Raw genomic sequence first — 115,343 nt, forward strand, 5'->3', positions numbered from 1 at the left:
ATTCCGAACTCAGAAGTGAAACATGTCAGCGCCGATGGTAGTGTGGGGTCTCCCCATGTGAGAGTAGGACACCGCCAGGCACCTAATTAGTAGAAAGGCCACCCGTATGGGTGGCCTTTTTGCATCTAGACACTGAAGAAATTTCCGAATTTAGAGGGCAACGCACCGAGTTCGGACGTTTTCCGTTTTAATATCAACCTTGGGCTCGATATAATCGTTCAATAAGCAATAAGCTTTTCATAACAGGAGTTGGACGACATGCAAATCCTTAGCCCAAACTGTTATCTTGAATATGTTCCAAACTGGTTAAGTCAGACTGATGCTGATCGGTTCTTTACTCAGCTTTATGAAACGATTGAGTGGGAGGTCGGTGAAGTCTTTGTCTTTGGCCGCTGGCATACAACCCCGCGTTTACAAGCATGGTATGGCGATGCAAATAAGAGCTATCGTTACTCCGGTAAAGCACTAGTCGCAAAGCCTTGGACGGATGCCTTGGTTGAACTACGTCAGCGACTTAAAGAACGAGGATTTGATTTTAATTCTGTCTTACTTAATCTTTATCGTGATGGTGAGGATAGAATGGGTTGGCACCGCGATAACGAACCAGAACTTGGGGACAAACCCGTAATTGCGAGTATAAGTTTGGGTGCCGAGCGGGATTTCCAATTACGTCATCGCCAGGATAAAAGTAAGCACACGCTTACCTTGGGCCATGGTAGTTTATTGCTCATGACTGGAGAAACTCAAACATACTGGGAACACCAACTACCGCAGCGTAAACGCTGTAGATCACCACGTTTGAACCTCACCTTTAGGAAGGTTTTTTAAGCCTATTTTGCCAAGCTTCTTTATTCCTCTTGCGCTATACTCAAATCTATTCTTAAGCAGTTTGAGGTGTAGTCATGACTTCAATGTATACGACCATAGAAAAAAAGCTGAAATCCGCTTTTGCTCCCGAGTTTCTCGATGTTATCGATGAAAGCCATATGCATGGCGGTGGGACACTTCATGAAACCCACTATAAAGTTGTGATTGCTACCAAGAAATTTGAAGGAATGCGTTTGTTACAACGTCATCGAGCAATCAACGAAGTTTTAAGTGAGGAGCTAAGATCAACAGTCCATGCGTTAGCATTGCACACCTACACGCCAGATGAATGGGTAAAAAAATCTGAGATAGCCCCACAATCGCCAAATTGCCGCGGCGGAAGCAAGTCGGATCCTTTGCTTTAGGCAAATACAGTGTTGTGTATAGCGATTAAGCTTAAAGCAAGTCTGATGAGTGTTCCTTCATTCATAAGGTAAACTATTAAGAATTTCCATTTCGAAACAATAACAGGAATAAGAAGCATGGTGATTCAGCCAAGAATTCGTGGTTTCATTTGTACCAATGCGCATCCGGTTGGATGTGCTGAGAATGTGCGTCAGCAAATTGCTTATGTAAAGCAACAGCCGCCAATGAATATTGGCCCTAAACGTGTACTTGTGATCGGCTGCTCAACAGGTTACGGACTCGCTTCGCGTATCGTTGCGGCATTCAGCAGTGGCGCAAAGACCCTCGGCGTCTGTTTTGAAAAAGAGCCAAGTGATCGGAAAACAGGTACTGCAGGTTGGTATAATACCGCTGCATTTCACCAGTTTGCAGAAGCGGAAGGTTTGTATGCGCAGACGCTGAATGGTGACGCCTTTTCTGACGAAATTAAGGCAGAGACGATTGCGAAAATTAAGGCGGATCTAGGTCAGGTTGATCTTGTTGTGTATAGCTTAGCTTCACCAAAACGTAAGGATCCGGAGACCGGAGAGGTCTTTAGCTCGACCTTAAAGCCAGTCGGTAAGCCCTACACCACCAAAACTTATGATACTGATAAAGATTTGGTACATGACATTTCACTCGAGCCAGCAACCCAAGAAGAAATCGATCATACCGTCAAAGTTATGGGTGGTGAGGATTGGGAGCGCTGGATAGCGCAGCTGGATGCCGCTGGCGTACTTGCTGACGGCTGCCAAACAACCGCCTACACCTATATTGGTAAGAAATTAACTTGGCCGATTTATGGCCACGCGACCATCGGCCAGGCAAAGGAAGATTTAGACCGCGCTGCGCATCAACTTCGTGTCAACTACAAGCATTTACACTTGAAAGCTTGGGTTTCTTCGCTCAAAGCGCTGGTAACACAAGCCAGTTCTGCTATTCCAGTGATGCCACTTTATATCTCGTTGATCTACAAAGTTATGAAAGAAGAAGGTACTCACGAAGGCTGTATCGAGCAGATCTATCGATTGTTTACCGAAGGGCTCTATGTCGAGGCGCCGCAGATCGATGAGTCGAACCGTTTACGCATGGATGGCTGGGAAACAAATGACAAAACTCAGGCAAAGATTGAGCAGTTATGGGATCAGGTTAATCAGCAAACTTTTCATCAGTTAGCCGACTATCAAGGGTACCATGCAGACTTTCTCCGCTTGTTTGGTTTTGGCATCGACGGAGTAGATTACGACGCAGATGTAAATCCAGTGGTAAATTGGTGATATTGATCGATTCGCACTAGACTTTGGTAGTAAACCAGTCGTGGTAAGCCAATTAAATTTCTAGATTGCGTTGGCCAGTTTTATCAAAACCATGTAGAATACTGCGCTGGAAGTTACAGGGTAACCATGCAAAGTAACTAACGAGCTCCGTGCCTATGAAATGTAGGATCTGCGGGGCTTGTGTTTATGGTAGTATTCTGTCGCGACAAACGAATTGAGCTTTCAATCTTCCCTAAATTGAGTAGTGCAAACGCGTATGATTACGATAAAGAAAGGTTTGGATGTTCCTATCGCAGGGGCTCCCCAACAAACTATTGAAGATGGCCCAGCCATCACTACCGTTGCTACGCTAGGTGAAGAGTATGTGGGTATGCGCCCGACCATGCATGTCCAGGTCGAAGACCGGGTAAAAAAAGGTCAGATTCTTTTTGAAGATAAAAAGAATCCAGGCGTAAAATTCACTGCTCCTGCAGCTGGTGTAGTTAAAGAAATCAACCGTGGTGCAAAGCGAGTCTTGCAGTCGGTCGTGATCGAAATTGATGGCGACGACCAAGAAACTTTCGCAAAGTACGATGAGGGCAAGTTACTTCAACTTAGCCGCGAGAATGTTCAACAGAACCTTGTTGATTCAGGCTTGTGGACCGCCATCCGTACTCGCCCCTATTCGAAGTCTCCAGCGCTTGATTCTGAGCCAAAAGCAATTTTCGTTAATGCCATGGATACTAATCCATTAGCAGGCGATCCGCTGCTCGTTATCAACGAACATGCAAAAGACTTCAGTAACGGCTTGAAAGTACTTAGCCGGTTAACCGCTGGAAAGCTCTATGTCTGTAGTGCTCCCGATGCAAAATTCGATTTTGATTCTGCACCGGTAACTCACGAGACATTTAGTGGCGTACATCCAGCTGGTAACGTTGGCACTCATATTCACTTCCTTGAAGGCGTGAGTATGAGCTACGTAGTGTGGCATGTAAGCTATCAAGACGTCATTGCTATCGGTAAATTATTCACTACCGGTGAGCTATTTACTGACCGCGTTGTTGCGGTCGCTGGTCCAGGCGTTAAGAATCCGCGTTTGCTGCGCACTCGTTTAGGTGCAAACCTAAATGAATTGACTGCAGGTGAACTGGCCGAGGGCAAGCAGCGTATCGTTTCTGGTTCGGTCCTGAATGGCCACAACGCAAACGGTGCCCATGCTTACTTGGGTCGTTTCCATAATCAGGTCTCTGTACTCGAAGAAGGTGACGAGAAATATTTCCTTGGCTGGATTTGGCCGGGTAAAGAAATGCACTCGATCACTCGTACGTTTACTGGACATTTGCGTCCGAAGAAACTCTTCAATATGAACGCATCGACTAATGGTTCAAACCGCGCCATGGTTCCAATTGGAAACTACGAGCGCGTGATGCCGTTAGACATTGTCCCAACTCTGTTGTTACGTGATTTATGTGCTGGCGATCTTGAAAGCGCACAAGCTCTAGGTTGTTTAGAGCTGGACGAAGAAGATTTAGCTTTGTGTACCTACGTGTGCCCAGGCAAATACGACTTCGGTCCATTGCTGCGTAAATGCCTCACCACGATTGAGAAAGAGGGCTAACGATGAGCTTAAAACAATTTATTGAGCGTCTTGAGCCTCAGTTCGAGCCAGGCGGTAAGCATGAGAAATGGTACGCACTGTATGAAGCAGTCGCGACGATTCTCTATACCCCAGGTACGACGAACAAAGGTACAACGCACGTTCGTGATAATATCGACCTGAAACGGATCATGATTCTAGTCTGGATGATGACCTTCCCGGCGATGTTCTACGGTATGTATAACGTTGGCTATCAAGCATCACTGGCAGTTGCGCAGGGCTATGAATTAGCCAGCATCTGGCAGGTTGGTTTGTTCCAAATGTTTGGTGGTGAGTTCTCTGCCGACGCAGGTTGGGGCACCATGATGTGGTATGGAGCTTGCTTCTTCTTACCCATTTATGCAGTGACATTTGCGGTTGGTGGATTCTGGGAAGTTCTATTTGCGTCAATTCGTAAACACGAAGTCAATGAAGGTTTCTTCGTGTCGTCGGTGTTGTTCGCATTGACCTTACCGGCAACTATTCCACTTTGGCAAGTTGCGCTCGGTATCACTTTCGGTATCGTCATCGGTAAGGAAATTTTCGGTGGTACTGGCCGGAACTTCTTGAACCCAGCGTTAACTGGTCGTGCTTTCCTTTACTTCTCGTTCCCAGCAGCGATTTCTGGTGACCAAGTGTGGACCGCAGTTGATGGTTACGCGGGTGCAACCAAGTTAACGGAAGCATTCAACGGTGCTTTAGATTATTCAGATATGAGCGCTTGGATGGACGCCTTCATTGGTCGAATCCCTGGCTCAGTCGGCGAAGTCTCAACCTTAGCTATCTTGATTGGTGGTTTGGCGTTGATTTACTTCCGCATTGCCTCTTGGCGTATCGTCGGTGGTGTACTCATCGGTATGATCGCATTCTCGAGTTTGCTGAACCTTATCGGTAGTGACACCAATGCAATGTTTGCAATGCCTTGGTACTGGCACCTTGTTATCGGTGGATTGGCTTTCGGTATGATGTTTATGGCGACAGACCCAGTGTCGGCGTCGTTCACGAACCAAGGTAAGTGGGCATACGGTATTTTGATCGGTTTCATGACGGTCATGATCCGTGTCATCAACCCGGCATTCCCGGAAGGTATTATGTTGGCAATCCTATTTGCTAACGTATTTGCCCCGTTGTTTGACCACTTTGTAGTCCAGGCCAACGTGAAGCGGAGGGCATTACGTCATGGCAAGTAAGAACGATACTATTGGAAAAACGTTTACAGTCGTTATCTTACTGTGTTTAGTCTGCTCTATTATCGTTGCAGGTTCAGCAGTAGGGCTGAAGGAACGTCAAGAAGCGAATGCAGCATTGGCGAAGCAAGCTAATATCCTAACGACTGCTGGCATTAGCTTCGCAGGGCGTGGCGCAGAAGCTGTATTCGCCGATCGTGTCAACGTGTTTACTTATAACCGGGAGACCGGTGAGATCACTCGTTATGACTCGATGATTGCAATGGAATCAGCAATGGCAGATATCCGCAGTCAATCGGTTGCGAGTGACGAAGACGTTGCCGGTGTACGCTCTATCCGCCCAGAACTGCCAGTATTTGAAATTCGCGATGAGAATGGCGATGTTCAAACCTACGTACTCGATGTTCGGGGGGCTGGTCTATGGGGCATGATGTACGCGTTTTTAGCGATTGAGTCTGATGGCCAAACCATTCGTGGCTTAAACTTCTATGAACACGCAGAAACGCCAGGCCTTGGTGGCGAGATTCAAAACCCTCGCTGGGCTGGTCGTTTTGAAGGTAAGAAGGCGGTTACCGAAAACGGTGACGTAGCCATTCGTGTGACGAAAGGTGCGAACCCAGAGCAGAATGAAGTTGATGCACTTTCAGGTGCTACGATTACCAGTAATGGTGTCGACCGGACGTTCCAGTTCTGGTTAAGCGGTAACGCTTACGGCTCATTCTTAACTAAGCTGCGTGAAGAGGGGGCTATCTAATGGCAAGCACTAAAGAAATGAAGTCAGTGCTGTTTGGGCCAATTTTTGCCAACAACCCAATTGCACTGCAAATTCTCGGCGTGTGTTCTGCTCTCGCAGTAACGTCGAAGTTAGAAAATACATTGGTTATGTGTATCGCCCTGACCTTCGTATTGGTGTTATCGAACGTGTCTATTTCGATTATCCGTAACCACATTCCTTCGAGTGTGCGGATTATCGTGCAAATGACCATTATCGCCAGTTTGGTAATTGTCGTAGACCAGTTATTGAAAGCTTTTGCGTATGACATCGCTCAAGAGCTATCAGTATTCGTTGGTCTAATTATTACCAACTGTATCGTTATGGGCCGTGCGGAAGCATTCGCAATGAAAGAGAAGCCAGGTATGGCTTTACTGGATGGCCTTGGTAACGGTTTAGGTTACTCAGTGGTTCTTTTAACGGTTGCATTCTTCCGCGAACTCTTTGGTTCAGGTAGCTTGTTCGGTTATCAGATTCTGCCATTGATCACTGAAGGTGGCTGGTACACACCAGTGGGCTTGTTGGTATTACCACCAAGTGCATTCTTCATTATCGGCGGCTTTATTTGGGTACTTCGTACTTTCCGCCCAGAACAAGTTGAAGCGAAGGAGTAAGGTAAATGGAACACTATATCAGCATGTTCGTCCGTGCGGTGTTCATTGAGAACCTTGCACTATCATTCTTCTTGGGAATGTGTACATTCCTTGCAGTATCGAAAAAAGTTACAACTGCGATGGGTCTTGGTGTCGCTGTTATCGTGGTGCTTGGTATTTCAGTACCAGTCAGTAACATCGTGAATACCTATGTTCTGTCACCAGGGTCATTGTCATGGGCAGGTTTCCCGGACGCTGATTTGAGCTTTCTCCGCTTCTTAACCTTTATCGGTATTATTGCGGCGTTAGTTCAGATTCTTGAGATGACTCTCGATAAATACTTACCTGCGTTATACAACGCGCTCGGGATTTTCCTACCGCTAATCACAGTAAACTGTGCAATTTTCGGTGGTGTACTTTTCATGGTTGAGCGTGATTATGACTTCACAGAGAGTATTGTCTACGGCGTCGGAAGTGGTGTGGGCTGGGCGCTCGCAATCGTTCTCCTTGCCGCAGTACGTGAGAAGCTGAAATATGCGGATATCCCTGATGGCCTGCGCGGTCTGGGTATCACCTTTATCAGCACTGGTTTGATTGGTTTGGGCTTTATGTCGTTCTCCGGCGTATCCCTATAACCCGCGGTGTAATGAAGTAGCAGGAATATAAGGAACAAGTCGATGCAAGAAATATATCTTGGCGTAGGCATGTTCACCATTATCGTACTGGCTTTGGTTGTAGTGATTATGTTCGCTAAATCAAAGTTGGTACCTTCAGGTGATGTGCAGATCGTCATTAACGATGACCCAGAGAAGACAATTACAACGCAGCCTGGCACTAAGCTTCTCGGTGCTTTAGCGAACGCGGGGATCTTCGTATCTTCAGCGTGTGGCGGTGGTGGCTCTTGTGGTCAGTGTATCGTTCACATCAAAGAAGGTGGCGGTGAAATCTTACCGACTGAGCGTGACCATATTTCACGTGGTGAAGCTCGTGACGGTGCGCGTCTCTCATGTCAGGTTAACGTCAAACAGAACATGAAAATTGAGCTTGAAGAAGAAATCTTCGGGATCAAGAAATGGGATTGTACTGTTCGTTCGAATGACAACGTTGCAACCTTTATTAAAGAGTTAGTGCTTGAGATTCCAGATGGCGAATCAGTGCCTTTCCGTGCGGGTGGTTACATCCAAATTGAAGCACCGGCTCACCATGTGAAGTTTAAAGATTTTGAAGTGGAAGAACAGTACCGTGGTGATTGGGAACGTTTCGGCTTCTTTAATCTTGAGTCGAAAGTTGACGAAGAAGTTATTCGTGCTTACTCAATGGCAAACTACCCAGAAGAGTTTGGCATCATCATGTTGAACGTGCGGATTGCTACACCGCCGCCAAGCGACATGACGTTACCGCCAGGTAAAATGTCGTCGTATATCTTCAACTTGAAGAAAGGCGACAAAGCGACTATCTCTGGTCCATTTGGTGAGTTCTTCGCGAAAGAGACTGAAGCAGAAATGGTCTTCATCGGCGGTGGTGCAGGCATGGCGCCAATGCGTTCACATATCTTTGATCAGCTCCGTCGTTTGAAAACGAAACGGAAGATGTCGTTCTGGTATGGTGCGCGTTCGAAGCGTGAGATGTTCTATGTTGAAGACTTCGACATGCTTGCCGAAGAAAACGACAATTTCGAATGGCACGTTGCCTTGTCCGACCCAATGCCAGAAGACAATTGGGAAGGCTACACGGGATTCATTCATAATGTTCTTTTTGAGAACTACTTGAAAGATCACCCAGCACCAGAAGACTGTGAGTTCTACATGTGTGGACCACCTGTCATGAATGCTGCCGTTATCAACATGCTGAAAGACTTGGGTGTTGAAGACGAAAACATCATGTTGGACGACTTCGGTGGTTAATCCCTGCTTATGAACAAACTCTGGTTTGTACATCGGTATCAGAAAAAATGGCTAGCCCTTCTAGGGCTGGCCTTTTTCGTCTCCTGTACGGACAGCTCGATGTCAGAACGTTCGATTGTTGGCGAATATCAGGGCTTTGCGTACGAGTTGACTTGGCAGGCTACAGGACACAATCTGAACGAGTACCAGGTGCAAACTCGCGTATTGGGCGTAATCGAGCATATTATTGAACAATTCGATGCGCAAAATGAATTCTCGGAAGTATCAAGATTTAATCAATGGCCTGCAACTGAAGCCTATGTACTGACGCGAGAACTCGAAGAGTTATTGAATTACGGCATTGGACTGTATGAAATGTCGAACGGTGATATTTCGATTTTTACTTCGAATAATGATTCGTCGCCAGCAGATATCGAAATCGCTAACCATTTAGTCACCAAACGGGATGATTCAGTCGCCGTGGACTTAAATGTATTAATTGAGGGCTACATTGCTGACCGTATTAGCGATCTATTCCAATTGCTACGGGTGAGCGATTATCAGATTTCGATTAATGGTGCTACCCGGTTGCGTGCCGGTGGGCGTCACCAACAGCGTTTTGGGTATGAAATTAACGCGCATCCTCATGTCATTCAGCTTGGGCTGCCAGTCAATCAAGCGTTAGCATATAGTACATTTTTAGGCTATGAGTCTGACACGTCGAGCATTGTAAGCATCATCGTCATCCATGAAAATGCGGCAATAGCCCGTGGATTAGCCCGTGGTTTAATGAACGGAACGAAAGATTCAGCAAAAACGTTTGTCCAAGATAATCGAATTCCGGTCTACCTGATTGTGGATGAAAATGGCGAAGAAAAAAGTTATACTAACGCTCAATTCCGCGAGTTTTTGTCCTAGAGGTATCGACAATGCAAACAATCTTCCTAGCTTTTATTCTAATGCTCGTTGTCGTAGTTGGGATGGCGATTGGATTTTTAGTGCAGCGTAAGGCGATTACTGGAAGTTGTGGCGGTATTGGTGCTTTGGGGATGGAAAAAGCCTGTGATTGCGATGACCCTTGTGATGATCGCAAAGCGAAAATGGCTGCTGAAGAAGCGCGTAAAGAAAAAGAGCAAGCTTGGCAAAAGCAACGGATCCACTAAAGCCAGCAAACACCCTTTTATAAAGAAGGCGCTTTTTGAAAAGCGCCTTTTTTTAATGCTAGCGCCACTATATAATCATTCGTAATAATATATAACAAAGTTGTCTGGAGTGGTGTTTTTTCATGAGTTTTTGTCTTCCCGAAATATTTTTAGATGCGAATGCCACAACACCGGTCTTGCCTGAAATTAGTCAGATTATTGAAGCAGTTTGTTGTTCTCGTTACGGAAATCCAAGTAGTCCGCACTTAGCGGCACTCGCCAGTAAAGATATTCTTAGTCAATCACGAGAGTATGCGACAGCGTTATTTAACGCAAAACAGGGAGAATTTATCTTCAATAGCGGTGCCACGGAGGGTATTAATACGGCGATCTTCTCGGTCCTTGCAGCGCATGTGGGTAAAGACTGTTCAAAACAGCTTCTACTTTATGGCGCTACCGAGCATAAGGCTGTACCCGAAGCACTGCGACATTGGAATCAAGCGTTAAATCTTAATGCGCAACTTATGGCTATCCCCGTTGATGAAGAAGGCCAGCTGAATTTAGCTTTTATTCGGGAGGCATTGCCGCAAGCGCTCATAATCTGCACCATGGGGGCGAATAATGAAACTGGGGTGATAGCGGATCTTGTTGGGCTTAATAGCGTGATACGTGCTTATAACCGTCGCGTACCTTGGCTCATCGATAGTGTGCAAGTGCTGGGGAAGTTACCGTTAGACCTCACATTAATTGACGCTGATTACGCCACATTTAGTGCCCATAAACTGTATGGGCCAAAAGGTGTTGGTGCGCTTTATGTCCATCAATCAGCAAACTATCTTCCCATTACTGTCGGCGGCGGGCAGGAAGGCGGACGTCGCGGCGGCACCGAAAACGTTGCTGGCATCGCCGCTCTAGGAAAAATTTTTCACTGGCTGCTACAGCGCGATAACGATTCGTCGAATGACTGTCCACTTTTGCCGATGTCGACGTTGCAACAATATCGCGATGATCTCCTCAGTGGACTGAGAACAGTGTTTCCAGATTTGGTTTTGAATCAACCGTACCCCGACTCGTTACCGACGACTTTGAACTTTTCTGTTCCGGGCTTCAGTTCTGCTCAGCTAATTAGTTTATTCGATGCAGCAGGTATTCGCGTCAGTGCTGGATCTGCGTGCAGTACCGGCCGACCGAGAAGCTATGTACTCGATGCAATGGGATTACCAAGTTGGCAGTCAGAGGGGGCGATTCGGATGTCATTTGGTCCGGCAACTTCGTCAGTTTTTATTGAGGCCGCAAAGCAGCGTTTACATGGGTTGGCCGAGCGAATTCAGAGCAAACCGACCGTTCGATCTGGCTTGTTGGTTCCGCAGCCGACCCAGTCAAACTTTTGTGTTTATCCGCAAACCCGCGGCGGCAGGTCCGAGCTTTATATTTTCGGTGATAGTGAAGGGTTTACTGAATGGTTGCATCAACAGTTTCCAGAAAACACTTGGCGCTATGACACGCGAACGGAATTAAAGACAGACGAATTATCGATACGAACGCTAGCCGACGGAATTGAAATCACCAGTCGGCGGACGCAACGACAGGTAATACTTCCGCCACATGGTCTGGTGATTGATGAACAGCAACTCGACCAAGTTCAAATTGTAGATTTTGATGATCTTAATTCAGATGCAGACAGGTTATTGGATGTGCGGGAGTGGCTTGAATCAAAGGCCCAGCCAGTTATTGAGCCATTCTTTGAGTATTCAGCGGAATTACCTAGAGCGAACTGGCTGGAGTGGTTGTTGCATGCACCTCATTCTGAGGCGCAGCAACGCTATATTACCATTTGTCGTTCTGGTGGACGAAGCCGCCTAATCGCAGCACTGTCAGCAAAGCTTGGTGGGCCGGAGCTCATTTCAGCTCGGCTGGGTGTAACGCATCTCGTTCAAAAACTAATGCGTACTGGTTGATGACTTTGAGTAATCGCCCAACAATCGCTCGCAGTGGTGCATGAGAGACTAAGTACGCCCTGATCTTTCAAGGTAGTCCACGACGCTCCCATGTCTGGACTACTAAACACACCGTCGGCATTGGCAACGATCAGTGTGTCGCCGAAGGCAAACAATTGGCGGATTGGTTGGTTCGTTGCTGGTAAGTTCAGTTCAGTAAACTCTCCTGCTTGATAGCGAAATAGCTCCGCTGTGGAGCTCTCTCCCTGACGACCGCCAGCAATCAGAATATCGTTTTGTGCTAATGGATAGACTGTTTCAATGCCCGCATCGGTTCCGGCACTGAGAGGTGTGTCGGCAACCTGAAACCGCAATGCGGTTCTGGTTTTGTAAATGAGTCGTGCGGTATCCGCATTGCGTGTTCCCATCGCCCAAATATTGTTGGCGTAGCGTACGCATTGCCCTGAATCACTGCCCTGTTCGGCAAATAGGGCCCGCTCGGCAAAGCCACTGCGCGAACTAAGCCAATTGTTGCCATTGCTGCTGCGAACGACATGCCAATTGTCGAGCAGGGTGTCACCCAGAACCCAACCTTCACCATCGGGAATGAGATCAAAACACCGGAGTACTTCATCGCCGTTGCCGCGATACAGACGTCGCCAACTGAAACCACCATTGCGTGTCACATATAGGCGACTTCGTTCGCCACGTCCTGAACTGAGGGTAAACGCGTGGCGTTCATCAAAGGCAATGACTTGAGAAAGAGAGATATCAGACGTTCTGCCTCCCGGATGAGAGTGGCGCCACGTATCACCGCCGTCAGACGAAACCGCGACTCGGCCATCACTACTGCCCAGCCAAAGCACCTGACCATCAACTGAATAAACCTTTTGCCATGGCGCAGTAGCGAGTTCTTCAGCTTGCACCGCAGTGCCACTTGCTGCGAATGAAAGATAAGCAACACTGTATAACGTAACTTGAACCATCGTCTTCTTCATTGGTCACACATTCTCGTTTTAGTGCATGAATTACCTTGTGGTATAGTGCCAACATTCTCTTAGATTCACAATCAAATCCGCATTTTACTGACCCTGGAAGGACTAAGTTATCGTGATATTTTCGATCGTAAAACCTATTGCAAAAGTGTTCTTTTTTCTTGTTACTAGTCTATTTTTCGTGAATGCCGCTGCTACGGATCAGTCGCAGGACAAGGAAATTACGCGTTTGCTCGATTGGCTGGCCGGCGACTTTTCAAATTTACGCTATATTCTCGAGTCCGGCGGAAGTGGTCATCCGCCTATTTTATTGCGCCAACAACTAGTCTCACGCGATGATGAGAATCCTGCATTACTTGTTGAACAATCATGGATCAACCAACCTGAGGAAAGTTATCGATACCAGTTGTTCACTTTTCGGAAGGTTCGGACGGGGGAGATCATCCAATCCATCGCGGTGCTTTCAAGCAGCGAGTTTCAAGACATTCAAGCAGGTGATGTTCAGTTTAGTGATTATGCACCATTGCGCAATTGTGAAATTATCTGGCGCGAAGAGGATGGTCTATTTAACGGCTTTCGTGACCCGGAACGTTGTCGATTTTCAGATCAACATGGGGAGCTGGTGCACTGGCAAACACGCCTGACAGTCACCCCACATCAGTACATCGTCGATGATTTCGCGGTGACAGCGCAAGGTGAAACTATACTGGGTCAAGTGGACGGTGTTCCAGTTGTGAATGAGCGTATTCGTTTTTTCGTTGCGGACATTGAATTTTTACCTGCGGGAGCGGATGCAAGTTCGGATGACGCGTGGGTAGAGGTTCAACCACGACAAACACTGCATGATCATGAACAACGAATTGCACTTATGGATTCAAAGGGTGAATTTTTTTATGGTCACGATATTCAGTTGTTCGGAAAAGCCGATCAACCAGAATATCTAAAAGTACGTTTGTATCGGCAGAATGAGGAGTCACCGTTGGCTGAATTAACCACAGTATATCAAGATGGTGAATGGCGGGCGCAGGGTGAACGAATTCGCTTACGCCTGCGCCAAGATAGAGACGTTTATTGAAGTTCTGCAGCAGCAATGGCGTTGAGAATCAACGCCATTCGTTGCGCTGAGAGCACTAATTGTTTTTCGATCACCGGACGAGCTTGTTGAAAATAGCTCTCACCAATCTGGTCACCTTCAGCCAAGTCACTGTATGCATGCTCCTTAGCCAGAGCAAAAGCTTGATTTGCCCATTCAATGACAGACGCTTCCCAATCGGCCTGGATCGCCAGTGCTGGCAATGGGTGACGTTGAGCCTGTTGGTGTGGTTCAGGCATTTGGTCCATACCGCGGATCATAACCGTGTCCCACAAACGGTGGAGGTTTTGTTCGCTGCCAAAGAAACGAATGCGAATATCGTTACCACCACGATCGCGCGCAAAACCCATGTGAAGGGGTTGGTGCATGTCGGTAATCCAGTGTGTAAACGTTCGCATGGCTTCGGCCTGTGCTTGTTTTGACGCGTTGGAATCGGCCATTACTGCAAGATCATCCAACAGTGCACCGACGACACAACGACGATTCGGACAATCGCGTTCCATCTCAAACGTGGTTGAGTCAGGGTCGATATTGGCAAAATGCAAAGGTCCGAGAGCAAACCCCTCGTCGGTGCCACGCACACGATCTGCCCACGTTGTAATTTCACTGAGCGAAGGCTCATTGACAAGTTCGAGGCGTTCACTGACCCAAACGCGGGCTTCTGGCGTGAGATACTCCCAGGCTAACGCACCAATATATTCGTGTCCCTGAAATCCCCAAGTCAACGCTCGCATCGGTGCGATGATTAAGGCGATGATAATGATTGCACTAGCTAGCTTGCGCATCGAATGATCCTCCGGTGATGTCTTTACTGTCATCGCTCATCAAAAAGAGGTAAAGCGGCATAAGGTCAGCAGGAGTCTTTAATCGACTCGAGTCTTCAGCAGGATAGGCTTTAGAGCGCATTTTCGTGCGAGTTGCACCAGGGTTGATCACATTGACTCGCATGGCAGAGCTTTCGTATTCGTCTGCAAGCACTTGCGCCATGCCTTCGGTGGCAAATTTACTAATGGCGTAAGCGCCCCAATGTGCGCGACCTTTGCGGCCAACACCAGAGGACGTGAAGATCACCGACGATGTCGGTGCTGCATTCAGTGCCGGCAATAATGCTTTGGTAATCATCATCTGTGCAGTGACGTTAATGTGCATGACTTCTTGAAAACTATCGAGATTGATGTGTCCAAACGGCGACAGTACACCGAGTACGGACGCATTCAACAATAGTCCATCAAGCTTACCAAATTGATCCATGATGGTTGCTGCCATATCGCGGTAGTGACTTTCTGTCGCACCCTTCATATCTAAAGGAATAATCGCTGCTTGTGGGCCGCCAAGTTGCTCAATTTCGTCGTAGACAGCTTCGAGCTTAGCGGTTGTGCGACCGAGTAAAATAACCGTTGCGCCATGTTTAGCATAAGTAAGCGCTGCCTCACGGCCGATACCGTCTCCAGCGCCAGTTACGAGGATGACTTTGCCAGTCAGCGCGTCAGCGGTTGCTTGATAATTTTGATATTGCTGCATAATTTCCACTTTAGGTTTACACTTGTGTTAATAGTTTACCTTTTTTTACAAATTAACTCAGTAAATGTGAGCAACGGTTACGAAAATTCTTTAATAATCATTAGCAGAAGTGTATAACTTTCTGTTAACGTTTGCTGAACGTCAGCATTTGCTGTCCCAGCGCGAAAAATAGAACAACAAGGATTGGGGATACCTCATGAAAAAACTGTTTTTGTCATTAGCAATCACCTCCGCAATTGGCTTATCAGCCTGTGGTGCCGACGGTGATCGAGCTCCGGTCACTCAGGAAGACGTTCAAATTCCATTTGCACGAGTGGCGTTTGACCCAGGTGCAGGCAATTTACCTGTGCCGAGTGACATTCTTTTGGGCGGCACGACCGACGGTACCCTGAATATCCCGGTACCTGATGCCGCCGACTTTAGTAATCCACAGAACGCAATCAACGCGCTCGACGGTTGGTCCACGGCTATGCCGCTGACCTTTGGCTTCACTTTGCCTGACGATCCAAATGGCAGTGGTCAAATTGGTATTCAAGGTAGTTCTGTTGAAGCTGCTGGTTCGGTGAGAGTCTTTAAGGTCGTCATGGGTGGTGACACGCGTGACTCTGATTGTATGACTCGCCCAGCAGGCACCGCCTGTAAGTTTGTTGCTGAATTACAGCACGGTCAAGATTTCACGGTGGTCTTTAGTGGTGGACAAATTCAAGTCATCCCGCTGCGTCCTTATGAACCAAAAACGGGTTATGTCGCCGCCTTGACCGATAACATTGTTGATGAATTAGGTCGCCCAGTGCGTCCTTCGTCAACCTATTATCTATTAAGCAAGCCGCGCGCAACAGCGCCGGTAGGTGCTGATGGCAGTCAAGAGTCGCAGTTGCAAGGTATCATCAATAGTTACCATGCCGTGTTAGGCCAGGCTGGTGTCAACACAGACGGCGTGATTTACAGCTCAGGCTTCACCACGCAGTCTGTAAATGACGTACTTGATGTCACGAAGCAGTTGCTTCTCCGTGACGATCTGCGGCCGACAATGAGTACCTACCCAACGGGTATGACCGCAGCAAATCTGCTCGGTTTAACCCCTGACATGGGGCAAAACTACATGGTTGCTTCTGCTGCCCAGATCTATGGTGGTAGCGTCAACTTGCCTTACTACAGCCCGATTCCGTCAGCAACCAACCCAATGGCACCTTTGTCAGGTCGCTGGCAAGCAGGCTTTGTTAGCCCTGCGTCAATTATTTTGGGTGTACAATCCGGTCAAGTTTCTGTCGAAGAATTAGTCGGCATGGGTCTCGACCCAGCTTTATTAGGTAACCCAGCTGCATTAGCAGGGCAAATACCTTACGAAGCAGCCGAGGGGAGCGCTTTAGCTCAGCTCGATCGTTTCCGCCATCTGACAAAGTTCAACCCGATTCCACGTCCGACGACAATCAATGCAGTGCCGTTATGGATGTCTGTGCCTGATGTCAATGTCGTCAACGCGGTGCGCGGTGCATTGGGTATGGATCCAATTGAAATGCCTGCAGGTGGCTGGCCAGTGGTAATTTTCCAGCATGGCATTACCGGTGCAAAAGAGAACTTTTTACCGATTGCTGGTTCGTTAGCGGTTTCTGGTCATGCAGTCGTCGCCATCGACCATCCACTGCACGGTGAGCGTGGCTTCGAAGTTACTGACGGTTCAGGCAATGTCGTTCGTGTAATTAATGCCTCTACCGGGATGGGCGGTTCGCCAACGGATTATCTTAACTTAGCCAGTTTGCTGACAGCGCGTGACAACTTACGCCAGTCTTCTGCTGACTTGTTGGGTCTTCGTGTCGGTTTGAACTTCTCTGATGTTGCTGGTTCAGTGATTAATCCAACGAACGTGAAGTTCGTCGGTCACTCGTTGGGTGCTATCGCAGGGACTAACTTCATGGCAGTTGCAAACACGCCGTTAACTGGAAACTTAGCGCAAGCACAAGGCTTGTTCCAAGTGCAAGCAGGCTCTCTCGGCATGCCAGGTGGTGGCATCGCGCCATTCTTGGTTGCGTCAGAGCGTTTTGGACCAGTGATCGGTGGACAGATTGCCTTCCAGTCTTTCGAAAGTTTCCGTAACTATGCAATTCAAGAAGCCATGAGTGAGGGTATTGACCCACAAAGTCTTGCCTTTATGGACTTCTTACCAGTGGCTTATGTGCGCTATTATCAGGGCGGTGTAGCTTCTGCAGCGGATCAAGCTCAGTTACAGGCAACATTGGCGCAGTTCCAATTTGCAGCGCAAACTGTGGTTGACTCGGGTGATCCGATTAACTACGCAGCGAAACTGCGGGCGACGGGTACACCGATTTACTTGATTCAAGCCAACGGTGATAAAGTTGTACCGAACAGCACGCCGCATCCACTGGGTGGTACTTTACCGCTGATTCGTGAACTTGGTTTACCATTTATTTCTGGCCCAACGCAAAGTCAGGACGGTAACCCGATTAGTGGCGCTGCTCGTTATGTTGGCGCTGGCCACTCATCATTGTTGAATCCGGCTGATGCGGACGCGAACCCACAAACCCGTGCAGCAATCACGCAAGATATGCAACAATCGATTGGTGTCTACTTTGAATCTGACGCACGTCTTTTGATGGTGACGCCGCAACTATTGCAATAGTTACTATTGCCAACCTTCGCAAGGGCCAGCATGAACGCTGGCCCTTTTTTTTACGCTTTTGATATAAAGAAGTTGGTTGCGAAGCGTTTTAATTCTTCCCATACTGCATACGGCAGTTATAGCCATGAATAATTAAGGAACGACATAAATGATTGAATATTTGTCTGAGTATGGTGTGTTCTTATTGAAGACAATCACCATTGTCGCAGCCATTATGCTGATTTTAGGTATGCTGCTAAACGCGGCAGAGCGCCAAAAAGAACGTAAAGGCGAATTAAATATCCAGAACCTCAGTGAAGGCCTAAAAGACGTCCAGCAACATATGCAGTTCGCGATGCTCGAGGGTAAAGCACGGAAGCAAGCAGAAAAAGCGGCAAAGAAAGCGAAGAGCGACACGCCGCCGTCCAGGCGCGTGTTTGTGATTGACTTCAAAGGGTCTATGGAGGCAAAGGAAGTTGAATCCTTGCGTCGTGAGGTTACTGCTGTTTTAGCCGTCGCAGACAACAAACAGGATGAAGTGGTGGTGCGACTGGAGAGTCCAGGTGGAGTCGTACACGGCTACGGCCTAGCCGCAGCGCAACTAAAGCGGTTACGTGATGCTGAGATACCGTTAACCGTAAGTGTGGATAAAGTGGCCGCAAGCGGCGGCTATATGATGGCTTGTATTGCAAACAAAATTGTTGCTGCACCATTTGCAATTCTTGGGTCCATCGGTGTGCTGGCGCAGATGCCGAACTTTCATCGCTGGCTGAAGAATCATGATATCGACTTCGAGCAATTGACAGCAGGCGAATACAAGCGAACCTTAACTGTATTCGGTGAAAACACCGAGAAAGGTCGCAAAAAATATCAGGAAGACCTTGAGGATATCCATGTCTTGTTTAAAACCTTTGTAAAGGAACATAGAACAGATTTGAACATTGACGCAGTGGCAACCGGTGAAATTTGGTTCGGCCAACGTGCACTTGACCAAGGGTTGATTGATGAAATTGCCACAAGCGATGACTTGTTGCTGGGTCTGAACAAGGACGCAACTCTATTTAAGGTTGAATATAAAGAGAAGCTAAAGCTCGCAAATAAAATTGCGCATGGTGCGCACACCACGATTGACCGTTTACTAATGAGCTGGTTTGAGCGGGTGCAGTTTTGGCGTTACTAACCGCTAGCTAACACCTATTCGCAGCACATGAAAAAGGCGCTTCATCATGAAGCGCCTTTTTGTAATTGCTTAATCTATTTGATCTCGACTTTGCCGACTTGAGCTCCAGCTTCAGGATCGTTATACACGTCCTCGTCAAGCTGTTGTTCCGACTTCGCAACGACCGTCGTTACCATCGCATCACCTGTAATATTAACGGCTGTGCGGGTCATGTCGAGTAGACGGTCGACGCCGATAATCAAACCGATGGCTTCAACCGGTAATCCAACTTGCTGAAGAACCATGGCCAGCATAATTAGACCCACGCCTGGAACACCGGCGGTACCAATCGAGGCGAGAGTCGCAGTCAGTATGACCATCAGGTAGTCGGTCATGGTTAGATCAATACCGTACAGCTGAGCGATAAATACAGTAGCAACGCCCTGCATAATTGCAGTGCCGTCCATATTGATGGTCGCCCCGAGAGGAACGGTAAAGGACGCAATTTTGTTGTCTGCACCAAGTCGCTTCGTTGTGGTGCGCATGGTCACTGGGATAGTGGCGTTACTACTTGAAATACTGAACGCGAAAATCTGGTTGCTAAACATTTTGCGAATGAAGACCATAGGATTCAAGCGCGTTAATAAGGTCAGAATGGCTGGGTAGATAATAAAACCCTGAACCAACAAAATGACCAAAACAGTGACGAAATAAACGGCGAGATCACCGAGTAGATCCCCAAACCCGAGGTCAGCGAACGTACGTGCGAGTAGTGCAAAGACACCATAAGGTGCAACATGCATAAGAATCATCACAAGCTTCATGATGACTTCATTGACGTCTTCAAAAAAGCCTTTGAGGCGCTCTCCCGGCTTGCCGACCAGCGCCATAGCGATACCGAAGAGTAGTGCAAAGACAATAATTTGCAGCATATTTCCTTCGGCCATGGCGTTAATTGGGTTACGTGGGACCATATTGATTAGCACGTCAACAAAGCTTGGCGCTGGCGCCGCTTCGAAACTCACGTCACTGGCAGCCATCGAGCCGCCACTACCGGGTTTCACAATCGATGCGACGCTTAGGGCAATACTAATGGCGATCCCCGTAGTGATTAGGTATAAGAAAAGGGCTTTACCACCGATACGGCCTAATTTACTCGGGTCGCTCATCGAGCACGTACCGAGAACCAAGGAAACAAAGACTAACGGCACCACCAACATCATTAAGCTGGTGATGAAAAACTCTCCGACAATACGTAAAACACCGTCGACGATGACTAATTTGACCCAGTTGTCTGGGGTGATTAGCAATTGATTGAGTAGAATCCCAAAGAGTATACCGGCAAACATACCGATCACGATCTTACCGGTAAGCCCTAGTTTCTTTGTTGGCATGAGTGTTGTTCCCTGAAAAGATTATTTTGAAATTATAGCCAATAGCCTAGCAGACTCTGCTTAATTGCCAAAGCACAAGCGGTTTAACCGCATAAATAAAAAGAGGAGCGGCAAGCTCCTCTTCAGATTCATAGATTTTGCCGACATTAGCCAACAAAAGTCGGGATAAAACCGTTGGTCCAAGCGATTACAGTACCTGCCATCAGGACGACCATTAAAATAAGTCCTGCGGTCACCACTGAACTTGCGTAGATAAACCCACGCTCTTCAGGGATATGCATTAAAATCGGGACGCCCGAATACAGCAAATACACTGAGTAAGCGACGCCAGCAAGAAATACCATAGCGACAAACCAAAGCTCAGGGTACAGTGCTGCGACTCCTGACATCAGCACTGGTGTTGCTGTGTAGGCTGCCAGCTCAATCGATTGCGTAAAGGTCGGTGCAGCACCAAAGGTTTTTGCCATCCAATGAATTAGATAGGACAACGCAAGTACTCCAGCGATTAAGCCAACGTACATGAAAACCGCCATGAGCACTGCGCTTTGTGATGTCATGAAAATGCTTTCCCGCGCGCCAATGCTCCAGCCAATATGAGCAGACGCATAGTAAGCCGCTAAACATGGAATTAACGCAACGAGTAGGATATGCGATAATGAAAAACGTAAGCTCTCATGCCGCTGGTCGATTGTTTTCCACTCTTCAATCGGGTGAGCGTAGAGACCCCAAATATGATTTAATATCATGAATTACTCCTTGAAGCCGCAGCTCCGAAAGCCATTGAGAACCACAATGGTGGTACTCCATTATAGGTGCCAGAGCTGCTGTAAAATCAAGAATGAAAGAATCTGAATAAAATTTGTTCATATCTTTTTGTTATATAGTTGTTAACAAATGACGTTGCGGAGTTTCCTGCCATGCCTGCTCATTTACTTGCTAATTATCAAGAACTTCTGATGCCTGTTCGGCAGTTTTTGCGCTGTGACACACCCTCTGCATGGTTGGCTGTGGCAAAGGAACCTGAGCATCTTGCGTTGCTTCTTACCGATCACCTCCATTGTGAATTAAAAGCGGCTCAAAGTGCTGGGCTGCTGTTACGTCGCTATGCAGTTGATGACGTTGCTGCCGAGCAATTATTGCAGTGGTTAGCGCCATACGAACAGAAGGTCTATCGGGGACACCTTGAGCCCAGTATCGACTTAAAAAGTCTGAGTAAAAATCAGGCGGTCCCGCGCTTACGACTCAATCAGGGTGAAGCTTGGCAACATCAACTGGTCGATCGCATGGTACTGCTGATGAAAGAAGAGTTACATCATTTTCAGCAAGTTTGGGAGATTATGGAGGCGCGAAAGATCCCACTTCAACCGATTACCGCCTCGCGCTATGCTGGACAAATGCTACGCCGCATCCGCGGTTCAGAGCGCGGTGGGTTAGTGGACAAGCTCATCATTGGTGCAATTATTGAAGCTCGCTCGTGTGAGCGTTTCGCGGCTTTAGTACCGTTCCTCGATGACGAGCTGGCGAAGTTCTATGTTTCGCTATTGCGCTCGGAAGCGCGTCACTTTGAAGACTACTTAGCCTTGGCTGAGCTAGTTGCGGGTGATTCGATTAGTGACCGTGTGGATTACTTTTTAGATTTGGAACAAAAGCTCATTGAAACACCCGATAGTGAATTACGTTTTCACAGTGGTCCGGTGCAGTGATTGGCTTTTTAATTCAAAGTCGCTCGAGTTGAATTCGAGAATACTTCCTTGCTCGTACCAGTCGCCTAAGACAATCCGCTTTTTTTCGACACCGTTGACGATGTGGGTATGGACGTTGGGACGATGCGTATGGCCATGAATCATGAGATCCGTTCTCGTTGCTGCCAACAGGTTTTCGATAGCCGGTGATTTGGCGTCATACTGGTCAAGCTGTTCAGGCGTTAAAGGCTTTTGTTCGGCGCTGTTTCCACTTGATGAATCACGTAATTTCGTGGCTATCGCGCGTCGCCATGACAATGGCAAACGACGGGCCACACCGAGTAACCAGGGGTTGCGAATGACTCGCCGGAAACGTTGATAGGCAACGTCGTCGGTACAGAGTGTATCGCCATGCAAAAGGACAATACGTTTGCTATAGATCTCGACCGTTGTGGGCTCAGGTAAAAGGGTGATACCTGTGCGTTGGGCAAAATCAGCGCCAACTAAAAAGTCGCGATTGCCGTGCATGAAGAAGCATGGAACTCCAGCAGCAGTGAGCGCTTTTAATTCGCTTTCAATTAGACAATGAAATTCGTTGTGATCATCATCGCCAATCCAGTACTCAAACAAATCACCAAGAATATAGAGTGCCTCGGCATGACGAGCCTGGGTCTGTAAAAACTCTATGAAGAGGCCGGATATATCCGGCCTCTCCGCACTCAAGTGCAAATCAGATATGAATAAGGTGGTCATTATTCGCTGATTGATGTGCTGTTAATCACAATATCTTCGACCGGGACGTCTTGATGGAAACCTGCTGAGCCGGTCTTTACTTGACGGATCTTGTCAACGACATCCATACCATTGACGACTTCAGCAAATACACAGTAACCCCAGCCCTGCGGGTGCTCACCGGTGAAGTTTAGAAAGCCGTTGTCATTGACGTTGATGAAAAACTGAGCAGTCGCCGAGTGAGGATCATTGGTCCGCGCCATTGCCACAGTTCCGCGCTTGTTAGCGACACCGTTGTTCGCTTCATTCTTCACGGGATCTTTGGTTGCTTTTTGCTGCATACCTGGTTCAAAGCCGCCGCCTTGAATCATAAAGCCGTCAATCACGCGATGAAAAATGGTGTTGTCATAAAAACCGTCTTTTACATAAGAAATAAAATTCTCTACGGTTAACGGCGCCTCTTCAGCAAGTAAGCGAAATTCAATATCACCATGCGTTGTATGCAAAGTTACGTTCATTGTGGATCCTTTAGTTCGTCATAGAGTAAAGCGTATTTTACGTGAAACGAGTGCAACTTGGTACTTTTGCCACTAGCTTCCTTCATGTTCAATCGATTGAAGGATGGGAAGCATATGCTCCCACGCTTCTTCGACACTATTGACATGGTGGTATAGGGCTAAGTCTTCGGGGTCGATCATACCGGTTTCGGCAAGATGCTCGATATTAATTAACTTATTCCAGAAGTTGTTGCCGTAAAGAAAGACCGGCAAACGTGGCATTTTACCGGTTTGAATGAGGGTGAGTGTTTCAAATAACTCGTCGAGCGTACCGAATCCGCCGGGAAAGACTAACAGCGCTTTCGCACGTTTTAAGAAATGCATTTTTCGTAAGGCAAAATATTGGAATTCAATACTATGCTTGGCGGCAATAAATGGGTTCACGCGCTGTTCTCGCGGCAACACAATATTAAGTCCTATACTATTGTGATCAGCGCGCCTCGCACCGCGACTAGCGGCTTCCATGATGCCGGGCCCACCGCCGGTAATTAAGCGTGTTTGTCGGAGTTGTTTGCTTTCAATGTACTCACCAAGCTGAAACGCAAGTTGTTCGGCTTCTGCATAATATTTGGCCATGGCGAGGCAAGGTTCCGTGGCAACACACTGATCAGGCGCAGGAATTCGTGCACTTCCGAAAATTGAAATCGTGTGTTTAACCGATTCTCCGTTGAATGTGGATTCGGCTTTTAGCCATTCTTCGGCAAGATGATTGGCGCGTGTGCGCTCCTGTTCTTCTAAAGCGTCACTAATTTTGAATAAGTCTTCACTAAACTTCTCGTAGGGTCCGGCCATATGTCCTTCTCTTTTGATAAAAACATCAAGTTTCAGTGGTGAGTAAGCTGAAAAACAGCGCGATAATTGTTAGTATAACTGCTTTCCCATTTGGTGACATGCCTACTCACATGAGTTGTGACAGGTGGTCGACATTACGTTGAACGAGATAACGAAATTATGTTGAAGTTATATAACTCCTTGACCCAGCAAAAAGAAGAGTTCCAACCCATTCGTGAGGGCGAGGTTAAGCTCTATGTCTGTGGCGTCACCATCTATGATCTGTGTCACATCGGTCATGCACGAACTTATGTCGCGTTCGATGTCGTTGTACGCTATTTGCGTTACTTAGGATATCAAGTCACGTTTGTGCGCAATGTGACGGATGTCGATGACAAAATTATTCGTCGCGCGCAAGAGAACAATGAGTCGATCGATAGTGTCACCGAGCGTTACTTAAACATGATGCATGAAGATTTTCGCGCTTTGAATCTTGTTGAGCCGGATATCGAGCCGCGTGTTACCACCCATATGCAGGAAATTATTGACCTAGTGGAGCAACTGATCGCAAAGAAGCACGCCTATGTGAGCAGTAGCGGCGATGTATTGTTTGATGTATCAAGCTTTCCCGAGTACGGTCGTTTAAGCGGGCAGAACCTTGAGCAGCTCCAGGCCGGAGCTCGCGTTACCGTCGCTGATGATAAAGAGGACCCGCTCGACTTTGTGCTCTGGAAACGCGCCAAAGCAGGTGAGCCAAGCTGGCCTTCGCCGTGGGGAGAAGGGCGCCCAGGCTGGCACATTGAGTGTTCAGCGATGAATGGTAAACACTTGGGCGACCATTTTGACATTCATGGTGGCGGTTCGGATCTGATGTTCCCTCATCACGAAAATGAAATTGCCCAATCGTGCTGCGCGCATGGCACTCAGTATGTCAATTACTGGATGCACACCGGCATGGTGCAAGTGAATCAAGAAAAAATGTCGAAGTCCTTGGGTAATTTTTTTACCATCCGTGATGTTTTGAAATCGTATAGCGCGGAAACAGTCCGTTTCTTTTTGCTGTCTGGGCACTATCGCAGCCAATTAAACTATTCTGAGTCGCATTTACAACAAGCGCATGCAAGTCTCGAGCGCCTGTATACCGCATTGCGCGGTATTGATGCGGTTGAACCAAGTGCTGCGACGGTCGCACGCTATGAAGAGCGTTTTCGTTCGGCTTTAAATGATGACTTTAATGTCCCCGAGGCAATGTCGTTACTTTTCGAAGTCACGCGCGAGTTGAATCGTCAGCGCACAGAAAATGAAAACCTAGCGGCTGAGCTGGCAGGGCTGTTGAAGCGCTATGGTGCGGTACTCGGCATTCTACAGCAAGCGCCGGACGCATTTTTGCGCGGCGATGACAGTGACCAAGAAGTGGCGCAAATTGAAGGCTTAATCGCCGAACGGAATGCCGCGCGAGCTGAGCGTGATTGGGCGCGGGCAGATGCCGCTCGTGACGCCTTAACTGCGATGGGAATTGTTCTAGAAGATACGGCAGACGGTACATTGTGGCGTCGACAGTCATAAGCTCAGTTTTTGTGCTTGGACGCCGAATAAAAATGAAGACGAGGTACATTGAACATGACTAGTGCAAAATTAGTACAAGTGCAGAGCATGGCAACACTCAATTCGGACGACTTCGATGCGCTTGTTGTTGTTTCTCATGATTTTAATGATTTACCCGCTGAAATCACTGCTGCGATAACCGCAGCTCAGCGAGTGCACGCAAACTTGACGAAAAGCGTCGCTGTTATCGCGTGTGATGCGGCGCCAGCTCAGCGCTTGATTCTGGCTCCGACCGGTGCCTTAGAGCGGGATTTTGACGATGTCCGTCGTTATTACGATGCGGCTCGCGCAGCTGCAGTTGCTGCGGTGCAAGCGGGTGCTAAGCAGCCCCTGATTTGGGTTGCTGGAGTACCGCAACAGGCAGCATTTACGCACGCGCTTGAGGCTTCCTGGTTTGGGTTTGCGCAGGGTTTACATGAGCCGCTCGAAGCTCGTGAATTTTTTGGTGAAGAAGTAGAGCCAGTGCAACAGGTCGGTATTGTGACCGATGGTCAAGTGTCAGTGGACTGGCTACAAGCGGTGGAAGATGGTCGTCGCGTTGCGCGCGATCTCTGTGGAACTGAGCCGGAACGGATGTCGCCGATGCGCTTTGCAGAATATTGTCAAAAAGCGTTTGCCAATACCTCAGTCAAAGTCACTATCATTGACGATAAGCCACAATTGGAGCACGAATATCCGTTACTAGCAGCCGTAGGTCGAGCGTCATTTGGAACGTCACAGCGGCCTTGTGTTGTGCGTCTTGAATATCTCCCTGAAGGTGACATTGAGCAAACACTATTGCTTGTGGGGAAAGGTATTACCTATGACACCGGTGGCGCTGATTTGAAAACCGGTGGTCATATGGCCGGTATGAGCCGAGACAAAGGTGGAGCAGCGGGGGTTGCTGGTTTTGTCAAAGCGGTCGCTGGAGTGCAACCGAAAGGTCTCAAAGTCATTGCTGAACTCGCCGTCGTTCGCAATAACATCGATGCGTTGGCCTTTGTCAGTGACGAAATTATCGTTGGACGCTCTGGTGTGCGGGTACGTATTGGTAATACCGATGCAGAAGGTCGACTGGTGATGGCGGATTGCTTAGCCAAACTGACCGAAGAAGCAAAGCAAGAGCCGCAACCTAGTCTATATACTGTGGCGACCTTAACCGGGCATGCAGCGCTAGCTAAAGGTCCATACACTGCGTTAGTGCCGAATCGCACGGCGATGACTGCTGGATATGTCGAGAAATTACTAAATGCCGGCGAGTTATGGGCAGATCCCGCCGAGCTTTCACCGAGTCGTCGGGAAGACTTTGATTTTGTGCGCGGTCGCACGAAAGCGGATGATTTGCTCTCCTCAAATAATGGCCCATCGGCTACTACGCGTCGTGGACATCAGTTCCCGATGGCATTCTTGCATGACGTTGCAGGGCTGGATAAGCACACTGCTGCAAGTGCTCAGCCGTTGCCCTATGTGCATGTTGATATTGCTGGAAGTGGCGTTGAAGGCGGCGATTGGCAGCATGGAAAGCCGACGGCTACGCCGGTGTTGGCGTTTGCTGGTGCATTCCTACGCTAGATAAAAAGGGGCTAATTTAGCCCCTTACTCTCAGTATTCACAACACGACGTGCAGCGAAGGACACAAGGATGTGTTTATCATCGCTTCCCCAGCGACATTCTTGTGGACGCTGCATGTCATCACACCAAGTCGGTTCACCCAGAATGGCCTGCACTTGACTGTAATGCATGCCAACATCGATCAGATTGTAATTGGTCCGAGTTACTTTGTTATCGGCACATGCAGCGAGAGTGAGTAGCGCCAAAGCTGCAATCGTTACCATTTTGATACGAGCGACCATGTGAACCTCCAGTGCTTGCAATGACAACTTCTATTTAGGTAAGTCGATCTGTTGCTTATCAAGTTGTTCTTTGGTTTTACCATGGGGTTGCGGGCGTCTTGACTCAGGATCAATGTGGACGAATACAATATCATCGGCGGTACAGATGTTTTGTTTCGTGCCTTTGTTTCGCACTACACAAGTCACGGTTAGTGAACTGCGCCCTACGGCTTTGATTGCGAGGCCAAACTCGACGACATCACCTTGAAATGCTGACGCGTCGAAAGTAATTTCGCCGATATGTTTGGTCACCAAGCTTTTCTGATCAAGCTGGCAGCTTGCGTAGATATACGCTTCCTCATCAATCCACTCGAGAATCCGGCCCCCAAACAGTGAACCGGCAAAATTCAAATCGTTTGGCATAACCAAGCGGCGTGATAAGAATCGCATACGAACTCCTTTAATGTGAAGACATCCTGATTATAACCAAGTTTTGTAAAAACGATACGGTCTGAACAAGGTAAAAAAAATCTTCACTTGCAAAACCACAAGTGAAGATTTTTAATCGTGTCTGTTTAGACGTGTTAGCGTACAGAATTAAAAGCTAGCGCGGAAGCCTATACCAACGTTACGTCCAGGTAATGGTGCGTAATCACGAATGAATGAACTATGCGCATAACCAAGTTCATTAGTGATGTTGTCGATTTTGAAGTAAATCGCAAAGTCTTGACCGCCCATATAGCCAGGGTAGTAATTTAAATTGAGGCCAAGTAAGCCGAATCCCGAAGTCGCCTGTTCATTTTCGGCCGTCCGCTTTTGGTCGAAATAATGCACGTAGTTTAATGTGGCATCCCACTTGTCTTGGGTGTAGGTTCCACTCAAGCCGACGCGCTGAGCAGGAATGCGAGGAACATTACCGCCGTCGCGGAATACCGCTCGGGTGTAATCCGAGAAACCGTTAATCGCCCAACTTTCATTAAAGACATAACGGCCTGAAATTTCGTAACCGTAGAGCTCTGCACCACGCTGACGGTACTGATAAACCGGCAAATCATCAAAGTTGTGAGCATGTCCGTGATCATGACCATGGTCATGGCCATGATCGTGACCGTGATCATCGTGGAACACGTCCGCGTCCAAGTCGGCTTTCAAGATTCCTGTATTGTGCAAGTAGATGAAATTATTGATTCGGTTGAAGAAAATATTCGTGTCTAGATGCCACTTACTCCCTTCAAAATGCATGCCAAAATCAAGGTTCATCGAACGTTCTTTCTCTAGCGCTCGGTCGGCAACATCGAGTAAATAATGATACTCATCATGGCCATGGTCATGATCGTGGCCATGATCGTGATAATGATCATTATGTTCGATACGATAAACACCACCGATTTCGAACGTGCGCGTTGCAAAGTGAGCGCCGTTAGCAAACAATTCATTCGCATGCGGTGCGCGTTCGCTATAGCTGATACTCGACGACAATTTGAGACTTGGCGCGACTTCCCAGTTTAAACCAGAAGAGAGACTAGTCGGGGTATAACTTAAATCAGCAAAGCCATCGCTATGTAAATCGACCGTTTCAACCCGAGCACCGAGCTCCCAGCTCATGACGTCATTAATTTGTTGTTCGCCGATCCAGAACACACCAGCAAGATCGGTTTCGGTGTGTGGGGTGTAAGCTTCGGCACCAAATGAATCATAGTCTTGACGACTCACTTGCACACCTAAAGCACCGCGCCAGCCCGCTATTGGTGTGTGGCGAGCAATCAAGCGAAGTTCCGTTTGTTCGATATTAAAAGCAGTTTCAACGAAGCCGTCTTCAATTTCTTCGTGACTTAACTCGGTGTAACCAAAGGTGATATCCAATCGCTCAATGCCGCGAATTGGGTTCACTAAACCACTAATAAATTGGAAACGGTCTTGACGCATCCGCGCAAAGATTTCTTCCTGATCGCTGTGACCGCTATCATGTCCGTGTCCATGGTCGTGATCATCGTCATGGTCATCACCATGGCCATGGCTATGGCCTGGAAGCCCGTAGTCACGCTCTAAGCGCCCAAATGAAATACCGGCGAAGCCTTTGTCAAAGAACATGCTCGCGCCAATAGTCGCGCCTTGGTCGTCGGTGAAGCTGTTATCAATCCGCTTCGCATACTCATTTTCGCTGTGCTGGTCATGCTCATGGCCATGACTATGTCCGTGGTCATGGTCGTGATGGTCGTCATCAGCCTCTTGCGCGAAACGTGGCACACGATAGTCATTCGCTTTGCGTTTAAAACCGTCTAAATGCCAAGCAAAACGGCCGTTGCCTGCATTGATATCGAAGCTACCGGTACGTTCTTCAGAAACGCTGTTATATCGCAGCGAGTATGCGCCCTCGATACCATCAATCGGCGCGCGAGGTACGCGATTATCCACAACATTCACCACGCCACCGCTGGCGCCGCTTCCAAACAACAAGGTTGCAGGTCCACGTAAAACTTCAATTTGTTGCGCCGTACTTGCTTCTGTTGATACTGCGTGATCCGGACCACCACGGGAAATGTCAGCAACATCCAACCCATTTTGGACTATTTTGACCCGCGGTCCTTCAAGTCCGCGAATAATCGGGCTGCTCGCTGTTGGACCGAAATAAGTAGCTTGCACGCCAGGAAGGTTCCGCAAGGTTTCACCTAGGGTCGCGGCTTCTGATTTGCGTAACTCATCACCATACAGCACGTAGATTGGCTGTGCGGTTTCAAGCGCTGTTTTTTCGAGTGGGGATGCGGTCACAATAATGCGCTCGTAACTCTTTTCTGTGTTGCTATCTGGTTGATCAGCAACAGCAGAAACGGGCAGTAGAACAGCTGAAATAGCAAGTGCGATGGAAGTTGGTCTAAACATGAATATACTTCGCTCCTAAATGTCGGTCGTCGGATCACGATACCTGTTATCTGTTATGTAATAATATAACATTACACTCTACTATGAAAGAGAATCAAGTGAAAATTCGGATACTGCGATTAACCGCAAATAAAGTGCGATAACTTTACGCTGACTGGGTTATGAAAAGCAGCAGACTAGGATACTCTTAGCGTCGGCCCTCTATATTCGTCTCTATCATCGTGCACTCATTGTGTAAGTGGAGTATGGATTTGAGTAAATTTTGATGACTTGGATAATAACAATGAAATCGACACCTCGTCCTTTTGCGAACCGCTCGACCGTCATGTTGGGTTCAGCCACTGTGTTGGCATTTACTTTAGCGGCATGTTCGCCGCCCGTTCAGCAGAGCGCTCCGGAGCCTGCTCAGCCCGTTGCCAATGAGAAAGCGGTAAAAGCACATTTAGAATTTCTCGCCAGTGATTTATTAGAAGGGCGCGACACGGGTGCTCGAGGACATGAAATAGCCTCGGCTTATATTGCTGCTCAATATACCGCAATGGGTCTGGAGCCTGCAGGAACTGACGGCTATTATCAACGTATTACCTTTCGTAGCGCGCGTTTAACCGAAACCCAGCCGACTTTTGTTTTGCATACCGACTCCGGTGACCATGAGCTAGAATACCGGAAGCATTTTTCGACTAGCGCAAGTATTAGCCACGAGTTGGCCGAAGTGAGCGCACCTTTGGTATTTGCAGGATACGGAATTGTTTCGGAAGCCTTTGAAATTGACGATTACGCCGGTGTTGATGTGAATGGCAAAATTGTCATTACCTTAAGTGGTGGCACTGAAGGTTTGCCAAGTGAAGAAGCGGCTCACTTGGGGGCGCAAAAAACGCGCAATGCCGTAGAACGCGGAGCAGTCGGTATCATCACGTTGCACACGCCGGCGATGGAAGAGGTTCGTCCCTTCGAACGTTCGGTGATGTTCGGTGGTGGCCCGCGCATGCGTTGGTTGTCACCTGAAGGTGAAGTCACGCAAGAATTCAGTCAGATACTCGGCAGTGCCTATTTGGACTATAATGCGGCCGCACCGGCTTTTGAGAATGCAACTTACTCGCTTGAGGATATCTTTGCTGCACTTGAAGCCGATGAGCGCCCAGTAGCCTTTGAACTGAGTGCATCAGCCAGTTTGATGCGTGAATCTCGCTTTGAGGAAATCACTAGCCCTAATGTGATCGGTATGATTGAAGGCTCAGACCCTGAGTTAAAACATGAATATGTGATTTATACTGCGCACTCGGATCATACCGGTCTTGCGCGTGATTTCAGCTCGACGTCAAACGTCAACAATGGTGCTCTAGATAATGCAGCAGGTGTTGCGGTAATGCTAGAAACTGCGCGTATGTATGCCGATGCAGTGGCCAATGGCGACCGTCCCCGTCGTTCGATTTTATTCGCCGCAGTGACTGCAGAAGAGCGCGGCTTGCTTGGCGCTGATTATTTTGCTCATCACCCAACTGTGCCATTAGAGCAAATTGTCGCGAACGTGAACTTAGATATGCCAGTGTTGTTGTATCCGTTTGCTGATGTGGTTGCCTTTGGTGCTGACCATTCTTCACTCGGCGCTGTCGTTGCTCGTGCTGCAGGTCAATTTGATATTGCCTTAAGCCCAGATCCTATGCCTGAGCAAGCGATTTTCACCCGTTCGGATCATTACACTTTAGTACGCAAAGGTATTCCAGCGGTCTTTTTAATGACTGGCTTCACGTCGCAAGATCCAGACCAAGATGGCGGAGAAGTGTGGGGTGACTTTTTTGCCAATCATTATCACCGCGCCAGTGATGATATCCCGAGCCATATCGAGAACTTTGGCGGAATTCGGTATGACTTTGGTGCGCTCTTTACCGATATTAACTATGCCATCGGTATGGAAATTGCCAATGCAGATGAAGCACCGTATTGGTTGAGTGACAGTTACTTCGGCAAGATCTTCCGTGGTGACGCGTCATTCGCGAATTAGTAACGGACTCATTATTAACAGGAAACTGTATGAACGAGTTTCAGCTCGCCGAAGCGCTCCAGCGTGACTGTTTTGAGGTAGGACAACTGCCTCTGTCGTTGGTATTGATGATGAATGACCGGCAGTATCCATGGTTTATTCTCGTGCCAAAGCGAGCTGACATCAGTGAAATTTATCAATTAACCGGGGCAGACCAACAGCAGCTCGCGCACGAATCAAGTTGGTTTGGGCAAGCGTTAATGACGTACTTTCACGGTGATAAATTAAATATTGCGGCACTGGGTAACATGGTGCCACAACTCCATGTTCACCACATTGTTCGATTTCGTGATGATTGCGCTTGGCCTCAACCAGTATGGGGGCATTCGCCAGCTATCCCATACCCAAGTGATGACGCAGAACTGCGAGTGAATGCAGTTGCGCAGATCGTGTCGCGCTATACATCGGCATGAGATGATGGTTTACCGAATGGTTTACCGAACGGTTTGCTAAATGGAGCGTCGAACGGACTAACCCGCGTCGGCGATTTCTTCAAGGATTTGCGTGCACCAGTGGCTAATCCGGTCATCAGAAAATTCATACTGCGAGTCTTCATCGAGCGCTAATCCAACAAACATTGAGTCATCGTTAATGAGCGCTTTCGATGCAATGAAGTCATAGCCTTGATTGGGCCAAAAACCGATACGCCGAATCGTACCCTTTGGATCCGTATCGGCAATCGCGTCATGCAACATACCTAAAGCATCTTGAAACCACTCACTATAGCCAACTTGATCGCCCATACCGAATAACGCGATGGTTTTGCCATGCAGGTTGAGATCGGCGATTTCAGACCAACGGCTTTCCCAGTCTTCTTGTATTTCGCCAAAATCCCAAGTGGAAAGACCAAAGATAAGAATGTCATAGTCTTCTGCTGCAACCAGCGGTGTGTCTTTAATATTGTGAAGCTCAACGATATCAACGCCAATGAAGTCGCGGATTTTCTCCGCAGCAATTTCAGTAAAGCAGGTTGTTGAACCGTAAAACAAACCAATTCGAAAGTCAGACATGAATCTTCCTACAGAGACTTAGCAATCATCAACAAGCTAAAAAACGTGTGCGTTTGCGTAACAAAAGACGTGGGCGATGTTAGCAGAATTTGGTGTAAAACGCAGCCGCTAAAAAATCCATGAGATTCGTCGCGCTTTGCTTTAAACTAGCGGCAATTTTTTAAGGAGTACACCATGTCTATTGCCGAATTCGCCGACCGTTTGGAACCCGTTTTTGATCAAGCTGTTGAGACTGGAAACGACGACGAACTATTTGCTAGTGGTTATTTGCGCGGGCACTTTGACCTGGTTGTTGCCCAACTTGAGTTAGCTGGTGAAAACGACCCAGACGCGCTTTGGGACGCGCTGGATGCTGCACTGTTAAAGACACGCGATGAACTAAACCCGCAAGACCAGACCCATGTGCAAAACATGCTGGCGCGCTTGAAAGCGTCAGCGTAATTGCAACGGATCCTGATTGCGCGCCAGTGCCCGCTCAGCAAAACGCTTCGGCGCGAGCGCTTGCTTGAGGCGTTGCCCGATGGGCATTGGTCGTTGTTGTAATTCACAGGCGAGAATCTCCGCAGCCAAAGGCGCACTGGTGAAGCCGCGTGCGCCGAGTCCACTTAACATCCAACAATTTGGTAGCTCGGCGAGCTGACTGCCATTGTCGTTGGTATCCTTTAGCAGCGAGAAGCGCAAGAACGGCACACGACCAACCACTGGCAAGTGGTCGGGGGTGGTTGCTCGAATGCTAGCGCGCTCACCAACAATGGCGTTGGTCGGCATGGCAACCCCCAGTCCTTCCTCAAGCTGCGTTAAGTTTGCTTGATTGTCCGCTGCCGTGGTGTTTGCCTCACTATTCTTTTTGTCGAATGTCGCCCCAATACACATGGAGCCGTTGAGTGCAGGCGTGACGTATCCTTGGTGGCAGATCACGGTCTTTAACGGCAACAAGGGGTGCCCCTTTTCGGGCTTAATTTGCGTGACTTGACCACGCACGGGTCGAATTGGCACGAGCGTTTGTGGCAATAGACGATTGACGTCCTGACCATTGGCTAGAATGACATGTTCGGCATGCAATGACGCGTTGGTATTGGTTGTCACGCACCATTTTCCATGCTGGCGCTCAAGCTGCGTGACTTGCGTATTAAGCTGGATGTGCGTGGTTCGTTCGTGCTCTGTGCGATATAACTCAGTTGCGGAAATCAGCCGTTCGACTACGTGTGCGGGTTGTAACCAACCTGATGTTGGGTAAAACAATGCAGGGTTAGGCAATGGAACTCCAGCTATAGACGATGCTCGCGGTTGCGTTACACCGCAAACTAATGATGGCGGATACTCGCCGCGCTGCAGTAGCTTGCGCGCTCGTCGACATGCACCATCATCTTTCAGCAACTGCAAAACACCATCAGTAACCACGAGATCAGGTGCACGTTGTTGATATAGCTCACGCGCATACTCAAAGGCTTGACAATAAAACTCACTGGTAATGGTCCAATCTGCCTGCAGCAGCGGGTAGATGGCACCTTGAGGATTGCCTGACGCGCCATGGGCTAAGTGACTCGCCTGACTGATTAAGCGGACATCCGCGGGATGATCTTTTAACGACCACAGCAGCGATGCCGCAGCAATACCATCACCAATTATAATAATGGTTTCGTCGTTTGTGTTCCGCAGCGGTGTTTCGAGTCGCTGTAGATACCCACGCAACATTTCTCGTTTACTGCCAAACCCCGGGATTCTTTGAATATCGATACCCGCTGCTTGTAAACCGCGACGGACATGGCCCGTTGCAGTAAACGTTGCTAGCGTGGCCGCAGGTTTCATTGCAGCAGCAATCGCTCGAAACAGCGCTGGTTGCCACATGTCAGGATTTTTACGTGGAGCAAAGCCGTCAAGGAACCACGCATCGACGGTATTTCGATGGGTTTCGGACCAATCCGGCAATGTGTTTATTGCATCACCGAAAACGATATCAAGGGTGATGCGGGGGTGTAACTCGAGGCGGTGGAATCCGGGCACTTTCTCTGGATATTGCGTTTGCAATCGTTCAGCGATTGCGGCGAGGTGCGGCCAATGTTGGTGAGCTCGCCGCAGATCTTCTGGACGCAAGGGATATTTCTCGAAGCTGGTGAAGTGCAGTCTGGCTCCACGTTCATCGTCACGACTTAGGGCGAGAAACAAGTCAGCAACAAGCAAAAAATTTAATCCGGTACCAAAACCGGTTTCGGCAATATGAAAGACTTGCCCGTTCGCCGCTGTCTCAATTAATGTAGATAGGCGTTCGTGAATCCGATTTTGTTGCAGAAAAACATAGTGACTTTCGGCCAAACCATTGTCCCGGGAAAAATATATATCACCGAATTGATGAGATTCAGGAACGCCAGCGTCATCGAAGTGAATATTGGCAAATTCAAGGCTGGTGCTATCGTTGTGGTGAATGGGCATAGGTTTATCGGAACCATTTTAAGGGTTGGTGCAGTCTATTTTGTAGCATGAAGTCAGCTGACCACTTGCTGATTGCATTTTCGTTTTGCTTCGGAACAGGTATGATACCGAAAATTTAATTATAGGACAGGTTCAATGAGACGAGCAGTTATAACTGGCATCGGAATTGTTTCCAGTATTGGTAATAACCAAGAAGAAGTTTTGGCTTCACTGAAAGCTGGCAAATCAGGCATCACTCGTTCTGAGAGTTTTGCAGAAATGGGTTTACGCTGCCAGGTCTGGGGTGATTTGAAAATTAATGTCAGCGAGTTGATCGACCGCAAAGCGATGCGTTTTATGGGCGACGCTGCTGCTTATGCATACATTGCACTTGAGCAGGCAATTGCCGATGCAGGCCTGACTGATGAAGAAGTCTCTAACCCACGGACAGGCCTCGTGGTTGGTTCTGGCGGTGCTTCTGGAGAACACCAAGTTGCTGCCGCGGATACGCTGCGTGAGAAGGGCGTGAAGCGCGTAGGGCCTTATATGGTTCCACGTTGTATGGCGTCAACCACGTCAGCTTGCTTGGCAACGCCGAAGAAAATTAAAGGTGTTAATTACTCAATTAGTTCCGCTTGTGCAACCAGCGCACATTGTATCGGTCATGCCCTTGAGCTAATTCAATTAGGCAAACAAGACCGCGTGTTTGCTGGTGGCGGTGAAGAACTGCATTGGACCTTGGGTATGGAATTCGACGCGATGGGCGCGCTCAGTACTAAGTACAATGACACACCAGAGCGAGCGTCGCGGACTTATGATGCGGATCGTGATGGCTTCGTTCCTTCGGGCGGTGGTGGTATTGTCGTTGTTGAAGAGCTAGAAACTGCTTTAGCTCGTGGTGCGACTATTTATGGTGAGATCGTTGGCTACGGTGCAACGTCAGACGGTTTCGACATGGTTGCTCCATCGGGCGAAGGCGCAGTGCGTTGTATGAAGATGGCGATGGCTGATCTTGATGCCGAGATTGATTATCTGAACACGCACGGAACCAGCACCCCAGTCGGCGACGTTAAAGAGCTAGCGGCAATTCGTGAAGTCTTCCCGGCGAAGACTCCATTAATCAGTGCAACGAAAGCAATGACTGGACACAGTTTAGGTGCTGCGGGTGTTCATGAGGCGATTTACTCCTTGTTGATGATGCATCACGGTTTTGTCGCCCCGTCGATTAACATCGATACATTAGACCCCGAAGCAGACGGTATGACTATTGTCATGGAACCGATCGAACGCGAGCTTAACTTGGTCATGTCCAATAGTTTTGGTTTTGGCGGAACGAACGCGTCGCTGGTGTTTAAGAAATACGCTTAAATCTGGTGGATAGTTCTGAATAGCCGAAGCGAAAGCTTCGGCTTTTTTATTACGCGTTCGCCAGCGCCGAAGTAAGAACATTAATTTTAATAATCCTCAGTTCAAGGCATAATAGTCACCTATTCACGGTGAGGCGTCATGAAGTTTTTAATCGATCAGAACTTACCCAAAGCCACAGAGCTGCTTTCAACTTTGCCTTCTTATGAGGGCGTCGAGTTGGTGTTCTTCGCTTCACGACAGCCGCCGCTTGAGCATTTGCGTGATTGCTCTGTTCTATTGGTTCGCTCTATCACCCAGGTCAACGCTGACTTACTCCAGCGAGCGCCGCAATTGCGCTTTGTTGGAACGGCAACGATTGGTACTGATCATATTGATCTCGCCGAACTAGAACAACGCGGTATTGCCTTTGCCAGTGCGCCGGGCTGCAATGCGATCGCTGTGGGTGAGTACATACTCAGCGCGCTACTTCATGTTGCTTCTCAACGTCAACAAATACTCGCGGGAAAGCGGGCGGTTATTTTTGGTGCAGGGCACACTGGACGTGAGGTTTGTCAGCGCCTTGTTGCGTTAGGCCTCGAAGTTCGCGTGCTTGACCCACCGTTGCAACGGCAGGGTATTGCTGCACCGCCTGGCTGCCAGTATGGTGATCGGACTGATCTTGCTGGCGCTGACGTCATTTCCCTGCATGTGCCGCTGACTCAATCTGGTGATGATTCAACTCATCATCTTGTCAACAGTACGCTGCTGGACGAATTAAAGGATGACGTCATTCTCTTAAACGCCAGTCGCGGTGCCGTGATTGATAATGCTGCATTACTGCAATGGCGCAAAGGACGTCCTGACGTTGCACTTATTCTTGATGTCTGGGAATTCGAACCAAATGTCGATGCAGAACTGGTGCGTTATTGTGCTATCGCTACACCGCACATTGCTGGCCACAGTATGGAAGGAAAAATTCGTGGCACCTTTCAGCTTTATGAGGAGATTTGCCGTTGGTTAAAAGTCGCGCGGACATCAACATTAGCGGATGTTTTGCCGCAGGAGCCATTGCATAGCCGTTCTCTACAGGGTGAAATCGATCAACAGAAAGTTGCCAATTGGGTGACAGCTGTTTACTCTGTGCATCAGGATGATCAAGAGTTTCGGAAGTTCGGCTTAACCGCCGCTGGTTTTGATCAGTTACGCAAAAATTACCCGCTGCGCCGCGAATTGTCAGCGCTGACAATTCAAGTCTCAGCGGCAAAAAGCAACCAATTGAAAGCGCTTGGGTTTAGAACGCAAGCGAGATGAATGAACGTTATTTGTGGAGCGAAAATGAGTATTGAAGTGAATGTTGCAGTGCTAGGTGCGACCGGGTTAGTGGGTAAACAGATGATTGAATGTCTGGAAGAACGAAAATTCCCAGTCAAGCAACTATTTCCACTCGCAAGTAGTCGCTCCGCTGGACAAGAAGTCCATTTCCGTGGTGAAGAAATTACGGTTGAGGATGCTGCTGAATTTGATTGGAGTCAGGTCGATATCGCCTTCTTTTCTGCCGGTGGTAGTATTTCCGCTGAGTATGCACCAAAGGCTGCGGATGCGGGCTGTGTGGTGATTGATAACACCAGCCAATTCCGTTACGAGCCAGATATTCCCTTGGTGGTGCCTGAAGTGAATGCGCATGCTATTGCTGAATTTAGAAACCGCAATATCATCGCTAACCCGAATTGCTCAACCATTCAAATGTTGGTCGCGCTCAAACCGATTTATGACGAATTTGGTATCGAGCGGATAAATGTTGCAACCTATCAGTCGGTTTCGGGAGCCGGCGCTTCGGCGATGGATGAATTGGCAAAACAAACAGCAACTTTGCTCAACGGAAAACCGGTTGAAGTGCAAGAGTTTAGTCGTCAAATCGCGTTTAACTGTATTCCTCAAATCGACGTGTTTCTAGATAATGATTTCACCAAAGAAGAAATGAAAATGCATTGGGAAACGCAGAAAATTTTGGGCGACGAAACTGTGATGGTAAACGCCACTGCAGTGCGCGTTCCGGTATTTTTTGGTCATGCCGAAGCAGTTCATTTGGAAACTCGCATGCCAGTTGACGTTGAGCGGGTTAAAACATTGTTGGCGAATGCGCCGGGTCTTGAGTTAATGATGGACAATGCTGAGTTTCCGACACAAGTAGGCAACGCTGCAGGTCACGATACCGTTTACGTCGGCCGTGTTCGCAAAGATTATACGCATCCAAATGGCTTGAATTTATGGGTGGTTGCCGACAATATTCGTAAAGGCGCTGCAACCAATAGTGTTCAGATTGCTGAGCATTTGTTGCGCGACTACTGGTAGGCGTATGCGCTAGACTGGTTTTATCCGTATGGCGGGCAGGCGGCTTTGCTGCCTGCATTTAATTGCAGCAGGGACAGAATAATGAAAATAATAGCCCGATCAAAAATACAAACACAGCGTCAATTTATCGCTTTGAGCCTATTCGTTTGCTTGCTCAGTTTGGCGTTTACAGCTACTGGTTACGCCAAACAAGAAGCAACTGGGCAATCGGTCGAAACACCCGCAGTGACCGAACCCGGTCAGCAGCTGTATGGGCCAATTCAACGGCGAGAAACGCTCTGGCTGATTGCGAATCGTTTTCACCCCGATCGTAGTGTCAGTGTATACCAGACCATGGCTGCGATCATTGATGCAAACCCGCATGCGTTTCCAAATGGCAATGTCCATGAGTTGCTCTCGAATGTGACCTTATTAATTCCGTCAGCTAACGAAATTCGCGCTATTGATGCGGAGGAAGCACGTCAACGTATGGTGGCGCAACTCGGCGGTGAACTGATTACGCGAGCGAGCCCGCAAGTTCAGGCGTTACAAGCACAACATGAAGAAGAGCTTGCTGAAATTAGACAACAATTGCTCGAAACCGAAAGTGATGCGCGGCAATTCGCTGAGCGCAATGAATCGCTACAGGCTCGCTTACAAGAGCTAGAGGCCTTATTGGAAGAATTGCGTAGCAACCTAGAAGAGTCGGCGGCGGCCGAACGTGAGTTACTGGCATTGCAGCGTCAAACGCGGCCTAGCTCATCGTTAGCGTCAGCAGAACAATCAGCGTGGGAAGATCCGTGGAAGTTGGCGTTAGTTGCCCTTGCGGTATTGGCTTTTATCTTATTGTTATTGGTGTTTAGAAGTCGTCGTGAATTGACTTCACTGAAATTACAAACAGTGCAAAAAACACCGTATGAAATTGCGGCCGATAAGCAACGTAGCGAAGAACTTGAGGCCGAGCAGGCTGTGGTACCGGTCATTGACGAAAGACAGGAGCTAGCGGACGCTGCGCCTTCGACAACACAAGAGCTTTCGGCGGTGCCTTCGGAAGAGCCTTCGGCAGTGCCAGCAGCATTCAGGGAAATTGACGACATCATCGAAGAGGCAGAAGCTGATGCGGACCCTGATAGCGATGAGGATGACGGTCAAACCGCGGAAGAAGCGGCCGAATATGAACATGAACAACTGGCTGCACAGCTTGATTTGGCGCGCGCTTATTTGGAGATGGGTGAGGTCGCTGAGGCTGAGTCCGCGATTCGAGAAGTCGTTCAGCATGCCAATGCGGAACTCCTCCAGGAAGCCCAACAATTACTCGAAAAAATAAAGGAAAAACGATAGTCACATGCGTATAGCGCTCGGATTGGAATACGATGGCAGTTCTTATTTCGGCTGGCAACGTCAACATGAAGTACCAAGCGTACAAGAACACTTAGAAGTAGCGCTGGCGAAGGTGGCCGCGCATCCAGTGCAGGTCGTCTGTGCCGGTCGCACTGATGCTGGCGTTCATGCGACCGGCCAAGTCGTTCACTTTGATACCGAAAGCGAACGTTCGCCGCGCGCATGGACACTTGGGGTGAACACTCACTTACCGGACGGCATAGCGGTACAGTGGATGGCCCCCGTACCAGACAACTTTAGCGCCCGTTTTTCGGCGACAGCGCGGCGCTATCGTTATCTGCTTCACAACGGCCCGCTTCGACCTGGCATTGGAGGCAAAGCGGTCACTCACTTTTATCCGCCACTTGATGCCGAAGCAATGCACGATGCTGCGCAATGCCTCATTGGCGAACAGGACTTTAGTTCTTTTCGTGCCGCGCAATGTCAGTCCAATACGCCGAATCGGAATATCCATTTTATTCATGTTTGTCGCTTGGGTGAATATGTCATCGTTGATATTCAAGCAAACGCATTTGTCCATCATATGGTGCGAAATATTGTTGGCTCGCTCTGTATGGTCGGTCGCGGTGAGCAGAACAAAACATGGCTTGAAGATGTATTGGCGGCACGCGACCGAACCTTGGCTGCGGCCACGGCTAAGCCGAACGGTCTTTATTTGGTTGATGTGCTTTATCCCGACCACTTGGGGCTACCGAAAACGGCATTGGGTCCTCTTTTTCTGCCGGACCAGTTATAAACAGTTTAGACCACTTGAGACTGCACTAATGCGACAGATTGTGCTTTAATGTGCAGCCATATCCATTATCTACCTCATTCTGCTGTCTGCCTTGAACGCGTCAGTCTGAGAGTGGCGACACATAGTCAATGAAAGAAGGTTTTTATGAGCTGGATTGAGCGAATTCTTGCGAAGCCGCAATCGAGTAAAAAGAAGAATATTCCAGAGGGTGTGTGGAATAAATGCGAAGGCTGTGAAGCCATACTTTATCGTGCGGATCTTGAACGTAATCTGAATGTCTGTCCGAAATGTAACCATCACATGCGCGTCACTGCGCGTGAGCGTTTAGATGGATTTCTCGACCCAGAGGGACGCGAAGAGATCGGTGCAGAACTCGAGCCACAAGACAAACTTAAGTTTCGCGACACGAAAAAATATAAAGATCGCTTAGCTGCCGCGCAAAAGGCAACCGGTGAAAAAGACGCGTTAGTCGCCATGAGTGGTACATTGAAAGGGTTGCCGTTAGTGGTTACCGCTTTTGAATTTAACTTTATGGGCGGCTCGATGGCCTCAGTTGTTGGCGCACGTTTTGTCAAAGCTGCTGAAGTTTGTCTCGAACGCAAAATTCCCTTGGTGTGTTTTTCTGCATCCGGCGGCGCTCGTATGCAAGAAGCCTTGCTGTCGCTGATGCAAATGGCAAAAACATCGGCTGCCTTGGCACGGATGAGTGAAGAAGGTTTGCCGTATATTTCGGTGTTAACCGATCCGACCATGGGTGGTGTTTCTGCAAGCTTAGCGATGCTCGGCGATGTCAATGTCGCCGAACCGAAGGCTTTAATCGGATTCGCCGGTCCACGAGTTATCGAGCAAACGGTTCGTGAAACTTTGCCACCGGGTTTCCAGCGTGCCGAGTTTTTGCTTGAACATGGCGCGATTGATATGATCGTTGACCGTCGCGAAATGCGCGATCGTTTAGCTGGCTTACTGGCGAAACTACAGCATCTTCCGAGTGTAAACCCTGCTGAAGATAAGACTGACTAAGAGAAGACGTCATTGAATACTTCTGCTTCAGAACAAGCCACTTGGGATCTTTCCCAGTGGCTTGTTTATCTTGAGACTATCCATAATCGTCCAATTGATATGGGGCTTGATCGCGTGCGTCAAGTCGCCAATCGTTTAAACCTACTTGCCTTGCCAAGCGTTAATTTTGTCGTTGCGGGGACCAATGGCAAAGGCTCGACGGTACGGTTTTTGGAGAAAATCTGTTTGGCGGCTGGCCGGTCGGTCGTCGCCTACACCTCACCCCATATTGAGCGCTATAGTGAACGCGTGCGTTACAATGATGATGAACTGCCAGACTCCATGCACATCAAGGCGTTTCAGGCGATTGAACAGGGCCGCGGTGAAACATCTTTAACGTATTTTGAATACTCAACCTTAGCTGCATTGTGGCTTGTGCAGCAACTTCAACCAGACGTCGTCGTGTTAGAAGTTGGTCTTGGTGGTCGTTTAGACGCAGTCAACATTGTCGATGCTGATGTAGCGATGGTCACCAGTATTGGTGTCGATCATGTCGCATTTCTAGGTGATAATCGCGAGGATATTGGCTTTGAAAAGGCTGGTGTGTTTCGCCCGCATTGTCCTGCTGTTTGTGGTGATCCTGAACCACCGCAAAAATTATTAACGCATGCACAAACCATTGCTAGCAGACTTTGTTGTGTGGGACGAGATTATCGGTATGAGCGTCATCAAGACACATTTGATTTTATCGGGCCACGCGCGACGTGGACTGACTTGCCAGTGCCACAATTACCCTTAATCAATGCGGCGACAGCCTTGGCGGCGCTGCAGTTAAGCCCACTTCAAGTTGAACTATCAGCAATCAAGCAAGGCTTGTGTGATGCTGAATTGGCCGGACGGTTGGAAGTTATTCAGAACAAGCCAATTGTCATTGTCGATGTAGGACACAATCCTCACGCCGCAAAATACTTGGCGGGTGAACTTAAACTGCGCTTTGGTGACAAATCGGTAAAGGCCGTGTGCGCGATGTTGAATGATAAGGATCAACAAGGCACACTAGCTGAGTTGCTGCCGGTGATCCAACATTGGTACCTAGCGCCATTATCGGGTATACGTGGCACAACAGCGGAAGCCTTAGCGGCGAACCTACCGCTATCAGCACCGTCGAGTTGTCACGAAAGCGTCGCTGAGGCGCTTTTTGCGGCAGTAAATCAATCGAATGAGAACGATATCATTCTTGGTTTCGGATCGTTTTTAACCGTATCAGCAATCAAAACGGCATTGTTGAAGGAGTCGAAGAGTGGCGAGCGCATTACAGAATAGAATTGTTGGAACAGTGATCGTGATTGCCTTAGCGGTCATTATTCTACCGGATCTATTGGCGGGTAAGAATTATCAATTCGACAATGATATCCAAGTCAGTCCATTGCGCCCAGACCTCAATACCGTGCCGGAGAGGGCGGAGTTTCCGGATGACTTTGACGCACTCACTGAGCGGCAACTGCTGACTTATGACGGCGAAGTGACCGATGCTGAGCCCCAAGAAGCAAGACTTGAGGCTACAGCGCAGAACCGGGTTGAAACACCAAGGACAATCGAGCCTGTGATTGAAGAAAATACCGGTTCGGCAGCCGAAGAAGTATCCGGTGATGCATGGGCAATTCAACTTGGCGCTTTTCGCAATGCAGATCGGGTTGCGGAATTAGTGGCCACACTTAGAGCTGAAGGCCATCCCGCTTACAGTCGTTTAGTCAGAAATAGCCAAGGTCAGTCGTTAACATTACTGCTGGTTGGGCCGGATATCGATCGCAGTCGGCTCGAGCAAAAAATTCCAGAGCTGAAGCAAATTGTTAGTCTTGACGGACGTATCGTCGAGTATCAACCTGCTCAGTAAAATAACAAGGACAAGCGCGTGGAATTGAGTTAAAATTTCGCGCGAATTACATCCAAGGTGAGCGACTTATGGAATGGTTTGACCTCGTACTCATTGCGATTATCGCATTGTCGATTATCATCAGCCTCGTTCGCGGTTTTGTTCGTGAAGCGCTTTCGTTAGGGGTTTGGATCGCCGCATTTGTTGTCGCTAGTCAGTTTTACCACGAATTAGCTGCGTATTTTACCAGCATAGAAGACCCCATGATTCGCAATGGGGTGGCAATTGCCATTTTATTTGTACTGACCTTAATTTCTGGCGCCATTGTTGTTCATCTTATCGGTTCCTTAGTTGAAAAGACCGGCTTGACCGGCACTGACCGTCTGCTTGGCGGCATTTTTGGTGCGCTACGTGGCGTTTTGGTGGTGAGTGCATTCTTGTTTTTTGCCGATGCGTTTACCCCGATTGCTCAGCAAAGCTGGTGGCAACAATCTACTTTAATTCCTCATTTTACAATCTACATTCAATGGTTTTTCGAATACTTCGAAAACTCGTCAAGCTTTTTACAGCAAAGTTAATTACTGAGAGGTTCATGCATGTGCGGAGTAGTAGGAATCGTAGGTAACCAACCGGTTAACCAAGCCCTCTACGATGGATTAACAATGTTACAGCATCGCGGCCAAGACGCAGCTGGAATCATGACAATCGAAGGTCAAACCTTGCGCCTACGCAAGTCGAATGGATTGGTTCGCGATGTCTTCCATACGCGGCACATGCGACGTTTGAGTGGCAATCTCGGGATTGGACATGTCCGTTACCCGACCGCCGGCAGCAGTAGTTCGGCGGAAGCGCAGCCGTTTTATGTGAATTCGCCGTTTGGAATTGCCATGGCCCATAATGGCAACTTGACGAATGCCGAAGAGTTACAGCAATCACTCTTTCACAAAGCTCGCCGTCATATCAATACCTCCTCCGACTCCGAAATTCTGCTCAATATTTTAGCCCATGAATTACTCCAAACTGACCGCCTTGCTGTCACCGAAGAGGATATGTTTGCCGTGGTGTCTCGTTTGCACCAACAGGTGCGTGGTGCTTATGCGGTCGTCGCCATGATTATTGGCCATGGCTTATTGGCATTTCGTGATCCACATGGTATTCGACCGCTGGCTTTAGGTAAGCGGGAAACACCGCAAGGCACCGAGTATATGGTTGCGTCTGAAAGTGTTGCAATCGATGGTACTGGGTTTGTTTACATGCGTGACGTTGAGCCTGGTGAAGCAATTTATATTACCGAAGATGGTCAGCTGTTTAGCCAACAATGCTCGGACAAGTCGGTACATAACCCGTGTATTTTTGAGTACGTCTACTTTGCTCGTCCGGACTCTTTCCTTGATGGTGTCTCCGTCTATGCAAGCCGGATTAATATGGGACGGAAACTTGGTGAGAAGATACAACGTGAGTATGCGGACTTAGATATTGATGTAATTATCCCTATTCCAGAAACTGCTTGTGATATCGCTCTAGAAATGTCGCGTATTCTCAACATTCCTTATCGTCAGGGTTTTGTAAAAAATCGCTACATTGGTCGCACCTTTATTATGCCGGGGCAAACCCAACGGCGAAAATCAGTGCGTCGTAAGTTAAACGCGATCAGTGCCGAGTTTAAAGGTAAAAACGTACTGTTGGTGGACGACTCGATTGTTCGCGGCACCACCTCAGAACAAATTATTGAGATGGCAAGAGAAGCTGGCGCGAAGAAGGTCTACTTTGCTTCAGCAGCGCCGGAAATACGTTTTCCGAACGTTTATGGCATTGATATGCCGAGTGCCAATGAGCTCATCGGTTATGGTCGTGAAGTTGCCGAAATCTCAGCGCTAATCAAAGCTGATGGTCTCATTTATCAAGATTTAGCTGATCTTATCGCAGCGGTTCGAGAAGAAAATCCAAGTTTATCGACCTTTGAAACGTCGGTATTTAATGGTGAATATGTAACCGGTGATATCAATCAAGATTATCTAGATCGTTTAGATGCAGCGCGCAATGACACGGCGCGTCAGGGCGATGACCAAGATGAGACGAATCCAGAATTACACAACGAAGGAGATTAGGACGATGAAGATGCAATTAAGGATGATTTTACTCGCCGTGATTGGCTTGTTATGGATGAATTCTGCACAAGCAGAAATTCTCTATAAGGCGAAATTTGGTGAGCAAACCTGGTGGATACTTGGCACAATTCACGTTGGCGAAGGTGAAGAAATGCGTTTATCTGAACGTAGTATTGAAGCCTTCTTGCAAAGCGACAAAGTTTGGATGGAGCTTACACCTGAAGAAATGGAGCGAGCAGCCGAAGTGATGTTAGGCAACGGTGTGCGCAGCGACAACTTCTTTCCGCAAAACCTTGAAGAAGAGACTTGGTCGGCGTTGCAACAACAATTGTTAGCGGTGGGTATACCGCCAATGCAGGTGACCTCGCTAGAGCCATGGTTACTTGAGTTGATGCTCATTATGCAAATTGCTGCGCTTGAGGGATTTAGCCCCGAACTTGGCTCTGAATCGCAGCTTTTAGCAGTAGCAGCTGAAATGCAAGGTGAGCTGCTTGGTTTGGAAACGGCGCAAGACCAAATCGAAGCACTGATGGATGCTGCGGTTGGCTCTGACGAAGAGCAAATGGTGCGTTTGCTTGAGCAACTCGATAAAGGTGTTGAGCAATTACAGCAGATGAAAATGTATTGGGTGAATGGTGATTTAGACAGTCTGATGTCCATTTTAGTTGAAGATCTCGATGCGGCACAATTAGCTGCAGTACTTGACCAACGCAACATCAACTGGATGGAGACCTTGCGTCCCTATTTTGGTCAGTCATCAGGCACTTATTTCATTGCTGTTGGTGCGGGGCACTTAGGTGGAGAAACCGGGTTGATTCCAGCATTTTCAGCCGCTGGTGCTGAGATGACGAATTACTCGTCGAAATAACGTCCTGTTCGCCAACTGAAAAGGCCGCTGGAACTTGGTTCTAGCGGCCTTTATCATTGTTACAAACGCGATTTTAATCGCGCTGGAATGGATACACAGAGCCAAGATGCATAATTTGTGTTAGTTCATCGAGAGCAGTCCTGGATTCTATGAGCAGACTTGGATCAGCCAAGTCATCCGTCGACAGCTCGTCGCGATAGTGCTTGTCAACCCATTGATTTAATCGTTTAAAGAGCTCGTCGGTTAAAATAACGTGCGGGTTAACTGCGGCAAGCTCTTGGTCGTTTAAGGCAACCCGCAAACGCAAACATGCAGGTCCACCACCATTACGCATGCTCTGTTTCACATCAAAATAACGAACTTCCTGAATCGGTGTACCCATGCTGACTAATTCTTGCAAGTAGGCACGAACACGCTCGTTCTCTTCACATTCTGTCGGGGCGATAATGGCCATATGTCCAGGCTTTAACGTAACCAGCTGGGTGTTAAATAAATAGGTCTTCACGGCGTCTTCAACGCTCACTACTGACGTTGGCACTTTAATAAAGTGCATGGGCTGCCCTAGCTTAGCTTCGAGCTCAGCGAAGCCCGCAGCTTCGTTCAAGAATGCCTCTTCATGATAGAACATGACATTCTGATTACCGACGGCAATCACGTCATTGTGAAAGACGCCTTGATCAATGACAGCAGGGTTCTGTTGCATGAACACATGGTTGTCAGCGGAAAGGTCATGAAGACGCGCAATGGCTTCTGATGCTTCATAGGTTTGTCGAGCTGGATAGCGGGTCGGAGCCGGCTTTGAACTGTCAAAAGCATGGCGACCATAGACAAAGAGTTCAACACCTGCAAAACCATAATCCGTGCAAAAACGCGTATGATTTGCGGCGCCTTCGTCACCAAAATGCTCGTTATCAGGGAGATGACGATGATGCTCAAAATATCGCGGGTTAGCAAACATGGCTTGCAGGATTCGGCCAGACGTTTCGGGTTCCAGCGAACGATGAAACTTATTGGTTAGGTTAGCTGGAGTGAAATGAACCTTGCCATCACGTGTATCGGCACTCGGCGATACCGTTGCTGCGTTAGCCGTCCACATGCTTGAGGCTGAACAGCAGGCGCGAAAAATTGCTGGCGCATGTTTTGCGGCGTTGGCAAGAACTTGGTGGTCGTCACCTTTGAAGCCTAAGCGGCGCAATGCATAAATATCGGGTCGTTCTTGCGGTGCTAAAACACCTTGGACAAGCCCCATTTCCTGTAATGCTTTCATTTTTGCCAAACCCTGCTTGGCTGCTGCTTTTGGACTCGATGTACTTTTCGCATTACTGAGGGATGCGACATTTCCAAATGACAACCCAGCATAGTTATGTGTAGGCCCGACTAAACCGTCAAAGTTGACTTCAAAGTGCTGCATAAATGAATTTCGCTCCTGCAAATGTGGCATTTTCTCTTGCCTTGTTTATCCGCCATTATACGCAACCGAAGCGTGGTTAAAAGGCCTGATTTTGTCGGCTGCCCAGTGTTCTGATGTGAAAGTGAGTAAGTATTCACATATTGTCAGTTTTTACGCTTTTCACAGAATACGGCTTGTTTCTGAGGCTCATTCCCTATATACCTTAAAAAAGAGCGTAGCAAAGCGACTTCACTTGCACATTTCGTTGTGAAGGTTTATACAGAACGCAAAATTACGCGAATCATTCGAATTACTAATAGAAGAGACAACGGATTTCATGGCTAAATCTCTGGTTATTGTCGAGTCCCCAGCAAAAGCGAAAACCATTAATAAGTATCTAGGCTCAGATTTTATTGTGAAGTCGAGCGTCGGCCACGTACGTGACCTACCGACCAAAAGCGTGCCGAAAGCAGCGACGAAAACACCAGCTGAAGTGCGCAAAATGAGTGCCGATGCAAAAGAAAAGTATCAACGCCAACGTGAGTACGACAAGTTAGTTGCGCGCATGGGAATTGACCCAGAGCATGGCTGGAAGCCGCATTACGAAGTTCTTCCCGGTAAAGAGAAAGTGGTCAAGGAACTGCAATCACTGGCCAAAAAAGCTGACCGCGTCTATTTAGCAACGGATTTGGATAGGGAAGGAGAGGCCATCGCTTGGCACTTACGCGAATTAATTGGTGGCGATGATTCGCGTTATCAACGCGTTGTTTTTAACGAAATTACCCAGAAGGCGATTCAAAGTGCATTCGCCGAACCTGCGGAACTCAATATTGCCCGTGTGAATGCCCAGCAAACACGCCGGTTCCTCGACCGTGTTGTTGGCTTTATGCTGAGCCCATTGTTGTGGAAGAAAATTGCTCGTGGATTATCCGCCGGCCGCGTGCAGTCCGTAGCGGTACGGTTGGTAGTTGAACGTGAGCGCGAGATTAAAGCTTTCGTTCCAGAAGAGTATTGGCAAGTTTTTACCGATCTAGCTGCTGCCAATCATGAAGTTCGCTTTGAAGTTGTCAAAGCCAATGGCGAAGCGTTTAAACCGGTCAATGAAGCGCAAGCCATGGCCGCTGTTGCAGCGTTAAAGCCGGCTGATTATCGCGTTATCGGGCGAGAAGACAAGCCTACGCAAAGTCGTCCGTCGGCACCGTTTATTACGTCGACATTGCAGCAAGCAGCAAGTACCCGGCTCGGTTTTGGTGTGAAAAAGACCATGATGCTCGCACAACGCCTCTACGAAGCGGGTTATATCACCTATATGCGGACCGACTCGACGCACTTGAGTGCTGATGCACTGCAAAGTGTGCGCGGTCATATTGAAAAGTCATATGGGTCAGACTATTTGCCGGCAAAGCCAAATTTCTATGGCTCGAAAGCCAATGCGCAAGAAGCGCATGAGGCGATTCGTCCCTCTGACGTCCGTGTCACATCGCAAAAATTATCGGGTATGGAACGTGATGCAGAGCGTCTTTATGAGTTGATTTGGCGGCAATTCGTTGCCTGTCAGATGACACCTGCCAAATATGATGCGACCACAGTCACTGTAGAGGCTGCAGGCTATGAATTAAAGGCCAAAGGGCGTGTGATGCGATTTGATGGCTGGACTCGCGTACAGCCGCCTGCAGGTCGCAAAGGCAATGAAGACACGGAATTACCAGATCTGCAGAAAGGGCAATCCATGTCCTTGCAAGCCATCGACCCACAACAGCACTTTACGCGCCCGCCGGCACGTTTTAGTGAAGCGTCGTTAGTGAAAGAGTTAGAAAAGCGCGGCATTGGTCGACCATCAACCTATGCTTCGATTATTTCGACGATTCAAGACCGTGGTTATGTGCGCGTGGAGAATAAACGTTTTTATGCAGAAAAAATGGGTGAAATCGTTACTGATCGCTTGACTGAAAATTTCAGCGAATTAATGAGTTATAACTTCACTGCGGAAATGGAACAACGCCTTGATGATATTGCTGTGGGCAAACAGAACTGGCAAGAAGCATTAGACCAATTCTATCAAGACTTCAAAGACAAGTTAGAACTCGCTGAAGGGGCCGAAGAAAGCGGCGGCATGCGCAGTAACCAGATGGTTGAAACTGATATCGCGTGTCCGACCTGTAGTCGTCCCATGGGGATCCGGACGGCGTCCACGGGCGTATTTTTAGGCTGCACTGGCTATAACTTGCCCCCCAAAGAGCGCTGCACACAAACGCTGAATTTGGTACCTGGTGATGAAGCTGTGAAAGTCAGTGACGATGATGATGAAGCTGAAGCGCTGGCCTTACGGGCGAAAAAGCGTTGTCAAAAATGCGGCACGGCGATGGACTCCTATTTGTTGGATCAGTCTCGGAAGTTACATGTCTGTGGGAATAACCCTGTCTGTGATGGCTACTTGATTGAAAAAGGCGAGTTCAAGATTAAAGGCTATGAAGGTCCGTTGATTGAATGTGACCGTTGTGGCAGTGACATGCAGCTGAAGTCGGGACGATTCGGCAAGTATTTCGGCTGTACTAATGATGAGTGCAAGAACACGCGCAAGTTACTCAAGAATGGAGAGGCCGCGCCACCGCGTGAAGATCCTGTCCATTTGCCGGAACTACCGTGTGAAAAATCGGATGCGTATTTCGTTCTTCGAGACGGCGCTTCGGGAATTTTCTTGTCAGCGAATACCTTCCCGAAATCACGTGAAACGCGTGCGGTTACGGTCAAGGAACTACAGCGCTTCAAAGACCGTCTTCCAGAGAAGTTTCACTATCTGGCTGAGGCTCCAGCGGAAGATGAACAAGGTAATGAAGCAGTCGTGCGCTTTAGTCGCAAGAATAAAATTCAGTACGTTATGACTGAACAGGATGGCAAACCAACCGGATGGCAGGCATACTTTGAAAAAGGTCGCTGGTCAGTCGTTGAAGGTAAAAGCGCGACCGCGTCTAAGAAAAAGGGTAGCAGCAAAAAGAAATAATCTATTTCGCGGTGTTGCGAAGCACATAATGCGATGAAGTAATATGTTGACGCATTGGCAGGATGCCAAATAAAAAAGGGATTTTTATGCAGCCAAGACAATTCTGTCTTGTGGTACTACTTAGTGTCGCAAGTTCAACTCATGTAGCTAGCGGACAAGCATTGCCTGTTTGTCCGCCACTTCAAATCGATTCAACACCGCTATCACTGCCATTTAATCGGCCTTTGGAGCAAGGTGACGAATTCGAGCAAACACCGAGCCTTACCATTGAGCTAGAGCCAGGGCTGTTACGTCCGCAACTTGAATTGTTTCTCCGTCAGCAACGTCAAATTCAAACAATTATTTGGCAAGTCAATGACGGCCATTACTGGCCGACGGCATTTCAGATCAGCTCGCCCACGCTGGATGAACTTTTAGGGCAACTACTGCGCCCCTACCACATGGGCATCCGTTTTTACAGGAATCATACTGCGGAAATCTACTACTTGGATGTAGTGTCGCCGCAAGATCGACAAACTCGAGGTACTCAGTTATGAGATGGGTAACGGGGTTGTTGGTTGGTCTTCTACTTGTCGGATGTGCGCAAAATGGATATCAGGAGCAAGCGCGAGAAGATGTAATGCGGCACATTGCCGAGCAGCGCAAACTTTACTCAATGCCAAACAATGGCGTCGCAGCTGACAACGTCGTCGTTTATTCATCGGAACTGTATGTCCCTCCGCTTTTGATTCAAGAAAACCAGCCCAGTTGGGTTGCATTCACAATTGAACTACATTTCGAGGATTATCCGTTGTCGCGAGCAATGCTCGATGTTTTCGGACCTCTTGGTGTAAGTGTCCGTTGGTTCGATCAAATCGATCATCATCAACTCGTTTCGTTTTCTCATCGCGGAAGTGTTGGCGAATTTTTGCGCAAACTAAGTGACCATACTGGGCTGTTTTATCAGTTTGGGAATAATTACGTTGCTTGGCAGAAATATGAAACCGCAGAGTTCGATATCGCTTTTTTAGCGGGTGCGACGAGTTACTTTCTCGGCGGTGATAGTCGTTCGAATTCAACTTCAAATAGTGGAGGAAGCTTGCTAGCTGCGGCTCAACCGAGCTTTCAATCGAGTCAATACTTAAACTTTTCGAGTACTGACTTATCGGTTTGGCAAGATGTTCAGAATGCATTGATGATGTTGCTTTCCGATGAAGGTACTTGGTCACTGAATCAGAGCTCTACATCCGTGCTGGTTCGTGACGTCCCCTTTCATGTTGAATTGGTTCGAAATTATCTTCAACAACTCAATTCACGACTGACAAGGCAGGTTGCAATTGAGGTTCAGGTTGTTGATGTTGTGCTCAATGATAGTCATCAAGCGGGAATCGATTGGGATCTCGTCTATCAGCTTACCAGTGGCAATGGTGTCATCAATTTTACCAATCAGGCATCTTCAGCGGGCACTCAAATGGGTGGAGTCTTGTCGCATCGGCGCTTGACCGGACCTATGGCAGGATCAGAATTACTGCTAAGTGCAATCTCTCAGCAAGGAACTGTCAGCGTCACCAAACATCCTCGTTTGGTTACGCTCAATAACCAAATTGCTCAAATTCAATTAGAAGAAAATGTAACCTACTTAGCCTCTGCAGGTAGTACTTCAACCGCCAATGTTGGCACTACTGACGTGTTGATCCCTGGTATGGTAAGTACGGGTTTCGAGCTGTTTATCCTACCCAACATTATTGAATCTAATGTTTTACTGCAGCTCTCTACAACCCTTTCTGACTTAAACGGAATTGAGCAGATTAAATCCGGAGATAGCCTGATTCAGACACCACAAACCAGTCAAAAGAAGTTTTTTATGAAAGCAATGGTGGGAGATCAAGAGACCTTGCTTATTTCAGGTTTGCAGAATAGCAAATCCGATATGAGTGATCGGCGAGGACCCTTGCATCGAGTTTTAGGGAGTCGCCAAGAACGCCAGCGACAACAGACTGAAACATTAATTCTATTGACCCCGGTCATTCTAAATTAGGAGTTAGGGTATGTCATCACAGCTACTTGTCGAGCCGGTACCGTCACTCTTGCGTGCATACTTTCGTATATATTCTTGGCGTCGAGAACTATTGAACTGCCACACTCATTATTTTCGGCGTGGACGCCACCGTTATCTTTGTATCAGCGATAAACCTTGCCCTAACTATCTGCATTGGGCTGATAAAATTGATCAAAGCAAGCAAATTATCTTCTGCTTACTTATCCGCAGTCAGTATCTAACGATTGTTTGGGATGACGAAAAATTAATTGCCTTAATGTTGAGTCCAGAACTACCAACATTTCTTTTTGATGGATTGTGCGCAAGGCCGGATTTCATACCTACAGTGTATTTTGATGCAAACACTGAGGCAGAAATTACAGCGGTGCGTTGGCATCAGCCAAACGTTGCGCAAGCATTAACAACCGAGCAGCTCCTCGCATTACAAAAAGTGCCTCGCAGCCTGCTTTTGAATGGCCGTTATCAACTTATCTTCTTTTTCAGTTTTATATGTTGTCTTCTTTTTGGGGCGTGGTTTTTTGTTAAACAACCTGCGCGGAGCATTCAGCAATTGCCGATTGACATTGCTCAGGCGACAGCAGAAAAGCAAGAGGCCCGTGACTCCTTGATTGATCTCTTTATATTTCCTGAATGGCTGAAACAGGACCCTGAGATTTATGCTACAGACTATCAACTTACACTACAGAAAGGACAAATTGAGTTTTCAACTTCGTCAACGACACCTTTAAAACGACAAAACTTTGCTGAAATAACCATGAATAGTCCAGAACCAATTGACCCTTGGTTTTGGAAGCATGCCCTGCTGGTGGGCGTCGATAGCAGTGTTCCATTATGGCCTCAAGTCAGTGGCAAAGAACTGCAATCGTCAATATCGCAAAGCTTCATAACGGATCACGTTATTATGACCTTGCGGGCAGCTAGTAACGAGGCAGATATTATCATTAGAGATGGTTGGATCGAAGATCTTGCATCGTTGGCGTTACTTTTTAAGAAACTCAGAGTGACACTTACGGCCATTCATATCACTGGTTTGGAATCACAAATTAACGGCACGCTCTCCGTGTCATGGGGAGGTTAAGATGACCACATTCCTAAGTGGGTTGTACTTAATACTGTTTCCTGCAGCGATGATACTGAGCGGTGCCAATGAGTCAGATTCAGTTCTTGTCCAACGGCAAATAGAAGAGTTAGAGAAAAACCAAGCATTAGTGAGTTCAATCCGTAATCTGCGGCTTTATGAACAGCAAGTTCAGCTTGAAGTGCGTTTAGCACAATTGCAACTGCAATATGCACAGACGAAAAGTCAGTTGCGCGGGTTGCAAGAGGAAAACACAAAGCCGAAGGATGACACACTAGCGTCTTTGCTCACAACCATGAGATTAGTTGCTGTAATTGATATGAGCGAACGCAGATTCGCTCGGTTCCAGACCCCGCAAGGTATTGTAACGTTCGCGGATAATAGTGAAATCGCGCCAGGAGTGACGGTGAAGGTAGAGCACACTTGGGTTGAACTGCGCGATCAGCATAGTTTTTATCGCTTTTATTTGGAGTGAATATGAATATCGCAACGTTAAAAGATTTTCCTCGTTCAAATGAATATTGCCCATTATTCATTCAAGAATGCGCGGGTTTTTTGCGCCGCCATGAACACGATAATTGCGCAGTTATGGTGACAAACGATGGACGCATTATTGCAACAGGGGTGGCTTGGATAGATGAACTGCTATTTCTGCAACGATTGACGTTTATGGTACAGCAACATTATGAGTATGTGTCTTGGTGGCAAGCGCCTGCTGATTATGTGCGTAATTTTGTTCTTGATGCGGATGGAGCGAACCGTCACCAAGTTGTGAATGAGGGGGCAGAGGCGTACGCAACTTTGGCACAGCAGGCATTAATTGGGATTATTCATGACGCCCTCAGCAAGCAAGCAAGCGACGTACATTTGCAGTGTCGAGGTGAAGAGGTTACGGTTACTTTTCGTATCCATGGGTTGTTACAACCACAAGGTCGTCGCAATAGAACCTTTATGTCGGAAGTGATGGCTGCAGCTTTCAACACCCAAGCGGATGATCATCAGGAGCTTTTCCATGAGCATCGTACATGTGCGGCGAGCTTTTCGATGCCAATGGGAGAGCCCTATGGTGATGTCCGAGTGCGTGCGCAGCAGTCGACATGCCAGTTAGGCTATACGGTCACCTTGCGGGTTCAGCAAGCGATAAGCACGGAAGTATCATCCTTTGAAGCGCTCGGGTTTAACTTAGTCGCGGAGCAATACTTGCGATCTTCAAGTAAGTTATCCGATGGTCTGATTATTTTTGCGGGGCCAACCGGCCACGGTAAAACGACCAGCCTTGCCGCGTTTAATCGTCTATTTCCGCAATCACGCAAAGTTATCTCGTTAGAAGATCCAGTTGAAATCATTCAGCCAAACATAGAACAAAAATACATTCCTGAGACGGCAACGCCGGGCTCCTTTGCGCGAATGGTTAAAATTGTTTTACGCGAAGATCCTGATATTCTCGCGATTTCAGAGATTCGGGATGCAGAAAGTGCTGCTGCAGCCGTAACCGCTAGCTTAACAGGACATTTGGTTGTTTCAACGCTGCATGCAAGCTCGCCTCCAGCGGTCTTGACGCGCTTGCAGGACTTAAAAGTTGACGTCAATCGCTTGCTCCAAAACCAAGTCTTGAAGGCAGTCATCGTCCAACGTCTAGTTCCCGTTCTGTGTTCCGAATGCAGCCTCAAGAGCGAGCAGCATAGCCTTGCTGGTGTTCGAACAATCAACCCGAACGGTTGTGAGGCTTGTGCTTTTCGTGGAACCTCGGGAAGAATCTTGCTAGCTGAAGTCATCGCCTATGAAAGCAGTACAGCAATTCATGGCGAAGCGTCTTCGATTCAAGCGACTGCGATCACTGGCTCTTTAGCTGAGCAAGCATTTAAGCGTCTACTGATGGGCGAAATTGATTTTGAACATGCACTTGAATATGTCCCCGACTTTCAAGCGTATTATCGTCGACAGTTAAAGCAAGGGAATAGTCATGCTTGACCGTTCGGTGGTGAACCGGTTCTTGGAAGCACTTATCTATTGGTTGCGTGGACGCACACAACTTGATCAAGCTTTGCTTGGCATTGTTCTTATGAGCCAAGAAAATTCCGATCGGCGTGTCAACCGTCTGAGTCGTCAAATCAGGCACAGCAGTCAAAATGGCAAAAGCTTGAGTCATAGCCTAGGTCGCTATTTAGCTGCAGATGAACAGTCATTGTTGCTGGTCGGGGAGAAGTCCGGTGGACTGTTTGCGGCGCTGGACATGATTGTGGCAGGTCGACAGAAAAAGTATCAATGGAAGCGAGCGTCACAGCGTCAAATCGCGTATCCACTTGTTTTAGTGAGTGTTAGTTTTATAGTGCTTCATATAGTTTCAGGTTACCTCTTGCCCGCTGTTTATCAAATTTATCAAGACAGTTTTGCGCAGACAGCAGGATTAGAAGCCGACTGGGTTCGGGCTTATTTTTTCATGGCGGCTCTGCTGGTAACAGGATTAATAGCTGCCTTTACTGCAATACAATGGGGACAGTACTTTCCGCAGCCAATGAACCGTTTTACGCGAATGCGTACGGTGAGTTTGCTTCCATTCTGCCAGGTTCTAGCGTTATCGTTGCAAAGTAAACAGAGCGTGTTGGAATTATTGCTTATCGCCCAAAACAATTGCTCTGTTCCTTTGCGTCATGCATTTAAGCAAGTCACTATAAGGCTTCGGCAAGGCGTGTCGCAGCTCGAACAATTACTCTCGGCTGGCGGGATTCCTCGCAGCATTTTATTTGAAGTGCAATTACTAAGGAATGAGGGGGGCAGAGAAAAAGAAATCATGCATAAAGTGTGTGAACGAGTCGCTGATTATGCAATGGCGCGGCATCGAAGCTATGTTAAATCCGCTGTTACAACCTGTTATTTTTTCGCACTGATTAATACAGCTTTGGTGGTTAATACGCTATCGAACGCCATGCGTTTGGTAGTTCAACAAATTGTTTAATGGAAATTAACTGACATGGAGTCAACAATGAAAAGATATAGACGTGGTTTTAGTTTGTTAGAAGTACTTACGGTTATCACTATCGCTGCGTTTTTAGCACTTGGCGTAGCGAAGGCAGGACAGTGGGTAGCCTTTAATTCAAAGGTTCTGCAGTTGCAGAATGACATGAATACATTACGTGCAGCTGTTCAGCAATGGAAATTTAGTGGCGGCGAGTCAATGAGCTTACATGTATCGACGTTAGCTGATCATGCGATGCTTCCGGAAGAATGGGGGACTAGCGAACACGAGAATCCGTGGGGTGGTGGTTATCAAGTTGCAGGGGTTCCACTTAAGCCTAACGCCTACGTGATCATGATGGACGGTTTTAATGGTGAAAGAATAGTCAGTCGCTTGGTTCAATATTATGGAAATGCGGTAGATACATATCATGCCACTGATTCCAATCTGTATATCACCTTCAAATAACTTGCTGTGAATACAATGGATGAGAGCGAAGGGAGGAAGCGCTGGTGGAGTGATACCGGTGCTCCTTTTTCGTCTATTTCTATATCGACAGGGAGGTCGAGATTTTGTCCAGAAAAGGTTTCATTCTTGCGGAACTACTCATTGCATTAGTTATCCTCAGCTCTGTGTCCTTAGCTTTTGCAAAGTTAATGTTGGCAAAGCGGGTATTGCAGCACCAAGATGTGTTGGCGATTGAAATAGACACGATCCAAAAAGGTGTATTGAGTTGGTTAACGGCAGACTTAGTGTGCCAAGAACAACCGCTCATAGCTTCCCTTTTCCAGCACTCAACGTTTGCTATTGAATATCCACGCAAACATGTTCTGCAACAATTAATTGCGATTGATGTATCGCAATACATGGTGAAATTCACCTGGCAATTTAATGCTCTGCAAGGCATATCGGGTTTGTCTTTGCGGGTTCCAAATAGCTCGGTAAACGGAAATCAAATTGAAGTGCTTCATGTTTTGTCATCCGTCAACTGTAAAGTTGACTAGCATGATCAAAAGAATGCAAGGGCAGGGTTTACTTGAAGGAGTAGTTAGCATTGGATTTATGCTGGTAGTGGTTTTATTGGCTATTCAACTTATCTGGGTATTCGCTGCTACTCAAGTTGTCACGTATGCCGCCATTGAAACGGTAAAATATGGTGCGCGTGAACATATGAACTGGCAAAGTATGCAAGCGTATTTTCAATACGCAATGAACTATGATCCAAGCTGGCGATATGCTTATACGAAGTTAACTCTAGTCCATCCAGAGCCTGAACGTTTGGCTAAGTATCAAACGACCATGAGTCAGTCTGAATTTCTTGTTGATTTCCCTGAGATTAGAATTGGACAACTCAAGGAAGATGCAAAAGCTGATTATTTACGCGATCGTGTGCTGCAAGTCGAAGTTGTGGCCTGTTATCCATTACGTGTAGCGATTGCACGAGACATCCTTGCAAAGGCTGTTTCATTTCAATCTATTCATTGTCAGGCTCAGGCATTGAATGGGCAACGTTTATGGCCAATTCGCAAGCACATTCACGTACCATTGCATTCGCGCTTGTCGCTTTAACTAACAGTGTACGTCAACCTATTATCGTGTAGGCACGCTGCTGTTAGTCATTGTGGGTCGTGGAAATCTTCACAGGCTTGCAGCGTATTGAGCATTAAGCAGGCCACAGTCATTGGCCCAACACCGCCCGGCACTGGCGTAATCCAACTCGCGCGCTCTGCAGCTGCGGTAAATTCGATGTCACCGCATAACGAGCCGTCGCTGCGGCGGTTGATGCCGACATCGATGACGATAGCGCCCGGTTTAATCCAAGCGCCTGGGATAAACCCTGGTTTGCCGACGGCGACAACAAGAACATCGGCGTTCGCTACATGCGATTGCAAATCTTTGGTGAATCGGTGACAGACAGTTGTTGTCGCACCGGCGAGTAGTAATTCGAGGCTCATTGGCCGACCAACGATATTCGATGCTCCGACGACGACGGCATGAAGACCATGTAAATCAACACCCGTACTAGTTAACAGGCGAATGACGCCATAGGGCGTGCAAGGTCGCAACAACGGGATGCGTTGTGAGAGTCGGCCGATGTTATAGGGATGAAAACCGTCAACATCTTTATGCGGATGAATCCGTTCAAGAATTCGTGTTGAGTCTAGCCCCGCGGGTAAAGGTAATTGCACAAGAATGCCGTCGATTTCTGGATCTGCATTGAGTTCGTCGATTAATGACTCTAAAGAAGCCTGAGACGCAGTAACTGGCAAGTCATAGGCTTTTGAGACAAAACCGACTTCATCACAGGCTTTGCGTTTACTGCCAACATAGACTTGAGAAGCAGGATCTTGCCCAACCAATACTACGGCTAATCCGGGAGCTCGGTATCCCATCGAGCGACGAGCAGAAACCTTATCTTTTACGGTAGCACGAATTTCTTGTGCGATTTTCTTGCCATCAATTAATTGCGCGGCCATGAGAGCATTCCGTCATTTGATTGCGATTCGGGTAGGGCAAATATTGTCGCAGAAAAGTGATCATGAAAACAGCCTTGGTGATTACTTTTCATGGTCGCTTGTCTGATTTAATTAGAGGTTCGCGTTGATATGCGCTTGCGGCTATAATTTTTATTGGTTAAAGCCTACTTTTTTACCGAGTTGCTTCAAAAATAGCCATACAATCAGGTATTCTGAAAAAGTGTTTGACGATGACGCGGCAGATAGGTAATATTCGCCCCCGTTGCCACCTAGTGAACAATGTGTTTATTAGGACAACGAATTAGTTCGGCGAGTAGCGCAGCTTGGTAGCGCACTTGGTTTGGGTCCAAGGGGTCGCTGGTTCGAATCCAGTCTCGCCGACCATTTTCCCAGCGTTACCGCAGGAAGAACAGCGCGCCCGTAGCTCAGTCGGATAGAGCAGCGGCCTTCTAAGCCGTCGGTCGCAGGTTCGAATCCTGCCGGGCGTGCCAGGTCTGCTTGTGTCGGGAAAGTCATAGTATGTGACACATTGCACTGTCAATCAGTGGTGGGTGTAGCTCAGTTGGTAGAGCCCCGGATTGTGATTCCGGTTGTCGTGGGTTCGAGTCCCATCATCCACCCCATTCTTAAGAAATCTTTATTGTCGTCGGCGAGTAGCGCAGCTTGGTAGCGCACTTGGTTTGGGTCCAAGGGGTCGCTGGTTCGAATCCAGTCTCGCCGACCATTTCTCAGTTTCCTTTTTCATATCTGTGCATTACGAGGTAATATGGTTCTTGGAATCATCGCTTTGGGGTGGATATGGCGGAACAACACTTTCTAGATCACGCACGAGTCTTATCGGATCGTTTGGTGCAATTGCAGGCACCGATTCGGATTTTAGATGCTGTGAATTGGGACCGTTCGATCAAAGAGCGATTTTTTCAGCAAAAAGCCGAACGCAATCCAGAAATAGAAAAATCCTATTATCAGCAAAAGCAACTTGGCTTTTCACCTGCTGATCTCCGTTTGCAACTTGCTGAACTTCAGCGCGACATTGTTCGTCAACTTGGTCGTTTAAGCCCTGTTTCGCAATTAATGACCCGCGCTTGCCGCGAGTATCGTGATGTTGTGCGTATGATCGAAGCCCGTGGCACCGAAGAGTTTCATGAATTATCGGTCGAACTTTTTGGTCATCCTGACGATGTATTTCATGCCAATGAGCCGTCACTCGCTGAACTTGCGACCATGCTGCAAAGCCCGCTTGATACCCTGTTAGCCAGTGACGCCTTACCTGAAGAAAAGAAAGATATTGATGCTGCGACAGCGGTTGAAATGCTGCAAGGTCAATTGCGCAACAGTATGGCAGGGATTAATGTTAACGTCATGCTGTCAGATGGTATTGTCAGCGATGCCGCGGCCGGTAGTGACCGGATCAAATTGAATCAAGATGTGAAGTTTTCGCAGCGTGAACTCGATATTCTTGAAGTCCATGAGGGCTGGATTCACATCGGTACCACTCAAAACGGTCTGCAGCAACCGTATTTAACCTGTTTGAGTAAGGGCACACCGAGTGCAACCATTACCCAAGAAGGTTTGGCGGTCTTAACCGAAGTCATTACCCTACGTTCAACACCACGCCGTTTGGCAAAATTGGTCAGTCGCATCCATGCCACCGCTTTAGCCGCAGATGGTGCAGAGTTTGTGGAAGTCTACCGTGCACTATTGCAGCAAGGGATTAAAGAAGACGAAGCGTATACTTTAGCGCAACGTGTTTTTCGTGGCAGTACCCCAACCGGTAAGCCTTTTACCAAAGATTTGGCTTATATTCGCGGCTTCGTACTGGTTTATAACCTCATCCGTGTCGCTGTTCAATTGGGTAAGATCGATCGGTTACCGCTGCTTCTCGCGGGTAAATTAGCGGTCGATGACTTTCGCTTAATCTGTGAGCTGGCAGATTCAGGAATGATTCAGCAGCCAACATTTGTGCCACCGCACTTCAAAGATTTGCGTGGATTAGCGACTTGGCTTAGTGTCGGTCGTTTCCTTGGCGATTTCTCGTTTGCTCAACTCGAAAATGACTACCGCCCATTAATTCCCTAAATTTATTGAATTGGAATATTATCCATGACCTCGAACAAACAAGCTGGGCTGTCGATTCAGACCCGTGTAGCGCAGGCACTTGGCTTTATTGATGAACAAACCAAAGGTTTGGTCCCGCCGATATATTCATCAACCACCTATTTGCGTGATGCCGATAATCATTATCGCTCCGGATTAATCTATTCCCGCGATGACAATCCTACTTACCGAGTGGTCGAAGCTGTGTTGGCTGATATCGAGTCAGGTGCTGAAGCGATGTTGTTTGCTTCGGGAATGGCGGCTGCGGTGAGTGTGTTTCAGGCATTACGGCCGGGTGACCATGTGGTGGCCCCGAAGGTCATGTATTGGGCACTGCGCAACTGGCTGATAGAGTTTTCGCACAACTGGGGTGTGGCAATTGATTTCGTCAATACCTCCGACCTCGACGCTATCGCAAGTGCGCTGCAGCCAGGGAAAACGAAGCTAATCTGGTTGGAAACGCCGGCGAATCCGATGTGGCATATTGCCGATATCAGAGCGATCGCGGAACAGGCACAGGCACATGGAATCCGTGTTGTGGTCGATTCAACTGTTGCAACGCCGGTACTCTGTCGGCCAATTGAGCTTGGTGCTGACATTGTTATGCACTCAGCGACGAAGTATTTGAATGGTCATTCAGACGTCATCGCTGGTGCGCTGATTACCGCTGATAAAAACGACGAGTTTTGGCTGCGGGTACGGAAAATACGTCGCCAAGCTGGCGCTGTGTTAAGTCCACATGATGCAGTGCAGTTGCTGCGCGGTATGCGCACCCTAGTGCTACGTGTGCGCACCAGTTGCGAATCGGCGATGTATTTGGCCGAGCAACTGCAACAAACTGACCATGTCGTCGAAGTATTATATCCTGGTTTACCGTCGTTTGTTGGTCACGCTGTTGCCGTGCAACAGATGGAGGGAGGCTTTGGGGGTATGGTGTCAATTCGCGTTCGCGGTGGTGCGAAAGCGGCCATCGATATTGCTGCGCGGACACAGCTATGGAAACGCGCGACCTCGCTGGGTGGTGTTGAGAGTTTGATTGAACACCGCGCCAGTATCGAAGGTGAGGACACACCGGTCCCGAACGATTTATTACGTTTATCAGTTGGGATTGAAGATCCTTGCGAGCTTCTCGAGGACTTGCAGCAAGCGATTCAAGCAGCACACAGTGAATCATGAGTTACTCGGTTCCGCAAGGTAGTTGTGAGCGCGAGCTCGAAATTAAGAAAAGCCGATTTATCGGTTTTGCCACGAAGGTCAGTAATCGCGATGACGCCTTAGCTCAAGTGGCAGCGGTGAAGGTGCGTTATCCGGACGCGCGCCATCATTGCTGGGCGTATGTGCTTGGGAACTCGGAAAGTGCTGCGATGAACGATGATGGAGAGCCGAGCGGAACAGCGGGTAAACCTATTCTCAATGTGTTGCAGCACAAAGGGATTGGCGATGTGCTCGTTGTGGTAACACGTTATTTTGGGGGCATAAAACTGGGTGCTGGGGGACTGGTGCGAGCCTATTCGCAAGCGACTGAGTTGGTGATGTCAGCGCTTTCTGTGGAAAAACTGGTGGCGAAGGTTCAACTGACCTTACAGTGTGATTTCGCTGCGGAACAACCGATACGGCACTTTATTGGCTTGCACCAAGGCGAGGTTAATGGTGTGGACTATTCGTCTCAGGTTACCTTGAGCATAGAAATACCAGAGCAACACGTTGTTGACATCGCACAGATTTGCGAGCGGTTTAATGCGCGCTTGCAGCAAACAGACTAGTTCAGATTCATGTTAGTGATTCTGCAAGAGCAAGAACCGGTCACTGAGTTCAACTAAACAAAAGCCCTTCTCCGCAAGCCCAGCGGGAGCTGGTTCCTCGGTAAACTGTGTCGGTCCTAAACCAAGCGACAATAGTCCGGCTGGAGAATAGTAAAATCCCAGGGTGTCGTCAGTCATGCAACCTAAATGTTCATCAAAACCAAAGGTCGTGATGCGCTGATCGACGTTGATACGGTCAAAAAAGCGTGATTCGCGGCGTAAATAAGCATCTGAATAACGGGTTAGAAAGTCACGGACGCCGGGGAGCATATAATTCCGCCATTGTAAAACTCGGCTTTGATTGAGGGCCCCGCCAGACCAAGCTACGACGGCATCAGCTGTGATGATGCGCTGCGCAGCGGCAGTGAATAGGTAGTTTGCACATGGCCCCAAGCATTCATTGATGACTCTGACCGTAATACCACTGTGATACACGGCATAACCAAGTTGTATTGCGGCTAAGGGATCGCCAGTAGCGCTATTTACATCGAAGTATGCAATCGAAGGCTGCGTTTCTAGCAGATGCACAAAGCTTGCTAGCGTTGCTTCAGTAATAGCGCCATTGAGTACAATCCGGTTTTCGCTGACATGCAAATTGTCCTGTGCTGGTGGACTTGAACTTGAACATGCGGTAATCAGCAAGGACAAGGATAGCAAAAGGAAAAGACGAAAACGTTGATGAAACCGAAACCTTGGTAATAAGTACGTCATACCAATTCCTCTCATGAACTATACGATTGGTTACTATTATGCGACCTGCAGACTCAATCAAATACTATGAAACGAGCTTACCACCACCTTGGCTTTTTGCCAGTGATAATTGATTTTGAGCTTGGGCAAGTAACGATTCTGCATTGATGTCGGCATGCATGAATGCAAGTCCTGCACTCAATGTTAATTTGCCGGCAGCTGGCGCTTTGACTTGCTCGGTGGCACGTCGCAGTAATTCTGCAGAGCGCTGCTGTGCAAGTGAATGCTCAACGTGCGGTAAAATGACTGCAAAAGTACAGTCTTCAATGCGCGAAACAGTTTCACCGTTGCGCCGGAAAAATGAGGTTAAAAGCTCAGCCACTCGCACCACGAGTTGATTATAGTGCTCTAACTCGGTTTCGGCAGCGATTTGTTGTAGGAGATCAATCGAGAACAAGCAAAGCGACAGCTCATGACCTTGCCGTTGCGCTCGCGCTATTTCTTCGGTGACGCGCTCGATGAATTGTTGTTTACTCGGCAACCCGGTCAGACTATCACGCATCGCTAAGCGCCGCAGTGATTCATTAGTTGCGAGCAGCTGCCGCTGGGTTGTTTTCAAGGACTGCATGAGGAGATCTGTGTGAATACTTGAGGCGATTAAGTCCGCGATCATCCGACTCCGGCGAATGTCCTTTTCCGACCAATACCGTTGTCGTGCAACCATGTCAAAGCCGACAAAACCAATAATTTCATCTTCAGCATACATGCCAACACAGAGAATTGACTTGATGTCTTCCTGCAAAAACTCTTCGCGCTCCAATTTTGCTTCGTCGCCCAGTTCGTGGGTATTGCGAATATTTACGATCCCCTGCGTGGTGATTTTCTCGAAAAACCACGGCAATCCAGCGCGCGGGATATCTTGCAGGTCGTCTAAATGTGACGTAATTCCCTCATTAATCCATTCATGGGTATTACTCATCGTTGAACAATCGAAGTCAAACAGGAAGACATAGGCTCGATCCACTTGGCAGAATTCGCCAATACTGGCCAACGCTTGATTAATACGCTCTTCGATGGGGAATTTATTGACCGCTAAAGAACGAGAGACTTGACTGACAATCTTTTCATATTCAATAAACTCCTTTAAAGAGAGTTCGGTCGATTGCATGTCCATATGCAGCCCAGAGCTCACAAATAGTCGGTGATCTCGAGGTTGGATGACCATGTAGGAAAGTTGTTCTTCATTATTGATGGCTAGCTGACCGGTGACCAATTGAATAGGCAGGCTGTTCAGCATCAAGTCACGCCGATCAATGGTTTCCCCTTGCATGGTCGTCAACAACGGCGAATTAATGGATTGATCACCATGTTCAGACTGGTTAATCGCGTCAACTTCGAATTTCAGTGTTTGTTGTATTTCGGCAAGCGAGCAGTGAGGGTTGACATCGAACAACTCGATTGCGGCCTGATTAGCATGGACAGTAATGGATAACATGTCTTGCTTGTCTAGCCTAGTATCGGTTGGGTGTGCCACGGAAAATATGGCGACCGGCAAGGCGTTTAGAAGTTTCGCAGAAGAAGCCTGTTGCATGCGCTCATCAAACATTCAAATTACCATCATTTTTGTTATTGTGTTTGGCAGCTACAAGAGTTGCTTAGTTGCGTCGCTGCTGTCAAATAGAAATGCCGTTTTTTCACAAAAAACTTGGCAATTTTTGTCCGCTTACTTGCTAGCCTTAGAATGAATCGCATAGCCGTATCGTTCAATTGTAAATAAAAAGCGATCAGTTTTTATGGTGCTCGACTCGACTCAGTCGAAGATGATCGTTATAATGTCGCGTCATTTTTCATCAGTCCTTATCGGCTGATGGCAGAATATAAGCGCGTTCGTACTTTATACCCTGGCTGAGTTGAGGGTAGGCACAACGCAAGATTTGGAGTAGTTGGTTCTGTGGTGCCGTCATTAGTGACCAAGCACAATCGGCTACAGTAATACGAAATGCACGTTTAAGTGATGCTGAGGTAACAAAGCAATGCAGGTTTCTGTAGAAGCAACAGGTTTAGAGCGCCGGTTAACCATCACAATCCCGGCTGAAAAGATTGATAGTGAAGTTAAAAACCAAGTGAAGCAACGTGCGCGTACGGTACGTATGGATGGTTTCCGTCCTGGTAAAGTTCCAGTGAGCTTGGTGGCTAAACGTTTCGGTCCAGCGATTCGCCAAGATGTTGTCATGGAGCAAATTCAGCGTCATTACATCGAAGCTTTGATTCAGGAAAAGATTAATCCGACTGGCGCACCGCAAATTGAGCCAAAAGCCGATGAAGAAGGCAAAGACCTTGAATTTGTTGCAACGGTTGAAGTTTATCCAGAAGTCGAATTGAAAGACTTGGACAAAGTCGAAGTCGAGAAAGCAGTTGCGGAAGTGACTGATGCCGACGTCGACAACATGCTTGAAACGTTGCGTAAGCAACACGCTGTATTTAAAGAAGTGAAGCGTGGCGCTAAAGACGGCGATAAAGTGACGTTCGATTTCTTAGGTCGCGTTGACGGCGAAGAGTTTGACGGTGGTAAAGCTGAAGACTTTACTTTAGAACTTGGTCAGGGTCGTATGATCCCAGGTTTTGAAGATGCTATGAAAGGATTAAAGGCGGGCACTGAGAAAACGATCGAAGTGACCTTCCCAGAAGACTATCATGCTGAACACTTGAAAGGTAAAGCGGCAGAATTCGATTTGGTCATTAAAACCGTTGAAGCGCCTGAGTTACCTGAGTTAAACGATGACTTTGCTGAACAGTTTGGTATCGGCGATGGTGGTCTTGAAGCACTTCGTACCGAAGTTCGCAAGAACATGGAGCGTGAGCTCAAGAACGCGATGAAAAATAAAGTGAAGCAACAAGTTATTCAAGGCTTATTAGCTGCGAACAGCGATGTGCCAGTGCCTTCAGCACTGAAGCAACAGGAAATTCAAGCTCTACGTCAACAAGCGATGCAACGTTTTGGTGGCAATGCGAAGAATATGCCTGAGTTGCCAGCAGACTTGTTCAATGAACAAGCTGAAGAACGCGTAAAAGTCGGTTTGTTACTTGGCCAAGTGATTAAATCGAATGAGCTTAAAGTTGACCAAGCACGCGTTGATGAAATGCTTGAAAGCCAAGCTTCTGCGTACGAAGATCCGCAAGAAGTGATTACTTATTACAAGCAAAATGCAGAAGCGATGCAGCAGATTCACAACGTCGTACTCGAAGATCAAGCAATTGACTTCGTGTTAGCCAAAGCAAAAGTTGCTGAAAAGCAAGTCAGCTTTGATGACGTGATGAACCCGCCAGTAAAATAAGCATTTGCTGAAAACGGCAAGAATTGGTTTAATGGCTCAGATGAAATTCATCTGAGCCATTTTTATTTTAGGAGAGAAGTTTTGATGGGAAATAACATGCCGGATCCTATGGCTGCACTCGTACCGATTGTTGTCGAACAAACAGCAAAAGGTGAGCGCTCGTTTGATATTTATTCCCGTTTACTTAAAGAAGGAATTATTTTCCTCTGCGGCCCTGTTGAAGAGCAAATGGCGAATTTGATTGTCGCCCAAATGCTATTTCTTGAGTCTGAGAATCCAGAAAAGGACATTTATCTGTATATAAATTCACCTGGAGGTTCAGTCACCGCGGGCATGGCAATTTATGACACCATGCAATTTATCCGCAATGATGTGTCGACCATTTGTATTGGTCAAGCGGCCAGTATGGGCGCATTCTTATTGGCCGGTGGCGCTAAAGGTAAACGTTTTTGTCTACCGAATTCACGTGTGATGATCCATCAGCCATTGGGTGGTTTCCAAGGGCAAGCGTCCGACATCGAAATTCATGCGCGCGAGATTCTGTATATAAAAGAGAAGCTCAATCGTCTTTTGTCAGAGCACACCGGACAAGAATTTGACCGTGTAGCGAAAGATACCGATCGGGATAACTTTATGAGTTCGCAACAAGCGCTTGAGTATGGCATTGTTGATAAAGTTTTGGAAAAACGCCAACAACAAGGCTAAAGCCGTTATCAGTTGTGCTAAATTAATGTTCAAGTCCTGTAGAGGCTTGAAGTCGAAGTAAAGTAGATTAGGTACAGCAGTAGCGTACTGGAGAAGTGAATGACGGATTCAACAACAAGTAGTGGTAAAGGTGGAAAGTCACTTTACTGTACATTTTGTGGCAAAAGCCAGCATGAGGTCAAAAAACTGATCGCGGGTCCGTCCGTGTTCATTTGTGATGAGTGTGTCGATCTGTGTAACGATATCCTCAAAGAAGAAATTAAGAATATTTCACCGCAAGCGTCCGAAGACCGTTTACCGACACCGAAAGAAATTCGTCAGCATTTAGATGATTATGTCATTGGCCAAGACTTAGCCAAACGAGTCCTGGCTGTCGCCGTTTATAATCATTATAAGCGCTTACGTAATGCTGGCGCGCAGCCGGAGGTTGAGCTTGGCAAGAGTAATATTTTGCTCATTGGGCCAACAGGTAGTGGTAAAACCTTGCTTGCGGAAACCTTGGCTCGTATGTTGGATGTACCATTCACCATGGCAGATGCCACGACACTGACCGAAGCTGGATATGTCGGTGAAGATGTTGAAAACATCATCCAAAAATTACTGCAGAAATGTGATTATGATGCTGCTAAAGCCGAACGTGGCATTATCTATGTGGACGAAATCGACAAGATTTCTCGCAAGTCAGATAATCCGTCGATTACTCGAGATGTGTCCGGTGAAGGTGTACAGCAAGCATTACTCAAACTGATTGAGGGAACCATTGCTTCGGTTCCACCACAAGGTGGGCGCAAGCACCCTCAACAAGAATTTGTTCAGGTTGATACGTCGAAAATTCTATTTATTTGCGGTGGCGCGTTTGCCGGACTCGAGAAAGTTATTGGTCAACGTTTAGCGACAGGCAGCGGTATCGGTTTTGGTGCTGAAGTGAAATCGAAGACCGAAAAAGATCAAGTGAATCTGCTCACGCAAGTCGAGCCTGAAGATTTGGTTAAATATGGACTCATTCCAGAGTTCATTGGTCGTCTTCCAGTGGTCGCAAGTTTAACGGAATTAGACGAAGATGCCCTCGTGCAAATTCTCAGCGAACCGAAAAATGCACTGACCAAACAGTACGGTGCTTTATTGGAAATGGAAAACGTTGAACTTGAGTTTCGAACAGACGCATTGCGAGCCATTGCACGAAAGGCGATGAAACGGAAAACGGGTGCACGTGGCTTACGGTCAATTGTTGAAGAAGTGCTACTCGATACGATGTATGAGTTACCTTCGTTAGAAAACGTTGCTAAAGTTGTGATAGACGAGTCAGTGATCAGTGGCGACTCGGACCCTATTTTGATTTACGAGAATCAAAAGGAAGCCCAAGCATCGGGCGAATAATCACCAGTTAGGGGCCGAAAGGCCCCTTTTTATTAGAAAGGGATTGAACTTTATCAGTTTAGCCGCATATTAAAGAGTATGGGTTTAGCGTTTTCAGCAAATGGGAAAAGTGATGACAAAAGAAAGTGGTGAACGTCAAGGTATACCAGTCCTACCATTACGTGATGTGGTGGTGTATCCACACATGGTCATTCCGCTTTTTGTCGGAAGGGAAAAGTCTATTCGTTGTCTCGATGCAGCAATGGATGATGATAAGCAAGTTTTTCTCGTCGCACAGAAAGACGCTGGGGTAGAAGAGCCTGGCTCTGACGATATTTACGATGTTGGTGCGATCGCGACCATTCTGCAATTATTAAAGTTACCTGACGGTACGGTGAAAGTTCTGGTAGAAGGAACGCAGCGGGCGAAAGTTAAATCATGGCAGCCTGACGGTGACTTCTTCCGTGCTGATATCGAATTATTGACCAGTGAAGACATGGAAGAGCGCGAAGAAGAAATTCTGGTTCGCTCTGCACTCAATCAGTTCGAAGGCTATGTGAAGCTTAACAAGAAAACTCCACCGGAGGTTCTAACCTCACTTAGTGGCATTGACGAAGCTGATCGTTTAGCGGATACCATGGCCGCGCACATGCCGCTTAAACTCGCAGATAAGCAGCGTGTTCTGGAAATTATTAGTGTTCAAGATCGTCTCGAGCATTTAATGGCGTTGATGGAAGGCGAGATCGATATCCTGCAAGTTGAGCGCAAGATCCGCAGCCGTGTTAAACAACAAATGGAAAAAAGCCAGCGCGAGTATTATTTGAATGAGCAAATGAAAGCTATTCAAAAAGAGCTGGGCGAGAGCGAAGACGGTGTTGACGAGTTCGAAGCACTGCAGAAAAAGATTGATGAAGCACAGATGCCGAAAGAGGCATATGACAAGACAAAGTCAGAACTGGCGAAGTTGCGCATGATGTCGCCGATGTCAGCAGAGGCCACTGTGGTCCGCAGTTATATTGACTGGATGACCAGTGTGCCATGGCATAAGAAATCACGGGTTAAGAAAGATCTAAGCCAAGCAGAGTCTATTCTTGACGCCGACCACTTTGGTCTTGAAAAGGTGAAGGAGCGCATTTTAGACTACCTAGCAGTGCAGCAACGGAGCAAAAAAGTACGAGGCCCGATTCTGTGTTTGGTTGGACCACCCGGTGTTGGTAAAACATCGTTAGGGCAGTCGATTGCGAAGGCAACAGGGCGTCAATATGTCCGTATGGCACTCGGTGGCGTTCGTGACGAAGCGGAAATTCGTGGTCACCGCCGCACTTATATTGGCTCCATGCCTGGCAAGCTAATGCAAAAAATGGCGAAAGTTGGTGTCCGTAATCCACTATTCCTGCTCGATGAAATCGACAAGATGTCGTCAGATATGCGCGGTGATCCAGCATCAGCACTGCTCGAAGTTCTCGATCCTGAGCAGAACAGCAGCTTTAACGACCACTACTTAGAAGTTGACTACGATCTTTCCGATATTATGTTCGTGGCGACCTCAAATAGCATGAATATTCCAGCGCCGTTGCTTGATCGAATGGAGGTCATTCGTCTTTCCGGTTATACCGAAGATGAAAAACTGAATATTGCGAAGCGTCATTTGCTTGAAAAGCAAATGGAGCGCAACGGTCTGCGTAAGGGTGAAGTTGAGATTAGTGACGACGCCATTCTTGGTATTATTCGCTATTACACGCGCGAAGCCGGTGTGCGTAATTTAGAGCGGGAGTTATCGACCCTGTGCCGTAAGTCGGTACGTCGAATCTTGCTCGATAAGAAATTGAAGAAAGTGAAAATTACGGAGAAAAATCTCGACGATTTTCTCGGTGTTCAACGTTTTGACTTTGGTAAAGCAGAAGAAGCGAACCAAATTGGTCAAGTGACAGGTTTAGCCTGGACACAAGTCGGCGGTGATCTACTCACTATCGAAGCGACCAACGTCTCTGGTAAGGGGAAAGTGGTCTGTACTGGCTCTCTTGGCGACGTGATGAAAGAATCGATTAGTACCGCCATGACAGTCGTTCGTAGTCGAGCGGAAAAGCTCGGCATTGCTGATGACTTTTATGAAAAGCGTGATATTCATGTTCACGTTCCGGAAGGTGCGACGCCGAAAGATGGCCCGAGTGCTGGCATTGCCATGGTGACGTCTTTGGTTAGCTCGTTAACGATGAATCCAGTGCGCGCTGATGTGGCGATGACGGGAGAGATTACACTTCGTGGTGAAGTATTAGCCATTGGTGGACTTAAAGAAAAGCTACTTGCAGCTCACCGCGGTGGTATAAAGCGTGTACTCATTCCTAAGGATAATGAGCGCGATCTCAAGGAAATAGCTGACAATGTCAAAGCCGATCTGGAGATTTTCCCAGTGCAATGGATTGACGATGTGCTCACACTTTCGCTTCAGAATGATCCTTATAAATCATTGAAAAGCAAAAAGAAAAAATAAAAAACAAAGGGTGGATGAGAAGCCTTGAACGTAAAGCTCGTTAAAAATTGTTAAATTTTTACGAAAAAAGGCTTTTCATCCACAAAGACTGTGATAGCCTAGTGCTTAACCTCCAACCCTTACTGCTCAAGGCATGAGAAGAATTTGGGAGGAGTTAAATGGGCATTATGAATGCTTGAACTAATGGTATAAGCTTGTTATAAACTTTGCTGGACCATTTTCAAATGGAACCATCTAGAACTCCATAATAACAATTGAAGGGGATGATACTGTGAACAAGTCTCAGCTTATTGACAAAATTGCAGCAGACGCAGAACTTTCCAAAGCATCTGCTGGCCGTGCTTTGGACTCTTTTATTAGCGCGGTTACTGAAGCTCTGAAAAACGAAGATCAAGTGGCATTAGTTGGTTTCGGTACTTTTACAGTTCGTGAGCGTTCTGCTCGCACTGGCCGTAACCCACAAACTGGCGAGACCATTGAAATCGCTGCAGCGAAAGTTCCTGCGTTTAAAGCAGGTAAAGCGCTGAAAGATGCGGTGAACTAAGTAATTAGCAATTCAGAAGCGTTGTGTATTTGTGATATACTGCGCTTTGTGATGACAAAAAGAAGCGCATCGCACGATGCGCTTTTTTCTTGTCGTAAAGTTTAATCAGATAGCGGTCAAAGAGTCATACCATGCTCGAGAAGATACGTGAGGGGTCGCAGGGCCCGGTTGTCAAAATCATCCTGTTTTTAATTATTATTGCATTTGCATTCACCGGTGTTAGCGCCTACTTGGGCGGCAGCGTTGATGATTATGCAGCGAAAGTCAATGATCATGAGATTTCTCGCGCAGAGTTTGATCGTGCGTATCAGAATCAACGCGGCATGTTGCAGCAGCAATATGGCGATATGTTTGAATTTCTGGCGCAAGACGAAGCTTACATGCGACAGCTTCGCCAAAGCGTGCTGGAGAACCTCATTGAAGAGCAGCTAGCCTCAGAACTAGCCGGAAAGCTCGGGATCAATCAGTCGACTGAAGCGTTGCGCAATGCAATTGTGCAGATGCCTGAATTCCAAATGAATGGCCAGTTCAGCAATGACATTTATTTGCGCGCATTGAATAACGCCGGTTTCACGCCAGCGATGTTCCGCGACTACTTGTCGATCCAGATGAGCCGCGTCATGCTCATGCAGGGTGCTTTTGGCTCTGAATTCGCTTTAGCGAGTGAAGTGGAGCGGATGCAGGTCTTGCAGAATGAAAAGCGCAGTGGCCGTTTTGCGACAATTTCTGCGCGTGATTTTATCGATCAGGTGGAATTGTCAGCAGCAGAAATTGAAACGTTTTATTTCGATAACCAAGAATTATTTGAAGAGAGCGAGCAGATTCGTCTTGCTTACGTCGAGTTAAACTTTAACGATGTGCTAGCGAATGTTGAAGTTTCTGACGAGGAAGTGCGCGCTTATTACGATAACAATCCGGCGGCATTTCAGTCGCGCGAGTCACGTCGCATTGCTCATATTATGGTTGAATTTGGTGATGACGAGTCAGCTGCTTTAGCACGTATCGAGGCAATAGCGTCACAATTGAATGACGGTGCTGACTTCGCTGAGCTAGCGGCTAGTGAGTCGGACGATTTCTTCAGTGGTCAGGAAGGTGGTGACTTAGGTATTTTAGAGCGTGGCTCACTAGACCCTGATATTGAGGACGCGGGCTTCGCTCTCAAAAACGAAGGTGATGTTTCCGAGGTCGTGCGCAGTGAATTTGGCTATCACTTAGTCAAGCTAACGCAACTTAAAGCCGCTGCAACGACTGCGTTTAGCGAAGTTGCCGATGATATCCGGAACAACTTAGCGAGCGTCGAAGCTGAACAGCAATACTTTAATTTGCAGCAAGAATTGGCACGAATTTCATTCGAAGTTGACCATACGCTGGACGTTGTCGCCGAAGATTTAGGGCTCGAAGTTCAGATTTCGCCTTGGTTGCAACCGCAAGTCGGGGCCGAAGGTTTCGACCAGCCGCAACTGATTGCTCAAGCGTTTTCGGAAGATGTGCGCGAATTTGGTCTAAACAGTGATTTAATTGAATTAGAGCGCCGTTCACTCGTGATCCGTGCCGATGAGTACCAGCCTGCGCGAGTACTTGAGCTTGCTGAAGTTCAGGATGATATTGAGCAATATCTGCGTGCGCAACGAGCAGAAGAACTCGCTCGAGCGCAAGCTGATTTAGTTCTCGCAGCACTAGCAGAAGGTGAAACTTCAGAGCAGGCGTTTACTAGCTTCGACCAGGTAACCCGCAACTCGAGTGATTTACCGAGTGCAGTGCGTCAGGAGCTGTTTAGAATGTCGCCTTCAAGTACTGGTTCAAGCCGTACGATTGTTTCTTTAGCGAACGGTGATGCCGCAATCATTGAATTGAGTGAAGTGGTTGCTGGTGAAGTTGACGAAGAAACGCGTGAGCGCAGCCAACGTCAGTTGGAAGGCCAGTACGCTGAATTAGCGTATCGTGCGCTTCTCGATGCACTGAAAGCTAACGCTAAGATTGAGCGCCGACTGTAATTCTAAGTCAAACTCAATTGCATAAAGCCACCTCATAGTTAGGTGGCTTTTTTTATGGAGTGTTGAGTCGCAGTCGTAGTACACTGCTTCGATAGCCGTCGAATTGATGGGCAAGCCGTTATTATTGCCGCCATATTCAATGCTTCTTTTGAGAGATTTAAATGGTCATGTATAGCCAAATTCAGCAAGCTTGTTTAACTCAGCTTGGCATCAGCCACTTTGCTTTAGCCTTGCGGTCGCCGAGTTCGGTATCGGACTGGGGGGCGACAGAGCCTTCGCCAGAGCCTTCGCCTGTTAATATTGCGCTTCAAGGCGACGAAACTAAGGAACAACCGTTAACTGAACCTAACGTTTACTACGTGCGATTAGGTCCATGGCTATTACAGACTTCATCACGATTGCCGGTTGTTGAACCTCAGTGGCTGAGTGATCTTGCAGCCTTTATCGGAGCGAAGGTCACCGAAGTTTCGCAACCGAGCGAAGAGCGTCAGCCGATCAATATCGATCACTTTATTGGTCGCACCTTAACGAGCACAGACAAGAAACAACTCTGGCAGTTGCTCAGCCAACAAACAATGGCGGCTGGTCGAGATTAACTAATGCTGATCGTAACCGACGACCAAGTAGCCGAAGCTCATTTTTCGATCGAGGAGCGTGCACACGTTCAACCCTGGTCGCGGAATACCTTTCGACAGTCTACGGGGGCTGGCTACGTGATACGAAGCCTCTATGTGATGCGACAGCAGCAACCCACATTGGTTGGCTACTATGTTTGCCATAGCGTGCTTGACGAAGTCACCCTCATGAACATTGCTGTAGATCCTGACGTTCAGCGTCAAGGTATAGGCCGGCTCTTAATGGATGATCTCATTGCTCGTTGTTCGAGTGTGCAAGGTGCACTCCAGGCGACGGTCTTTCTTGATGTGCGTGAATCGAACCATGCGGCGATTCAGCTCTATCATGCGTTTGGTTTTGATGAGGTAGGCAGGCGAGTCGGTTATTACCCGGCTCAGATTGCAGGCGAATGCGCAGAAACAGCGATTGTGATGGCCCGTTACCCGACCAGCACAATCGCTCTTTAGTTGGCTTTAGACCTCACGCGTGTGCGTGAAGGTGACGTCAGGAAAGCGCTCTTTCGTCAGGCTTAGGTTTGCCATGGTTGGTGCGATATACGCGAGGTTGTCGCCGCCATCAAGCGCCAAATTGTGCTCGGCTTTACGCTTAAATTCTTCAAATTTCTTCACGTCATTGCCATACACCCAACGAGCCGTAGCAACTTGCACGTTCTCGTAAATTGCCTCAACTTTGTATTCCGATTTTAAGCGATGAACGACGACATCAAACTGCAGCACGCCGACCGCGCCAACAATGAGGTCATTCGAAATCAAAGGGCGAAACACTTGCACTGCACCTTCTTCGGAAAGTTGTACCAACCCCTTTAGAAGTTGTTTCTGCTTCAGAGGATCCTTTAGACGGATGCGGCGGAATAGCTCAGGTGCAAAATTAGGTATGCCAGAGAATTTGAACGACTCACCCCAGGTGAATGTGTCGCCAATTTGAATGGTTCCGTGGTTGTGCAAACCAATAATATCGCCCGGCCATGCTTCTTCGACGTGCTCGCGATCGCCGGCAACGAAGGTTAAGGCGTCGGCTATACGAACCTCTTTACCAATGCGGACATGTTTCATTTTCATGCCTTGTTCGTATTTTCCGGAAACAATTCGCATAAATGCAACGCGGTCTCGATGCTTCGGATCCATATTGGCTTGAATTTTAAAGACGAAACCAGAAAAGCGTTCATCGTGGGATTCGATGAAGGTGCCACTTTCGGTCGCCCGACCTTGTGGGCGGGGCGCCCATTCCACTAGGCCGTCGAGCATGTGGTCAACACCAAAGTTACCGAGCGCGGTACCAAAGTAAACTGGGGTTAACTCGCCTTCTAAGAATAGCTCGAGATCAAACTCATGCGACGCACCTTTGACCAATTCAATTTGTTCCCGCAATTCATCTGCATACGAGCCTACGCGTTGGTCTAATTCAGGATTATTCAGCCCCTTGATGATATCGATGTCTTGAATGCGATGACCTTGACCGGTTTTGTAGAAAATCGTCTCATCGCGAAGGAGGTGGTATACGCCTTTGAAGTTTTTTCCCTGGCCAATCGGCCACGTGATCGGTGCACACATAATATTTAGTACAGATTCAACTTCATCGAGCAGCTCTAACGGGTCACGAATATCGCGGTCTAGCTTGTTCATGAAGGTTAGAATCGGCGTATCACGTAAACGCGTGACTTCCATCAACTTAATGGTTCGTTCCTCAACACCCTTGGCGGCGTCGATGACCATGAGGCAGGAATCCACCGCAGTTAAAGTCCGGTAGGTATCTTCAGAGAAGTCTTCGTGTCCCGGCGTATCGAGTAAGTTCACCAGTGATTCGCGATAGGGAAATTGCATTACCGAGGTGGTCACGGAAATGCCACGCTCTTTTTCCATCTCCATCCAGTCTGATTTTGCATGTTGACCAGATTTTTTACCTTTGACCGTACCGGCTTTTTGCAGTTTTTGACCGTGCAAAAGAACCTTCTCGGTGATGGTGGTTTTACCCGCATCTGGGTGAGAGATAATTGCGAATGTGCGACGCTTTGCGACTTCTAATTGAACCTGACTCATTAATCTGCCTTGACCTACATTGAATCGCGCAATTCTACCCTTTTCGGATTGACGAGTAAAACAACGACGTCATTGATGTTGCACTTCATATGTCGATGATCAAGCTAACCGGTAACTTAACTGGGCAATAACTGAATGTAGGGTTATAAGATTGCTAAATCGGCAGGATGCTGAATAATGATTTTACAACGGATTGTTGAGTAATGATTTGAGCAAGGAATGCTCGAGGAAAAATACCCATGTAGTCGCGTAATGCAGTGTTTTGTAGGCAGGGATTTAGGGCTAAGGAATGGCACAAAAGCCTGAAAATGGATGTGTTTCTACAAACGGACTCCAAGGATAGTTCGCTAATCAGCGAAACGGATTGCTGTATTAACTGTTGATGGGTTTATACCAGCATGGCTTGCTAATCCCTAAATCTAAACATGGGGTTAGCAAGCCTATGCATTATTTGCCTAGAAAGTAGGCAGATGATTACATAAGCCACATAAAGTACTTGCTGATAACAAAAGCCTCTGTATAATTTCGCTCTGTTGCAGGGGTGTAGTTCCAATTGGTAGAACAGCGGTCTCCAAAACCGACGGTTGGGGGTTCGAATCCCTCCACCCCTGCCAAGCTTTCCGAAACCCGTGGTTGTCAACACCACGGGTTTTTTCGTCGCTCGCTTAGATAAAATTGAGCGCCTCAGCCAAGTTCTTCACACCATGAATTTCTATACCTGCAGGTGCTGATTTAGGCACATTGCTGGCTGGTACAATGGCTTTCTTAAAACCATGTTTAGCGGCTTCGCTGATACGCTCAGAGCCATTGGGTACAGGGCGAATTTCGCCAGAAAGACCGACTTCACCGAAGATCATCATGTCCTTGGGAACCTGAATTTCCCGAAAGCTCGAGACGATAGCAAGTAAAATAGCTAAATCAGCGCTCGTTTCTGCAACTTTGACGCCACCGACGACATTGACGAAGACGTCATAATCACCCAGCATCAAGCCACCATGGCGATGGAGCACAGCTAGCAGCAAGGCTAAACGATTTTGCTCCGCACCAACCGCGACCCGGCGTGGATTTGATAGTTGCGATTGATCGACAAGGGCTTGAATTTCGACCAATAAAGGCCGTGTGCCCTCCCACAGTGTTAAGACAACAGAGCCGCAACCATGCTCCTCATTGCGACTGAGAAAAATCGCTGAAGGATTTTTTACTTCTTTTAGGCCCTCGCTTAGCATGGCAAAAACACCGAGCTCGTTGACTGCCCCAAACCGGTTTTTGGTACCGCGTAGTGTTCGATAACGTGAGTCGGATTCACCATCGAGAATGACTGAACAGTCAATGCAATGCTCGAGAACCTTCGGGCCAGCAAGGGAACCGTCTTTGGTGACATGACCAACCATGATAATAGCGACGTTATGTTGTTTCGCATAGCGGGTCAGAAAGGCAGCGGTTTCGCGGACCTGTGAGACACTTCCGGGTGCTGATTGGATGTCGCTTAAATGCATGACCTGAATCGAGTCAATGACCATGATTTTCGGTTTTTCCTGATCGGCTAACTGGCAGATCACTTCTACGGAAGTTTCTGCTAACATGCGCAACTTATCTGTGGGTAACTGCAACCGTTGCGCACGCATAGCGACCTGTTGCAGAGACTCTTCACCCGTTACGTACAATGCTGGCATAGTGGCCGCTAACTTACACATGATTTGTAGGAGCAGGGTGCTTTTACCGGCACCGGGTGAGCCGCCGATTAGAATCGCCGAGCCGGGTACAATACCACCCCCCAAGACGCGGTCGAATTCGGCGAAGCTACTCGAAAACCGTGGCACAGCTTGTAAGTCGATTTCATTGAGCGTTTGTACTTTGGCGTCGACGAAGCCGGCAAATCCGCTGCGTGACGCAGAGCTCGAGCGACTGGTCGCACTGCCAAGGCGCACTTCGGAAATGGTATTCCAAGCCGAGCATTCGGAACACTGCCCCTGCCAACGCGGAAAATCAGCACCACAATCGGTACATACGTATGCTGTTTTTTGTCGACTTTTTGCCATGCGACAATCCTATCGATGAAGTGGTAAATTAATGACAACGATGATTGCAAACTTACCTCGGGAAAGGAAGCTGGTTTTGCGTGTAACTAGACTGTTTTTAATGTTGGCTTGGGCTTTAATGCTCCTATCCCTGTCAAAGTGGATGCTCGCGGAGAGTCGAGCGGCAGACGCATGGCCACGGTTGACGTCGCTAAATTTATGTCTTGACCAATATCTCGTTGCACAAATACCGAATGCGCAATCACTACAAACAGTTGAAGCTCACCAAGGCCGCATCGAACGCATTTTGCGTTTTGCGCCAGAATTAGTTGTTGCCACTGAGTTCTCCTCACCGTTGCTGGTTCACTACTTAAAAAATCACGGGCTTGACGTCCAGATTCTTGCTGAGCCGTCATCGATTGCTGCTGTTTCCGCTTTACAGCAACAACTGCAACACTTACTTTCACTCGATGGTATGACGGTCAGCGCGTTAGATAGACTTTTTGACTTGCAACCACTGCAAGGGAAGCGGCTACTTTGGTTTCAAGAAAATAATTTATCGTTCGGTGCTGACACGTTGTTTACCGAGGTGATTGACCAGCTTGGTGGTGAGAACGTCGCCGCTCAGCAAGGTTCAGGATTAGTGCGGTTTAACCTCGAAGACTTGTGGTTATTGCGGCCCGATATCGTGATCATGGAAGCGAGTATAATGGCGGACACTGCGGCAGATGTAATCGAGAATACCGATTTTGCATTGGCCCAAACGGGCGCATACCATCGCGCTTTTCAGCAATATATTGAGCAACCACAGGTGCGCGTGTTGATCCTACCGCGAACGATGATGGGCTGCTTTAGCTATCAGCTCCCAGAATTTGTTCACCACATCAGCGCAATATTGGGAGGTGAGGGCAATGACTAATCTCACCCGTCACCGGCTCGTCTTGGCCGGACTCATTGCGGTGTTGCTCGTGTTTGGTGTCAATGTCGGTAGCAGTGGCATTACCCTTTTAGACCTGCGCGCAGAATCCACACAAGCAGAGTTTGCTGCTGTCATATTGTTTGAAATCCGGCTGCCACGACTGTTCCTCGCCGCGCTCGTTGGTGCAGCACTTGGTTTAGCTGGAGCTGCGATTCAAGGGCTTCTCCGCAACCCACTGGCTGAGCCGGGAATTCTTGGCGTCTCATCCGGAGGCGCAGCCGCTGCTGTCATCGCACTCTATTTTGGCTTTGCCGCATGGCATAGTTTTGCCTTACCTGTCTTCGCTATGTTCGGCAGTGGACTGGCGTTATTCGTCATTCTCTGGATTGCTGGGATCAAGGCACCGGTAACAAGCATAATTCTTGCTGGCATAGCAGTCACGTCGTTTTGTGGTGGTGTCATCGCGTTGGCGTTAAGTTTTGCCGCCAATCCATTTGCCTTCCAAGAAATTAGCTATTGGCTCTTAGGTTCGTTTGTCGGGCGAGACCTGCAACATATCTATATGTTGCTACCGGGATTTATCATGGGTGCGAGCTTATTGCTTTATTCACGCCATTATTTGCTCAGTTTGACTTTAGGTGAAAATGTGGCAGCGAGTATGGGGTTCTCCCATCGACGCCAACGTCTTGTCGTACTGATTGGCTTGGCTTTAACCACGGGAAGTGCTGTTGCGGTCACCGGAATTATTGGCTTTGTTGGATTAATTGTACCGCACATCGTCAGGCCGTTTGTGCGCAATCGTCCTGATTACTTGCTGGTAAGTTCGGCGCTAGCGGGCTCATGCCTCGTTCTACTTCTCGATCTCCTTGTGCAAGTGTTACCAACCGGGCCCGAATTACAGGTTGGTTCGTTAGCGGCACTTCTAGGTGGACCGTTTTTCTTGTTTTTACTCATGAAGAATATCGTCAGAGGGGATATATGGCGTTAAAACTTGAGCAGGTCAGCTTTGCCTATCGAGCGGACGAACCAGTTCTGCGTGATATATCAAGCCTTATCCATGCGGGAAAGCTGACTGCAATCATTGGTGAGAATGGCAGCGGGAAGTCGACACTGATGAACTTGATCGCCGGTATCTCGAAGCCGACAGCTGGGCGGATCGTTAGGCCATCGAGCGACTTCGCATCGATTGGCTATCTGGGACAAAACGAACAACCAAGCTGGGCACTATCGGCAACTGATTTAGTCGCCATCGGCCTCTTGTCGCAGCGAAATGTCGATCAAAATCAGGCCCATCAGCGGGTGACGCAAGTGCTTGAGCAAGTGGATTGTGCGCATCTGGCACAACGTTCTATTGCGCAAATCTCCGCAGGTGAATTACAGCGCTTACAGCTTGCTCGGGCGCTGGTGGCCGAGCAAGCGGTGATATTAGCCGATGAGCCAACTGCGGCACTGGATTTGCGTCATCAAGGGTCAATTATGCGCTTGCTGCGAGAGCAAGCGGATAACGGGAAAGTCGTTGTCGTCGTGCTGCATGATCTGCAACTGGTGCAGACCTGGTGCGATGATGTCGTTGTCCTGAAGGCAGGTCGCGTGCATCAGCAAGGAAGGGTGGACGAGATATTGAATGCCGATCTCGTGCGCCAAGTCTTTGGGGTGTCTGACTTTTAATTGGACTCGTTGGTTAAAAATGGAATTAACTGATCGAGTCGTTCTTGCAAAGAAATATCGGCGACCTTGATTAAAGCTGCTTTACCGTTAAAGGCAACACCAAGCCCAGCAGCGGTTAACATGGGAATATCATTGGCACCATCACCGATGGCAATAACTTGGCGACTATCAAAGCCATATTGGTTACGTAACGCATTGAGGTAATTTGCTTTTGCTTCCGCATCGATGATTTCGCCGAGCACTTTCCCTGTCAGCTTACCGGCTTTCACTTCTAGTGAGTTACAGGCAACGAAGTCAACGCCCCAACGCATGGCAACTTGATCGGCAAACCAAGTGAACCCGCCAGATAAAATAGCAATTTTCCATCGTTTGCTACGAAAAAATTGAATCAGCTCATCTGCTCCCGGAGACACACGGACTTGGTCAACTAACGCGAAAATATCGTTTTCTTGGATGCCTTCAAGGTAAGCGACGCGTTCGAATAGGGCTGCTTTAAAGTCCAGTTCACCCTGCATGGCTCGTTCAGTGATGGCCGCGACATCGTGACTACTACCATTGAGTGTCGCTAGTGTATCGATACTTTCCATCTGAATCAGGGTCGAATCGAGATCGAAGACCACGAGACCAGGCTGATTAATATCCGGTAATTGTTGCATAAAGTCCTGACGCTCCCAAAGTTTCACTTACCGAACCGATTGCGCGGCACTCGCGCTTACGCTAAAGTTTCGTTATGAACTTAGCACATCATCCTACTCATGAACTATCAAAACGACCTTGGTTTGTTCCTGGCGAGCAAGTCTATCGCCGCGTCGTTTTGTTTGTCATTGCCGCAATCTTACTCTTCATTATTGCTAATGTTTGGCTCCAAGCCAATAAAAAAGGTGAGGAAGTCATTGTTGCCCACACAGAAAATTTGGCGAAAGTCATCCTAGCGCAAGCGGAACATGAAGCACGTGTTTGGTTTTTAAATGGTAACCAGGAGGGTCTGCAGAGTTTAGCGAATCACTTGCAACAACAAGACGCTATTCTTGAAGTGAGCATTCAAGACGATCTCGGCCGCAATGTGGTGCGGGCAGGTCACGATTTGCCAGTGCATGAGTTTTTGCGACAATTACCGGACAGCATGTGGGCGGTTCCTATGGTCGCCCCCGTCTATGATCGCAGCAATGGCGTGTCGCATTTGTTGGGGTTTGTGCGGATTACGTTTGACTATGAGCGCATTACCGCGCAATCGCGACCCTATCATCGCATCGCCGGCCGCCAACAATTAGTTGGTCTTGCCATGTCCTTCGTGGCCGGTGTATTGGTCACGTTTGGTGTGTTGCGTCGACGTCGAGCGCTGGTTTCACCTGTTGCGGCGGTCGAAAATACAAATTACCAATGAGTTTAATTGATTTATTTCCATCCTATTCCCCAGCGGCGGTGGATTTAACCGATTCCCATTGTCACCTTGATTTTTCTGATTTTGATGACGATCGCGATATCGTGATGCAGCGCGCTATGGCTCGCGGTGTTCAGCGGTTTTTGGTGCCTGGAGTCAAATCAGCGACGTGGCCGCGGCTCGCGCAACTGCGGCAACAATACGCGTCTTGGCAGATAGCCTTTGGTTTACACCCTTACTTCATCGAGCAGCATGGTGAGAGTGACCTTGAACAATTGCCTCATTGGCTGCAACAGGGCGCCATTGCCGTGGGGGAAATTGGCTTAGATGCACATGTCGGTGATATGGCGAAACAAAAGCGTCTGTTTGACGCACAATTAATGATTGCGGCTGAGTTCCGACTGCCCGTTATTCTCCATCATCGAAAAACCTTAGACACTATGCTGCCGCTCGTTCGCAAAGCGACTATTTGTGGTGGTATTGTTCATGCCTTTTCGGGCAGCTATCAGCAAGCGATGGCATGGATTGAGTTAGGTTTTCGCCTCGGTGTCGGGGGTGTCATTACGTATCCACGGGCACAAAAAACACGCCAAACCATTGCCCGTTTGCCAGCACAAAGTCTGGTTTTGGAAACGGATAGCCCTGATATGCCGCTATGTGGTTTTCAGGGGCAACGCAATGAGCCAGAGCGGGTGCGTCTAGTGTACGATGCATTACGCACGCTACGTAATGAATAAATTGGTCAGGTGACGAGGGAATTTACTCTGCGTCATTGCTATCAATTCGTTATACTTAGCGACATCCATTTGCGTCGACAACAATTTCTGGTGATCTATGACTTTACACGTAATCAAACACCCTCTAGTTCAGCACAAACTCGGCTTAATGCGTGCCCAAGACATTAGTACCAAAGCATTTCGCGAGCTGGCCAACGAGTTAGGCAACCTACTGACCTATGAGGCAACTAAAGATTTGCAGTTGGAAATGCACCAAATTCAAAGTTGGAGCGGGGATACGATTGAAGTTGAGCAGATTAAAGGTAAGAAGATTACTATTGTGCCGATTTTACGTGCAGGTCTTGGTATGCTCGACGGCGTCCAGCAATTGATTCCCAGTGCAAAGGTCAGTGTGGTCGGGCTCTACCGCGACGAAACGACCCTAGAGCCAGTTCCCTACTATGAAAAATTCGCCAGTAATCTTGATGAGCGTACAGCGTTGGTTGTCGACCCTATGTTAGCGACTGGCGGCACCATGGTCGCTACGCTCGACATGTTAAAAAAGCATGGCTGTAAAGCGATCCGCGTGTTAGTGCTGGTTGCTGCGCCAGAAGGTGTAAAGCGGGTTCTCGAAGCGCACCCTGACATTACTATATATGCGGCGTCTCTTGATCAGCGCTTGAATGAGCATGGCTATATTTTACCCGGCCTCGGCGACGCTGGTGACAAGATCTTTGGTACTAAATAATATGCTACACTCCCGCTTTTGGTGAGTTGTTTTTGGAAGGAATGAAAAGATAATGGCTCAGTATATCTACAGCATGTTGCGCGTTAGCAAAGTGGTTCCGCCGAAGCGCACAATTTTGAAAGATATTTCGTTAAGTTTTTTCCCGGGAGCCAAAATTGGTGTACTCGGTCTCAATGGCGCAGGTAAGTCAACGTTATTGCGAATTATGGCCGGTGTTGACACTGAATTTGAAGGTGAAGCGCGCCCCCAAACCGGCATTAAAATTGGTTATTTGCCGCAAGAGCCGCAACTGGATCCGAATCAAACGGTTCGTGAAGCGGTTGAAGAAGCCTTGGCGGACGTAAAGAACGCACTGACCGAGCTCGACGCGGTTTATGCTGCGTACGCGGAAGAAGATGCCGACTTTGACGCGTTAGCCAAACGCCAAGGTGAACTGGAAGCGATTTTACAAGCGCACGACGGCCACAACCTCGACAACGCACTCGAGCGTGCTGCAGACGCACTGCGTTTACCGCCTTGGGATGCAAAAATTGAACATTTATCGGGTGGTGAGCGCCGGCGCGTCGCGATTTGTCGGTTATTGTTAGAAAAACCAGACATGTTGCTTCTCGACGAACCGACAAACCACCTTGACGCCGAATCTGTGGCGTGGCTCGAACGCTTCCTCCATGACTATGAAGGCACCGTTGTGGCCATTACCCACGACCGTTATTTCCTTGATAACGTGGCAGGCTGGATTCTTGAACTCGACCGTGGTTATGGCATTCCATGGGAGGGGAATTACTCAAGTTGGCTGGAACAGAAAGAAGCTCGTTTAGAACATGAAGAACGTTCGGAAGCGGCGCGCCAGAAGTCAATTAAGAAAGAGCTGGAGTGGGTTCGGCAAAACCCGAAAGGGCGTCAGGCGAAGAGTAAAGCGCGTCTTAATCGCTTTGAAGAACTGCAGTCCGGTGATTATCAAGAACGCAACGAAACGAATGAGCTTTATATTCCGCCGGGGCCTCGCCTTGGCGACAAAGTTCTAGAAGTGAATGGGTTGAAAAAGAGCTATGGCGACCGAGTCTTAATTGACGACTTAAGCTTTAGCATGCCGAAAGGGGCAATTGTTGGGATTATCGGTCCAAACGGCGCGGGTAAATCGACGCTGTTTCGGATGATCTCCGGCAAAGAGCAGCCTGACGCCGGCACGATTGAAGTTGGCGAGACGGTGCATTTAGCTTCGGTAGATCAGTTCCGTGACGATATGGACGCCAAAAAAACGGTTTGGGAAGAAGTTTCCGATGGCCAGGATATCCTGCGCATTGGTACCTATGAAATTCCGAGCCGAGCTTATGTCGGTCGTTTTAATTTCCGGGGTAATGACCAGCAAAAACGCATTGGTGAATTGTCTGGTGGTGAACGCAACCGCGTCCATTTAGCAAAATTATTAAAAGCAGGCGGCAACCTGCTGTTACTCGATGAGCCGACCAACGATCTTGACGTGGAAACGTTACGTGCGCTTGAAGAAGCTTTGCTGGAGTTCCCGGGCGCGGCGCTGGTCATCTCGCATGACCGCTGGTTCCTTGACCGCATTGCAACGCATATCCTTGATTACCGTGATGAAGGTAAAGTGACTTTCTATGAAGGTAACTACTCGGAATATGAAGACTACATGAAGAAAACATTTGGCTCTGATGCGATGGAGCCACACCGAGTGAAATATAAGAAAATCACTAAGTAACTGGTTGATTGAAAAAGCCAGGACTCTTAAAGGTTCTGGCTTTTTTTAAACCGACGCTCGGCATTGAAGAAAATAACAATTAACGTTTCTGCGACACCATAATTGGGGGCTGTTTTATGTGGTGGATGGCACTACTCTTGCTAGCGAACGACATGGATGGTGAAGAAGCGATAGAGCACTTAGAAATCAGGGGCAAGGCGATTGAGCGGGTATCGGATGTAATGCCGGTACAAGTGATCTCGCGGAATGAGATAGCGCGCTTACAGGGTGGCTCGGTGATCCCTTTGCTTCGTCAGGTGGCTGGCGCAGATATAACCTCAACCGGCTTGTTTGGTGGACAAACAAGTATCATGATGCAAGGCGGTTCGAGTTCCCATGTTTTAGTGCTAATCGATGGTCAACCGATCACCAGTCCGACCCTTGGAACAGCTTCCTTACAAAATTTACACCCAGACGATATTGAGCGCATCGAAATTACCCGTGGTGCCCGAGCATCGACATATGGCGGTAATAGTATGGCTGGTGTTATTCATATCTATACTCGCCAAGCAGCAAGCAATACCGCGAGTGTTCGCATTCGCCATGGCGCTTATCATTTCCGTGAGGCAGCAACGTCCGCAAGTTACCGAAGTGAACGCACGAGTCAGCAACTCAATATTATTCGTCGTTGGTATGAAGGCTATGATCTGACCACAGATCAATTATTCGGCAATGAAGGGCTTGATGGCGCTAGCGCGACGAACGTGACTTGGAATGGCTCGTATCAGGCCAGCGAGAAGTTGCAAATTTCCGCGCGCCATTTTGATATTAGTTCACGTGCTGAATATGATCAGGACTGTTTGCACCCAGACACATTTGAACGAGTCTTCTGCTTACCGGCTGTACGCATTCGCCAGCAGGCGACGCAAACGCAAGTCAAACACCGCTTGGCTAATGGTTCTTTGCAGGAAATTCAATTAAGTAATTTTCGTGAACGCTCAAATACCACCGATGGTGCTGAATTTTCGACGACTTGGTTGGGTGACCAAGATGCACTCGATACCCGCCGACAAACTCTGTCATGGCAATTAACCACACCACTCGCTGGGCGCAATCAGCAGCTCATGTACGGCTTCGATTGGGAGCGTGAACGAGCACAAATGTATCCGCTGAACTTTGCCGCGCAAACGAGGCAAACACGGAGTGTCTATACCGACTACTTGTGGCGTTATCCGACCTGGCAGATTACTACAGGCGGACGACTTGCACATAATTCCCAATATGGCACGAATTTTACCCATTCCGTTGACTTATCCATGACCCCTGTAGACCTGTGGCGCTTTGGTGTCAGCCATAGTAGTGGTTATAAACCGCCAACTTTTAATGACTTGTATTGGCCGGGAACGGGCAATGACCAACTACGTCCAGAGCGCTCTGAAACGGTGTCGGCTTATGCGCGTCACTATATCCGTGCGGGTTTACTTGAAGCTTCAGTATTTTACTCAGACTTTAGTAATTTAATCGTTTGGAAATCACCGAGTGATGGTGGTTTGTGGTCGCCGGCGAATGTCGGTGGGGCAACTGCTTATGGACTGACTTTGCGCTGGGAATACAACTGGAAGCGTTGGCGCGTTCGTGCCCATGCAACGCTGCAAGAAACCGAAGATCAGGCGACTGGCGTGCGGTTGCTGAATCGAGCACATAGTTTTGGCACCATCACCATGAGCCAAGGTTTTGCCGATGGCGTCATGTCATTGGACTTAGTGGCTAACGGTAATCGGCGTGTCTCAGCCTATTCTGATGAACGTGCGGCAGGAACTTGGATATTGAACGGCCGCTGGGAGCAAGCTTTTTCGCGGGAATGGATGTTTTATCTGAGCATGGATAATATTCTCGATAATGAGCATGAATTTCGGCCCGGCTATAATGAACCGCGCCGGCAGTTTCGGATTGGCATTTCATACCATTGGCGATAGGCCCCATGCGCCTACCATTTAAGCGCCAAAGAGAGTATGATATGGCCTCTAATTTTTGTCCTCTGCCGGTAATTTTCGGCACACATTTTTAGGAGTTCGCATGTCTGGTTCTGAAATGACTATCGCTGGGTTTGACCCAGAATTATGGGCGGCTATGCAAGCAGAAGTTCAGCGTCAGGAAGAGCATATTGAATTAATTGCGTCAGAAAACTACACCAGCCCGCGTGTTCTCGAAGCACAAGGCTCGCAGTTAACCAACAAGTATGCTGAAGGCTATCCAGGCAAGCGCTACTATGGCGGTTGCGAATATGTTGACATCGCTGAAAACTTAGCCATCGAGCGCGCTAAAGAATTATTTGGTGCGGCTTATGCGAACGTTCAACCGCACGCTGGTTCACAAGCCAACACAGCCGCATTCATGGCCCTATGTAAAGCGGGTGACACGGTGTTAGGTATGAGCTTGGCGCATGGTGGCCATTTAACCCACGGGTCGCACGTGAACTTCTCAGGAATTAACTACAATGCTGTGCAGTATGGTCTGAACGACGCCACTGGCGAAATCGATTATGACCAGGTGCGTCAGCTGGCGCATGAGCACAAGCCGAAAATGATTATCGCCGGTTTCTCGGCGTATTCAGGCATTGTTGACTGGCAGAAATTTCGTGAAATCGCTGACGAAGTCGGCGCTTACTTATTGGTCGATATGGCTCACGTTGCTGGCCTTGTCGCTGCAGGTTTGTATCCGAACCCAGTGCCAATTGCGGACGTGGTGACCACAACCACACATAAAACCTTAGCTGGCCCGCGTTCAGGCTTAATCTTGTCTGGTAAAGACGACCCAGAGCTTCACAAGAAGCTCAACAGTGCGGTATTCCCGGGCAACCAAGGTGGTCCATTAATGCACGTGATCGCAGCGAAAGCGGTGGCGTTCAAAGAAGCCTTGCAGCCTGAGTTTAAAGAGTACCAGAAGCAGGTGTTGAAGAACGCCAAGGCCATGGTTCGGGTAATGCAAGAGCGCGGCTATAAGATTGTTTCGAATGGCACTGAAAACCATTTGTTCTTGGTTGACTTGATCGACAAAGACATTACCGGCAAAGATGCCGACGCAGCGCTTGGACGTGCGTATATCACGGTAAATAAAAACTCGGTTCCGAATGACCCGCGTTCACCGTTTGTTACCTCAGGTTTGCGTTTAGGAACGCCGGCGATTACGCGTCGTGGTTTCCAAGAAGCAGAAGCGGAGCAAGTGGCACATTGGATTTGTGACGTGCTCGATGCAGTTGCAGCTGGCGACAGCGAAGGCGTGGAAGCGCGCGTGCGTGACGAAGTTAAGGCCTTGTGTGCACGTTTTCCAGTTTACGCCTAAGCTAAACAGGTTAGGTCAACGGCTAGAGGGTTGCTATGCATTGTCCATTTTGTGACGAACAAGACACTAAAGTGATTGACTCACGCTTAGTCGCCGACGGTATGTCGGTGCGCCGGCGGCGTGAGTGCAATGCATGCAAAGAGCGTTTCACGACGTTCGAAAGTGCTGAATTAGTGATGCCACGGGTGATTAAAAGCAATGGCGCCCGCGAGCCCTTTAACGAAGATAAACTGCGTGCAGGCTTGCTGCGTTCGCTCGAGAAGCGGCCGGTTAGCCTCGAAGCCATGGAACAAACCATTAACCGAATTAAGTCGAAACTGCGGGCGACCGGTGAGCGCGAAGTGTCGAGCAAACTGATTGGTTCGTTGGTCATGGACCAATTGAAACAGCTCGATAAAGTCGCCTACATTCGCTTTGCCTCGGTGTATCGCTCGTTTGAGGATATTCGTGAATTCGGTGAGGAAATTGCGCGTTTAGATGACTAACATGCCGTTTACCCCCGCTGACCACTTTTTTATGCAATACGCCCTCGAGCTTGCCGCCCGAGGGCGTTTTACCACGCATCCGAATCCAAATGTTGGTTGTGTCATTGTCGCTGGCGAACAGGTTGATCTGTCAGCGGGGCCGAAGCAATGGCGTGACTGCATTGTCGGCGCCGGTTTTCATGAACGCGCGGGCGGCCCCCATGCGGAAGTCTTTGCGCTGCGGGCAGCCGGTGAGCGGGCACGTGGCGCAACTGCCTATGTGACCTTAGAGCCGTGCAGTCATCATGGACGCACACCGCCTTGCGCAGAAGCACTGCTAAAGGCGGCGGTCGGCCGTGTTGTGGTGGCGATGCAAGACCCATTTCCGGCGGTTTCTGGCCGCGGCATTGAACTGCTGCGTCATGCTGGAATTCAGGTGGATGTGGGCCTTTTAAGTGACGAAGCGTTTGCTGTTTCTGCGGCGTTTTTTACCCGTGTAGTAAAAAATCGCCCATTGGTGCAGGTGAAGCTGGCCGCGTCAATGGACGGCAAAACCGCATTGGCTTCCGGTGAGAGTAAATGGATCACGAGCGCCGAAGCACGCCGTGACGTGCAGGTTGGCCGTGCTCAGGCGGGAGCGATTTTGTCTGGTGCGGGTACGGTGTTAGCCGATGATCCGAGCTTAAATGTGCGCGTAGAAGAGTTTCCTGAGGATGTGTTGTATTTTCAAGAGCAGCCGCAGGCTGAACAACTGCGTGGCAGCGAACATCTAGACCCTGCGTTGAAGAAATCCATGCAGGCCTTTGCGCCGCAAACCGGCGTTGCGCCGAAACACGTGCGTCAACCGTTGCGCGTGATTATTGATCATCGTGGCGAAATTTCGCCACAGGCACGCATTTTTCAAGACCAAAACCCAGTTTGGATCGTACGTACTCAGGCGCTTGATATCGCATTGCCAGCGCATGCGCAGGAAGTGATTGTTGCCGCAGGTGCGGATGGCAGAGTGTCCTTGCTAGCACTGCTGGAAAAGCTTGCCGCGGCGAATATTCTGTCGGTTTGGGTAGAAAGTGGTGCGCGATTGGCTGGGGCTTTGTTAGATGCCAACTTAGTCGATGACCTGATTGTATATCAAGCACCGAAATTTTTAGGCAGCGGCGCAAAAGAGTTATTAACCATGTCCGCGCCAACGAGTATGGCTGCCGTGCAACCATGGCAAATTGTGGCTTGTCAGCAGCTGGGACCAGATTTAAAAATTACCATGCGCCCCGACGGCGCACTAGCTAAATGAGGGTGAAGTAGCATGTCGAGTTTGAATAGTACGGCCGAAATTATTGCCGATATGAAAGCGGGCAAGATGGTCATTCTCATGGATGATGAAGATCGTGAGAACGAAGGCGACCTGATTATGGCCGCCGAGTGCGTCACACCTGAAGCGATTAATTTTATGGCGCGATATGGCCGTGGCCTGATTTGTTTGACGCTGACCGAAGAGCGTTGCCAACAGTTGCGTCTGCCGCTCATGGTTGGGCAAAACAATTCACCGTATGCGACCAATTTTACCGTATCGATTGAAGCGGCGCATGGCGTCACTACCGGTATTTCAGCCAGTGATCGGGCGAAAACCGTGTTGGCGGCAGTCGCTACCGATGCGAAACCGACTGACTTGGTGATGCCAGGGCATATTTTCCCCTTGAAAGCCCGTCAAGGTGGCGTGCTAAACCGCGCTGGGCATACGGAAGCGGGCTGTGATTTAGCGCGCATGGCAGGTTATGAGCCAGCCGCAGTGATTGTCGAAATTCTCAATGAAGACGGCACCATGGCGCGCCGTCCCGATCTCGAGAAGTTTGCCGCTGAACACGATTTAAAAATTGGCACGATTGCCGATTTAATTGAATACCGCTCAATGAAAGAGCACACGGTTGAGCGTGTGGCTCAATGTAAATTGCCAACCGCGTATGGCGAATTTGACTTAGTCACGTATCAAGACACGGTCGATGGTCAAGTGCACTTTGCGCTGGTGAGTGGCGAAGTGCAGGGCGATCAGCCGACACTAGTCCGGGTGCACTTGCAGGATACTTTCAATGACTTGCTGGCAACTGAGCGGGCGAGCCGCCGCAGTTGGCCGGTGTACCGTGCAATGCGAAAAATCGCTGAAGAAGGTGGTGTGTTTGTGATGTTGAGCAAACAGCAAAGCCCGCAAGACTTAATTGAACAAGTCCGCTTCTTTGAGCAAGAAGATAAAGGCGAAGTACAGCGTTCGGCGACGAAAAGTAAAGAGTCGCGCAATGTCGGTGTCGGCTCGCAAATTCTGGCTGACCTTGGTGTCCACCAAATGCGCTTATTGAGCTCGCCGCGGAAGTACTCCGCACTGTCTGGTTTCGGCTTAGAAGTGCTTGAATTTATCGAAGACAAATAAACACTGGTGGCTTTTTAGCCAGTTGCGCGAAGATTGCTTGGGTTAGGTTGAGTTTAGCGCCGCTTTCAAGCATAATTCGCGGCGGTGACCCCATTGGTCCCCTCGCAACATGAACCAGCGAACCCGGTCAGGCCCGGAAGGGAGCAGCCGTAGTTGGGGTAATGTGTGCCGGGGTGTGGCTGGTGGGGTCATCACCTTTTTAGGCGCCTAAAATAACGCGTCAGATTAAAACTCTCGGTTTTGCGCTTGGCGCTAATCGCCTTCTCTAGTGTGAAGCTTCCTAAAGTATCGAATTCATCCTTGTCTATCTGGACTGACCAGTGTTATGGTGCTGTCACAAGCATAATAGCTGTTCGGGCGACGCGATCGTCCGCGCGCAAAATAACGAGGAATCAGCCATGAGCGAGCACGTCATTGTTACCGAAGCGAATAAAATTCTAACGGTGCAACTGAATCGTCCAGAGAAGAAAAATGCACTGACCCAAGAAATGTATGCGGTCATGACGCAGGCGTTAATTGATGCGAATCGTCGCGATGATATTGCAGCGGTGGTGTTTACCGGTGCGGGTGATTTATTCTGTGCAGGTAATGATCTGGGTGATTTTCTGCGCCATGGTGAGTTGAAAGCAGACTCGCCCGTGTTCCAGTTCCTCAATACTATTGCCACTGTCGACGTCACGGTTGTTGCTGCAGTGCAGGGAGCTGCTGTAGGTATCGGTACGACGTTGTTGCTGCATTGTGACCTTGTTTACGCAGCTGAAGGCACTCAGTTTGTCATGCCATTTGTGGACATGGGCTTGGTTCCAGAGGCGGGCTCAAGCCAGTTACTACCTGCGTTGTGTGGGCATTTAAAAGCGGCTGAATTGCTCTTGTTGGCGGACACCATTGATGCGCAGAAAGCCTATGAATTCAACATGGTCAATCAGGTCGTGCCGGGTGACGAATTAGCCGCAACGATAGCCGACGTGGGCGCACGCCTTGCGGCTAAGCCAGTGCGTTCATTGCGGCTCAGCAAAAAGCTGATGAAAGTTCAGCCTGAAGCAGTGCCTGCGCGGATTCAGCGCGAATTGAAAGATTTTTTGACGGTACTTGCCAGTGAGGAAACACAAGCGATTATTGCCGCCAAGGCACAGAGAAAGCGCTAGGGTTTGCGGCGGTTTAAGCTGAGAAACAAGAACAAATAAAAAGGCAGTTCCGTTGGAACTGCCTTTTTGCTATCTGCAGCGGCGTATTTAGGCTTCGTTTTTGGCCGCTTTCTCCTGCGCTGCTTTCGCACCTTCATACAAAGGCAAAATGAGGTCAAGAGCACTCTGATCTGCGCCTTGTTCGAGCGTCAATTGATTATTCTGCAGCGGCGTGACACGCTCACCCCACTTAATCAGGCCTGCGCCGCAGGTTAAGCCACCACCAAAGACCGCCGAAATAATCGAATCACCAGGTTTCACCATACCGGTTTCGAGGGCTTCCGTGTAGGCAATGGGTAACGTAGCTGAAGAGGTATTCCCATATTTCTGGATGTTGACCATGGTTTTTTCTTCGGGCACTTTGCACATCTTGGCAAGGAAGTCGATCAGGCGTTTATTTGCTTGGTGGGGAATCAGTACATCAATATCATCGACATTCAGGCCTGTTTCTTGAAACACCGCTTCGACAGCAGCACTCATTCCTTTCACCGCACGTTTAAAGATCTCTTGGCCAATAAAGTTGAATGGCATAACGCCATCAAAATTGTAGCGGTCGAAACTCATACCAAAGTCGAGTGAGAGCACGTCGCGGGCATCGGCGTCACAGCTGATTTTAGAGGCGAGTAAACCGGCATGGTTGTCGGATGCTTCGAGAACCATGGCTCCGGCACCATCACCAAACAACACCGCACTTTCGCGCTTGGTCCAGTCGAGAATGCGGGTCAGGCGTTCGGCGCCAATAATCAGCACTTTTTTATGCATGCCGATACGAATACTTGAGGTCGCAAAATGCATTGCATAGAAAAAACTGCTGCAAGCAGCATTTAAATCAAACGCCGCGGCATTCTTAGCGCCGATATTCTGCTGAACTTTCGAGGCAACATTTGGAATGATTTCATCGGCAGTACAGGTGCCGACAATAATCAGATCGATTTCCAATGGATCCAAGTCGGCAGCCGCTAATGCATTGCGTGCGGCAACCGTCGCTAATGCTGAAGTGCCGACCGCACTGACGCGTCGTTCTTCGATCCCCGTTCGGGTGCGAATCCATTCATCGGATGTTTCTAAAAATGTGGCCAAGTCATTATTGGTCATGACTGCGGGTGGTACACATTTACCCCAACCGGTGATTTCTGCAAATTTCATGAACACTACCTTAAATACTTTTGCGCTGATTTAACGGCGCAGCGCGTGACTCTACAGTAACAATCGTATACCTTTATTGCCCATAAGAAAACGAAGTCATTCGAAAAGGGCAAGTCTTATGCGTGGATTGTTCGCTGTATGCATGTTGGTTTTTTTGTTGTCGGGTTGCAATGCAACACCACGGGTACCGGATGTGCTCGACGTTACTATACCGCCGCTGGCAACATCTGACGGACAACAATTACCACCTGTTCGTATGGAGATAAAGGACCAGCGTACACACAGTCATGTGCTGCGCGTGGAACATCATCAGGATCATGCAGAGTTTGCCACGACCGCTAGCCCTCTGGCTACTCTGATCAGTAGAGAATTGAGTTCCAATTGGTTATTCTCACCGCAATCGCCGATTAAAATGACGTTGTTTATCGAAGATGCATTGATTCGCGTTGAGCATATCGATCGCACCTATCAAACCAATCACAATATTTCGTTGCGGCTCGAGGGCGAGCATCAAAGTCAGTCCATTATTCGGCGTTATCAGACAATAGTGACCGGCGCACCATTATCAGCGCCTGATTATCAGCGGATGCAGCGCAGCTTTAATCAGGGTCTGGCCGACACATTGACACAATTGCTTAATGATGAAGAGTTGCGTCAATGGCTTATTCAGCAATCCACGCGATAAAGAGGACAATTATGAAAACATGGTTATTTGCAATTATTTCAATTGTAGCCGTTGCTGTATTCCCGGCAACGGCCGATACGCAAAAGGATAATCTCTATCCGCGGGTACAGTTTACCACCAATATGGGGGTGATGGTCGTTGAGCTGGATCGCTGGCGCGCACCGGTTACGGTCGAGCACTTCCTACAACACGTTGTCTCGGGCAGCTACAACAATACCCTTTTCCATCGAGTGGTCGATAACTTTGTTGTTCAAGGTGGGGGATATGAAGCAGACTGGACGCCTTTACCTGAAGGCGATACTGTCATTAATGAATCGGGTAATGGCTTACCCAATCGATTCGGTACCATCGCCATGGCTCGTCAACAGGATCCGCATTCGGCGCGTCGCCAGTTTTATTTCAACACCAATGACAATGACAGCCTAAACCCAAATCCACGCCGGTGGGGCTATGCAGTGTTTGGACGGGTGATCGAAAATGAAGAATTACTACGCGAGATGATGGCAGTTGCAACGGATTTTAACGAGGACGTCAACTTTCCTGATGTGCCAGTGGAGCCGCTCGTATTAATCCGCGTGGAGCTGTTACCCGAAGAAAAGGCAGACTAATTCGTGGCTGAGCCGAATCCGCAAACCGGGCGTACCGGTGATATTAGCCGGGCGCCAGTTGGTTGGGGTAATATTGTTAAGTTTTATAGTCAGCGGCGACTACTGACGATTTTCCTTTTGGGAATGGCTAGTGGTTACCCTTGGGTGATGATTGGCTCGTCGATGACGGCTTGGCTCAATGAAATGGGCTTTACCCGCGCTACCATCGGATTTTTCGGTGCAGTTTTTGCAGCCTATTCGGTCAACTTTTTGTGGTCGCCATTGGTCGATCGCATCAAGATCCCGTTGCTCAGCGACTGGTTAGGTCACCGCCGTGGTTGGATCTTGTTTTGCCAATTTGGCGTCGCCGCCGCTTGTTTCGTGCTAGCACAAATCGACTTTACCGAAAGTTTGCGCCTAGCGGGCATGGTGGCGTTAACCATTGCCATTTTTTCTGCGACCCAAGATATTGCCATTGATGCTTATCGTATCGACTCGGTGGGTGAGCATGAGGCACGCGTCCAGTCAGCAGCCGCGGCAATGGCAACGGCGGGCTGGTGGACCGGTTTTGCAGGGCTCGGCGCCATACCTTTCTTCTTAACCGACACCTCAACCTCGACAACCTTCGCGTTTCTTTTACAAGGCATGGCTTGGCCTCAGGTCTATCAAATTCTTGCGGCGATGATGTTATTGCTAAGTGCTGGCGTTTGGTTGGCTCAAGAGCCGAAAACGTCGCGAGGCGCGCAGCAACGCGAAGCGGAACTCCATTACCAACAGGCAGCAGCAGCCGAGCCAAAACGCATGCTCGCATTGATGGCTCTGGCATTGGGCTTGCTCGGCTTAGTCATCGCCGCATTTAGCGGTGTGGTATCACAAGTCAACTTAGCCTTGAATGGAGCGCCAGGCATTGTCGGCTGGCTATTGTGGTTGCTTTTATTCGCCTCGGTGTTATATCCCTTGGCGAAAATTCTACTTCATTTCAATCGCGAGACGCCCGTTGCACAAGGGTATACACAGCCACTTCGGATTGGCTTAAGTCATCGTACGACAGCGTGGCTGGTGGTGACCTTAGTCGAGCCTTTGGCGGAATTCTTCCGCCGTAACGGTCCGCGTTTTGCGTTGTCCATTTTGCTATTTGTGCTCTTGTTCAAAGTCGGTGAAGCTTTTCTTGGGCGTATGTCGATTGTGTTTTACCAAGAGGTCGGCTTCACCAATGCCGAGATTGGGCTATATTCGAAACTAGTGAACTGGTGGGTCACCATCGCGTTTGCCCTGATAGGCTCCTATGTGACGATGCGCATTGGTATTTTAAAAGGACTGTTTATCGGTGGTAGTGCCATGGCGGCGAGTAACCTGCTGTTTTCGGCTTTGGCCTTGGTGGGTCCGAATAAAGCCTTATTGCTGGCAGCGGTAATCACCGACGGATTCACCTCAGCGTGGTCAACGGTCGCCTTTGTTGCCCTCATTAGTTTGCTCGCCAATCGTGCTTTTACGGCCACTCAATATGCGCTGATGGCGTCAATCGGTACTCTCGGTCGCACCGTCTTAGCAGCGTATAGCGGTGTTGTGGTTGACTGGTTAAATGGCAACTGGGCGTTGTTCTTCTTGTTGACGACTGTCATGGTCATTCCAAGTTTACTGTTTTTGTGGGCAATACGCCGTGATGTGCAGAAACTCGAGGACGATAACCGTGCACGCCAAGCGGCATGGGATCGTGAAAACGGAGAGCTACCATGACCCGTTGGGTTGTCGTTGGGACTGGCGCGTTGGGGTCGCACTGGGCCGCAGCGTTATCGCGTGCTGGTGAAGATGTTCAGCTCTATGTCCGCGACCGGCAACACAAACAGCTAGACATAACAACGTCAGTGCACGAGCAAATTTCACACAGTTCGTTGCCCGTCTGCCAAACGGCAGCAGCTGCCGGGAAAGATGCCGTGTGGCTGGTTTTCGTCAAAGCATGGCAACTTGAACCGCTGCTGTTACAGCTTGTCGATGAAGGTCTACCGCAGCAGGCTCAACTGATTGTGAGTCATAATGGAATGGGGGCTGCAGAGGAGTTGATTCAAGAGCATCCTGACTGGCAGGTATTTGATTTAGTCACGACGCACGGTGCTTGGCGGCAGGATCGTTATCATTCAATTTTGGCGGGGCTGGGGCATAGTTGGCTCGGTGCAAGACACGCTGCTGCACAACCACAATGGTTTACAACGCTAGCCGCCGCTTTTCCACCGTTAACTTGGACCGACGATATTACGCTACGGCGCTGGCATAAACTCGCCATTAATTGTGCAATCAATCCGCTAGCGACACTGGCACAAAGTAGTAATGGCGTACTTCGCAGTGATTCGGCGCGAACAAAGATTCGTGCCGTGTGTGAGGAAATAGCGAAAGTAAACCTTGCGCTTGACGCCAATGAGTTAGAGGCGCAAGTCCATGAAGTGATCCGAGCAACTGCAGGCAATCGATGTAGTATGCTACAAGATATTACCGCAGGGCGGCGCACCGAAATCGATTACCTCAACGGCTTTATTTGTCGACAAGGTGTGGAAAAACAAATCGTTACGCGAACAAATTGCGAATTAGCAGATCAAATTCGCGTGTTGGAGGCGTCGGCGAACCCCCAGCTTTAGCTCGTGTTGAATGTTATGTGCAATGTTGCAATTCTGTTATTTTCTATGTTTCAGAATGTAACAGATACTGAAACATGTAAATAAATATAAAAATAGAAAGGGCTCCGGCGATATGAAGAAAACGTATGACCCCGTTTACTACGGTGACTATCTCGGTTTGGATCGATTATTGTCGGCACAGCAACCGGTCAGTCCAAAATATGGACCAGAAGCGCATGAAGAAATGCTTTTTATTATTGTTCATCAAGCCTACGAACTCTGGTTTAAGCAGATTATTCATGAGCTGCGTTCGGTACTCACGATCTTTAAGCAAACCAGCATCGCCGATGAACAATTGATGACGCTGGTACATCGATTACAAAGGGTGGTGACCATTCAAAATTTACTCAATCAGCAGATTGACGTAATGGAAACCATGACAGCTCAGGAATTCCTTGAATTTCGTGACTACTTGGTACCCGCGTCCGGATTCCAAAGTATTCAGTTTAAAGAAATCGAAATTTCGCTGGGGGTTAAACGGGATAAGCGTATTGCCTTCGACCAAGCGTCGTTTTATAACCGTATCAATGATGACGACCGCGCCTATTTGGCTGCGCTGGAAGAACAACCGGATTTATTCAGTCTGGTTGACGCTTGGCTTGCGCGGATGCCGTTTTTGGAGCAAGAAGATTTTAGTTTTTGGCAACATTATCAGCGCGCAATTGAATCGCAGCTTGAGCATGATGAAGGCATTGTCCGTGGAAATCCGTTATTAAGCGCGGAAGAAGTGGAAACGGAACTGAAAGAACTAGCGAGTACGCGTGCTAATTTTGCAGCTTTGTTTGATAGTGAACTTTATGAAGAAATGCGTGCTGCCGGTCGTGTACGCCTATCGCAACGGGCTTTGCAAGCAGCATTGTTCATCCACTTGTATCGCGAAGAGCCAGCATTCAACTTACCTTATCAAGTCCTTGATTCACTTGCTGATATCGATGAAAACCTAACGATTTGGCGTTACCGACATGTCATGATGGTGCAGCGTATGCTGGGTTCAAAGATTGGCACGGGTGGCTCGTCAGGACACGAGTATTTAAAAAAGACGACCGAAAAAAATCGCATTTTTGCTGATTTTATGAACTTGGCGACGTATTTGGTTCCAAAGTCGACTTTACCTAATTTGCCGACCAATGTGCGGGATAAATTAAGACGAGGTATTTAAATGTTTCCGGGGCTTAATGAAACGCAAGGAAAGACGGAAGCCGTGTTTGCGCAATTGCGCGAACGCGCAAAACACTTTCCCCCAGAATTAAACGAAGAGTGGTTTGATCAAGGGCTTTTCAAAACCCGCAGCACAGAGATTAGTGATTACCTTGCTGAAGCAGAAAAAAACGCATATTCGCTGCTTCGCTTGGAGCCTTCATCGCCCGTGTACGGATTTATGAGTAACGCCGTGCAAGAGCAGCTTACCGCTTTAGTTCAAGCACTTTACCGACCTTAATCTTGTTCGCAGAATGGCGCTAAATAGGCGCCATTTTTTGCTTCGTGTATCAGTAAAGCCGAATATTTCCTTTTTCGTACCCACAAATTAATCACAAACGTTGCGTAAAAAGGTCAATTTACCCTTGCATCCCTTATACGTTTTGATATAGTCAAAGCGTTGAGACGCAGAAAGTGAACGATTAAATCACATTTTTGTGACAATTTGACACTTTCCGGCGCTCACAGAGTTTGTTACAACCTTGTGTACTTTTGAGTCGCTTCATCATTGAAGTGTTTGAAAAAGTAAAAAATTTAGAGCAACAGGAACCTTGAGGTTCCGATCTGTTTGTCTTGCTTCGAGGCAAACTAAACCTAAAAATCACAAAATGTGATCCAGGGAGAAACTACATGTACACCAACAATAAATTGGCGAAATCTATTCGCTTGGCACTGATGTTCGGTGCTACTGCTACGGCGATGACTGGCATTGCGTCAGCTCAAGACCAGGAGCAGGAAGAAGAAGCAGCAGAGCGCGTTGAGCGTATCCAAGTTACTGGTTCGCGCATTCAGCGTACCGACATGGAAGGCGCACTACCCGTTACAGTAATCGACCGTCAGTCGATTGAACTGTCTGGTGAAATTTCAGCTGCAGACCTCATCCGTAATACAACATTTAACAGTGCGGGTTCTTTCCGTCCACAGTCAGGTTCTTCTGCTCAAGGTGTGAGCCAGGTGAACATGCGTGGTCTCGGTGCGAGCCGTACACTTGTACTTGTTGACGGTCGTCGTTTAACGATGTCTCCTTCAACGGGTTCATCACAAGACTTAAACTCAATCCCTATGGGTGCCATTGAGCGTATCGAAATTCTGTCTGACGGTGCGTCAGCGGTTTACGGTTCTGATGCAATCGGTGGAGTAATCAACGTTATCACGCGTCGTGACTTCAACGGTGCTGAACTGACGCTTGGTCGTGGTGAAGTCTCTGTTCCATCTGACGGCGGTGACCGTGAGAACGGTTCTGCGGTATTTGGCGCGTCTTCAGACACCACTAGCGTGATCGGCGGTGTGTCATGGAACAAGCGTGAAATCATTTTTGAAAACGCTTATCCGTGGGTACAACCAGGCTCGTCAATCTATGGAAACAACTGGCGCCCAGCGTCTGAAGCTGTTTTCCGTGAAGTTCCGGGTGGTTGTGCAGAAGATAATTTCTTTAACATTACTGTGAGTGGCTTGGAACGTTGTCAATTTAACTTTAATGCGACGAATGCAAATGAAGCGTCAACAGCAAACGAAGCATTATTTGTTAAAGTTCAGCACGACATCAACAACGATTGGCGCTTATACTCGAATGCCAACATTGCGCGTACTAGCTCGTTCGGACGTTATGCTCCAGCACCGGACTCGAATATTTTTTATTCTGGTTTAGCTACTCCTGCAGACAGCTATAACAACCCAACTAACCCGAATGCGTGGATGTATGACCCACGCAACCCGAACAGCGTCGCGTTCGATCCGTCTGTTGGTGATCCACAAGACGTGTTCTTCTATCACCGTTTTGCTGCTATGGGTAATCGAGACAGTGAAGTTGACAACGAAAACGTTGACTTTTTAGTTGGTGCTGAGGGTCGTGTCGGTGGATTTGACCTCGATTTCGGCGTTCGCCGCGTTCGTAACAAAACGTCTGACATTGGTAACGGTTACTTAGCAGCTTCGACTGCTTGGTCAAACGTTAATAATTTCAATCCAGGTTACTGTGCTGACGGTTCGTTTGACGCTGCATCTTGCCGTTTCGGTTATGATATCCAAAACCCCTCGAATAACCCGCAAGGTATTCTGTCAGCTGGTGTCGTAACAATTTCCCGTATTTCTACCTTTGATATCGATGAAATCTACGCGTCTGCTGGTTTCGAGATCACTGAAATCGGCGGCGGTATGATGCAAGGTTTCGTGGGTATCGAGCGTCGTGATGAGCGTTATCAAGATAAGTACGATTCACAGTCAGAGGCTGGATTAGTCGGTGGTTCAGCAGGTAACTCAGCCGGTGGTGGCCGAGATGTTACCGCAGCATACTTCGAGATCTTAGCGCCATTAACTTATGATCTGGAAATGTCTGTTGCTGGTCGTTTCGATGACTACTCTGACTACGGTTCAGACTTCTCACCAAAAGTGAGCTTGCGCTGGCAGCCAATGGACAACCTATTGATTCGTGGTTCTTACGGGTTAGGTTTCCGCGCACCAACGCTTGATGTTTTGACTCAGTTAACATCATTCTCTGCTGATTCCGTACGCGACGCAAGAACGTGTGAAATCCTGTCAGGTGATCCAAACTTAGCTTGTCAGGTAAATGCATACTATATTGCAAACCCAGATCTGAGTTCAGAGTCATCGACTCAGTATTCTTTGGGTGTCGCTTATCAACCGACTGAGTGGTTGAACTTCACTGTGGATTATTACAATATCGAAATCGATGATCGTATTCGTTCGTATAGCTCACAGAACTTGATCGATGCAGAAATGGCTGGTGATCCAATTCCAGATGGATTGGGTGTTACTCGCGATTCTAACGGTGCTATCACTCGGATCGATGCAGGTTTTGGTAACGCAGGTACCTTAGAAACTTCAGGTTTTGACATCAACGTTCGTACAGAGTTCGATTTTGGCGACATGGGTGCATTAACCTCTAACTTGAACTTGTCACACATCATCGATTACAAAACCGATGGTGGTCGTAACGAAGTGAAAGATCGTGGTTTACCACAACAGCGTATCACCTTACAGAACCAATACACTTGGGGTGACTTCACCGCGGCGTGGAACATTAATGTCATCGGTACTCAGTACACCTTCGTTGAAGCACGCAATGATGAAGGCGTATTCCCGAACTGTAGTGGCGCTGGTGCTGGTGTAACAACCGCACGTTGTGGTAACTGGGGTACGTGGACCACTCACGATCTACAGTTAAGCTACAACACACCTTGGAACGGTCGTGTGACTGTTGGTGCACAGAACATCTTCGAAAAACTTCCGAAGATTGACGTCATCGACGGTTCAGAGTACGGCTTTGGTGGTCGAGGATACAACTTCAACCTTTACAACGCGTTCGGTCGTATTACTTACGTTCGTTACACGCAACGTTTCTAAGCACGGGCTCGCTTAGCGAGTTAAGTTAGAAGAGTAAAGCGATAAACCGGCCCTCATCTGGGCCGGTTTTTTTATTGAAGAGAAAATTCCACCCTAGACGTTTTTACAAGTCCTCCTACCAGATCAATAGCTAGAGAACCTTTACATTCTATTCTGAGCAAAATTTGAACTATTTCTTGCAGATTTGTTCGAAATTCTTGTCCTTGGTGCACGGAACAAAGAAAAAATAGGGTGAAATCAATACATTTTTGTCAGAACCTTAAGACAAGGGTAAATTGATTGAAAATGCCCGGTTGACACGCTTGGCGGGTTCATGGGAGTATTCAGACAATGCTATTTTCGCGAAATAGCGTATTTTTGGTGTAGAAAAACCTTTTTCATCACTCACACAACTGGGTCCTTAGCTTTACCAGGTGATGTTCGCAATTTTGTTCTAAACCTCGTAAGCAACGGATGAAGTTAAGTCAAATTGGTTGGGAACTATGACCACAGTAATCAAACGAAGCAAAATCGCTGCCGCCGTGGTAGGTGTGATGGCGCTGACAGGGGTAGGACTAGCGTCTGCTAGCAATCCGACACTGTCACAGTTACAAGCTGAGCAAACACAAACAAACCGCGCTCAGGTTGCCTCTCAAGAGCGTATCGACTCTTTGTTCGAGCAAAGCCGTGAACTACTCGGTGAATACCGTGCAGTTGTTGCGGAATTCGAAGCGCTGAAACTTTATAACGATCACGTACAAGCACTGGTTGATGACCAGAATGCCACGCTTGATTCGTTACAGCGTCAGATCGACGGCATCGAAGAAACACGTCAAGGCGTGGTTCCATTGATGTACAAAATGATCGACTCATTAGACGAATTCGTTCAGCTGGATATTCCAATTCACCGTGAACAGCGGGAGCGTCGAGTTGAGCGTCTACGTGACCTAATGACTCGTTCTAACGTGACTGACTCTGAGAAGTTCCGTCAAATCGTTGAAGCATACCAAATCGAGATGGATTACGGCGTAGGTCTAATCGCGTATCCGGGCACCCTGAGCTACGGCGGTCAAGACATCGCGGTTGACTATTTCCATCTTGGCCGTGTTGCATTCTTAGCGCAGTCTCTGGATATGCGTAATGCATGGTTGTGGGACAACAGTGCTCGTGAATGGACGCGCGTTGATGACTCGTTCTTGAGCCCGTTAACACAAGCCATCCGTATGTCACGTCGCCAAACTGCGTATGACGTGGTACGTCTGCCAATCTTTGCCGCGGAGAATGCAGAATGAAACAAGTAGTTAAAAACCTTATGGTTGCCGCGGCTGGTTTAACCCTTGCGGCATCAGCAGCTTTCGGTGCATCAGCACAAGAAGCCCGTTCACTAGACCAGTTGTTGCAACAAGTTCAGCAACAGCGTGCAGCAATGCAGCGCATCGACGAAGCCCGTGAGCGTGAGTTCATGAGCGATCGTGCAGACAAGCAAGCGTTGTTGCGTCAAGCACAACAGCAGTTGCGTAACGAGCAGCAACGCAGCACGCGTCTGCAAGAAGAATACGCACAAAACGAAATCAATATCGCCAACAAAGAAACCGAACTGGATAACATGGTCGGTACTTTAGGTGAGATTTTCGGTGTAATCCGTGGTGCAGCGTCTGACACGATTGGTCGTATCTCGACTTCAATTGTGAGTGCTCAGTACCCAGACCGTCACCTCGTTTTGGAAAGCTTAGCGCAAGCGCGTGAGTTACCAAACATCGGTGAACTCGAAGAGTTATGGTTAGCACTTCTGACTGAAATGACTGAATCAGGTAAAGTTGCTCGCTATCAAGGCGAAGTTACTCTGCTTGACGGTGGTTCAGAAGTTCGTGACGTTATTCGTATCGGTGCATTCAACCTGATTTCTGACGGTGAATACTTACTGTACAACGACGCCACTCAACAAATTCAGCCGATTGCTCGTCAACCAGCTGGTCACATCTTGCGTGCAGCGTCTAACTTCGAAAACACAAGTTCTGGCTTTGCCGGTGTCTTCGTTGACCCTTCACGTGGCCAGATCTTGAGCTTGTTAACCCAGAAGGCAACATTATCTGAGCGTTATCACCAAGGTCAGACCGTTGGTTATGCAATCACTGTTGTTCTTATCCTAGGTTTCATCATTGCAATCTACAAGTTAGTGACTCTAACTGCAGTAGGTGGCGCAATTCGTCGTCAGTTGAAGAACCCTCAGAACCCTTCAGACAAGAACCCACTGGGTCGTATCTTGAAGGTCTATCATGAGAACCCAAGCACTGACGTTGAAAACCTTGAGCTGAAACTTGACGAAGCGATTCTGCGCGAAACGCCGAAAGTTGAAGCGGGTGTGAACATCATCAAGATCCTTGCAGCAATCGCACCGCTTATGGGTCTATTAGGTACGGTAGTTGGTATGATTGGTACCTTCCAATCAATCACACTATTCGGTACTGGTGACCCGCGGATCATGGCAGGTGACATCTCAATGGCACTTGTGACCACTGCGATGGGTCTAATTGCAGCACTACCGCTTATCGTTATCCACTCAATTGTGGCTTCGAAGAGCAAATCAATTCTGCACATTCTTGATGAGCAGGCAGCTGGCATCGTCGCTTCTCACGCAGAGAAGAAGGGAGCGTAAGCTATGCAATTGTACCTGATGGGACTATGGGAAACTGTCAGGGATTTTATTGGCACAGGTGGTGACGTTTTATACCTGGTGTTCATCGCGCTATTGATCATGTGGATCGTAATGGTCGAGCGTTGGTGGTATCTCCTTGGTGTGTTCCCGAAGGAGCGGGATCGCATCATCAAGGAGTGGAACGCCCGGCAAGACACCACCTCCTGGTACGCACATAGAATCCGTGATGCATGGGTTTCCGAAGCGTCCGAAAAACTGTCAGCGCGGATGCTGCTGCTAAAGACAATGATTGCCATTTGTCCGTTAATCGGACTACTTGGTACGGTTACAGGTATGATCGCTGTATTTGAAATTATGGCGGTACAAGGTACAGGTAACCCACGTCTTATGGCTGGTGGTATCTCCATGGCAACAATTCCGACTATGGCGGGAATGGTTGCAGCACTATCAGGTATGTTCTTTGCTCAGCGCTTAGATGCGCGTGCGAAAGCGGCAAAAGAGCAATTAATTGATAGTCTGCCTCATCATTAAGAGAGAAGAATTATGGCACGTAAACGTTTACGCGAAGAGGAAGAAGCAACACTAGACATGACGCCGATGCTCGATATCGTCTTCATCATGTTGATCTTCTTCATCGTTACAACATCGTTTGTGAAAGAAGCAGGTATCGATGTTAATCGTCCTGAAGCAGCACAAGCGACTCAGAAACCTTCGGCCAACATCTTTATTGCTATCCGTGAAAACGGTGAAGTATGGATGGACCGCCGCCAGGTCGACGTTGAGCGGGTTGCCGCTAACTTGGAACGTCTCCTTGCTGAACAGCCTACCGATATGGTGGTTATTCAAGCAGACGAAAATGCCCGTCATGGTATTGTCGTGAAGGTGATGGACCAAATTAAAGAAGCAGGCATTGCCCAAATTTCGATAGCAGCGGAGAACGATTAATTATGGTACGCATCTTAGTATCAATACTACTAGGCGCTGCTGTTACCTTCCTGCTGTTTGTCTTTATGGCATTTTTGATCAGTGGTGGGGCGCAGCGGGCAGAGCCGCCTGAAGCACCTGCTACGATCGATATTGTCGGTGCACCACCGGAATCGGAAGAGTCGACGCGTCGCCGTACGCCGCCGCCTCCTCCGGAGCCGCCAGAGCAGCCGCCTGAGAGTCCTCCCCAGGAACCTCAATCGTCTGATGATGCAGTGTCATTTAATCTTGACATTGGTGGTGTAGCTCTTGGTGGCGCGAACACTGGCTTGGGTGACCCAAGCGCAGGTTTAGGCCGCGATGGTGATGCTCAACCGATTGTTCGGGTTGAGCCACGCTATCCGCCGGCCGCTGCACGAGATGGCATCGAAGGATGGGTACGACTGCGCTTTACAATTGACGAAACTGGCGGTGTGACGGATATCGAAATTATCGAAGCAAATCCACGTCGTATTTTCGACCAGGAAGCGCGCCGTGCACTAGCACGCTGGCGCTATGCTCCGAAAATTGTCGACGGTCGTCCGCAGCGTCAAGAAGGCCTAACTGTGCAACTCGACTTTACAATGGACGGGGGCTAACCTATGAAAACTATCACATCAACAATTGGTGCTGTGGTCTTCGCGTTGGGTTTTACGCTGTCCGCACCACAGGCTCAGCAAGCCGCTTCGGATGATGTTGGTTTCACGATTCCAACCGCTGAAGAAGTGCAGCGTGCGCGCGACAACCGTCGCTCGCAAGCCTTAGGTGAGCGAGTTGCCCGTCGCGTTATGACGTCATTTGAGTTGTATGAAGCAGGGGAAATGCAAGCTGCAATTGCAGAGCTTGATCAGATTCCTACGCGTGGTGCAACCGACTATGACCGTGCATATGTAGCGCGCTTTAAAGGGACCTTGTTAGCAGGACTCGAGGACGATCCAACGTCAATTCCACGAGCGATTCGTGAACTTGAAGCTGCGATTGCTCCAAACGTCTTGAGTTTCAACGACCAAGCGAACGCACTGCAGCTACTCGGCAACCTCTACCTGATGGAAGAGAATTTCCGTGACGCTATCACCATGTTCCGCCGCTATTTGCAGTTCATGGGAGAGTGGAATCCAGACATCTTAATCCGTATGGCGTCAGCGCATATGGAACTGAGAGAGTTTGCACAAGTGATTCCATTGGCTGAAAAAACGATTTTGCATCAGCCTGAACCGAATCGTAACCCGTACGTCTTGATGATTGCGGCTTATTACGAAAGCGGTCAGGTTCCACAAGCAATTTCAGTTTTGGAGCGTGGTGTGCAGGTGTTACCTGCGGAGAAAGGCTGGTGGGTTCAGTTAGGCATGTTCTACATGCTCAACGAAGACTATGACAAAGCACTTTCGACCATGCGTATTGCTTATGACGCAGGCTACTTTACTCGAGAAAACGATTATCGTGCCTTGTATCAGTTACTGGCTAACAGCGGTATTCCGTTTCATGCAGCAGAATTGATGCGTCGCCATTTAGAAGGTGAGCAGGTCACCCGCTCAGCGCAAAACTACTCAATGGCAGCACGTTCGTTCCACAGCGCACGGGAATTCCGTCGCGCAGCGGAAATGTATCGTCAGGCAATTTCGGTAGCAGATAACGAATCGGATATTCGTGATTATTATCGTCGGATTGGAGAAGCCTTGTTGTTAGCTGAGCGTTATCGCGAAGCAGCACCAGCATTCCAAGAAGCAATTAATCGCATGCCGCAAGGTGAAGATGCCGGTCGCTTGTACATGTCGTTAGCGGAAGCTTATTTTTACAGCAACCAATATCGCCAAGCGCACCAAGCAGCGCAGAATGCAGCGCGGTTTAGTAGCACTCGCCGCAACGCAAACAGTTGGGCTGAGTACATCAAGACCACTGCTGAGCGCCGCGGCTCAAGTATTTAATACTTTAGCGAGCTCGATAAATGAAAGCCCTGCGGAATATTCCTCAGGGCTTTTTTATTGGGTGAACAATGACCTAGCAGTGAAAAGCGGGATTAATCCATCGTTACTCTGTTGGGAACTTTCTTAAATGTTTGGGATCAGATATGATCGCTACCCAAGTTCAACGTCGTATGAGGGTGAAAGCATGGCCGGGCACGAAAACTTTAAGGAGCAAACAGGTGGTTTCCACTGGCTGCTCGTGGTCTTAACGTTTGTCGGTATCGCATTACTTCCTGTAGTGTTGCGCCTTATCTCATTATTTACCGCGTAGGGGCAGTTTCCCTGCGAGTGTCGCTGGCGACACATCATTGTTCTTTAAGTAGAGGTGGACATGGCATTGTCTTTGTTGTTGGTTGAAGATAACGCACGGACGCGTGAACAAATCCTTGAAATGTTAGTTGACACTGAGTTTCAAGTGACCGTTGCGGTTGATGGACTTGACGGCTTAAACCAAGCGAGAAAAAAATGCTTCGACGTCGTCTTATTGGATCAGAAAATGCCGCTCATGGATGGTTTCGTGTTGGTGAAGAATCTCCGCGATGAACCCGAGTACGGCGCGATCCCATTAGTATTTATGACTACATCAGAACCCGCGCAGGTGCAAGACAAGGCCTTGCGAATGGGCGCCGATTGCGTGTTAGGGAAACCCTTACAAGCTGATGTATTAATCTCTCATTTACGCGAGTTAACCAAACGCCGCGTAGTAGCTTGAGTAACCAAGAATGACTCATTATACCGCTGCGGATATGCGCAGTAACTATATTGCGCGCCGCATAACCCCGGTAGAAAATTTTCCGAAACCAGGTATTCGTTTTCGTGACATTACACCGGCACTGCAAGATCCACGGGCGTTGCGCAATAGCATCGATTTATTCGCAGAACGCTATGAGAATATGGGACTGACCCAAGTTGTTGCGGTTGAAGCACGCGGCTTTATTTTCTCAGCAGCGCTGGCAGATCGTCTGGGTATCGGATTAACCTTGATTCGCAAAGCCGGTAAATTACCACGTGATGTATTTTCAGCAAGCTATATGCTGGAATACGGTGACGATGTCTTAGAATTACATAAAGACGCGCTGAAACCGCGCGATAAAGTTATCATCATGGATGACATGCTCGCCACTGGTGGAACCATTTCTGCGGCGGTTGATCTCGTCAAGAAAACACCAGCGACCATTATCGAAACCTCGTTTGTGTGTGAATTGCTGTATCTAGGCGGCCGCAAAAAACTCGATCAAATGGGCATAAACAGTTACGCTATCTGTGCATTTGATGAGTAGAATGAACGTCCGCAATTAACAATAAAATAATGGAGGCGGCATGAGTTACCAAGTGCTGGCACGGAAATGGCGGCCACGTACCTTTACTGAAGTTGTCGGCCAACAACATGTGTTGCAAGCGCTTACCAATGCGTTGACGCATCAACGTCTCCATCACGCCTATTTACTGACTGGCACTCGTGGCGTCGGTAAAACCACAATCGCACGAATTTTGTCGCGAAGTCTAAACTGCGAGCAGGGCATCACGCCGCAGCCCTGCGGACAATGTTCTTCTTGTGTTGATATCGAGGCCGGTCGATTTGTCGATTTAATGGAAATCGACGCAGCGTCACGGACCAAAGTCGAAGACACCCGCGAGATATTAGAAAACGTCCAGTACCGTCCAACAGCAGGTCGTTACAAAGTCTATTTGATCGATGAAGTCCACATGCTGTCGCGCCATAGCTTCAATGCCCTATTGAAGACTCTCGAAGAGCCACCACCCCATGTTATTTTCCTGCTAGCGACGACGGATCCGGACAAATTACCGGTTACTGTGCTGTCACGTTGTCTGCAGTTTAATTTACGGGGTTTGACGCGGGACGAAATTAGCGGTCAATTGCAGCACATTCTTAAAGCTGAACACATTCAGTTTGATGAAGCAGCTCTGGCGCTGCTTGCGCGCTCGGCAAACGGCAGTATGCGCGATGCACTCAGCTTAACCGATCAAGCCATTGCCCAAGGCAATCAAGTGGTTAGCGAGCAGGTTGTAGCGCAGATGCTGGGTCGCATAGATGCCCATAACCTATTGGATTTAATCGCTGCATTTCACCAAGGCGAGGTGACGAAAACCTTGCAATTGCTGCGTGACTTGCTTGATCGGGTACCCGATATCAGTGTTGTTCTTACAGAACTGCAAACGTTATTGCATCAGTTAGCACTAGTGCAAGTTGCACCAAACTTACTAGACTCAGAATTAGTCGCTCATCGCGGACAAATGGAAGCTCTCGCACGAACTATCCCAGCACCGGCGTTACAGGTTTATTATCGCTTAGTGATTGACGGACGCCGGGAATTACCCTTCGCTGTGGACGCCTTTAGTGGTGTGGAAATGACCCTGCTGCGTCTTGCAGCTTTTCGACCGCAGAGTGCGGAGGATGAAGCGCCGGGAAAGTCACCAACAGATAATGCAGCAGCGACCGATGTCGTTGCCGCTAATCCCGTAGCAGATAATCCAGTCGCGGATGGTTCTGCAGCGGATAATCCCGCAGCAGAAAGTCCCGTTGCAGAAACTGCTAGCGCAGAAGGTTCCGTAGCTGAAAGTGCCGTAGCTCAAAACGCCGAAGCAGCGGAAGTTGCGGAAACGAAAGCGCCAGATTATGCGGCAAAAGCTACACCACAATATGCACCTGAAGTAACGCCAACGTCTAAAGTCGATGAAGTGGGTTCTACAGCGAAGCCATTGGCAACCGCAGAATTAAAAGCTGAGCCAAAGCCAGAGCGACAGCCAGCGCCAGAAGCCAAGCCAGAGCAACAGCCTCAAGCAGAGCTTAAGACGGCAGCTCAACCTCCTGGGCAGCCATCAGTCTTAAAAGAGGCAACCCATGAATTTGATTCAGCGGTTTTGGCCAATGATGATGCATTTGATTTCGATGATGAAGATGACGATTTACTCGCACTAATCGCTGAGCAAGAACAGCTTGAACAGCGAGCGCAGACGCTGCGACCGAGTTCGACGCAACAGCCTTCATCAACGCCGAAACAGGCCGTACAGAGCTCGACGACGTCGAATCTGAGTGGTTTATTGGCGACTTATGATTCACTCTTAAGCCGCAAAAAGGAGCGCAGTAAGTCAGGCGAGCAAAAAAGCGAAAAGCAGAGTGAGGAAGAGAGCGTAACCCGCACCGAGCGCAGCAGTAAGTTGGTACGGACGCAAGATCCTGTTCTATCTGAGCCAACAAATAGTGAACCCATGCCTAACGCGGCTGAACACTCTAGCGACCAATCGGAATGGGTCGCCAATCCGCCTGAGGTTACCTCAAGGGAGTCAGAATTTGAACCGAGTCAATCCGAAGCAAGATCGAGTGAGTCTGAGTCCGCCTCTCGTCAGGTTGAAGGAAGCGCTGGCCAGCCCACAGAAGTAAAACGTGCAGCAGAAATTGACGATTGGAGTAAATTAGTGGATAGCCTTGAAGTGGTTGGGCGCACTCGCCAAGTACTTTTAAATGCGATGCTGCATCGCACTGCTGAAGGTTTGCGCCTAGAGGTCGATGAACAACAACGGGCGTTATTGTCTGGCCATATGGAAGCGAGTTTGCGCAATGAACTCAGTAAGGTTATGGATACCAGCAATTTGAGCATTGAGCTGGGGCAGCCGCAAGATACCCCATTCCTGATACAACAACGGATTGACGCGGAACGTCTCGCAGCAGCACAGGAACGCGTTCAGGCGCATCCGCTGATACAGCGCTTGCAATCCGAGCTTGCGGCCCATATATCGTCGGTAAAGGTGCTCCACTAGCAGCATTTCCCGAAGGCACTGTAGATTCCGCGCTGCGGCCAGATGTGTTAATCTGTGTCGATTGCGCACTGATTAATTGATTTTAAATAGAAGAGAGAAACGCATGTTTAAAGGTGGTTTAGGAAACATGATGAAGCAAGCGCAGCAGATGCAGGAAAAAATGCAGCAAGCGCAAGCAGAAATTGCCAGCATGGAAGTGACCGGTGAAGCGGGTGCGGGCATGGTCAAGGTCACCATGTACGGTAACCATAACGTCAAGCGCGTGGCGATTGACCCAAGCTTATTTGGTGATGAAGATGATCGCGAAATGCTTGAAGATCTAATCGCTGCCGCGACCAATGATGCCGTTCGTCGCGTCGAAGAAGCGTCAAAAGAAAAAATGGGTTCAATTGCCGGTGGTATGGGTTTACCGCCAGGAATGAAATTACCGTTTTAATGAAAACCTACAGTCCCGCGATCTCAGCCTTGATCGATGCCTTGCGTGTCCTACCCGGCGTCGGTCAAAAAACAGCGCAACGTATGGCGTTCCAGCTTCTTGAAAAGCAGCGTGAAGGCGCTGCCAAGCTTGCGGACAGCCTTGTGCATGCGCTTGCTGTGGTGGGACGCTGTTCGCAGTGTAGAACTCTAACCGAAGCGGACGTGTGTAGTATCTGTAGTGATGCAGTGCGCGCTGATGAAGGTTTGTTATGTATCGTTGAGTCGCCAGCCGACGTGCTGGCGGTTGAGCAGACGAGCCAGTTTCGTGGTCAATACTTTGTTTTGATGGGACGGTTGTCGCCGCTTGACGGTATCGGCCCTGCGGATATTGGTCTCGACCTGTTAGAGCAACGTTTTCAGCAGGGTGGTATTGACGAAGTTATTCTCGCCACAAACCCAACCCTAGAAGGCGATGCAACCGCGTACTTTATTGCCGATCTGGCAGCAAAATATAGCATTAAAGCGTCTCGTATCGCACACGGCGTTCCGGTTGGTGGCGAGCTTGAATATGTGGATCATACTACCCTAGGCCACGCATTTTCCGGTCGTAAGTCGTTTTAATTTAAAATTCCCTCCTGCCGTCATTTAAAAAAATCCTTGAAATTGCGTACGGCTAACCCCATGTGTTGAATAGGGTTAATCAATTTAGCAATTCAGGAGAAAGATCACCATGGCTGACGGTCAGCATGCTGAAAAACACGGATTTCAGACAGAAGTAAAACAACTTTTACATCTGATGATTCATTCCTTGTATTCAAACAAGGAAATTTTCCTGCGGGAGTTAATTTCAAACGCCTCCGATGCAGCCGACAAGCTGCGCTTCAAGGCTTTGCAAAATAACGACTTATTTGAAGGTGATGCGGAACTTCGCGTGCGTTTGAGTGTGGACAAAGACGCGCGGACCATCACCATTAGCGATAATGGTATTGGTATGACACGCGATGAGGTGATGAGTAACCTCGGTACCATCGCTAAATCGGGAACTAAAGAGTTTTTTAGCCAATTGTCCGGCGACCAAGCTAAAGATTCGCAGCTCATTGGTCAGTTTGGTGTCGGCTTCTATTCGGCATTTATTGTTGCTGACCGCGTCACTGTGCGC

107 protein-coding genes, 5 tRNA genes and 1 other RNA gene (1 of these 113 running past the window's edge) are annotated in these 115,343 nt (G+C 48.3%); 92 read left to right on the forward strand and 21 right to left on the reverse strand.

Features of this window, described 5'->3' with window-relative positions; all coding sequences use genetic code 11:
- Positions 1 to 258: 258 nt before the first annotated feature.
- The 12 genes from LAT77_RS05635 (at position 259) to LAT77_RS05690 (ending at position 11,678) form a co-directional block, all read left to right on the forward strand.
- Complete coding sequence (locus tag LAT77_RS05635; RefSeq protein WP_290563589.1) at positions 259 to 828, forward strand: alpha-ketoglutarate-dependent dioxygenase AlkB; 570 nt, start codon at positions 259 to 261, stop codon at positions 826 to 828.
- A gap of 83 nt (positions 829 to 911) precedes the next feature.
- Positions 912 to 1,232, forward strand: coding sequence for a BolA/IbaG family iron-sulfur metabolism protein (locus LAT77_RS05640; RefSeq protein WP_290563748.1), 321 nt, complete (start codon positions 912 to 914; stop codon positions 1,230 to 1,232).
- A 117-nt stretch (positions 1,233 to 1,349) separates the two neighbouring features.
- The gene (fabV, locus tag LAT77_RS05645) at positions 1,350 to 2,528 is read left to right on the forward strand and encodes an enoyl-ACP reductase FabV (RefSeq protein ID WP_290563590.1); all 1,179 of its coding nucleotides are present in this window, start codon (positions 1,350 to 1,352) and stop codon (positions 2,526 to 2,528) included.
- A 256-nt stretch (positions 2,529 to 2,784) separates the two neighbouring features.
- The gene (locus LAT77_RS05650) at positions 2,785 to 4,125 is read left to right on the forward strand and encodes a Na(+)-translocating NADH-quinone reductase subunit A (protein WP_290563591.1); all 1,341 of its coding nucleotides are present in this window, start codon (positions 2,785 to 2,787) and stop codon (positions 4,123 to 4,125) included.
- A gap of 2 nt (positions 4,126 to 4,127) precedes the next feature.
- Positions 4,128 to 5,333 carry an NADH:ubiquinone reductase (Na(+)-transporting) subunit B gene (locus LAT77_RS05655; RefSeq protein ID WP_290563592.1) on the forward strand — a complete coding sequence of 402 codons (1,206 nt, stop codon included), beginning with the start codon at positions 4,128 to 4,130 and terminating at the stop codon, positions 5,331 to 5,333.
- Entirely contained in the window at positions 5,323 to 6,084 is a 762-nt protein-coding gene (locus tag LAT77_RS05660) for a Na(+)-translocating NADH-quinone reductase subunit C (protein ID WP_290563593.1), read from the forward strand. Before LAT77_RS05655 ends, LAT77_RS05660 begins: the two co-directional genes overlap by 11 nt.
- Entirely contained in the window at positions 6,084 to 6,716 is a 633-nt protein-coding gene (locus LAT77_RS05665) for an NADH:ubiquinone reductase (Na(+)-transporting) subunit D (RefSeq protein ID WP_126791451.1), read from the forward strand. The genes LAT77_RS05660 and LAT77_RS05665 overlap by 1 nt, the downstream gene beginning before the upstream one ends.
- Positions 6,717 to 6,721: 5 nt before the next feature.
- Entirely contained in the window at positions 6,722 to 7,330 is a 609-nt protein-coding gene (gene nqrE, locus LAT77_RS05670; protein ID WP_290563594.1) for an NADH:ubiquinone reductase (Na(+)-transporting) subunit E, read from the forward strand.
- Between the two features lie 42 nt (positions 7,331 to 7,372).
- Positions 7,373 to 8,599, forward strand: coding sequence for an NADH:ubiquinone reductase (Na(+)-transporting) subunit F (nqrF, locus tag LAT77_RS05675; protein WP_290563595.1), 1,227 nt, complete (start codon positions 7,373 to 7,375; stop codon positions 8,597 to 8,599).
- A gap of 99 nt (positions 8,600 to 8,698) precedes the next feature.
- A complete protein-coding gene (locus tag LAT77_RS05680; RefSeq protein WP_290563596.1) occupies positions 8,699 to 9,496 on the forward strand; it encodes an FAD:protein FMN transferase in 798 nt (265 codons plus the stop codon).
- An 11-nt stretch (positions 9,497 to 9,507) separates the two neighbouring features.
- A complete protein-coding gene (gene nqrM, locus LAT77_RS05685; RefSeq protein WP_290563597.1) occupies positions 9,508 to 9,741 on the forward strand; it encodes a (Na+)-NQR maturation NqrM in 234 nt (77 codons plus the stop codon).
- Positions 9,742 to 9,863: 122 nt separating this feature from the next.
- Positions 9,864 to 11,678: an aminotransferase class V-fold PLP-dependent enzyme gene (locus LAT77_RS05690; RefSeq protein WP_290563598.1), complete on the forward strand. Its 1,815-nt coding sequence runs from the start codon at positions 9,864 to 9,866 to the stop codon at positions 11,676 to 11,678.
- On the opposite strand, the gene LAT77_RS05695 is transcribed toward LAT77_RS05690, so the two are convergent.
- On the reverse strand, positions 11,654 to 12,655 hold the full coding sequence (locus tag LAT77_RS05695; RefSeq protein ID WP_290563599.1) for a hypothetical protein: 1,002 nt from the start codon (positions 12,653 to 12,655) through the stop codon (positions 11,654 to 11,656). The genes LAT77_RS05690 and LAT77_RS05695 overlap by 25 nt on opposite strands.
- A gap of 112 nt (positions 12,656 to 12,767) precedes the next feature.
- Between LAT77_RS05695 and LAT77_RS05700 the strand changes: the two genes are divergently transcribed.
- Entirely contained in the window at positions 12,768 to 13,727 is a 960-nt protein-coding gene (locus tag LAT77_RS05700) for a CpcT/CpeT family chromophore lyase (RefSeq protein ID WP_290563600.1), read from the forward strand.
- On the opposite strand, the gene LAT77_RS05705 is transcribed toward LAT77_RS05700, so the two are convergent.
- On the reverse strand, positions 13,721 to 14,530 hold the full coding sequence (locus LAT77_RS05705; protein WP_290563601.1) for a S1/P1 nuclease: 810 nt from the start codon (positions 14,528 to 14,530) through the stop codon (positions 13,721 to 13,723). The genes LAT77_RS05700 and LAT77_RS05705 overlap by 7 nt on opposite strands.
- Complete coding sequence (locus tag LAT77_RS05710; RefSeq protein ID WP_290563602.1) at positions 14,514 to 15,266, reverse strand: YciK family oxidoreductase; 753 nt, start codon at positions 15,264 to 15,266, stop codon at positions 14,514 to 14,516. Before LAT77_RS05710 ends, LAT77_RS05705 begins: the two co-directional genes overlap by 17 nt.
- 196 nt (positions 15,267 to 15,462) lie before the next feature.
- Here LAT77_RS05710 and LAT77_RS05715 point away from each other — a divergent pair, with 196 nt between their 5' ends.
- Together LAT77_RS05715 and sohB are read left to right on the forward strand one after the other, a co-directional pair.
- Positions 15,463 to 17,904, forward strand: coding sequence for a VolA/Pla-1 family phospholipase (locus LAT77_RS05715; RefSeq protein ID WP_290563603.1), 2,442 nt, complete (start codon positions 15,463 to 15,465; stop codon positions 17,902 to 17,904).
- 151 nt (positions 17,905 to 18,055) lie between these two features.
- The gene (sohB, locus tag LAT77_RS05720) at positions 18,056 to 19,063 is read left to right on the forward strand and encodes a protease SohB (RefSeq protein ID WP_290563749.1); all 1,008 of its coding nucleotides are present in this window, start codon (positions 18,056 to 18,058) and stop codon (positions 19,061 to 19,063) included.
- A gap of 74 nt (positions 19,064 to 19,137) precedes the next feature.
- On the opposite strand, the gene LAT77_RS05725 is transcribed toward sohB, so the two are convergent.
- Both LAT77_RS05725 and LAT77_RS05730 read right to left on the reverse strand, forming a co-directional pair.
- Positions 19,138 to 20,436, reverse strand: a complete 1,299-nt coding sequence (locus LAT77_RS05725) for a dicarboxylate/amino acid:cation symporter (RefSeq protein ID WP_290563604.1) — start codon at positions 20,434 to 20,436, stop codon at positions 19,138 to 19,140.
- Positions 20,437 to 20,582: 146 nt separating this feature from the next.
- Positions 20,583 to 21,182, reverse strand: coding sequence for a Yip1 family protein (locus LAT77_RS05730; protein ID WP_290563605.1), 600 nt, complete (start codon positions 21,180 to 21,182; stop codon positions 20,583 to 20,585).
- Positions 21,183 to 21,353: 171 nt separating this feature from the next.
- Between LAT77_RS05730 and LAT77_RS05735 the strand changes: the two genes are divergently transcribed.
- Positions 21,354 to 22,139, forward strand: a complete 786-nt coding sequence (locus tag LAT77_RS05735; RefSeq protein ID WP_290563606.1) for a tRNA isopentenyl-2-thiomethyl-A-37 hydroxylase MiaE — start codon at positions 21,354 to 21,356, stop codon at positions 22,137 to 22,139.
- Here LAT77_RS05735 and LAT77_RS05740 read toward each other — a convergent pair.
- From LAT77_RS05740 to LAT77_RS05750, 3 genes are all read right to left on the reverse strand, one after another.
- A complete protein-coding gene (locus LAT77_RS05740; RefSeq protein ID WP_290563607.1) occupies positions 22,110 to 22,871 on the reverse strand; it encodes a UDP-2,3-diacylglucosamine diphosphatase in 762 nt (253 codons plus the stop codon). The two genes, LAT77_RS05735 and LAT77_RS05740, sit on opposite strands and share 30 nt — an antisense overlap.
- Positions 22,871 to 23,368, reverse strand: coding sequence for a peptidylprolyl isomerase (locus LAT77_RS05745; protein ID WP_290563608.1), 498 nt, complete (start codon positions 23,366 to 23,368; stop codon positions 22,871 to 22,873). Before LAT77_RS05745 ends, LAT77_RS05740 begins: the two co-directional genes overlap by 1 nt.
- Before the next feature lie 72 nt (positions 23,369 to 23,440).
- Complete coding sequence (locus LAT77_RS05750) at positions 23,441 to 24,199, reverse strand: TIGR00730 family Rossman fold protein (protein ID WP_290563609.1); 759 nt, start codon at positions 24,197 to 24,199, stop codon at positions 23,441 to 23,443.
- Between the two features lie 159 nt (positions 24,200 to 24,358).
- Between LAT77_RS05750 and cysS the strand changes: the two genes are divergently transcribed.
- Together cysS and LAT77_RS05760 are read left to right on the forward strand one after the other, a co-directional pair.
- A complete protein-coding gene (cysS, locus tag LAT77_RS05755) occupies positions 24,359 to 25,744 on the forward strand; it encodes a cysteine--tRNA ligase (protein ID WP_290563610.1) in 1,386 nt (461 codons plus the stop codon).
- A gap of 54 nt (positions 25,745 to 25,798) precedes the next feature.
- Positions 25,799 to 27,334, forward strand: coding sequence for a leucyl aminopeptidase family protein (locus tag LAT77_RS05760; RefSeq protein WP_290563611.1), 1,536 nt, complete (start codon positions 25,799 to 25,801; stop codon positions 27,332 to 27,334).
- 11 nt (positions 27,335 to 27,345) lie between these two features.
- Here the strand turns inward: LAT77_RS05760 and LAT77_RS05765 are convergent, their stop codons facing one another.
- From LAT77_RS05765 to LAT77_RS05775, 3 genes are all read right to left on the reverse strand, one after another.
- A complete protein-coding gene (locus LAT77_RS05765) occupies positions 27,346 to 27,615 on the reverse strand; it encodes a DUF3862 domain-containing protein (RefSeq protein WP_290563612.1) in 270 nt (89 codons plus the stop codon).
- Between the two features lie 30 nt (positions 27,616 to 27,645).
- A complete protein-coding gene (locus LAT77_RS05770; RefSeq protein WP_290563613.1) occupies positions 27,646 to 28,044 on the reverse strand; it encodes a hotdog domain-containing protein in 399 nt (132 codons plus the stop codon).
- A 147-nt stretch (positions 28,045 to 28,191) separates the two neighbouring features.
- The gene (locus tag LAT77_RS05775) at positions 28,192 to 30,474 is read right to left on the reverse strand and encodes a TonB-dependent receptor (RefSeq protein WP_290563614.1); all 2,283 of its coding nucleotides are present in this window, start codon (positions 30,472 to 30,474) and stop codon (positions 28,192 to 28,194) included.
- Between the two features lie 283 nt (positions 30,475 to 30,757).
- On the opposite strand from LAT77_RS05775, the gene LAT77_RS05780 reads away from it, so the two are divergent.
- Together LAT77_RS05780 and LAT77_RS05785 are read left to right on the forward strand one after the other, a co-directional pair.
- Entirely contained in the window at positions 30,758 to 32,476 is a 1,719-nt protein-coding gene (locus LAT77_RS05780) for a M28 family metallopeptidase (protein WP_290563615.1), read from the forward strand.
- A gap of 29 nt (positions 32,477 to 32,505) precedes the next feature.
- On the forward strand, positions 32,506 to 32,928 hold the full coding sequence (locus LAT77_RS05785; RefSeq protein WP_290563616.1) for an HIT domain-containing protein: 423 nt from the start codon (positions 32,506 to 32,508) through the stop codon (positions 32,926 to 32,928).
- A 57-nt stretch (positions 32,929 to 32,985) separates the two neighbouring features.
- Here LAT77_RS05785 and fldB read toward each other — a convergent pair whose 3' ends face one another.
- Complete coding sequence (gene fldB / locus LAT77_RS05790) at positions 32,986 to 33,525, reverse strand: flavodoxin FldB (RefSeq protein ID WP_290563617.1); 540 nt, start codon at positions 33,523 to 33,525, stop codon at positions 32,986 to 32,988.
- A 174-nt stretch (positions 33,526 to 33,699) separates the two neighbouring features.
- Here fldB and LAT77_RS05795 point away from each other — a divergent pair, with 174 nt between their 5' ends.
- Positions 33,700 to 33,966 carry a YfcL family protein gene (locus tag LAT77_RS05795; protein ID WP_290563618.1) on the forward strand — a complete coding sequence of 89 codons (267 nt, stop codon included), beginning with the start codon at positions 33,700 to 33,702 and terminating at the stop codon, positions 33,964 to 33,966.
- Here the strand turns inward: LAT77_RS05795 and mnmC are convergent.
- Positions 33,958 to 35,955 (reverse strand): bifunctional tRNA (5-methylaminomethyl-2-thiouridine)(34)-methyltransferase MnmD/FAD-dependent 5-carboxymethylaminomethyl-2-thiouridine(34) oxidoreductase MnmC, encoded by a 1,998-nt coding sequence (gene mnmC, locus LAT77_RS05800; protein WP_290563619.1) that lies wholly within the window; start codon positions 35,953 to 35,955, stop codon positions 33,958 to 33,960. The two genes, LAT77_RS05795 and mnmC, sit on opposite strands and share 9 nt — an antisense overlap.
- A 135-nt stretch (positions 35,956 to 36,090) precedes the next feature.
- Between mnmC and fabB the strand changes: the two genes are divergently transcribed.
- The 11 genes from fabB to LAT77_RS05855 all read left to right on the forward strand — a co-directional run bounded on the left by fabB (position 36,091) and on the right by LAT77_RS05855 (position 47,597).
- Positions 36,091 to 37,302 carry a beta-ketoacyl-ACP synthase I gene (fabB, locus tag LAT77_RS05805; RefSeq protein ID WP_290563620.1) on the forward strand — a complete coding sequence of 404 codons (1,212 nt, stop codon included), beginning with the start codon at positions 36,091 to 36,093 and terminating at the stop codon, positions 37,300 to 37,302.
- A 138-nt stretch (positions 37,303 to 37,440) separates the two neighbouring features.
- The gene (locus tag LAT77_RS05810; protein WP_290563621.1) at positions 37,441 to 38,592 is read left to right on the forward strand and encodes a 4-phosphoerythronate dehydrogenase; all 1,152 of its coding nucleotides are present in this window, start codon (positions 37,441 to 37,443) and stop codon (positions 38,590 to 38,592) included.
- A gap of 24 nt (positions 38,593 to 38,616) precedes the next feature.
- Positions 38,617 to 39,633 (forward strand): aspartate-semialdehyde dehydrogenase, encoded by a 1,017-nt coding sequence (locus LAT77_RS05815; protein ID WP_290563622.1) that lies wholly within the window; start codon positions 38,617 to 38,619, stop codon positions 39,631 to 39,633.
- Between the two features lie 81 nt (positions 39,634 to 39,714).
- Positions 39,715 to 40,953 (forward strand): FimV/HubP family polar landmark protein, encoded by a 1,239-nt coding sequence (locus tag LAT77_RS05820; protein WP_290563623.1) that lies wholly within the window; start codon positions 39,715 to 39,717, stop codon positions 40,951 to 40,953.
- Positions 40,954 to 40,957: 4 nt separating this feature from the next.
- Positions 40,958 to 41,749 (forward strand): tRNA pseudouridine(38-40) synthase TruA, encoded by a 792-nt coding sequence (truA, locus tag LAT77_RS05825; RefSeq protein WP_290563624.1) that lies wholly within the window; start codon positions 40,958 to 40,960, stop codon positions 41,747 to 41,749.
- Between the two features lie 144 nt (positions 41,750 to 41,893).
- On the forward strand, positions 41,894 to 42,769 hold the full coding sequence (gene accD, locus LAT77_RS05830; RefSeq protein ID WP_290563625.1) for an acetyl-CoA carboxylase, carboxyltransferase subunit beta: 876 nt from the start codon (positions 41,894 to 41,896) through the stop codon (positions 42,767 to 42,769).
- A gap of 12 nt (positions 42,770 to 42,781) precedes the next feature.
- Positions 42,782 to 44,071, forward strand: a complete 1,290-nt coding sequence (gene folC / locus LAT77_RS05835) for a bifunctional tetrahydrofolate synthase/dihydrofolate synthase (RefSeq protein ID WP_290563626.1) — start codon at positions 42,782 to 42,784, stop codon at positions 44,069 to 44,071.
- On the forward strand, positions 44,049 to 44,642 hold the full coding sequence (locus LAT77_RS05840) for an SPOR domain-containing protein (protein WP_290563627.1): 594 nt from the start codon (positions 44,049 to 44,051) through the stop codon (positions 44,640 to 44,642). Before folC ends, LAT77_RS05840 begins: the two co-directional genes overlap by 23 nt.
- A gap of 68 nt (positions 44,643 to 44,710) precedes the next feature.
- Positions 44,711 to 45,199 (forward strand): CvpA family protein, encoded by a 489-nt coding sequence (locus tag LAT77_RS05845; protein ID WP_290563628.1) that lies wholly within the window; start codon positions 44,711 to 44,713, stop codon positions 45,197 to 45,199.
- Between the two features lie 18 nt (positions 45,200 to 45,217).
- The gene (gene purF / locus LAT77_RS05850) at positions 45,218 to 46,729 is read left to right on the forward strand and encodes an amidophosphoribosyltransferase (RefSeq protein ID WP_290563629.1); all 1,512 of its coding nucleotides are present in this window, start codon (positions 45,218 to 45,220) and stop codon (positions 46,727 to 46,729) included.
- Positions 46,730 to 46,733: 4 nt separating this feature from the next.
- Complete coding sequence (locus tag LAT77_RS05855; protein ID WP_290563630.1) at positions 46,734 to 47,597, forward strand: TraB/GumN family protein; 864 nt, start codon at positions 46,734 to 46,736, stop codon at positions 47,595 to 47,597.
- Between the two features lie 73 nt (positions 47,598 to 47,670).
- Here the strand turns inward: LAT77_RS05855 and astB are convergent, their stop codons facing one another.
- On the reverse strand, positions 47,671 to 49,008 hold the full coding sequence (astB, locus tag LAT77_RS05860; protein ID WP_290563631.1) for an N-succinylarginine dihydrolase: 1,338 nt from the start codon (positions 49,006 to 49,008) through the stop codon (positions 47,671 to 47,673).
- 316 nt (positions 49,009 to 49,324) lie between these two features.
- On the opposite strand from astB, the gene topA reads away from it, so the two are divergent.
- From topA to LAT77_RS05910, 10 genes are all read left to right on the forward strand, one after another.
- Complete coding sequence (gene topA, locus LAT77_RS05865; protein ID WP_290563632.1) at positions 49,325 to 51,988, forward strand: type I DNA topoisomerase; 2,664 nt, start codon at positions 49,325 to 49,327, stop codon at positions 51,986 to 51,988.
- Between the two features lie 86 nt (positions 51,989 to 52,074).
- On the forward strand, positions 52,075 to 52,524 hold the full coding sequence (locus LAT77_RS05870; protein WP_290563633.1) for a hypothetical protein: 450 nt from the start codon (positions 52,075 to 52,077) through the stop codon (positions 52,522 to 52,524).
- The gene (locus tag LAT77_RS05875) at positions 52,521 to 54,005 is read left to right on the forward strand and encodes a hypothetical protein (RefSeq protein WP_290563634.1); all 1,485 of its coding nucleotides are present in this window, start codon (positions 52,521 to 52,523) and stop codon (positions 54,003 to 54,005) included. Before LAT77_RS05870 ends, LAT77_RS05875 begins: the two co-directional genes overlap by 4 nt.
- 10 nt (positions 54,006 to 54,015) lie before the next feature.
- Entirely contained in the window at positions 54,016 to 55,104 is a 1,089-nt protein-coding gene (locus tag LAT77_RS05880; RefSeq protein ID WP_290563635.1) for a hypothetical protein, read from the forward strand.
- A gap of 1 nt (position 55,105) precedes the next feature.
- Complete coding sequence (locus LAT77_RS05885) at positions 55,106 to 55,579, forward strand: hypothetical protein (protein ID WP_290563636.1); 474 nt, start codon at positions 55,106 to 55,108, stop codon at positions 55,577 to 55,579.
- Positions 55,580 to 55,581: 2 nt separating this feature from the next.
- On the forward strand, positions 55,582 to 57,075 hold the full coding sequence (locus LAT77_RS05890; protein WP_290563637.1) for an ATPase, T2SS/T4P/T4SS family: 1,494 nt from the start codon (positions 55,582 to 55,584) through the stop codon (positions 57,073 to 57,075).
- A complete protein-coding gene (locus tag LAT77_RS05895; protein WP_290563638.1) occupies positions 57,068 to 58,060 on the forward strand; it encodes a type II secretion system F family protein in 993 nt (330 codons plus the stop codon). Before LAT77_RS05890 ends, LAT77_RS05895 begins: the two co-directional genes overlap by 8 nt.
- A 27-nt stretch (positions 58,061 to 58,087) precedes the next feature.
- The gene (locus LAT77_RS05900; protein WP_290563639.1) at positions 58,088 to 58,528 is read left to right on the forward strand and encodes a type II secretion system protein; all 441 of its coding nucleotides are present in this window, start codon (positions 58,088 to 58,090) and stop codon (positions 58,526 to 58,528) included.
- Between the two features lie 104 nt (positions 58,529 to 58,632).
- On the forward strand, positions 58,633 to 59,064 hold the full coding sequence (locus tag LAT77_RS05905; RefSeq protein ID WP_290563640.1) for a prepilin-type N-terminal cleavage/methylation domain-containing protein: 432 nt from the start codon (positions 58,633 to 58,635) through the stop codon (positions 59,062 to 59,064).
- A gap of 1 nt (position 59,065) precedes the next feature.
- Positions 59,066 to 59,629 (forward strand): hypothetical protein, encoded by a 564-nt coding sequence (locus LAT77_RS05910; protein WP_290563641.1) that lies wholly within the window; start codon positions 59,066 to 59,068, stop codon positions 59,627 to 59,629.
- 47 nt (positions 59,630 to 59,676) lie between these two features.
- Here the strand turns inward: LAT77_RS05910 and folD are convergent, their stop codons facing one another.
- Positions 59,677 to 60,537, reverse strand: a complete 861-nt coding sequence (folD, locus tag LAT77_RS05915; protein ID WP_290563642.1) for a bifunctional methylenetetrahydrofolate dehydrogenase/methenyltetrahydrofolate cyclohydrolase FolD — start codon at positions 60,535 to 60,537, stop codon at positions 59,677 to 59,679.
- A gap of 307 nt (positions 60,538 to 60,844) precedes the next feature.
- Between folD and LAT77_RS05920 the strand changes: the two genes are divergently transcribed.
- From LAT77_RS05920 to LAT77_RS05950, 7 genes are all read left to right on the forward strand, one after another.
- A tRNA-Pro gene (locus tag LAT77_RS05920) sits at positions 60,845 to 60,921 on the forward strand.
- A 30-nt stretch (positions 60,922 to 60,951) separates the two neighbouring features.
- Positions 60,952 to 61,028: transfer RNA gene (locus LAT77_RS05925), tRNA-Arg, on the forward strand.
- 56 nt (positions 61,029 to 61,084) lie between these two features.
- Positions 61,085 to 61,160, forward strand: a tRNA-His gene (locus LAT77_RS05930).
- A 24-nt stretch (positions 61,161 to 61,184) separates the two neighbouring features.
- Positions 61,185 to 61,261: transfer RNA gene (locus tag LAT77_RS05935), tRNA-Pro, on the forward strand.
- A 74-nt stretch (positions 61,262 to 61,335) separates the two neighbouring features.
- Positions 61,336 to 62,616 (forward strand): flavohemoglobin expression-modulating QEGLA motif protein, encoded by a 1,281-nt coding sequence (locus LAT77_RS05940; RefSeq protein WP_290563643.1) that lies wholly within the window; start codon positions 61,336 to 61,338, stop codon positions 62,614 to 62,616.
- 24 nt (positions 62,617 to 62,640) lie between these two features.
- Positions 62,641 to 63,810 (forward strand): aminotransferase class I/II-fold pyridoxal phosphate-dependent enzyme, encoded by a 1,170-nt coding sequence (locus LAT77_RS05945; RefSeq protein WP_290563644.1) that lies wholly within the window; start codon positions 62,641 to 62,643, stop codon positions 63,808 to 63,810.
- Positions 63,807 to 64,397, forward strand: coding sequence for a YigZ family protein (locus tag LAT77_RS05950; protein ID WP_290563645.1), 591 nt, complete (start codon positions 63,807 to 63,809; stop codon positions 64,395 to 64,397). Before LAT77_RS05945 ends, LAT77_RS05950 begins: the two co-directional genes overlap by 4 nt.
- Positions 64,398 to 64,409: 12 nt before the next feature.
- Here LAT77_RS05950 and LAT77_RS05955 read toward each other — a convergent pair whose 3' ends face one another.
- Positions 64,410 to 65,147, reverse strand: coding sequence for a hypothetical protein (locus tag LAT77_RS05955; RefSeq protein ID WP_290563646.1), 738 nt, complete (start codon positions 65,145 to 65,147; stop codon positions 64,410 to 64,412).
- Positions 65,148 to 65,211: 64 nt separating this feature from the next.
- Complete coding sequence (locus LAT77_RS05960) at positions 65,212 to 66,732, reverse strand: sensor domain-containing diguanylate cyclase (RefSeq protein WP_290563647.1); 1,521 nt, start codon at positions 66,730 to 66,732, stop codon at positions 65,212 to 65,214.
- Positions 66,733 to 67,159: 427 nt separating this feature from the next.
- Between LAT77_RS05960 and tig the strand changes: the two genes are divergently transcribed.
- The 8 genes from tig (at position 67,160) to rimI (ending at position 76,633) form a co-directional block, all read left to right on the forward strand.
- Entirely contained in the window at positions 67,160 to 68,461 is a 1,302-nt protein-coding gene (tig, locus tag LAT77_RS05965; RefSeq protein WP_290563648.1) for a trigger factor, read from the forward strand.
- A gap of 84 nt (positions 68,462 to 68,545) precedes the next feature.
- The gene (gene clpP, locus LAT77_RS05970) at positions 68,546 to 69,166 is read left to right on the forward strand and encodes an ATP-dependent Clp endopeptidase proteolytic subunit ClpP (protein ID WP_290563649.1); all 621 of its coding nucleotides are present in this window, start codon (positions 68,546 to 68,548) and stop codon (positions 69,164 to 69,166) included.
- A 99-nt stretch (positions 69,167 to 69,265) separates the two neighbouring features.
- Positions 69,266 to 70,543 carry an ATP-dependent protease ATP-binding subunit ClpX gene (gene clpX / locus LAT77_RS05975; RefSeq protein ID WP_290563650.1) on the forward strand — a complete coding sequence of 426 codons (1,278 nt, stop codon included), beginning with the start codon at positions 69,266 to 69,268 and terminating at the stop codon, positions 70,541 to 70,543.
- 112 nt (positions 70,544 to 70,655) lie between these two features.
- The gene (gene lon, locus LAT77_RS05980; RefSeq protein ID WP_290563651.1) at positions 70,656 to 73,013 is read left to right on the forward strand and encodes an endopeptidase La; all 2,358 of its coding nucleotides are present in this window, start codon (positions 70,656 to 70,658) and stop codon (positions 73,011 to 73,013) included.
- Between the two features lie 271 nt (positions 73,014 to 73,284).
- Positions 73,285 to 73,557, forward strand: coding sequence for a nucleoid-associated protein HU-beta (gene hupB, locus LAT77_RS05985; RefSeq protein WP_290563652.1), 273 nt, complete (start codon positions 73,285 to 73,287; stop codon positions 73,555 to 73,557).
- A gap of 131 nt (positions 73,558 to 73,688) precedes the next feature.
- Positions 73,689 to 75,551, forward strand: a complete 1,863-nt coding sequence (locus LAT77_RS05990) for a SurA N-terminal domain-containing protein (RefSeq protein WP_290563653.1) — start codon at positions 73,689 to 73,691, stop codon at positions 75,549 to 75,551.
- 167 nt (positions 75,552 to 75,718) lie between these two features.
- The gene (locus LAT77_RS05995; RefSeq protein WP_290563654.1) at positions 75,719 to 76,147 is read left to right on the forward strand and encodes a hypothetical protein; all 429 of its coding nucleotides are present in this window, start codon (positions 75,719 to 75,721) and stop codon (positions 76,145 to 76,147) included.
- A 3-nt stretch (positions 76,148 to 76,150) separates the two neighbouring features.
- Positions 76,151 to 76,633, forward strand: a complete 483-nt coding sequence (gene rimI / locus LAT77_RS06000; RefSeq protein ID WP_290563655.1) for a ribosomal protein S18-alanine N-acetyltransferase — start codon at positions 76,151 to 76,153, stop codon at positions 76,631 to 76,633.
- A gap of 6 nt (positions 76,634 to 76,639) precedes the next feature.
- On the opposite strand, the gene prfC is transcribed toward rimI, so the two are convergent.
- Positions 76,640 to 78,223, reverse strand: a complete 1,584-nt coding sequence (gene prfC / locus LAT77_RS06005) for a peptide chain release factor 3 (RefSeq protein WP_290563656.1) — start codon at positions 78,221 to 78,223, stop codon at positions 76,640 to 76,642.
- Positions 78,224 to 78,760: 537 nt separating this feature from the next.
- On the opposite strand from prfC, the gene LAT77_RS06010 reads away from it, so the two are divergent.
- Positions 78,761 to 78,837, forward strand: a tRNA-Trp gene (locus LAT77_RS06010).
- A 51-nt stretch (positions 78,838 to 78,888) separates the two neighbouring features.
- Here LAT77_RS06010 and radA read toward each other — a convergent pair.
- Positions 78,889 to 80,262, reverse strand: coding sequence for a DNA repair protein RadA (gene radA / locus LAT77_RS06015; RefSeq protein WP_290563657.1), 1,374 nt, complete (start codon positions 80,260 to 80,262; stop codon positions 78,889 to 78,891).
- A 76-nt stretch (positions 80,263 to 80,338) separates the two neighbouring features.
- Between radA and LAT77_RS06020 the strand changes: the two genes are divergently transcribed.
- From LAT77_RS06020 to LAT77_RS06030, 3 genes are read left to right on the forward strand one after another with little or no spacing between them, the layout of a single operon-like run.
- A complete protein-coding gene (locus LAT77_RS06020; RefSeq protein WP_290563658.1) occupies positions 80,339 to 81,160 on the forward strand; it encodes a hypothetical protein in 822 nt (273 codons plus the stop codon).
- Complete coding sequence (locus tag LAT77_RS06025) at positions 81,153 to 82,148, forward strand: iron ABC transporter permease (RefSeq protein ID WP_290563659.1); 996 nt, start codon at positions 81,153 to 81,155, stop codon at positions 82,146 to 82,148. The genes LAT77_RS06020 and LAT77_RS06025 overlap by 8 nt, the downstream gene beginning before the upstream one ends.
- Positions 82,139 to 82,828, forward strand: coding sequence for an ABC transporter ATP-binding protein (locus LAT77_RS06030; protein ID WP_290563660.1), 690 nt, complete (start codon positions 82,139 to 82,141; stop codon positions 82,826 to 82,828). Before LAT77_RS06025 ends, LAT77_RS06030 begins: the two co-directional genes overlap by 10 nt.
- On the opposite strand, the gene serB is transcribed toward LAT77_RS06030, so the two are convergent.
- A complete protein-coding gene (serB, locus tag LAT77_RS06035; protein ID WP_290563661.1) occupies positions 82,825 to 83,511 on the reverse strand; it encodes a phosphoserine phosphatase SerB in 687 nt (228 codons plus the stop codon). The genes LAT77_RS06030 and serB overlap by 4 nt on opposite strands.
- Positions 83,512 to 83,558: 47 nt before the next feature.
- Between serB and LAT77_RS06040 the strand changes: the two genes are divergently transcribed.
- The 11 genes from LAT77_RS06040 (at position 83,559) to LAT77_RS06090 (ending at position 94,739) form a co-directional block, all read left to right on the forward strand.
- Positions 83,559 to 84,212: an AhpA/YtjB family protein gene (locus LAT77_RS06040; RefSeq protein WP_290563662.1), complete on the forward strand. Its 654-nt coding sequence runs from the start codon at positions 83,559 to 83,561 to the stop codon at positions 84,210 to 84,212.
- Entirely contained in the window at positions 84,209 to 84,946 is a 738-nt protein-coding gene (locus LAT77_RS06045) for a TatD family hydrolase (protein ID WP_290563663.1), read from the forward strand. The genes LAT77_RS06040 and LAT77_RS06045 overlap by 4 nt, the downstream gene beginning before the upstream one ends.
- A gap of 97 nt (positions 84,947 to 85,043) precedes the next feature.
- Positions 85,044 to 85,673, forward strand: a complete 630-nt coding sequence (upp, locus tag LAT77_RS06050) for a uracil phosphoribosyltransferase (protein ID WP_290563664.1) — start codon at positions 85,044 to 85,046, stop codon at positions 85,671 to 85,673.
- 52 nt (positions 85,674 to 85,725) lie between these two features.
- Positions 85,726 to 87,393, forward strand: a complete 1,668-nt coding sequence (ettA, locus tag LAT77_RS06055) for an energy-dependent translational throttle protein EttA (RefSeq protein WP_290563665.1) — start codon at positions 85,726 to 85,728, stop codon at positions 87,391 to 87,393.
- A 116-nt stretch (positions 87,394 to 87,509) separates the two neighbouring features.
- Positions 87,510 to 89,348 (forward strand): TonB-dependent siderophore receptor, encoded by a 1,839-nt coding sequence (locus LAT77_RS06060; protein ID WP_290563666.1) that lies wholly within the window; start codon positions 87,510 to 87,512, stop codon positions 89,346 to 89,348.
- Between the two features lie 100 nt (positions 89,349 to 89,448).
- On the forward strand, positions 89,449 to 90,714 hold the full coding sequence (gene glyA / locus LAT77_RS06065) for a serine hydroxymethyltransferase (protein WP_290563667.1): 1,266 nt from the start codon (positions 89,449 to 89,451) through the stop codon (positions 90,712 to 90,714).
- Between the two features lie 35 nt (positions 90,715 to 90,749).
- Complete coding sequence (gene nrdR / locus LAT77_RS06070; protein ID WP_126790280.1) at positions 90,750 to 91,199, forward strand: transcriptional regulator NrdR; 450 nt, start codon at positions 90,750 to 90,752, stop codon at positions 91,197 to 91,199.
- Entirely contained in the window at positions 91,192 to 92,466 is a 1,275-nt protein-coding gene (ribD, locus tag LAT77_RS06075) for a bifunctional diaminohydroxyphosphoribosylaminopyrimidine deaminase/5-amino-6-(5-phosphoribosylamino)uracil reductase RibD (RefSeq protein WP_290563668.1), read from the forward strand. The genes nrdR and ribD overlap by 8 nt, the downstream gene beginning before the upstream one ends.
- Positions 92,467 to 92,478: 12 nt before the next feature.
- Positions 92,479 to 93,594 (forward strand): bifunctional 3,4-dihydroxy-2-butanone-4-phosphate synthase/GTP cyclohydrolase II, encoded by a 1,116-nt coding sequence (ribBA, locus tag LAT77_RS06080; protein WP_290563669.1) that lies wholly within the window; start codon positions 92,479 to 92,481, stop codon positions 93,592 to 93,594.
- A 91-nt stretch (positions 93,595 to 93,685) separates the two neighbouring features.
- Positions 93,686 to 93,782: signal recognition particle sRNA small type (gene ffs / locus LAT77_RS06085), an RNA gene on the forward strand.
- 210 nt (positions 93,783 to 93,992) lie between these two features.
- Positions 93,993 to 94,739 carry an enoyl-CoA hydratase-related protein gene (locus LAT77_RS06090; protein WP_290563670.1) on the forward strand — a complete coding sequence of 249 codons (747 nt, stop codon included), beginning with the start codon at positions 93,993 to 93,995 and terminating at the stop codon, positions 94,737 to 94,739.
- Positions 94,740 to 94,826: 87 nt separating this feature from the next.
- Here the strand turns inward: LAT77_RS06090 and LAT77_RS06095 are convergent, their stop codons facing one another.
- Positions 94,827 to 95,924: a ketoacyl-ACP synthase III gene (locus LAT77_RS06095; protein ID WP_290563671.1), complete on the reverse strand. Its 1,098-nt coding sequence runs from the start codon at positions 95,922 to 95,924 to the stop codon at positions 94,827 to 94,829.
- Between the two features lie 142 nt (positions 95,925 to 96,066).
- Here LAT77_RS06095 and LAT77_RS06100 point away from each other — a divergent pair, with 142 nt between their 5' ends.
- The 20 genes from LAT77_RS06100 to htpG form a co-directional block, all read left to right on the forward strand.
- On the forward strand, positions 96,067 to 96,609 hold the full coding sequence (locus tag LAT77_RS06100; protein WP_290563672.1) for a YajG family lipoprotein: 543 nt from the start codon (positions 96,067 to 96,069) through the stop codon (positions 96,607 to 96,609).
- 11 nt (positions 96,610 to 96,620) lie between these two features.
- Entirely contained in the window at positions 96,621 to 97,217 is a 597-nt protein-coding gene (locus tag LAT77_RS06105; RefSeq protein ID WP_290563673.1) for a peptidylprolyl isomerase, read from the forward strand.
- Between the two features lie 3 nt (positions 97,218 to 97,220).
- A complete protein-coding gene (locus LAT77_RS06110) occupies positions 97,221 to 98,933 on the forward strand; it encodes an MFS transporter permease (RefSeq protein WP_290563674.1) in 1,713 nt (570 codons plus the stop codon).
- Positions 98,930 to 99,826 (forward strand): ketopantoate reductase family protein, encoded by an 897-nt coding sequence (locus LAT77_RS06115; RefSeq protein ID WP_290563675.1) that lies wholly within the window; start codon positions 98,930 to 98,932, stop codon positions 99,824 to 99,826. The genes LAT77_RS06110 and LAT77_RS06115 overlap by 4 nt, the downstream gene beginning before the upstream one ends.
- A 112-nt stretch (positions 99,827 to 99,938) precedes the next feature.
- Complete coding sequence (locus tag LAT77_RS06120) at positions 99,939 to 101,024, forward strand: tryptophan 2,3-dioxygenase family protein (protein ID WP_290563676.1); 1,086 nt, start codon at positions 99,939 to 99,941, stop codon at positions 101,022 to 101,024.
- Complete coding sequence (gene priC, locus LAT77_RS06125; RefSeq protein WP_290563677.1) at positions 101,025 to 101,303, forward strand: primosomal replication protein PriC; 279 nt, start codon at positions 101,025 to 101,027, stop codon at positions 101,301 to 101,303. It abuts the gene before it with no gap.
- 389 nt (positions 101,304 to 101,692) lie between these two features.
- Positions 101,693 to 104,425 carry a TonB-dependent siderophore receptor gene (locus tag LAT77_RS06130; RefSeq protein WP_290563678.1) on the forward strand — a complete coding sequence of 911 codons (2,733 nt, stop codon included), beginning with the start codon at positions 101,693 to 101,695 and terminating at the stop codon, positions 104,423 to 104,425.
- A 482-nt stretch (positions 104,426 to 104,907) separates the two neighbouring features.
- The gene (locus LAT77_RS06135) at positions 104,908 to 105,696 is read left to right on the forward strand and encodes a DUF3450 domain-containing protein (protein ID WP_290563679.1); all 789 of its coding nucleotides are present in this window, start codon (positions 104,908 to 104,910) and stop codon (positions 105,694 to 105,696) included.
- Positions 105,693 to 107,060, forward strand: coding sequence for a MotA/TolQ/ExbB proton channel family protein (locus LAT77_RS06140; protein ID WP_290563680.1), 1,368 nt, complete (start codon positions 105,693 to 105,695; stop codon positions 107,058 to 107,060). Before LAT77_RS06135 ends, LAT77_RS06140 begins: the two co-directional genes overlap by 4 nt.
- Positions 107,061 to 107,063: 3 nt before the next feature.
- Positions 107,064 to 107,591, forward strand: a complete 528-nt coding sequence (locus tag LAT77_RS06145) for a MotA/TolQ/ExbB proton channel family protein (RefSeq protein WP_290563681.1) — start codon at positions 107,064 to 107,066, stop codon at positions 107,589 to 107,591.
- Between the two features lie 12 nt (positions 107,592 to 107,603).
- Positions 107,604 to 108,005 (forward strand): biopolymer transporter ExbD, encoded by a 402-nt coding sequence (locus LAT77_RS06150; protein ID WP_126790294.1) that lies wholly within the window; start codon positions 107,604 to 107,606, stop codon positions 108,003 to 108,005.
- Positions 108,006 to 108,007: 2 nt separating this feature from the next.
- Complete coding sequence (locus LAT77_RS06155) at positions 108,008 to 108,622, forward strand: energy transducer TonB (protein WP_290563682.1); 615 nt, start codon at positions 108,008 to 108,010, stop codon at positions 108,620 to 108,622.
- 3 nt (positions 108,623 to 108,625) lie between these two features.
- The gene (locus tag LAT77_RS06160) at positions 108,626 to 109,948 is read left to right on the forward strand and encodes a tetratricopeptide repeat protein (protein WP_290563683.1); all 1,323 of its coding nucleotides are present in this window, start codon (positions 108,626 to 108,628) and stop codon (positions 109,946 to 109,948) included.
- 127 nt (positions 109,949 to 110,075) lie between these two features.
- On the forward strand, positions 110,076 to 110,258 hold the full coding sequence (locus LAT77_RS06165) for a hypothetical protein (RefSeq protein ID WP_290563684.1): 183 nt from the start codon (positions 110,076 to 110,078) through the stop codon (positions 110,256 to 110,258).
- 60 nt (positions 110,259 to 110,318) lie between these two features.
- Complete coding sequence (locus tag LAT77_RS06170; RefSeq protein WP_290563685.1) at positions 110,319 to 110,699, forward strand: response regulator; 381 nt, start codon at positions 110,319 to 110,321, stop codon at positions 110,697 to 110,699.
- Between the two features lie 10 nt (positions 110,700 to 110,709).
- The gene (locus LAT77_RS06175) at positions 110,710 to 111,267 is read left to right on the forward strand and encodes an adenine phosphoribosyltransferase (protein WP_290563686.1); all 558 of its coding nucleotides are present in this window, start codon (positions 110,710 to 110,712) and stop codon (positions 111,265 to 111,267) included.
- A gap of 40 nt (positions 111,268 to 111,307) precedes the next feature.
- Positions 111,308 to 113,767 (forward strand): DNA polymerase III subunit gamma/tau, encoded by a 2,460-nt coding sequence (gene dnaX, locus LAT77_RS06180; RefSeq protein ID WP_290563687.1) that lies wholly within the window; start codon positions 111,308 to 111,310, stop codon positions 113,765 to 113,767.
- A 103-nt stretch (positions 113,768 to 113,870) separates the two neighbouring features.
- Positions 113,871 to 114,203: a YbaB/EbfC family nucleoid-associated protein gene (locus LAT77_RS06185; RefSeq protein ID WP_290563688.1), complete on the forward strand. Its 333-nt coding sequence runs from the start codon at positions 113,871 to 113,873 to the stop codon at positions 114,201 to 114,203.
- Positions 114,203 to 114,805 carry a recombination mediator RecR gene (gene recR, locus LAT77_RS06190; RefSeq protein ID WP_290563689.1) on the forward strand — a complete coding sequence of 201 codons (603 nt, stop codon included), beginning with the start codon at positions 114,203 to 114,205 and terminating at the stop codon, positions 114,803 to 114,805. Before LAT77_RS06185 ends, recR begins: the two co-directional genes overlap by 1 nt.
- Positions 114,806 to 114,914: 109 nt before the next feature.
- On the forward strand, positions 114,915 to 115,343 hold the 5' portion of the coding sequence (gene htpG, locus LAT77_RS06195; protein ID WP_290563690.1) for a molecular chaperone HtpG. 1,488 nt of this gene lie beyond the right edge of the window; 429 of the gene's 1,917 nt are visible here — the first part of the coding sequence; its start codon is at positions 114,915 to 114,917; its stop codon lies off the right edge, out of view.

Source organism: Aliidiomarina sp. (assembly GCF_022565475.1).
Classification (GTDB): domain Bacteria; phylum Pseudomonadota; class Gammaproteobacteria; order Enterobacterales; family Alteromonadaceae; genus Aliidiomarina.

Bases quoted from the DNA above. Each gene is read 5' to 3' on its own strand.
- LAT77_RS05710 (WP_290563602.1), bottom strand. From the start codon at position 15,266: ATGCAGCAATATCAAAATTATCAAGCAACCGCTGACGCGCTGACTGGC.
- LAT77_RS06160 (WP_290563683.1), top strand. From the start codon at position 108,626: ATGAAAACTATCACATCAACAATTGGTGCTGTGGTCTTCGCGTTGGGT.
- LAT77_RS05815 (WP_290563622.1), top strand. From the start codon at position 38,617: ATGAGTATTGAAGTGAATGTTGCAGTGCTAGGTGCGACCGGGTTAGTG.
- LAT77_RS05955 (WP_290563646.1), bottom strand. From the start codon at position 65,147: ATGACGTACTTATTACCAAGGTTTCGGTTTCATCAACGTTTTCGTCTT.
- LAT77_RS06170 (WP_290563685.1), top strand. From the start codon at position 110,319: ATGGCATTGTCTTTGTTGTTGGTTGAAGATAACGCACGGACGCGTGAA.
- LAT77_RS06030 (WP_290563660.1), top strand. From the start codon at position 82,139: ATGGCGTTAAAACTTGAGCAGGTCAGCTTTGCCTATCGAGCGGACGAA.
- LAT77_RS05875 (WP_290563634.1), top strand. From the start codon at position 52,521: ATGAGATGGGTAACGGGGTTGTTGGTTGGTCTTCTACTTGTCGGATGT.
- LAT77_RS05870 (WP_290563633.1), top strand. From the start codon at position 52,075: ATGCAGCCAAGACAATTCTGTCTTGTGGTACTACTTAGTGTCGCAAGT.
- LAT77_RS05740 (WP_290563607.1), bottom strand. From the start codon at position 22,871: ATGACCACCTTATTCATATCTGATTTGCACTTGAGTGCGGAGAGGCCG.
- LAT77_RS05945 (WP_290563644.1), top strand. From the start codon at position 62,641: ATGACCTCGAACAAACAAGCTGGGCTGTCGATTCAGACCCGTGTAGCG.
- ribD (WP_290563668.1), top strand. From the start codon at position 91,192: ATGACTAACATGCCGTTTACCCCCGCTGACCACTTTTTTATGCAATAC.
- recR (WP_290563689.1), top strand. From the start codon at position 114,203: ATGAAAACCTACAGTCCCGCGATCTCAGCCTTGATCGATGCCTTGCGT.
- LAT77_RS06060 (WP_290563666.1), top strand. From the start codon at position 87,510: ATGTGGTGGATGGCACTACTCTTGCTAGCGAACGACATGGATGGTGAA.
- LAT77_RS05765 (WP_290563612.1), bottom strand. From the start codon at position 27,615: ATGGTCGCTCGTATCAAAATGGTAACGATTGCAGCTTTGGCGCTACTC.
- clpX (WP_290563650.1), top strand. From the start codon at position 69,266: ATGACGGATTCAACAACAAGTAGTGGTAAAGGTGGAAAGTCACTTTAC.
- LAT77_RS05855 (WP_290563630.1), top strand. From the start codon at position 46,734: ATGAAGATGCAATTAAGGATGATTTTACTCGCCGTGATTGGCTTGTTA.
- purF (WP_290563629.1), top strand. From the start codon at position 45,218: ATGTGCGGAGTAGTAGGAATCGTAGGTAACCAACCGGTTAACCAAGCC.
- LAT77_RS05770 (WP_290563613.1), bottom strand. From the start codon at position 28,044: ATGCGATTCTTATCACGCCGCTTGGTTATGCCAAACGATTTGAATTTT.
- LAT77_RS06100 (WP_290563672.1), top strand. From the start codon at position 96,067: ATGTTGGTTTTTTTGTTGTCGGGTTGCAATGCAACACCACGGGTACCG.
- LAT77_RS05950 (WP_290563645.1), top strand. From the start codon at position 63,807: ATGAGTTACTCGGTTCCGCAAGGTAGTTGTGAGCGCGAGCTCGAAATT.
- LAT77_RS05705 (WP_290563601.1), bottom strand. From the start codon at position 14,530: ATGCGCAAGCTAGCTAGTGCAATCATTATCATCGCCTTAATCATCGCA.
- dnaX (WP_290563687.1), top strand. From the start codon at position 111,308: ATGAGTTACCAAGTGCTGGCACGGAAATGGCGGCCACGTACCTTTACT.
- nqrF (WP_290563595.1), top strand. From the start codon at position 7,373: ATGCAAGAAATATATCTTGGCGTAGGCATGTTCACCATTATCGTACTG.
- LAT77_RS06175 (WP_290563686.1), top strand. From the start codon at position 110,710: ATGACTCATTATACCGCTGCGGATATGCGCAGTAACTATATTGCGCGC.
- LAT77_RS05890 (WP_290563637.1), top strand. From the start codon at position 55,582: ATGAATATCGCAACGTTAAAAGATTTTCCTCGTTCAAATGAATATTGC.
- LAT77_RS05750 (WP_290563609.1), bottom strand. From the start codon at position 24,199: ATGGCCGGACCCTACGAGAAGTTTAGTGAAGACTTATTCAAAATTAGT.
- clpP (WP_290563649.1), top strand. From the start codon at position 68,546: ATGGGAAATAACATGCCGGATCCTATGGCTGCACTCGTACCGATTGTT.
- nrdR (WP_126790280.1), top strand. From the start codon at position 90,750: ATGCATTGTCCATTTTGTGACGAACAAGACACTAAAGTGATTGACTCA.
- LAT77_RS06135 (WP_290563679.1), top strand. From the start codon at position 104,908: ATGACCACAGTAATCAAACGAAGCAAAATCGCTGCCGCCGTGGTAGGT.
- LAT77_RS05640 (WP_290563748.1), top strand. From the start codon at position 912: ATGTATACGACCATAGAAAAAAAGCTGAAATCCGCTTTTGCTCCCGAG.
- LAT77_RS06105 (WP_290563673.1), top strand. From the start codon at position 96,621: ATGAAAACATGGTTATTTGCAATTATTTCAATTGTAGCCGTTGCTGTA.
- LAT77_RS05680 (WP_290563596.1), top strand. From the start codon at position 8,699: ATGTCAGAACGTTCGATTGTTGGCGAATATCAGGGCTTTGCGTACGAG.
- LAT77_RS05690 (WP_290563598.1), top strand. From the start codon at position 9,864: ATGAGTTTTTGTCTTCCCGAAATATTTTTAGATGCGAATGCCACAACA.
- LAT77_RS05650 (WP_290563591.1), top strand. From the start codon at position 2,785: ATGATTACGATAAAGAAAGGTTTGGATGTTCCTATCGCAGGGGCTCCC.
- glyA (WP_290563667.1), top strand. From the start codon at position 89,449: ATGTCTGGTTCTGAAATGACTATCGCTGGGTTTGACCCAGAATTATGG.
- astB (WP_290563631.1), bottom strand. From the start codon at position 49,008: ATGCAGCACTTTGAAGTCAACTTTGACGGTTTAGTCGGGCCTACACAT.
- LAT77_RS05745 (WP_290563608.1), bottom strand. From the start codon at position 23,368: ATGAACGTAACTTTGCATACAACGCATGGTGATATTGAATTTCGCTTA.
- ettA (WP_290563665.1), top strand. From the start codon at position 85,726: ATGGCTCAGTATATCTACAGCATGTTGCGCGTTAGCAAAGTGGTTCCG.
- folD (WP_290563642.1), bottom strand. From the start codon at position 60,537: ATGGCCGCGCAATTAATTGATGGCAAGAAAATCGCACAAGAAATTCGT.
- LAT77_RS05940 (WP_290563643.1), top strand. From the start codon at position 61,336: ATGGCGGAACAACACTTTCTAGATCACGCACGAGTCTTATCGGATCGT.
- ribBA (WP_290563669.1), top strand. From the start codon at position 92,479: ATGTCGAGTTTGAATAGTACGGCCGAAATTATTGCCGATATGAAAGCG.
- LAT77_RS06095 (WP_290563671.1), bottom strand. From the start codon at position 95,924: ATGAAATTTGCAGAAATCACCGGTTGGGGTAAATGTGTACCACCCGCA.
- LAT77_RS06025 (WP_290563659.1), top strand. From the start codon at position 81,153: ATGACTAATCTCACCCGTCACCGGCTCGTCTTGGCCGGACTCATTGCG.
- LAT77_RS05635 (WP_290563589.1), top strand. From the start codon at position 259: ATGCAAATCCTTAGCCCAAACTGTTATCTTGAATATGTTCCAAACTGG.
- LAT77_RS05880 (WP_290563635.1), top strand. From the start codon at position 54,016: ATGTCATCACAGCTACTTGTCGAGCCGGTACCGTCACTCTTGCGTGCA.
- LAT77_RS05895 (WP_290563638.1), top strand. From the start codon at position 57,068: ATGCTTGACCGTTCGGTGGTGAACCGGTTCTTGGAAGCACTTATCTAT.
- cysS (WP_290563610.1), top strand. From the start codon at position 24,359: ATGTTGAAGTTATATAACTCCTTGACCCAGCAAAAAGAAGAGTTCCAA.
- LAT77_RS05995 (WP_290563654.1), top strand. From the start codon at position 75,719: ATGTATAGCCAAATTCAGCAAGCTTGTTTAACTCAGCTTGGCATCAGC.
- LAT77_RS05655 (WP_290563592.1), top strand. From the start codon at position 4,128: ATGAGCTTAAAACAATTTATTGAGCGTCTTGAGCCTCAGTTCGAGCCA.
- LAT77_RS05845 (WP_290563628.1), top strand. From the start codon at position 44,711: ATGGAATGGTTTGACCTCGTACTCATTGCGATTATCGCATTGTCGATT.
- LAT77_RS06185 (WP_290563688.1), top strand. From the start codon at position 113,871: ATGTTTAAAGGTGGTTTAGGAAACATGATGAAGCAAGCGCAGCAGATG.
- radA (WP_290563657.1), bottom strand. From the start codon at position 80,262: ATGGCAAAAAGTCGACAAAAAACAGCATACGTATGTACCGATTGTGGT.
- mnmC (WP_290563619.1), bottom strand. From the start codon at position 35,955: ATGCCCATTCACCACAACGATAGCACCAGCCTTGAATTTGCCAATATT.
- LAT77_RS05695 (WP_290563599.1), bottom strand. From the start codon at position 12,655: ATGAAGAAGACGATGGTTCAAGTTACGTTATACAGTGTTGCTTATCTT.
- LAT77_RS06150 (WP_126790294.1), top strand. From the start codon at position 107,604: ATGGCACGTAAACGTTTACGCGAAGAGGAAGAAGCAACACTAGACATG.
- fldB (WP_290563617.1), bottom strand. From the start codon at position 33,525: ATGTCTGACTTTCGAATTGGTTTGTTTTACGGTTCAACAACCTGCTTT.
- LAT77_RS05795 (WP_290563618.1), top strand. From the start codon at position 33,700: ATGTCTATTGCCGAATTCGCCGACCGTTTGGAACCCGTTTTTGATCAA.
- LAT77_RS05760 (WP_290563611.1), top strand. From the start codon at position 25,799: ATGACTAGTGCAAAATTAGTACAAGTGCAGAGCATGGCAACACTCAAT.
- rimI (WP_290563655.1), top strand. From the start codon at position 76,151: ATGCTGATCGTAACCGACGACCAAGTAGCCGAAGCTCATTTTTCGATC.
- LAT77_RS06115 (WP_290563675.1), top strand. From the start codon at position 98,930: ATGACCCGTTGGGTTGTCGTTGGGACTGGCGCGTTGGGGTCGCACTGG.
- LAT77_RS05885 (WP_290563636.1), top strand. From the start codon at position 55,106: ATGACCACATTCCTAAGTGGGTTGTACTTAATACTGTTTCCTGCAGCG.
- LAT77_RS06140 (WP_290563680.1), top strand. From the start codon at position 105,693: ATGAAACAAGTAGTTAAAAACCTTATGGTTGCCGCGGCTGGTTTAACC.
- LAT77_RS05665 (WP_126791451.1), top strand. From the start codon at position 6,084: ATGGCAAGCACTAAAGAAATGAAGTCAGTGCTGTTTGGGCCAATTTTT.
- LAT77_RS05735 (WP_290563606.1), top strand. From the start codon at position 21,354: ATGCCTGCTCATTTACTTGCTAATTATCAAGAACTTCTGATGCCTGTT.
- LAT77_RS05810 (WP_290563621.1), top strand. From the start codon at position 37,441: ATGAAGTTTTTAATCGATCAGAACTTACCCAAAGCCACAGAGCTGCTT.
- nqrE (WP_290563594.1), top strand. From the start codon at position 6,722: ATGGAACACTATATCAGCATGTTCGTCCGTGCGGTGTTCATTGAGAAC.
- LAT77_RS05820 (WP_290563623.1), top strand. From the start codon at position 39,715: ATGAAAATAATAGCCCGATCAAAAATACAAACACAGCGTCAATTTATC.
- LAT77_RS05775 (WP_290563614.1), bottom strand. From the start codon at position 30,474: ATGTTTAGACCAACTTCCATCGCACTTGCTATTTCAGCTGTTCTACTG.
- fabB (WP_290563620.1), top strand. From the start codon at position 36,091: ATGAGACGAGCAGTTATAACTGGCATCGGAATTGTTTCCAGTATTGGT.
- LAT77_RS05660 (WP_290563593.1), top strand. From the start codon at position 5,323: ATGGCAAGTAAGAACGATACTATTGGAAAAACGTTTACAGTCGTTATC.
- LAT77_RS05785 (WP_290563616.1), top strand. From the start codon at position 32,506: ATGAACGAGTTTCAGCTCGCCGAAGCGCTCCAGCGTGACTGTTTTGAG.
- LAT77_RS06045 (WP_290563663.1), top strand. From the start codon at position 84,209: ATGAGTTTAATTGATTTATTTCCATCCTATTCCCCAGCGGCGGTGGAT.
- topA (WP_290563632.1), top strand. From the start codon at position 49,325: ATGGCTAAATCTCTGGTTATTGTCGAGTCCCCAGCAAAAGCGAAAACC.
- upp (WP_290563664.1), top strand. From the start codon at position 85,044: ATGACTTTACACGTAATCAAACACCCTCTAGTTCAGCACAAACTCGGC.
- LAT77_RS05960 (WP_290563647.1), bottom strand. From the start codon at position 66,732: ATGTTTGATGAGCGCATGCAACAGGCTTCTTCTGCGAAACTTCTAAAC.
- LAT77_RS06090 (WP_290563670.1), top strand. From the start codon at position 93,993: ATGAGCGAGCACGTCATTGTTACCGAAGCGAATAAAATTCTAACGGTG.
- LAT77_RS05900 (WP_290563639.1), top strand. From the start codon at position 58,088: ATGAAAAGATATAGACGTGGTTTTAGTTTGTTAGAAGTACTTACGGTT.
- fabV (WP_290563590.1), top strand. From the start codon at position 1,350: ATGGTGATTCAGCCAAGAATTCGTGGTTTCATTTGTACCAATGCGCAT.
- LAT77_RS06040 (WP_290563662.1), top strand. From the start codon at position 83,559: ATGAACTTAGCACATCATCCTACTCATGAACTATCAAAACGACCTTGG.
- LAT77_RS05715 (WP_290563603.1), top strand. From the start codon at position 15,463: ATGAAAAAACTGTTTTTGTCATTAGCAATCACCTCCGCAATTGGCTTA.
- LAT77_RS05725 (WP_290563604.1), bottom strand. From the start codon at position 20,436: ATGCCAACAAAGAAACTAGGGCTTACCGGTAAGATCGTGATCGGTATG.
- LAT77_RS05730 (WP_290563605.1), bottom strand. From the start codon at position 21,182: ATGATATTAAATCATATTTGGGGTCTCTACGCTCACCCGATTGAAGAG.
- LAT77_RS06120 (WP_290563676.1), top strand. From the start codon at position 99,939: ATGAAGAAAACGTATGACCCCGTTTACTACGGTGACTATCTCGGTTTG.
- priC (WP_290563677.1), top strand. From the start codon at position 101,025: ATGTTTCCGGGGCTTAATGAAACGCAAGGAAAGACGGAAGCCGTGTTT.
- LAT77_RS05990 (WP_290563653.1), top strand. From the start codon at position 73,689: ATGCTCGAGAAGATACGTGAGGGGTCGCAGGGCCCGGTTGTCAAAATC.
- accD (WP_290563625.1), top strand. From the start codon at position 41,894: ATGAGCTGGATTGAGCGAATTCTTGCGAAGCCGCAATCGAGTAAAAAG.
- tig (WP_290563648.1), top strand. From the start codon at position 67,160: ATGCAGGTTTCTGTAGAAGCAACAGGTTTAGAGCGCCGGTTAACCATC.
- prfC (WP_290563656.1), bottom strand. From the start codon at position 78,223: ATGAGTCAGGTTCAATTAGAAGTCGCAAAGCGTCGCACATTCGCAATT.
- nqrM (WP_290563597.1), top strand. From the start codon at position 9,508: ATGCAAACAATCTTCCTAGCTTTTATTCTAATGCTCGTTGTCGTAGTT.
- LAT77_RS06130 (WP_290563678.1), top strand. From the start codon at position 101,693: ATGTACACCAACAATAAATTGGCGAAATCTATTCGCTTGGCACTGATG.
- truA (WP_290563624.1), top strand. From the start codon at position 40,958: ATGCGTATAGCGCTCGGATTGGAATACGATGGCAGTTCTTATTTCGGC.
- LAT77_RS06145 (WP_290563681.1), top strand. From the start codon at position 107,064: ATGCAATTGTACCTGATGGGACTATGGGAAACTGTCAGGGATTTTATT.
- LAT77_RS05780 (WP_290563615.1), top strand. From the start codon at position 30,758: ATGAAATCGACACCTCGTCCTTTTGCGAACCGCTCGACCGTCATGTTG.
- LAT77_RS05910 (WP_290563641.1), top strand. From the start codon at position 59,066: ATGATCAAAAGAATGCAAGGGCAGGGTTTACTTGAAGGAGTAGTTAGC.
- lon (WP_290563651.1), top strand. From the start codon at position 70,656: ATGACAAAAGAAAGTGGTGAACGTCAAGGTATACCAGTCCTACCATTA.
- LAT77_RS06155 (WP_290563682.1), top strand. From the start codon at position 108,008: ATGGTACGCATCTTAGTATCAATACTACTAGGCGCTGCTGTTACCTTC.
- LAT77_RS06165 (WP_290563684.1), top strand. From the start codon at position 110,076: ATGTTTGGGATCAGATATGATCGCTACCCAAGTTCAACGTCGTATGAG.